This window comes from Limnohabitans sp. G3-2 (assembly GCF_002778275.1).
Classification (GTDB): domain Bacteria; phylum Pseudomonadota; class Gammaproteobacteria; order Burkholderiales; family Burkholderiaceae_C; genus Limnohabitans_A.
Genome location: NZ_NESG01000001.1, coordinates 284,999 through 399,173, shown reverse-complemented (window position 1 = coordinate 399,173; position 114,175 = coordinate 284,999). Strand labels below are relative to the sequence as shown.

At 60.1% G+C, this 114,175-nt stretch carries 102 protein-coding genes (2 of these 102 cut by a window edge); 58 read left to right on the top strand and 44 right to left on the bottom strand.

Annotation, left to right across the window (positions count from 1 at the left end; genetic code table 11):
* From B9Z31_RS01790 to B9Z31_RS01775, 4 genes are all read right to left on the bottom strand, one after another.
* A protein-coding gene (locus B9Z31_RS01790) for a M20/M25/M40 family metallo-hydrolase (RefSeq protein WP_100117944.1) crosses the window boundary here: on the bottom strand, positions 1-838 show its 5' portion. The gene continues 416 nt to the left of window position 1, outside the view; 838 of the gene's 1,254 nt are visible here — the first part of the coding sequence; the start codon lies at positions 836-838; its stop codon lies off the left edge, out of view.
* A gap of 2 nt (positions 839-840) precedes the next feature.
* Positions 841-2,610 (bottom strand): 2-oxo-4-hydroxy-4-carboxy-5-ureidoimidazoline decarboxylase, encoded by a 1,770-nt coding sequence (gene uraD / locus B9Z31_RS01785; RefSeq protein ID WP_100117943.1) that lies wholly within the window; start codon positions 2,608-2,610, stop codon positions 841-843.
* An 82-nt stretch (positions 2,611-2,692) separates the two neighbouring features.
* Positions 2,693-3,643 (bottom strand): allantoinase PuuE, encoded by a 951-nt coding sequence (puuE, locus tag B9Z31_RS01780; protein WP_100117837.1) that lies wholly within the window; start codon positions 3,641-3,643, stop codon positions 2,693-2,695.
* A 27-nt stretch (positions 3,644-3,670) separates the two neighbouring features.
* Entirely contained in the window at positions 3,671-4,336 is a 666-nt protein-coding gene (locus B9Z31_RS01775) for a GntR family transcriptional regulator (RefSeq protein WP_100117942.1), read from the bottom strand.
* Positions 4,337-4,503: 167 nt separating this feature from the next.
* Between B9Z31_RS01775 and uraH the strand changes: the two genes are divergently transcribed.
* The 6 genes from uraH to B9Z31_RS01745 all read left to right on the top strand — a co-directional run bounded on the left by uraH (position 4,504) and on the right by B9Z31_RS01745 (position 11,833).
* On the top strand, positions 4,504-4,857 hold the full coding sequence (uraH, locus tag B9Z31_RS01770) for a hydroxyisourate hydrolase (RefSeq protein WP_100117836.1): 354 nt from the start codon (positions 4,504-4,506) through the stop codon (positions 4,855-4,857).
* A 120-nt stretch (positions 4,858-4,977) separates the two neighbouring features.
* Positions 4,978-6,441, top strand: a complete 1,464-nt coding sequence (gene xdhA, locus B9Z31_RS01765; RefSeq protein ID WP_100117835.1) for a xanthine dehydrogenase small subunit — start codon at positions 4,978-4,980, stop codon at positions 6,439-6,441.
* A 64-nt stretch (positions 6,442-6,505) separates the two neighbouring features.
* Positions 6,506-8,866, top strand: a complete 2,361-nt coding sequence (gene xdhB, locus B9Z31_RS01760; protein ID WP_100117834.1) for a xanthine dehydrogenase molybdopterin binding subunit — start codon at positions 6,506-6,508, stop codon at positions 8,864-8,866.
* 75 nt (positions 8,867-8,941) lie between these two features.
* Entirely contained in the window at positions 8,942-9,124 is a 183-nt protein-coding gene (locus tag B9Z31_RS01755; RefSeq protein WP_100117833.1) for a hypothetical protein, read from the top strand.
* A 117-nt stretch (positions 9,125-9,241) separates the two neighbouring features.
* The gene (locus B9Z31_RS01750; protein ID WP_100117941.1) at positions 9,242-10,477 is read left to right on the top strand and encodes an MFS transporter; all 1,236 of its coding nucleotides are present in this window, start codon (positions 9,242-9,244) and stop codon (positions 10,475-10,477) included.
* Positions 10,478-10,606: 129 nt separating this feature from the next.
* Entirely contained in the window at positions 10,607-11,833 is a 1,227-nt protein-coding gene (locus B9Z31_RS01745) for an MFS transporter (protein ID WP_233200616.1), read from the top strand.
* A 29-nt stretch (positions 11,834-11,862) separates the two neighbouring features.
* On the opposite strand, the gene B9Z31_RS01740 is transcribed toward B9Z31_RS01745, so the two are convergent.
* On the bottom strand, positions 11,863-12,396 hold the full coding sequence (locus tag B9Z31_RS01740) for a hypothetical protein (RefSeq protein WP_100117832.1): 534 nt from the start codon (positions 12,394-12,396) through the stop codon (positions 11,863-11,865).
* Between the two features lie 107 nt (positions 12,397-12,503).
* Between B9Z31_RS01740 and xdhC the strand changes: the two genes are divergently transcribed.
* Together xdhC and B9Z31_RS01730 are read left to right on the top strand one after the other, a co-directional pair.
* On the top strand, positions 12,504-13,301 hold the full coding sequence (xdhC, locus tag B9Z31_RS01735; RefSeq protein ID WP_100117831.1) for a xanthine dehydrogenase accessory protein XdhC: 798 nt from the start codon (positions 12,504-12,506) through the stop codon (positions 13,299-13,301).
* Between the two features lie 176 nt (positions 13,302-13,477).
* On the top strand, positions 13,478-14,689 hold the full coding sequence (locus B9Z31_RS01730) for a urate hydroxylase PuuD (RefSeq protein ID WP_100117830.1): 1,212 nt from the start codon (positions 13,478-13,480) through the stop codon (positions 14,687-14,689).
* A gap of 86 nt (positions 14,690-14,775) precedes the next feature.
* On the opposite strand, the gene B9Z31_RS01725 is transcribed toward B9Z31_RS01730, so the two are convergent.
* A complete protein-coding gene (locus B9Z31_RS01725) occupies positions 14,776-15,378 on the bottom strand; it encodes a lysophospholipid acyltransferase family protein (protein ID WP_100117939.1) in 603 nt (200 codons plus the stop codon).
* A 284-nt stretch (positions 15,379-15,662) separates the two neighbouring features.
* On the opposite strand from B9Z31_RS01725, the gene B9Z31_RS01720 reads away from it, so the two are divergent.
* Both B9Z31_RS01720 and B9Z31_RS01715 read left to right on the top strand, forming a co-directional pair.
* The gene (locus B9Z31_RS01720; RefSeq protein WP_199174407.1) at positions 15,663-16,514 is read left to right on the top strand and encodes an oxidoreductase; all 852 of its coding nucleotides are present in this window, start codon (positions 15,663-15,665) and stop codon (positions 16,512-16,514) included.
* A gap of 43 nt (positions 16,515-16,557) precedes the next feature.
* Positions 16,558-17,571 carry an AraC family transcriptional regulator gene (locus tag B9Z31_RS01715; protein WP_100117829.1) on the top strand — a complete coding sequence of 338 codons (1,014 nt, stop codon included), beginning with the start codon at positions 16,558-16,560 and terminating at the stop codon, positions 17,569-17,571.
* 136 nt (positions 17,572-17,707) lie between these two features.
* Here B9Z31_RS01715 and B9Z31_RS01710 read toward each other — a convergent pair whose 3' ends face one another.
* The gene (locus B9Z31_RS01710) at positions 17,708-19,111 is read right to left on the bottom strand and encodes an 8-oxoguanine deaminase (RefSeq protein ID WP_100117828.1); all 1,404 of its coding nucleotides are present in this window, start codon (positions 19,109-19,111) and stop codon (positions 17,708-17,710) included.
* 566 nt (positions 19,112-19,677) lie between these two features.
* On the opposite strand from B9Z31_RS01710, the gene B9Z31_RS01705 reads away from it, so the two are divergent.
* The 8 genes from B9Z31_RS01705 (at position 19,678) to B9Z31_RS01670 (ending at position 27,083) form a co-directional block, all read left to right on the top strand.
* Positions 19,678-20,601 (top strand): LysR family transcriptional regulator, encoded by a 924-nt coding sequence (locus B9Z31_RS01705; protein WP_100117827.1) that lies wholly within the window; start codon positions 19,678-19,680, stop codon positions 20,599-20,601.
* A 47-nt stretch (positions 20,602-20,648) separates the two neighbouring features.
* Positions 20,649-21,881, top strand: a complete 1,233-nt coding sequence (locus B9Z31_RS01700) for a CaiB/BaiF CoA-transferase family protein (RefSeq protein ID WP_100117826.1) — start codon at positions 20,649-20,651, stop codon at positions 21,879-21,881.
* Positions 21,878-22,819, top strand: a complete 942-nt coding sequence (locus B9Z31_RS01695) for a hydroxymethylglutaryl-CoA lyase (RefSeq protein WP_100117825.1) — start codon at positions 21,878-21,880, stop codon at positions 22,817-22,819. Before B9Z31_RS01700 ends, B9Z31_RS01695 begins: the two co-directional genes overlap by 4 nt.
* Entirely contained in the window at positions 22,816-23,208 is a 393-nt protein-coding gene (locus B9Z31_RS01690) for a VOC family protein (protein ID WP_100117824.1), read from the top strand. The genes B9Z31_RS01695 and B9Z31_RS01690 overlap by 4 nt, the downstream gene beginning before the upstream one ends.
* A 28-nt stretch (positions 23,209-23,236) precedes the next feature.
* Positions 23,237-23,944: an alpha/beta fold hydrolase gene (locus tag B9Z31_RS01685; RefSeq protein WP_100117823.1), complete on the top strand. Its 708-nt coding sequence runs from the start codon at positions 23,237-23,239 to the stop codon at positions 23,942-23,944.
* Positions 23,945-24,007: 63 nt separating this feature from the next.
* A complete protein-coding gene (locus B9Z31_RS01680; RefSeq protein ID WP_100117937.1) occupies positions 24,008-24,985 on the top strand; it encodes a tripartite tricarboxylate transporter substrate binding protein in 978 nt (325 codons plus the stop codon).
* A gap of 98 nt (positions 24,986-25,083) precedes the next feature.
* Positions 25,084-26,382: a glycerate kinase gene (locus tag B9Z31_RS01675; protein WP_100117822.1), complete on the top strand. Its 1,299-nt coding sequence runs from the start codon at positions 25,084-25,086 to the stop codon at positions 26,380-26,382.
* A 74-nt stretch (positions 26,383-26,456) separates the two neighbouring features.
* Positions 26,457-27,083, top strand: coding sequence for a Crp/Fnr family transcriptional regulator (locus B9Z31_RS01670; RefSeq protein WP_100117936.1), 627 nt, complete (start codon positions 26,457-26,459; stop codon positions 27,081-27,083).
* 6 nt (positions 27,084-27,089) lie between these two features.
* On the opposite strand, the gene B9Z31_RS01665 is transcribed toward B9Z31_RS01670, so the two are convergent.
* The 3 genes from B9Z31_RS01665 to B9Z31_RS01655 are packed head-to-tail and all read right to left on the bottom strand — an operon-like array spanning position 27,090 to position 31,893.
* Complete coding sequence (locus B9Z31_RS01665; protein WP_100117821.1) at positions 27,090-28,082, bottom strand: tripartite tricarboxylate transporter substrate binding protein; 993 nt, start codon at positions 28,080-28,082, stop codon at positions 27,090-27,092.
* A gap of 49 nt (positions 28,083-28,131) precedes the next feature.
* Complete coding sequence (locus tag B9Z31_RS01660; RefSeq protein ID WP_100117820.1) at positions 28,132-29,709, bottom strand: indolepyruvate oxidoreductase subunit beta family protein; 1,578 nt, start codon at positions 29,707-29,709, stop codon at positions 28,132-28,134.
* A 27-nt stretch (positions 29,710-29,736) separates the two neighbouring features.
* Entirely contained in the window at positions 29,737-31,893 is a 2,157-nt protein-coding gene (locus tag B9Z31_RS01655) for an indolepyruvate ferredoxin oxidoreductase subunit alpha (RefSeq protein ID WP_100117819.1), read from the bottom strand.
* 95 nt (positions 31,894-31,988) lie between these two features.
* On the opposite strand from B9Z31_RS01655, the gene B9Z31_RS01650 reads away from it, so the two are divergent.
* Genes B9Z31_RS01650 through B9Z31_RS01640 form a run of 3 tightly spaced genes read left to right on the top strand, consistent with a single transcriptional unit; the run spans position 31,989 to position 33,952 of the window.
* On the top strand, positions 31,989-32,924 hold the full coding sequence (locus B9Z31_RS01650; protein ID WP_100117818.1) for a LysR family transcriptional regulator: 936 nt from the start codon (positions 31,989-31,991) through the stop codon (positions 32,922-32,924).
* Positions 32,921-33,247 (top strand): thioredoxin family protein, encoded by a 327-nt coding sequence (locus B9Z31_RS01645; RefSeq protein ID WP_100117817.1) that lies wholly within the window; start codon positions 32,921-32,923, stop codon positions 33,245-33,247. The genes B9Z31_RS01650 and B9Z31_RS01645 overlap by 4 nt, the downstream gene beginning before the upstream one ends.
* A 3-nt stretch (positions 33,248-33,250) precedes the next feature.
* Positions 33,251-33,952, top strand: a complete 702-nt coding sequence (locus tag B9Z31_RS01640; RefSeq protein WP_233200615.1) for a DNA alkylation repair protein — start codon at positions 33,251-33,253, stop codon at positions 33,950-33,952.
* Between the two features lie 14 nt (positions 33,953-33,966).
* Here the strand turns inward: B9Z31_RS01640 and B9Z31_RS01635 are convergent, their stop codons facing one another.
* Together B9Z31_RS01635 and guaD are read right to left on the bottom strand one after the other, a co-directional pair.
* Complete coding sequence (locus B9Z31_RS01635; protein ID WP_100117815.1) at positions 33,967-34,203, bottom strand: oxidoreductase-like domain-containing protein; 237 nt, start codon at positions 34,201-34,203, stop codon at positions 33,967-33,969.
* The gene (gene guaD / locus B9Z31_RS01630; RefSeq protein ID WP_100117814.1) at positions 34,200-35,552 is read right to left on the bottom strand and encodes a guanine deaminase; all 1,353 of its coding nucleotides are present in this window, start codon (positions 35,550-35,552) and stop codon (positions 34,200-34,202) included. The genes B9Z31_RS01635 and guaD overlap by 4 nt, the downstream gene beginning before the upstream one ends.
* A gap of 158 nt (positions 35,553-35,710) precedes the next feature.
* On the opposite strand from guaD, the gene B9Z31_RS01625 reads away from it, so the two are divergent.
* From B9Z31_RS01625 to B9Z31_RS01570, 12 genes are all read left to right on the top strand, one after another.
* Entirely contained in the window at positions 35,711-37,264 is a 1,554-nt protein-coding gene (locus B9Z31_RS01625) for an ABC transporter ATP-binding protein (RefSeq protein ID WP_100117813.1), read from the top strand.
* Positions 37,251-38,324 (top strand): ABC transporter permease, encoded by a 1,074-nt coding sequence (locus B9Z31_RS01620; RefSeq protein ID WP_100117812.1) that lies wholly within the window; start codon positions 37,251-37,253, stop codon positions 38,322-38,324. The genes B9Z31_RS01625 and B9Z31_RS01620 overlap by 14 nt, the downstream gene beginning before the upstream one ends.
* Positions 38,324-39,244, top strand: a complete 921-nt coding sequence (locus tag B9Z31_RS01615; RefSeq protein WP_100117811.1) for an ABC transporter permease — start codon at positions 38,324-38,326, stop codon at positions 39,242-39,244. The genes B9Z31_RS01620 and B9Z31_RS01615 overlap by 1 nt, the downstream gene beginning before the upstream one ends.
* 44 nt (positions 39,245-39,288) lie before the next feature.
* Entirely contained in the window at positions 39,289-40,422 is a 1,134-nt protein-coding gene (locus B9Z31_RS01610; protein ID WP_100117810.1) for a BMP family ABC transporter substrate-binding protein, read from the top strand.
* A 113-nt stretch (positions 40,423-40,535) separates the two neighbouring features.
* Entirely contained in the window at positions 40,536-41,789 is a 1,254-nt protein-coding gene (locus B9Z31_RS01605; protein WP_233200613.1) for a benzoate/H(+) symporter BenE family transporter, read from the top strand.
* A gap of 21 nt (positions 41,790-41,810) precedes the next feature.
* Positions 41,811-42,035, top strand: a complete 225-nt coding sequence (locus B9Z31_RS01600) for a hypothetical protein (RefSeq protein WP_100117809.1) — start codon at positions 41,811-41,813, stop codon at positions 42,033-42,035.
* Positions 42,036-42,037: 2 nt separating this feature from the next.
* Positions 42,038-43,087, top strand: coding sequence for an adenosine deaminase (locus B9Z31_RS01595; RefSeq protein WP_100117808.1), 1,050 nt, complete (start codon positions 42,038-42,040; stop codon positions 43,085-43,087).
* A gap of 93 nt (positions 43,088-43,180) precedes the next feature.
* Positions 43,181-44,266 carry a BMP family ABC transporter substrate-binding protein gene (locus B9Z31_RS01590; RefSeq protein ID WP_100117807.1) on the top strand — a complete coding sequence of 362 codons (1,086 nt, stop codon included), beginning with the start codon at positions 43,181-43,183 and terminating at the stop codon, positions 44,264-44,266.
* 67 nt (positions 44,267-44,333) lie between these two features.
* Complete coding sequence (dcd, locus tag B9Z31_RS01585; RefSeq protein WP_019425458.1) at positions 44,334-44,903, top strand: dCTP deaminase; 570 nt, start codon at positions 44,334-44,336, stop codon at positions 44,901-44,903.
* A gap of 54 nt (positions 44,904-44,957) precedes the next feature.
* Positions 44,958-46,409 (top strand): DEAD/DEAH box helicase, encoded by a 1,452-nt coding sequence (locus tag B9Z31_RS01580; protein WP_100117806.1) that lies wholly within the window; start codon positions 44,958-44,960, stop codon positions 46,407-46,409.
* A gap of 84 nt (positions 46,410-46,493) precedes the next feature.
* Positions 46,494-48,740 carry a TonB-dependent siderophore receptor gene (locus tag B9Z31_RS01575; protein WP_100117934.1) on the top strand — a complete coding sequence of 749 codons (2,247 nt, stop codon included), beginning with the start codon at positions 46,494-46,496 and terminating at the stop codon, positions 48,738-48,740.
* Between the two features lie 12 nt (positions 48,741-48,752).
* A complete protein-coding gene (locus B9Z31_RS01570) occupies positions 48,753-49,628 on the top strand; it encodes an alpha/beta hydrolase (RefSeq protein ID WP_100117805.1) in 876 nt (291 codons plus the stop codon).
* Between the two features lie 388 nt (positions 49,629-50,016).
* On the opposite strand, the gene B9Z31_RS01565 is transcribed toward B9Z31_RS01570, so the two are convergent.
* Both B9Z31_RS01565 and B9Z31_RS01560 read right to left on the bottom strand, forming a co-directional pair.
* Positions 50,017-51,222, bottom strand: coding sequence for a M20 aminoacylase family protein (locus tag B9Z31_RS01565; RefSeq protein ID WP_100117804.1), 1,206 nt, complete (start codon positions 51,220-51,222; stop codon positions 50,017-50,019).
* A 24-nt stretch (positions 51,223-51,246) separates the two neighbouring features.
* Entirely contained in the window at positions 51,247-52,224 is a 978-nt protein-coding gene (locus B9Z31_RS01560) for a tripartite tricarboxylate transporter substrate binding protein (protein ID WP_100117933.1), read from the bottom strand.
* 119 nt (positions 52,225-52,343) lie between these two features.
* Between B9Z31_RS01560 and B9Z31_RS01555 the strand changes: the two genes are divergently transcribed.
* The gene (locus tag B9Z31_RS01555; protein WP_100117803.1) at positions 52,344-53,249 is read left to right on the top strand and encodes a LysR family transcriptional regulator; all 906 of its coding nucleotides are present in this window, start codon (positions 52,344-52,346) and stop codon (positions 53,247-53,249) included.
* 19 nt (positions 53,250-53,268) lie between these two features.
* Positions 53,269-54,000: a sulfite exporter TauE/SafE family protein gene (locus tag B9Z31_RS01550; RefSeq protein WP_100117802.1), complete on the top strand. Its 732-nt coding sequence runs from the start codon at positions 53,269-53,271 to the stop codon at positions 53,998-54,000.
* Between the two features lie 67 nt (positions 54,001-54,067).
* Here the strand turns inward: B9Z31_RS01550 and B9Z31_RS01545 are convergent, their stop codons facing one another.
* Positions 54,068-55,045: a GMP reductase gene (locus B9Z31_RS01545; protein WP_100117801.1), complete on the bottom strand. Its 978-nt coding sequence runs from the start codon at positions 55,043-55,045 to the stop codon at positions 54,068-54,070.
* 581 nt (positions 55,046-55,626) lie between these two features.
* On the opposite strand from B9Z31_RS01545, the gene B9Z31_RS01540 reads away from it, so the two are divergent.
* Positions 55,627-58,032, top strand: a complete 2,406-nt coding sequence (locus B9Z31_RS01540; protein WP_233200611.1) for a UvrD-helicase domain-containing protein — start codon at positions 55,627-55,629, stop codon at positions 58,030-58,032.
* Positions 58,033-58,196: 164 nt separating this feature from the next.
* A complete protein-coding gene (locus B9Z31_RS01535) occupies positions 58,197-58,673 on the top strand; it encodes a peptidylprolyl isomerase (protein ID WP_100117800.1) in 477 nt (158 codons plus the stop codon).
* A gap of 5 nt (positions 58,674-58,678) precedes the next feature.
* On the opposite strand, the gene B9Z31_RS01530 is transcribed toward B9Z31_RS01535, so the two are convergent.
* Complete coding sequence (locus B9Z31_RS01530; protein ID WP_100117799.1) at positions 58,679-59,479, bottom strand: BPSS1780 family membrane protein; 801 nt, start codon at positions 59,477-59,479, stop codon at positions 58,679-58,681.
* A 4-nt stretch (positions 59,480-59,483) separates the two neighbouring features.
* Positions 59,484-60,446 carry a homoserine kinase gene (locus tag B9Z31_RS01525; protein WP_100117798.1) on the bottom strand — a complete coding sequence of 321 codons (963 nt, stop codon included), beginning with the start codon at positions 60,444-60,446 and terminating at the stop codon, positions 59,484-59,486.
* 318 nt (positions 60,447-60,764) lie between these two features.
* On the opposite strand from B9Z31_RS01525, the gene polA reads away from it, so the two are divergent.
* Entirely contained in the window at positions 60,765-63,617 is a 2,853-nt protein-coding gene (gene polA, locus B9Z31_RS01520) for a DNA polymerase I (protein ID WP_100117797.1), read from the top strand.
* 3 nt (positions 63,618-63,620) lie between these two features.
* Here polA and B9Z31_RS01515 read toward each other — a convergent pair whose 3' ends face one another.
* Positions 63,621-64,265, bottom strand: a complete 645-nt coding sequence (locus tag B9Z31_RS01515; RefSeq protein WP_100117796.1) for a glutathione S-transferase — start codon at positions 64,263-64,265, stop codon at positions 63,621-63,623.
* Positions 64,266-64,354: 89 nt separating this feature from the next.
* On the opposite strand from B9Z31_RS01515, the gene B9Z31_RS01510 reads away from it, so the two are divergent.
* Positions 64,355-65,251 carry a dienelactone hydrolase family protein gene (locus B9Z31_RS01510; RefSeq protein WP_233200609.1) on the top strand — a complete coding sequence of 299 codons (897 nt, stop codon included), beginning with the start codon at positions 64,355-64,357 and terminating at the stop codon, positions 65,249-65,251.
* Positions 65,252-65,318: 67 nt separating this feature from the next.
* Positions 65,319-66,203 (top strand): ZIP family metal transporter, encoded by an 885-nt coding sequence (locus tag B9Z31_RS01505; protein ID WP_100117931.1) that lies wholly within the window; start codon positions 65,319-65,321, stop codon positions 66,201-66,203.
* Positions 66,204-66,214: 11 nt separating this feature from the next.
* Here B9Z31_RS01505 and B9Z31_RS01500 read toward each other — a convergent pair whose 3' ends face one another.
* Genes B9Z31_RS01500 through B9Z31_RS01490 form a run of 3 tightly spaced genes read right to left on the bottom strand, consistent with a single transcriptional unit; the run spans position 66,215 to position 69,119 of the window.
* Entirely contained in the window at positions 66,215-67,072 is an 858-nt protein-coding gene (locus B9Z31_RS01500) for a sulfurtransferase (RefSeq protein ID WP_100117794.1), read from the bottom strand.
* An 18-nt stretch (positions 67,073-67,090) separates the two neighbouring features.
* Positions 67,091-67,978 carry a DMT family transporter gene (locus B9Z31_RS01495; RefSeq protein ID WP_100117793.1) on the bottom strand — a complete coding sequence of 296 codons (888 nt, stop codon included), beginning with the start codon at positions 67,976-67,978 and terminating at the stop codon, positions 67,091-67,093.
* A 13-nt stretch (positions 67,979-67,991) separates the two neighbouring features.
* The gene (locus B9Z31_RS01490) at positions 67,992-69,119 is read right to left on the bottom strand and encodes an aromatic ring-hydroxylating dioxygenase subunit alpha (protein WP_100117792.1); all 1,128 of its coding nucleotides are present in this window, start codon (positions 69,117-69,119) and stop codon (positions 67,992-67,994) included.
* 285 nt (positions 69,120-69,404) lie between these two features.
* Here B9Z31_RS01490 and xseB point away from each other — a divergent pair, with 285 nt between their 5' ends.
* The 4 genes from xseB (at position 69,405) to B9Z31_RS01470 (ending at position 73,673) form a co-directional block, all read left to right on the top strand.
* Positions 69,405-69,659 carry an exodeoxyribonuclease VII small subunit gene (gene xseB / locus B9Z31_RS01485; RefSeq protein WP_100117791.1) on the top strand — a complete coding sequence of 85 codons (255 nt, stop codon included), beginning with the start codon at positions 69,405-69,407 and terminating at the stop codon, positions 69,657-69,659.
* Entirely contained in the window at positions 69,656-70,558 is a 903-nt protein-coding gene (locus tag B9Z31_RS01480) for a polyprenyl synthetase family protein (RefSeq protein ID WP_100117790.1), read from the top strand. The genes xseB and B9Z31_RS01480 overlap by 4 nt, the downstream gene beginning before the upstream one ends.
* A 1-nt stretch (position 70,559) precedes the next feature.
* Positions 70,560-72,407, top strand: a complete 1,848-nt coding sequence (gene dxs / locus B9Z31_RS01475; RefSeq protein WP_100117789.1) for a 1-deoxy-D-xylulose-5-phosphate synthase — start codon at positions 70,560-70,562, stop codon at positions 72,405-72,407.
* Positions 72,408-72,593: 186 nt separating this feature from the next.
* A complete protein-coding gene (locus B9Z31_RS01470; protein WP_100117788.1) occupies positions 72,594-73,673 on the top strand; it encodes a TRAP transporter substrate-binding protein in 1,080 nt (359 codons plus the stop codon).
* Between the two features lie 90 nt (positions 73,674-73,763).
* Here B9Z31_RS01470 and B9Z31_RS01465 read toward each other — a convergent pair whose 3' ends face one another.
* The 4 genes from B9Z31_RS01465 to B9Z31_RS01450 all read right to left on the bottom strand — a co-directional run bounded on the left by B9Z31_RS01465 (position 73,764) and on the right by B9Z31_RS01450 (position 77,732).
* On the bottom strand, positions 73,764-74,255 hold the full coding sequence (locus B9Z31_RS01465) for a hypothetical protein (RefSeq protein ID WP_100117787.1): 492 nt from the start codon (positions 74,253-74,255) through the stop codon (positions 73,764-73,766).
* A 57-nt stretch (positions 74,256-74,312) separates the two neighbouring features.
* Positions 74,313-75,830, bottom strand: coding sequence for a TRAP transporter large permease subunit (locus B9Z31_RS01460; RefSeq protein WP_100117786.1), 1,518 nt, complete (start codon positions 75,828-75,830; stop codon positions 74,313-74,315).
* A gap of 46 nt (positions 75,831-75,876) precedes the next feature.
* Positions 75,877-76,416: a TRAP transporter small permease subunit gene (locus tag B9Z31_RS01455; protein ID WP_100117930.1), complete on the bottom strand. Its 540-nt coding sequence runs from the start codon at positions 76,414-76,416 to the stop codon at positions 75,877-75,879.
* 194 nt (positions 76,417-76,610) lie between these two features.
* A complete protein-coding gene (locus B9Z31_RS01450; RefSeq protein WP_100117785.1) occupies positions 76,611-77,732 on the bottom strand; it encodes a substrate-binding domain-containing protein in 1,122 nt (373 codons plus the stop codon).
* Between the two features lie 129 nt (positions 77,733-77,861).
* On the opposite strand from B9Z31_RS01450, the gene B9Z31_RS01445 reads away from it, so the two are divergent.
* Genes B9Z31_RS01445 through B9Z31_RS01435 form a run of 3 tightly spaced genes read left to right on the top strand, consistent with a single transcriptional unit; the run spans position 77,862 to position 80,136 of the window.
* Positions 77,862-78,605 carry an ABC transporter permease gene (locus B9Z31_RS01445; protein ID WP_100117784.1) on the top strand — a complete coding sequence of 248 codons (744 nt, stop codon included), beginning with the start codon at positions 77,862-77,864 and terminating at the stop codon, positions 78,603-78,605.
* On the top strand, positions 78,602-79,324 hold the full coding sequence (locus B9Z31_RS01440; protein ID WP_100117783.1) for an ATP-binding cassette domain-containing protein: 723 nt from the start codon (positions 78,602-78,604) through the stop codon (positions 79,322-79,324). The genes B9Z31_RS01445 and B9Z31_RS01440 overlap by 4 nt, the downstream gene beginning before the upstream one ends.
* A gap of 14 nt (positions 79,325-79,338) precedes the next feature.
* On the top strand, positions 79,339-80,136 hold the full coding sequence (locus B9Z31_RS01435) for a substrate-binding domain-containing protein (protein WP_369804621.1): 798 nt from the start codon (positions 79,339-79,341) through the stop codon (positions 80,134-80,136).
* A gap of 12 nt (positions 80,137-80,148) precedes the next feature.
* Here B9Z31_RS01435 and B9Z31_RS01430 read toward each other — a convergent pair whose 3' ends face one another.
* A complete protein-coding gene (locus B9Z31_RS01430) occupies positions 80,149-81,273 on the bottom strand; it encodes a sigma-54-dependent Fis family transcriptional regulator (protein ID WP_100117781.1) in 1,125 nt (374 codons plus the stop codon).
* Positions 81,274-81,426: 153 nt separating this feature from the next.
* Between B9Z31_RS01430 and B9Z31_RS01425 the strand changes: the two genes are divergently transcribed.
* The 6 genes from B9Z31_RS01425 (at position 81,427) to B9Z31_RS01400 (ending at position 87,488) form a co-directional block, all read left to right on the top strand.
* Positions 81,427-81,903: a 4Fe-4S dicluster domain-containing protein gene (locus B9Z31_RS01425; RefSeq protein ID WP_100117780.1), complete on the top strand. Its 477-nt coding sequence runs from the start codon at positions 81,427-81,429 to the stop codon at positions 81,901-81,903.
* 26 nt (positions 81,904-81,929) lie between these two features.
* Positions 81,930-83,777 carry an aldehyde ferredoxin oxidoreductase family protein gene (locus B9Z31_RS01420; protein WP_100117779.1) on the top strand — a complete coding sequence of 616 codons (1,848 nt, stop codon included), beginning with the start codon at positions 81,930-81,932 and terminating at the stop codon, positions 83,775-83,777.
* A gap of 112 nt (positions 83,778-83,889) precedes the next feature.
* Complete coding sequence (locus tag B9Z31_RS01415; protein ID WP_100117778.1) at positions 83,890-85,230, top strand: NAD(P)/FAD-dependent oxidoreductase; 1,341 nt, start codon at positions 83,890-83,892, stop codon at positions 85,228-85,230.
* 15 nt (positions 85,231-85,245) lie between these two features.
* On the top strand, positions 85,246-85,500 hold the full coding sequence (locus B9Z31_RS01410) for a MoaD/ThiS family protein (RefSeq protein WP_100117777.1): 255 nt from the start codon (positions 85,246-85,248) through the stop codon (positions 85,498-85,500).
* A 26-nt stretch (positions 85,501-85,526) separates the two neighbouring features.
* Positions 85,527-85,826, top strand: coding sequence for a hypothetical protein (locus tag B9Z31_RS01405; RefSeq protein ID WP_100117776.1), 300 nt, complete (start codon positions 85,527-85,529; stop codon positions 85,824-85,826).
* A 591-nt stretch (positions 85,827-86,417) separates the two neighbouring features.
* A complete protein-coding gene (locus B9Z31_RS01400; RefSeq protein ID WP_158235641.1) occupies positions 86,418-87,488 on the top strand; it encodes a glutathione S-transferase family protein in 1,071 nt (356 codons plus the stop codon).
* A 29-nt stretch (positions 87,489-87,517) separates the two neighbouring features.
* Here the strand turns inward: B9Z31_RS01400 and B9Z31_RS01395 are convergent, their stop codons facing one another.
* From B9Z31_RS01395 to B9Z31_RS01360, 8 genes are all read right to left on the bottom strand, one after another.
* On the bottom strand, positions 87,518-88,510 hold the full coding sequence (locus B9Z31_RS01395) for an alpha/beta hydrolase (protein ID WP_100117774.1): 993 nt from the start codon (positions 88,508-88,510) through the stop codon (positions 87,518-87,520).
* A gap of 73 nt (positions 88,511-88,583) precedes the next feature.
* Complete coding sequence (locus B9Z31_RS01390; RefSeq protein ID WP_100117773.1) at positions 88,584-89,555, bottom strand: tripartite tricarboxylate transporter substrate binding protein; 972 nt, start codon at positions 89,553-89,555, stop codon at positions 88,584-88,586.
* 53 nt (positions 89,556-89,608) lie between these two features.
* Entirely contained in the window at positions 89,609-91,096 is a 1,488-nt protein-coding gene (locus B9Z31_RS01385; protein WP_233200607.1) for an NAD(P)/FAD-dependent oxidoreductase, read from the bottom strand.
* 14 nt (positions 91,097-91,110) lie between these two features.
* Positions 91,111-92,373 carry a cytochrome P450 gene (locus B9Z31_RS01380; RefSeq protein WP_199174406.1) on the bottom strand — a complete coding sequence of 421 codons (1,263 nt, stop codon included), beginning with the start codon at positions 92,371-92,373 and terminating at the stop codon, positions 91,111-91,113.
* A 28-nt stretch (positions 92,374-92,401) separates the two neighbouring features.
* On the bottom strand, positions 92,402-92,722 hold the full coding sequence (locus tag B9Z31_RS01375; RefSeq protein WP_100117770.1) for a 2Fe-2S iron-sulfur cluster-binding protein: 321 nt from the start codon (positions 92,720-92,722) through the stop codon (positions 92,402-92,404).
* Between the two features lie 28 nt (positions 92,723-92,750).
* Positions 92,751-93,623 carry an SDR family NAD(P)-dependent oxidoreductase gene (locus B9Z31_RS01370; RefSeq protein ID WP_100117769.1) on the bottom strand — a complete coding sequence of 291 codons (873 nt, stop codon included), beginning with the start codon at positions 93,621-93,623 and terminating at the stop codon, positions 92,751-92,753.
* Between the two features lie 11 nt (positions 93,624-93,634).
* Entirely contained in the window at positions 93,635-94,717 is a 1,083-nt protein-coding gene (locus B9Z31_RS01365) for a Zn-dependent alcohol dehydrogenase (RefSeq protein ID WP_100117768.1), read from the bottom strand.
* Position 94,718: 1 nt separating this feature from the next.
* The gene (locus B9Z31_RS01360; RefSeq protein ID WP_100117767.1) at positions 94,719-95,501 is read right to left on the bottom strand and encodes a TetR/AcrR family transcriptional regulator; all 783 of its coding nucleotides are present in this window, start codon (positions 95,499-95,501) and stop codon (positions 94,719-94,721) included.
* Between the two features lie 193 nt (positions 95,502-95,694).
* Here B9Z31_RS01360 and B9Z31_RS01355 point away from each other — a divergent pair, with 193 nt between their 5' ends.
* From B9Z31_RS01355 to B9Z31_RS01340, 4 genes are all read left to right on the top strand, one after another.
* Positions 95,695-96,669: a tripartite tricarboxylate transporter substrate binding protein gene (locus B9Z31_RS01355; protein WP_100117766.1), complete on the top strand. Its 975-nt coding sequence runs from the start codon at positions 95,695-95,697 to the stop codon at positions 96,667-96,669.
* A 21-nt stretch (positions 96,670-96,690) separates the two neighbouring features.
* Positions 96,691-97,953, top strand: a complete 1,263-nt coding sequence (locus tag B9Z31_RS01350) for an alkyl sulfatase dimerization domain-containing protein (protein WP_100117765.1) — start codon at positions 96,691-96,693, stop codon at positions 97,951-97,953.
* 94 nt (positions 97,954-98,047) lie between these two features.
* Positions 98,048-99,310: an alkyl sulfatase dimerization domain-containing protein gene (locus B9Z31_RS01345; RefSeq protein ID WP_100117764.1), complete on the top strand. Its 1,263-nt coding sequence runs from the start codon at positions 98,048-98,050 to the stop codon at positions 99,308-99,310.
* A gap of 126 nt (positions 99,311-99,436) precedes the next feature.
* Positions 99,437-101,344 (top strand): alkyl/aryl-sulfatase, encoded by a 1,908-nt coding sequence (locus tag B9Z31_RS01340; protein WP_199174405.1) that lies wholly within the window; start codon positions 99,437-99,439, stop codon positions 101,342-101,344.
* 13 nt (positions 101,345-101,357) lie between these two features.
* On the opposite strand, the gene B9Z31_RS01335 is transcribed toward B9Z31_RS01340, so the two are convergent.
* From B9Z31_RS01335 to B9Z31_RS01305, 7 genes are all read right to left on the bottom strand, one after another.
* The gene (locus B9Z31_RS01335) at positions 101,358-103,106 is read right to left on the bottom strand and encodes an AMP-binding protein (RefSeq protein ID WP_233200605.1); all 1,749 of its coding nucleotides are present in this window, start codon (positions 103,104-103,106) and stop codon (positions 101,358-101,360) included.
* 29 nt (positions 103,107-103,135) lie between these two features.
* A complete protein-coding gene (locus B9Z31_RS01330; protein WP_158235640.1) occupies positions 103,136-104,434 on the bottom strand; it encodes a DUF1254 domain-containing protein in 1,299 nt (432 codons plus the stop codon).
* 4 nt (positions 104,435-104,438) lie between these two features.
* The gene (locus tag B9Z31_RS01325; protein WP_100117760.1) at positions 104,439-105,740 is read right to left on the bottom strand and encodes a DUF1254 domain-containing protein; all 1,302 of its coding nucleotides are present in this window, start codon (positions 105,738-105,740) and stop codon (positions 104,439-104,441) included.
* 181 nt (positions 105,741-105,921) lie between these two features.
* Positions 105,922-108,051, bottom strand: a complete 2,130-nt coding sequence (locus B9Z31_RS01320) for an acetate--CoA ligase family protein (RefSeq protein ID WP_100117759.1) — start codon at positions 108,049-108,051, stop codon at positions 105,922-105,924.
* Between the two features lie 130 nt (positions 108,052-108,181).
* Positions 108,182-109,345 (bottom strand): acyl-CoA dehydrogenase family protein, encoded by a 1,164-nt coding sequence (locus tag B9Z31_RS01315; protein ID WP_100117758.1) that lies wholly within the window; start codon positions 109,343-109,345, stop codon positions 108,182-108,184.
* A 7-nt stretch (positions 109,346-109,352) separates the two neighbouring features.
* Positions 109,353-110,306, bottom strand: a complete 954-nt coding sequence (locus tag B9Z31_RS01310) for a tripartite tricarboxylate transporter substrate binding protein (protein ID WP_158235639.1) — start codon at positions 110,304-110,306, stop codon at positions 109,353-109,355.
* A 135-nt stretch (positions 110,307-110,441) separates the two neighbouring features.
* The gene (locus B9Z31_RS01305) at positions 110,442-111,608 is read right to left on the bottom strand and encodes an acyl-CoA dehydrogenase family protein (RefSeq protein ID WP_100117756.1); all 1,167 of its coding nucleotides are present in this window, start codon (positions 111,606-111,608) and stop codon (positions 110,442-110,444) included.
* A 38-nt stretch (positions 111,609-111,646) separates the two neighbouring features.
* Between B9Z31_RS01305 and B9Z31_RS01300 the strand changes: the two genes are divergently transcribed.
* Positions 111,647-112,531: an IclR family transcriptional regulator gene (locus B9Z31_RS01300; protein ID WP_233200603.1), complete on the top strand. Its 885-nt coding sequence runs from the start codon at positions 111,647-111,649 to the stop codon at positions 112,529-112,531.
* 102 nt (positions 112,532-112,633) lie between these two features.
* On the opposite strand, the gene crcB is transcribed toward B9Z31_RS01300, so the two are convergent.
* The 3 genes from crcB to B9Z31_RS01285 form a co-directional block, all read right to left on the bottom strand.
* Positions 112,634-113,023 (bottom strand): fluoride efflux transporter CrcB, encoded by a 390-nt coding sequence (crcB, locus tag B9Z31_RS01295; protein WP_100117755.1) that lies wholly within the window; start codon positions 113,021-113,023, stop codon positions 112,634-112,636.
* 44 nt (positions 113,024-113,067) lie between these two features.
* Complete coding sequence (locus B9Z31_RS01290) at positions 113,068-114,078, bottom strand: recombination-associated protein RdgC (protein ID WP_100117754.1); 1,011 nt, start codon at positions 114,076-114,078, stop codon at positions 113,068-113,070.
* A 61-nt stretch (positions 114,079-114,139) separates the two neighbouring features.
* Positions 114,140-114,175 carry the 3' portion of a TRAP transporter large permease gene (locus B9Z31_RS01285; RefSeq protein ID WP_100117753.1) on the bottom strand. 1,275 nt of this gene lie beyond the right edge of the window, so only the last 36 of its 1,311 coding nucleotides appear in the window; the start codon falls outside the window, past its right edge; the stop codon is at positions 114,140-114,142.

Sequence of the window (114,175 nt, the reverse complement as noted above, 5' to 3'; positions counted from 1 at the left end):
GGTCGAGCTTGAAGCTGACTTTGCCGGGCACCACATTGGTGTTGGTGCCGCCTTCGATCAGGCCCACGTTCAAATAGGGGTGGGTGATGCCTTCCACCTTGGACGTGACCTTCAGGTACTGCGTGTTCAGCGCGTGCAGCGCGCTCAGGATGTGCACCGCGCCTTGCAGCGCGTCGGTGCCGCTGTCGGGAATGGCGGCGTGGGCCATCTCGCCGTGCACCGTCACTTCCATTTGCAGGCAGCCGTTGTGCGCGGTCACCACCTGGTAGCTGAAGCCTGCCGCGATCATCAGGTCGGGTTTCGTCAGGCCTTTTGCCAGCAGCCAGCCGGGGCCCATCTCGCCGCCAAATTCTTCGTCGTAGGTGAAGTGCAGTTCCACGCCGCCTTTGAGGGGGGCTTTCAACGATTCGAGTGCGCGTGTGGCAAAGGTGAATGTAGAAAAGTCGCACTTGCTCACAGCCGTGGCGCGGCCGTACATGGCCCCGTTGTGGATCTCACCGCCGTAGGGCGGGTGTGTCCAGCCTTCGCCAGGGGGCACCACGTCGCCGTGGGCGTTCAGGGCAATGGTTTTGCCCTCGCCATATTTGCGGCGCACGATCAGGTTGGTGATCGACTCCAGACCATAGGCGTTGACTTCGGAGGCGGGCACAGGGTGCTTTTCTGCGACAAAGCCCATGGGCGCGAGCAACTCTGCGGTGCGCTCGGCGTGGGGCGCGTTGTTGCCGGGTGGGGTGTCGGTGGGCACCTGCACCAAGGCCTGCAGAAACTTGACTTGCTCGTCAAAGTGCGCGTCGATCCAGGCGTCGAGTTGTGCGTAATGTTGTGCAGTGGCAGTCATGATCATTCCGATGCAAGTTGGTTCAAAACATGGGTGAAGGCGTCGACGCACAGCTGCATGTCGTCGCTGGTGGTGGATTCGAGCGGGTTGTGGCTGATGCCCGCGTTTTCGCCGCGCACAAACAGCATGGCTTGTGGCATGACCTCGTGCAGCTTCATGGCGTCGTGGCCTGCGCCGCTGGGCAGTTTGAACAGCGGCACGCCCAGGGCGCTCACGGCGCGTTCCCAGCGGGCTTGCCACTCGGGGGCGCTGGGCGCGGCGGCAGCGCTCATGGTGAGTTCGGCTTTGACGCGCACACCCCGGCGCTCGGCCAGGGCTTGCAGCTGCGCCAGGATGTCGGTGACCAGCGCGTCGCGCTGTGCGTCGGTGGGCGCGCGCATGTCCAAGCTGAACAGGCAGCGGCCGGGCACCACGTTGATCGATCCGCTGGGCACTTGCAGCTGGCCCATGGTGGCGACGCTGTCACCGTCTTGGGCCGCGCGTTGCTCCATGTAGAGCGCCAGTTCCGCCACGGCGCAGGCCGCGTCGCGGCGGCGGTCCATGGGGGTGGTGCCTGCGTGGCTGGCCGTGCCGATCACCTCGCACAGGTAGCGCACGCTGCCATTGATCGACGTGACCACGCCCAGCGGGATGTTGACTTCGTTGAGCACCGGGCCTTGCTCGATGTGCACTTCGACAAAGCCGAGGTATTGCGCCGGGTCGCGCTGGATTTTGGGGATGTCGTCCACGCACAAGCCCGCATGCTGCATGGCTGCGCGCATGGTGATGCCGTCGACATCTTGTTGGTCCAGCCAGGCGGGGTTGAATTGGCCGATGAGGGCGCCCGAGCCGAGGAAGGTGGCCTTGTAGCGCTGGCCTTCCTCTTCGGCAAAGGCCACGACTTCAATGCCAAAAGGCAGGCGTTGGCCTTGTTGGTGCAGCTGCTGCACGCACGCCATGGGCACAAAGATGCCCAAGCGGCCGTCGTATTTGCCACCGTTGCGCACGGTGTCGTAGTGGCTGCCGGTCATGAGGTATCGGCCGCTTGGGGTGGCCGGGTGGTAGCGGCCCACCACGTTGCCCACCGCGTCGGTGTAGACCTCGTCAAAGCCGCAGTCGCGCATGTTTTGCGTGATGCGCTGGGCACAAGCGCGGTGCGCGTCGGTGAGGTAGGTCACCGTGAGCTGACCCGCTTCGGCAAAACCAGGGTCAGAGTGCTGCGCCAGCTTTTCTTGCCAATCCCAAACCAAGTGGCCCAGCGTGGGCTCGACGCCGAACTTGTCGTTCAAGCGGATTTCGACGATGCGGTGGATGTTGCGCAGGCACTCGGCCAATTCAAAGTCGGGGTGGCCGTGCAGGCGGCGCTCGAAGGCGTCGATGATTTGCTGCTTGTTGTAGCCCACGCCGCGCGGGCCGCGCACCGCCAAGATGAAGGGCCAGCCGAACTTGGCGTTGTAGTCGGCGTTGAGCTTTTGGATCTTGGCGAACTCTTCGGGTGTGCAGTCGGTGAGGCCCGCTTTGGTTTGCTCGTGGGTCGACTCGGCCGTCAGCGTTTTGCTGACCATGGCCTTGCCCGCCAGTTCGGGATGGGCGCGGATCAGGCCGAGCTGCGCGTCGCGCCCAGCGTGCGCCAGCACCTCGCACATGGCGTGCTTGAGGTGGGCCAGCGAGGTGAAGGGACGCTGCGCCAGTGCCTGCTCGGCGATCCAGGGCGAATGCTCGTACAAGCCATCGAGCATGAGCGCCGCCTCTTCACGGCTGGCGCTGTTGAGTTGTTCCAAAGTGATGGGCATGGATGTCTCTGTGGGAGGCCGCCCCTGCGGCCGAATGTCTTGGGGTGGGCATTCGGCCGCAGGGGCGGCCTCCCACAACATGTCAGTCCTGGTAAGGGTGTGTGGCTTTCCAATGCCGGGCAATGTCAAGGCGCCGCGCCACCCAGACCTTGTCGTGCGACTGGATGTGGTCCAAAAAGCGTTGCAGCGCGGTGATGCGTCCGGGGCGGCCGAGCAGGCGGCAGTGCATGCCGATGCTCATCATCTTGGGGGCGTTGTCGCCACCCGGGTCACCTTCGGCATAGAGCGCGTCAAAGGTGTCCTTCATGTACTGAAAGAAGGGGTCGGCGTGCGAGTAGCCCTGGGGCAGCGCAAAGCGCATGTCGTTGCAGTCCAGGGTGTAGGGCACGATCAGTTGCGGCGCATCGCTGCCGTCTGACTTGCGCACTTTCATCCAAAACGGCAGGTCGTCGCCGTAGTAATCGCTGTCGTACTCAAAGCCGCCAAAGTCGGCCACCAGGCGGCGGGTGTTGGGGCTGTCGCGCCCGGTGTACCAGCCCAGAGGCCGCTCGCCCGTGAGCTTTTGCAAGATGTCCATGGCCTCGGCCATGTGGGCACGCTCGGTGGCTTCGTCGATGTTTTGGTAGTGGATCCACTTGAGGCCGTGGCAGGCGATGTCGTAGCCCAGTTCCTTGAAGGCGGCGGTCACGTCGTCGTGCTTTTGCAGCGCAGTGGCCACACCAAACACGGTCAGCGGCAGGCCACGCTTTTCAAACTCGCGCAACAAGCGCCACACGCCGGCTCGCGAGCCGTACTCGTAAATGCCTTCCATGCTGATGTGCCGCTCGGGAAAGGACGCGGGGTTGAACATTTCTGACAAAAACTGCTCAGACCCTGCATCGCCGTGCAGCACCGAGTTTTCGCCACCTTCTTCGTAGTTCAGCACAAACTGCACGGCCACACGGGCACCGCCCGGCCACTGGGCGTGCGGCACATGGCGGCCGTAGCCTTTGAGGTCGCGGGGGTAGGGGAGGGTGGTGTCGTAGGTGCTCATGCGTTGCTCTTGCGGGTGCTCAAAGGTTCAGGCCAGGGCCAGAGAAATGTCGTGCGTGGGCACTTTGCGGTCAAAGGTCAGGCTGGCTTCGACATGCAGCAGGTGTTCGTGCATCAGGCGCACGGCCAAGTCGGCGTCCTGCGTTTCCAGGGCGGCCACGATGGCCACATGCTCGTCTGTGGAGTGCTCGGCTTCGTTGCGCGACTGGTACATCAAGGTGATCAGGGCGCAGCGCGAGATCAACTCCCCCAGCACCTGGGCCAGCACGTCGTTGTTCATGAGTTCGGCCATGCGCACATGAAAGTCACCCAGCAACTCGGTCCGGCCCGTGATGTCGCCTTGCGTCACGGCTTCACGCTCTTGCTGGATGTGCTCTTTGAGGGCCACGATTTGTTCGGGCGTGACCTGCTGCACAAAGGCGCGGGTCATCTCGGCTTCGAGCATGCGGCGCACGGCAAAGACCTGCTGCGCCTCCTCGACCGATGGCGCCGCCACAAAAGCACCGCGCGCGGGCTCCAGGCGGATCAAGCGGTTTTGCGACAACTGAAACAGCGCCTGTCGCACCAAAGTGCGCGAGACGCCAAAGTGGTCGGCCAGCTTTTGCTCGGCCAGTTTGGAGCCGGGCAACAAACGGTGCTCCACGATGGCGCGGGTCAGCGATTCGACGATGTGGTGCGTGGTGGAAGTTTCCATGTCTCGCGTTTTCTCAGGCGGCTGTGCCCTTTGTTTGGGGGTCATTGGCGAAATCATAGCCGCCGAAAGCAAAATTGTATACACTTCGGTCGACCGGTTTAAAGGGCTTTTCAAAGCCCTGTCAAAACCACCCTTTTGAGACCCTCTTTCAGACAAGCGAGCACACCATGGGATTGAGCACACACGTTCTGGACACCATGCACGGCTGCCCCGCCGCGGGCATGCAGGTGTCCCTCTACACCACGCAAGGCGATCAGGCCACCTTGGTCAAAAGCTTCACCCTGAACCATGACGGCCGCAACCCCGATGGCCTGCTGTATGACCATGCCAGCCTGCGCAAAGGCACTTACCGTTTGGTCTTCAATGTGAGCGACTACTTCCAAACCAAAGGCGTGGCACTGCCGGAGCCTAATTTCCTGAACCGCGTGTCTTTGGACTTCGGTGTGGCGCATGAAGACCAGCACTACCACGTGCCCCTGCTGGCCAGCCCTTGGAGTTATTCGACGTATCGGGGCTCCTGAAACCATGGGGGTCAGTGAATTGGGGTCTGACCCCAATTAATACTTGATCAAATCCGCCCAATCAGGCCCCGGTTCTTTAAAATCGGGGTCTTCCCGTTCACACACCGATCCCCCCCAACCATGACCCAAGTCACCAACACCGTGCGCTTTGTGCTCGACGGCCGCATCGTCGAAGCCCAAGGCGAGCGCCGCACCACCACCGTTCTGGACTATCTGCGCGAGGAACTGCACCGCACGGGCACCAAAGAGGGCTGCGCAGAGGGCGATTGCGGCGCTTGTGTGGTCATGGTGGGCGAGCTCAACGCGGCAGGCACGGGCGTGGACTATGTGGCCACCAACGCTTGTATCCAGTTGCTGCCTTCGCTGGACGGCAAATCGGTCAAGACCGTGGAGAGCCTGAAAAAAGCCGATGGCTCGCTGCACCCAGTTCAGGAAGAAATGATCAAGTGCCACGGTTCGCAATGCGGTTTTTGCACGCCCGGCATCGTGATGAGCCTGGTGAACCTGGTGCAGGTGCTGCCCGTCCCCAACCGCCAGCAGATCACCGATTCGCTGAGCGGCAACCTGTGCCGCTGCACCGGCTACAAGCCGATCATCGACTCGGCCGCCAAGGCTTGCGCCAAGCCAGAAGCGCTCAAGCTGGACGACAGCGCCGATGTGCCACTGCTCAAAGAAATCAAACGCGCCAGCGTGCCCACACTGAGCCTGGACGGCGACATCATCGTGCAGCCGGTGGTGCGCACCAGGAAGGGCAACGAGTTCGTCTCGCCCGCCACCATCGCCGAAGTGGCCGACTACTTGGTCAAGAACCCCACCACCACACTTTTGGCGGGCAGCACCGAAATCGGTCTGCAGGTCAACAAACAGTTCAGCCGCCCCGAGCACATCATGTATTTGGGCAACGTCAAAGAACTGCGCCAAGTGACCGAGACCGCCAGCGCCTGGCGCATTGGCGCGGCCGTGTCGCTCACGCAAGTTGAAGCGCTGGTGGCCCAGGCTTACCCCGACTTCACCGAGGTGCTGCGCCGCTTTGGTTCGCCCCCCATCCGGTCGACGGCCACGCTGGCGGGCAACATCGCCAACGGCTCACCCATTGGCGACACCATGCCCTGCCTGATGGCGCTGGGTGCCAGCTTGGTGCTGCGCCGGGGCGACAAAACCCGCAAGGTGCTGCTGGACAACTTCTACACCGGCATGAAGAAAAACCTGATGGAGCCCGGTGAGTTCATCGAAGCCATCGAATTGCCCAAGCCTGTGGCGGGACAAGTGTTCCGCGCCCACAAGGTGAGCAAGCGTTTTGAACAAGACATTTCGGCCACCTGCGCGGCCATCAGCTACACGCTCAAAAACGGCCAACTCTCGGGTGTGAAGCTGGCCTACAACGGCCTGGCCCCATCGCCATGCCGCGCCCCCAAGCTGGAAGCTGTGCTGGAAGGCCGTGCGCCTGCCGACGTGAAATCGGTCGACCTGGATGCCGCCATTGCCGCCAGCTTCACCGCCCGCGACGGCTTGCGTGCGACATGGGCGTACCGCGCCTTGGTGGCGCGCAATTTGGCCCTTGAATTCATCGAAGAACAATCTTAAAACCAGGGGGTAGACCCATATTTGCGCAGCAAATTTGGTCTGTCCCCTCACCCCAGAGGCAAGAATGAACGCACCGACCGCACTCAAAAACCTGTTGCCCACATCGGGTGTTCAGCAGGGCACCGACATCGTTCACGAGTCCGCGCACCTGCACGTGACGGGCTCAGCCACTTACATCGACGACATCCCTGAGCACGCAGGCACTTTGTATGCCGCGCTCATCTTGTCGCCTGTGGCCCATGGTGAGTTGATTGGCGACGGCATCGACCGCGCAGCCATCCTCCAGGAGCACGGTGTGGTCGCGGTCTACACCGCCAAAGACATCCCCGGCGAAAACAACTGCGGCCCCATCATCCATGACGACCCCTTCCTGGCCGCGGGCAAGGTCGAGTTTGTCGGCCAGGCCGTGGCCGTGGTGGTGGCGCGAGAGATGCTCTACGCCCGCGAAGCCGCCAAAAAAGCCAAGGTGCTGGTCAAAGAGCTCACGCCCATCTTGACGATCGAAGACGCGATGGCGGCGGGCAGCTTCATCATGCCGCCCAAGGGCATCACGCGCGGCGACGCTGCAGCGGCCATTGCCAATGCACCCCACAAAATCAAAGGCAGCACCAACACGGGCCAGCAAGAACAGTTCTATCTGGAAGGCCAGATCACTTACGCGGTGCCCAAGGAGGACGGCCAGTTGACGTTGTACGTGTCGACCCAGCACCCCGACGGCAACCAGCGCGAAGCGGCGCACGCCCTGAACCTGCACACCAACGATGTGGAGGTGATTTGCCGCCGCATGGGCGGCGGCTTTGGCGGCAAAGAGGGCAATGCCAGCATCTTCAGCCAAAGCGCCGCTTTGGCCGCTTTCAAGTTGCAAAAGCCCGTCAAGCTGCGTGTGAACCGTGATGACGACATGACCATCACCGGCAAGCGTCATGATTTCCGCATCGACTACGAAGTGGGTTTTGACGACACGGGCCGCGTGTTGGGTGCCCACATCACGCTCATGTCACGCTGTGGTTACAGCACCGATTACTCCGGCCCGGTGAACGACCGCGCTTGCTTGCACATCGACAACACCTACCACCTGCCTGCACTCAAGTTGGTCAGCCACCGCTGCAAAACCAACACCCAAAGCGCCACCGCTTTCCGGGGTTTTGGCGGTCCACAAGGCATGTTCGGCATCGAAACGGTGATGGACGAGATCGCGATGACTTTGGGCAAAGACCCCTTGGACGTGCGCAAGCTCAACCTCTACAAAGACCCCGCCATCAGCGGCACGCCCGACACCATGACCACCCAGTACAACCAGCTCATCGAAGACTGGGTGGGTGACCAAGTGATCGAGCAGTTGGAGCAGGAATCCCAATACGCCGAGCGCCGTGCCGCAGTGCAGGCCTTCAACGCCAAGAGCAAAACCCGCAAGCGCGGCATGGCGCTGGTGCCGCTCAAGTTCGGCATCAGCTTCACCGCCACGCACCTGAACCAAGGCGGCGCTCTGCTGGTGGTGTACATGGATGGCTCGGTCAGTTGCAACCACGGCGGCACCGAAATGGGCCAGGGCCTGAACACCAAGATGGCGCAGGTCTGTGCCGATGGTTTGGGCATCAGCGTGGACCATGTGCGCATCACCGCCACCGACTCGCAAAAAGTACCCAACGCTTCGGCCACATCCGCTTCGAGCGGTGCCGACATCAACGGTGCAGCCATCATGAACGCCACAGCCCAAATGCGTGAGCGCCTCAAACCCGTGGCCGCCCGCATGCTCGCTTGTGCCGAAGGCGATGTGAGCTTTGCCAACAACGAAGTGCACGGTGGCGGCAAAGCCGTCAAGTGGGCCGATGTGACCAAGCAAGCGTACATGGAGCGTGTGGGCTTGTCGGTGACAGGTTTCTACATGACGCCCGAAATCAAGTACGACTTCGCCACCCTGAATGGCCGGGCCTTCTATTACTACTGCTACGGCGCGGCCGTGAGCGAAGTCGAGATCGACACCCGCACCGGGGAGTGGTGGCTCAAAGCCGTGGACATCGTGCATGACGTGGGCCGCAGCATCAACCCCGCCATCGACAAAGGCCAGATCGAAGGCGCTTATGTGCAAGGCATGGGCTGGCTCACCATGGAAGAGTGCATTTGGGACAAAAAAGGCAAGCTGCTCACGCACGGCCCCAGCACCTACAAAATTCCCGTGGCGGGCGACATCCCAGAGCACTTCAAGGTGTCTTTGTTTGAAAACCAAAACAACAAGCCCACGCCTTTCAACAGCAAGGCCACAGGCGAGCCTCCTTTGATGCTGGGCTTGTCGGCCTTCTTCGCCTTGCGCGATGCGGTGGCTGCCAGCGCTGACTACAAATCCGTGGTGTACATGGACGCGCCGGCCACGCCAGAGCGCATCTTGATGGCCTGCGAAAAAGCCAAGGCCTCTGCAGGGTTGTGAGGGTTTGCGCCGGATGCCTGAAGCGGTTTCAGGCATCCTGCAGGCCATCACCCAATACGTTTCAGGAGCAGGCCCATGTCAGACGATCCACGGTGCTGCGGCACCGGCACTTGCATCATCAATGCCGAAGGCCTGTGCTGGTGCGGCCAGCGATGGGATGGCGAGAAGATGTGTTTCATGGCCGAGCCTGCAGCGCAGCCAGATGCCCGCCCGAAGAGCGAGGCCAATCAACAGTCAGACCGCGCTGGGCAGGAATGAACGCATGAGCGCCATGCGCCTGTGCCCAGGCCGCTTTGCGCTGTTTCCACCACCCATGTTTTGCGCAGGGCCACGGCCGTGAGCGAGGCCGCAGCGTCGGCTGCAAAGCCACCCGCCATGCACTGGCGCGACCCGTTCCGGGTTCGGAGTTTCCGCTTCCAGTGGCCTGCCGATTTGGCCACTTCCTGGGCCTTCGAGATGGAGTCCATCGTGCTGGGCTGGTTCATCTTGGTCGAGTCGGGCTCGGTCATGATGCTGGTGGTGTTTGGCTCTTTGCAGTACTTGGGTTCTTTGGTGTCTCCCTTGTTTGGTGTGGTGGGCGACCGACTGGGGTACCGCCGCATGCTCTGCCTCTCGCGTGCTCTTTATGCGGCACTGGCGGCCTGCTTCATGCTGCTGGCCTGGCTGCAAGCGCTCACGCCCGTGTTGGTGCTGTGCGTTGCTGCTTTGGCGGGGCTGGTGCGGCCGTCGGACATGATGATGCGCAACGCGCTGATCGCCCAAACTTTGCCGCCCCGGCATTTGCTTGGGGCGCTGGGCATTTCGCGCATCACCTCGGATTCGGCTCGCATTGCAGGCGCCTTGGCGGGCGCAGGTGTGGTGGCCTGGCTGGGCATGACCTGGGCTTACGCGCTGATCACCGCGCTCTACACCCTCAGTTTTGTGCTGTCGCGTGGTGTGTCCGATGGGCCTGTTCAAACAGCCGCCACAGAGGCCCCACGCCTGTCGCCTGTGCGGGATTTGCAGCTGGCTTTTGGCTATGTGTGGACCCGCCCGGTGTTGATGGCGGCCATGGCACTGGCGTTCTTGGTCAACCTGCTGGCCTTTCCCTTCTCTTTGGGCTTGCTGCCCTATGTGGCCAAAAACATTTACCTCACCGACCAGACAGGCTTGGGCTGGTTGGGGGCCAGCTTTGCCTTTGGGGGGTTGGTGGGTTCGGTGGTGCTCAGTTCGCACCGCATCGCCTTTCGCGCGGCGCAAACCATGGTGCTGGCAGGCGCGGTGTGGTTTGCGGTGGATGTGCTGTTCGCTTTCAGCACCCATTTGGGGGTGGGCATGGCGTTGTTGTGGGTGGCGGGCTTGGCGCAAAGCCTGAGCATGACCCCGCTGGCGGCCGTGATGCTGCGCGTGACCGAGCCCGCCTATCGAGGCCGCGTGATGGGCATGCGCATGCTGGCCATCTGGGGGCTGCCTTTGGGTTTGCTGCTGTCGGGCCCGCTGATTGAGCGTTGGGGCTATGCTGCCACGGCGGGTGCGTATTCGGCCCTGGGCCTGCTCTTGACGGGGGCCATGGCGGTGTATTGGCGCTCGCACATCTGGGACGCCAAAGCCCCAGCCAATGCGCCTTTGTGATGGCGTTTGCTGAGCCCCATCTGTGACCAAAGCGACAGCGTCCAAGCGGCCTTGGGCGCACAGTCTTGTGGCTTGGCCAGGTGGCCCACAGCCTGTTCCCCCAGACGAAGTCGAAAGCTGACACTGACCATGACGACCTTGACCCCCTCTGACGCCCCTTTGCCCGAACAAGCCGCCGACCACCCCCGCGTGGTGCGGGGCTTGCTCAACACCGCACACGCGCTGGACCATTTGTTCTTGTTGATCTTTGCAGCGGCGGTCAGCACCATGGCCGCTGACATGGGTTTGGCCGATTGGCAAGATCTGATGCCTTACGGTGCCGGGGCATTTTTCATGTTCGGTTTGGGTTCTTTGCCAGCCGGACGTTTGGGTGACTTGTGGGGTCGGCGCAGCATGATGCTGGTCTTCTTTTTTGGCATTGGCGCGGCTTCCATCCTGACCGCGTTTGCGCAATCGCCATGGCAATTGGCCGCCTGTTTGACGCTGATCGGTGCCTTTGCGGCCATTTACCACCCGGTGGGCATTCCCATGCTGCTCGAGCGTTCCCCGAATCCGGGCGCCACCATCGGCTTCAATGGGTTGGCGGGCAATCTGGGTGTGGCTGTGGCCGCTTTGCTCACGGGCTTTTTGATTCAGTGGCAAGGCTGGCGGGCGGCTTTTGTGTTGCCCGGCTTGGTGGCGCTGCTGTGCGGTTGGTTTTTCGCACGCGCCTGCCCGAAAGAGGTCTCCTCACCGGCCAAGCGCAAGGGCGGGGCCACAGTGAGTTTGCCCGCGCCCCTGCTGGCGCGTGCACTGGTGGTCATGACGGCTGCCGCCATCACCAGCAGCGTCTTGTTCAACTTCACAACCAATGGCAATGGGCCCTTGTTGGCCGAGCGCTTTCGGGGTGTGATGGAAGACCCGGCCGCTTTGGGCCTGTTGCTGGCCTTGGTCTACGCCGTGGCTTCGGTGGCCCAAGTGGTGGTGGGCCATCTGATCAACCGTTTCCCTCTCAAGCGCTTTTTCATGTTCATGGTCATGGCCCAGATCCCCATGCTGGTGCTGGCCTCTCAAGCGCAGGGCTGGTGGTTGTTTGCAGCGCTCATCGGTTTGATGGTGTTCATCTTTGGGGCGATTCCCTTCACCGACTTCATGATCGCCCGCTATGTGGACGACCGCTTGCGCTCGCGCGTCTCGGGCATGCGCCTGGGCGTGTCGTTTGCGGTGAGTTCTTTGTCGGTCTGGGCTTTGGGGCCTGTGGTCAAGGCCATGGGCTTTGGCAACGCGCTCTTGCTGCTGGCGGGCTTTTCAGTGGCCACCACGCTCATCCTCACCCTGTTGCCCGGTGCTGCGCACGAGCAGGTTCAGGCGGCTTGAAACGACGGGGTGGCCAAAGGCCCAGCGCTTCAGTCTTGACCCTCTGTCAAGGTGTCGAGCTGGAATTTGCCGCTTTTGTGCCACAGCCACACATCGGTGTAGGTGACCTGGCTCATGTGCTTGGGCACGGGGTAGGGGGCTGAGGCTTTGACCATGCGCTCGATCTCTGCCATGACGTGGGGCACATGTTTGGGTGCGCGCATCCAGTTCACAGCCTTGACCGAGCCTTTTTGGTCAATGTCCACATTCAAGACGCCCACGGCTTCGAGCATGGGCGGCATGCGGCCTTTGTAAACGCGGTGCGCATGCTTGCCGTACAGGTGGCCCGCCGCGTCCTTTCGGTATTCTTTGCTGTTGCGGGCCAACGATGTGGGGCCAGACGGGGCCAAGATGGGTTCGGGGACTTTGGCCACAGGCGTCACGGGTGCAGGCGCCGGTGGCGCTGCCACGGGGGCAGGGGGGGGTGGGGTGCTGCAGCCGCTGAGCAAAGCCAAAGCCGCAGAGCCCAGGGTCAAACAGCCTTGGAGGATGAATCGGTGAAGCGTTGGCAAACGTGGCGTCATGTGGAGACCTTGTCCTTGGCATACTCTGAGCTGAGGTGGATTGTGGCATCGTCAGGACCTGATGGGCAAGCTGGCCGCATTCCTCAACATTGAATGGACACAAAAGCGTGAATTGGATTGAACAAGCCCTTCAAAGGCTGAACACCGACAATGCGGTGCTGGTGACTGTGCAAGCCACGCAGGGCTCTGTGCCCCGTGGGCCCGGCACGCACATGGTGGTGTTTGCCCAAGCCGAGCAGGGCACGATCGGTGGCGGGCATCTGGAGTTTGAGGCGCTGGCGCATGCGCGGCGGCTCTTGACAGGACAAACCGAGCCCACCCACTTGCGCCAGGTCCTGGGGCCCAGCTTGGGGCAGTGTTGCGGTGGTGCCGTCGAGCTCGTGTTTGAGCGGGTCAGCGCGGCGGACCTGCCTCGGCTGCGCACGCAGTTGAAGCCCCCCCGCACGCCCTTGGCCTTGTTTGGGGGCGGGCATGTGGGCAAGGCCTTGGTGCACACCCTGGCCACCTTGCCCTTTGCCGTGCGCTGGGTGGACAGCCGCGACGAGATTTTCCCTGCCGACGTGCCTGAGGGCGTGGATTGTGAGCACTCCAACCCGGTACAGGCTGCGGTGGCCGATTTGGCGCCAGGCAGCCGGGTGCTGATCATGAGCTTCAGCCATGCCGAGGACCTGGACATCGTGATCGCGTGCTTGAAGCGCCAAAAGGAGCGGGGTGATTTGCCTTTTGTGGGCCTGATCGGCAGCAAGACCAAATGGGCCACCTTTCGGCATCGCCTGGAGGACCGTGGGTTCAGCGCCCAAGAGATGGGCCACATCACCTGTCCCATTGGGGTGCCAGGCATCACGGGAAAAGAGCCTGAAGTCATTGCCGTCGCGGTGGCCGCTCAACTTTTGCAAACGCTTTGAGCCAGAGATGCGCGTTTCCCCTAGGCCAAAGTGAGCGGGCAAGGCTGGAATCGCGCCTTTAAACTGTATACACTTCGGTGCACTGGTCGCAGCGGCGCAGGAATCCCCGGATTCATGTTCGCGACCGAATACCCGCTCACAGGGCCCGCGGTGGTGAGCTGGTTGGAGAATCCTTCATGGAATCGTATTTTCTGGAATGGGCCAATTTGTTGCTGCGATGGGTGCATGTCATCACCGCCATCGCCTGGATTGGCTCCTCGTTTTACTTTGTCTTTCTGGACAACAACCTGCAAAAACCCAACTCGCCCGACTTGCTCGAAAAAGGCGTGGGCGGTGCCATGTGGGCGGTGCACGGCGGTGGTTTTTACAACCCGCAAAAGTACATGGTGGCCCCCAAAAAGATCCACACCAAGCTCCATTGGTTCTATTGGGAAAGTTACTCCACCTGGCTGACCGGCTTTGCGCTGTTCACGGTGCTGTACCTCTACAACGCGGGCACTTTTTTGATCGACAAATCGCTGATGGACTGGACGCCTGTGATGGCTGGATCGGCCGCGGTGGGCATGCTGGTGGCATTTTGGTTCGTGTACGACATCATTTGCCGTGTCTTCGGTTTCCGTCAAAACGGTGAGCTGATCGTGGCGGGCTTGATGATCGTGGTCGTGGCCTTTTGCGCCTGGCTGGCCAATGAACTGTTTGCCGGTCGTGCTGCATTCTTGTTGGTGGGCGCGATGATCGCCACCGCCATGAGCGCCAACGTGTTCTTCTGGATCATCCCCGGCCAACGCAAAGTGGTGGCGGCCATGACCAGCGGTGAGACCTATGACGCCAACGCCTTGGCCATCCACGGCAAGCGCGGCAAACAGCGCAGTGTGCACAACACTTACTTCACGCTGCCCGTCATCTTCGCGATGCTGAGCAACCACTACAGCTTCTTGTACACACACGAGCAGCGCTGGGTGCTGCTGTTTGTGATGATGTTGGCGGGCGCCCTGATTCGTCAATTTTTTGTGCAACGCCATGGCTTCCACCTGGGCCGCGCCGCCAACCCTTGGCCTTTTGCGGCGGTGGGTGTGGTGATGATTTTGGGCGTGATCGTGGCCTTGCGTCCCGCCCCCCCCAAGGCGTCTGCAGCGCCTGCACAGCCCGTGAGCTTTGCGCAAGTGCAAAGCCTGGTGGGGCAGCACTGCCTGTCATGCCATGGTGCCCAGGTGCAAATGAAGAACGTGCGCTTGGACAGCCCCGAGTTGATCCAGCAAAACGCCCAAAACATGTACCAACAAGTGGTGGTGACCAAGCAAATGCCCATGGGCAATGCCACAGGATTGAGCGAGGAAAACCGCGCCTTGTTCGGTCGTTGGTTTCAGGCCGGGGCCAAAACCGAGTGAGTGAAGGGGCGCTGGGGTCATGACCGCCCCGCGCCATCGGCCTGCAGCGCATGCCTCGCAGGCTGAGGCCCGTGCTGGGGAGCCGCTTATGGGTTTTCAGGCGGGGTTTCAAACTGGTCGGCGTTTTTGCCCTTGAAAGGCGCATAAAACGCTTTGATGGCGACCATGTCCTTCTCGATGTCCCCCGAGGGGTAGAACAAAGGCCCCAATCCACTGACCTTGCGCGAGTAGTCCATGTAGGCCATGACGATGGGCACCTGCGCCTGCACGGCGATGTAATAAAAGCCGGTTTTCCAGTAACGGGTTTTGCTGCGTGTGCCTTCGGGCGGGATCACCAAGTGCACCGCGCCATCGGCCTTGACCAATTCTTGCGCACAAGAGTCCACCAGGTTGGAGGCTTGCGATCGGTTGACCGCAATGCCGCCCAGCCAGCGCATCAGCGGCCCAAAGGGGAACGAGAAAATGCTGCTTTTGCCCATCCAATAGATTTGCAGGCGCAAGGCGAACGCCACCATCAAGGTGTAAGGCAAGTCCCAGTTGCTGGTGTGGGGTGCCGCAATGAGCACGCATTTGCTCACCCCCGCAGGGAGTTGGCCTTCAATTTTCCAGCCAGTGATTTTGAGAAACGCCAAGGAAATGCCGCGCAAAGCGGTGTTGACGAGGGGGGTGTCAAAAATGGTGCGGTGCATGGCGCAGAGTCGGTCTTCGGAAATCGGCGAGGGCGACACGCGGGCGTGCATGGCTCGGACTGCAGCGATTATGTCTGTCAATTTTGCCTAAATGATCAAATATGGCAATTTGTCACCGTGTCCATGTTCTGCAGTTGTGACCTGAGCGAACAACTTGTTCCTTGAAAGGCAGCGAAGAGACTTGGCATCTTCGGCATGCGCATTGGCGTGATCCGATGGCGACACTTCGAGACCCAGCAGCGACCATGACGCCATTCGCAACACATTCACGAACGGAGTTTTTCATGGCATCGACATCCCCTATTTCCCAACTCAAACCACAGGTGGCGCTCGTCACCGGTGCATCGTCCGGCATGGGCAAAGAAACGGCCAAGCGGCTGCTGCAAGAGGGCTTGGTGGTTTATGTCGCGGCCAGGCGTGTGGCGCAAATGGAAGACCTGCGGGCCTTGGGCGCGATACCGCTGCAGATGGACATTTCGGTGGACGCCGACATTGTGGCGGCCGTGAACACCATCACCCAGGGCCATGGCGGCATCGACGTGCTGGTGAACAACGCAGGCTTTGGCATGTATGGCGCCATGGAAGATTCGACCCTGGGCGATGCCCGTTACCAGTTTGAAGTGAACCTGTTTGGTATGGCGCGGCTCACGCAATTGGCCTTGCCGCACATGCGCCGCCAACAGTCGGGCAAGGTGATCAACATCTCGTCCATGGGCGGCAAGATGTACACCCCTTTGGGATCGTGGTACCACGCCACCAAGCACGCGGTGGAAGGTTGGAGCGATTGCTTGCGCCTCGAGTTGGCACCCTTTGGCATTCAGGTGGTCATCATTGAGCCCGGTGTGATTGCCACCGAATGGGGCGGCGTGATGCTCGAGCCCATGCTGGCGCGTTCGGGCCAAGGCCCTTACCAAGCCATGGCTCAGGGCATGGCCAAGGCCATGCGCAGCACCTATGCCAAAGAGGGGGCAGCATCGCCGCCTTCGGTGGTGGCCGATGCCATACTGCAAGCTGTGCGTTCGCGCCGACCCCAAACCCGTTACGTCATCGGCAAAATGGCCAAGCCTTTGATGTTCATTCGCAAGTATTTCGGGGACCGCATCTTTGACATGGCCATCATGAGCCAAGCCAAGTAGTCCGCCCCTCGAAACGCCCTAACCTGCCAAAAAGCCACCCCCCGTGAAACAGGCCACACGTTTTGCCCTGCAAATGGGTTGGAAACTGCTCATCCTCGACATGGGCTACGCCCCCGCCGATGTGCTGAGCCTGGCGCGGCTGCCGGGCGACCTGTTTGCACGACCAGGAGGTGCGAGTTTGTCGCCCGCGCAGTACTTTGACCTGTGGCGCGGACTGGAACAGGCCGCAGGCGACGACGAGCTGGCGCTGAAGCTGGCGCAAGCCATGTCGGTGGAGGCTTTTGACCCGGCCATGTTTGCCTGCTTGTGCAGCCCCGACTTGAACACCGCACTGCAGCGGCTGGCGCATTACAAACGCCTGATGTGCCCCTTGCACATGGAGGTCGACATCCGCGCAAACCGCACGCTGGTCACGCTCAGCTGTTACGGCAGTGACGAGCCGATACCCCGCAGCTTGGGTGTGTCGGAGTTGGTGTTCTTCACGCAACTGGCGAGGTTGGGCACGCGGGAGCGCATTGAGCCCTTGATGGCCTCGGTGCCCGATTTGCCTTTGAACCTTGCGCCCTACCAAGCCTATCTGGGCTGCGCTTTGGGTGCATCAGAACAGATCCAACTGACGTTTTCGGCGCAAGATGCGCGTCGGCCTTTCTTGACCGACAACATGGCCATGTGGATGGCGTTTGAGCCCGCCCTCAACAGACGGCTCTCTGAGTTGGACGCCCAAGCGAGCCTGCGCGAACGGGTGCGGGCCGTTTTGCTGGAGACGCTGCCCGCCGGTATCAGCAGCATCGACGCCGTGGCGCAGCGTTTGGCCATCAGCAAACGCTCATTGCAGCGGCAACTGGCCGAGGAGTCGGTGGGGTTTCAAGAACTGCTCAGCGAGGTGCGCCATGAACTGGCTCGGCATTACCTGAATCGCACCGATATTTCAGCCAGCGAAATCTCGTGGCTGCTGGGCTTTCAGGAAAGCAACTCTTTCATCCGGGCATTCAGATCTTGGACGGGCACCACACCTGCGGCCTATCGGCAAGGGCGGGCGGGCAACGGCACCCATTGATCCGGTTCTGAAAAGTTTTTCATGCGCAACGGTGATGCAGGTCGGCACCTTCAGGTCTGACATGGCAGGGGCAGCAGGTCGGGGCTGAAGCCAACGACCTGCGAGGGGTGTGATCTCCGTGTGCCGGAGCCATGGCTCAGTTCGTCCCCAGTGCCAGCTGCAAAGCCAGCTGGTTGTGCCGCTCGACAAGCGGCCCCATGTCCACCGTGGTGATGTGGCCTTGGCGCACCACCACGCGGCCGTTCACGATGGTGTAATCGGCGTTGTCGCTCGCGCACAGCAAGAGCGCCCCCACCGGGTCGTGCACCGCGCCGCCTGCCATGCTCAGGGTGTCGGTGCGGAACATGGCGATGTCGGCGCAATAGCCTGCTTTGATTTGTCCCAACTCGTGGGCGCGGCCCAGCACCTCGGCGCCGCCGCGTGTGGCCAGGCGCAGGGCGTCGCGGGGTGTCATCTCGGCGGGGCCGTGGTCACAGCCGAAAGGTTCTAAGGCCCGGCCCACACGTGCCAGCAGCATGGCTTGGCGCGCTTCGTTCAGCAAATGCGCCGCGTCGTTGCTGGCGCTGCCGTCCACGCCCAGACCCACGGGCACCCCCGCGTCCAGCATTTTGCGCAGCGGCAGAATGCCGCTGGCCAAGCGCATGTTGCTGCAGGGGCAGTGAGCGATGCCGGTGCGCGTGCGGGCAAACAGGTAGCTGCCCTCTTCGTCCAGCTTCACACCGTGGGCGTGCCACACGTCGTGGCCTACCCAGCCCAAATCCTCGGCGTATTGCGCGGGGGTGCAGTTGAACTTTTCGCGGGTGTAGGCGATGTCGTGGTCGTTCTCGGCCAAGTGGGTGTGCAGGCGCACACCATGGGCGCGGGCGAGCTTGGCCGATTCGCGCATCAGGTCCTGGCTCACGCTGAAGGGCGAGCAGGGGGCCACGGCCACATGCGTCATCGAGCCGTAGCTCGCGTCGTGCCAGGTCTCGATCAGGCGCTGGGTTTCTTTCAGGATGGCGGGTTCTTGCTCGACCACGCGGTCGGGGGGCAAGCCGCCTTGGCTCTCGCCCACACTCATGCTGCCGCGTGTGGCGGTGAAGCGCATGCCGATGGTGTGCGCCGCCTCGATGCTGTCGTCCAGCCGCACGCCGCCCGGGTAGATGTAGAGGTGGTCACTGCTGGTGGTGCAGCCGCTCAGCAGGAGTTCTGCCATGGCCACCTGGCCGGACACACGCACCATCTCGGGCGTGAGGCCGACCCAAATCGGGTACAGGCCCTTGAGCCAAGAAAACAGCTCGGCGTTTTGCACCGAGGGAATCGCCCGCGTGAGCGACTGGTACATGTGGTGGTGCGTGTTGATCAGGCCCGGCACCACGACATGGCGACTGGCGTCGATCACTTCATCAACCTGCGTGAGCAGTTCGTCGATGGGCTCATGCGCGGGGATGATGCGCTCGATCCGCCCGTCGCGGATCAAAAGCGAAGCGTCATTCAGTTCGGTGTTGGCATCGTCCATGGTGGCGATGCAGCGGGCGCGGTGGATCAGCAAACTGGGCATGGACTTGACCTGGGCAAAGTGTGAAACAAGTCGCGGCCGAATCCCCTGGCCCCCCAATTGCGGGGGGAGGGCGAGCACCACGTCGCCGCGCGTCCCGGGCTGTGCAGTGGTGCGATTTTAAGCAGACGGCTTCCTGCTCGGGCAGGAAGAGGGCTGTGTCTTTCAGGGTGGCTCCTGGTCGTGACTGGGAGGATGGCCAAATGTCGAGTCTGGCCCAAGCGCCCGATGTTGCTTTGCATGTCAACCGATCCATCAGGCTGGGCTGGCATGTATGCCGCAGCTTAATGAGCCACAAACACCCGTCCCGGTAAAGTAAAACGCCACGATGCTCGGATGGGGCGGTGAAAGATCCGGATTCATCTGCAAGCCCGATGCCGGTGGTGCCTTTGCCATCCATGAAACATACACCGCTCCTGCAGACCAAAAGAACGTACTCAGGGTCAGAGTGGCTAAGGGTTCGCCAGTGATCCAGTCAGTCCGCGTTTACGCTGGTTGAGTTTGCTTTTATGAATTGCTTTTGAGATTCAGCACAATACAGCGGAGTAAGACCTTCTGGAGATTTTCTGATGCCCCAGCCCGGATACAACTTGGCGCGATTTGATTTTGTGTCGATTCGACTGGCCGTTTTGTGCGCTCAAACGGGCAGTTTGACCACAGCTGCACGAGAGTGCAATTTGGTGTTGCCCGCTGCAAGCCGGCGATTGAAAGAGTTGGAAGCCGCGACCGGTTGTCAGTTGTTTGTGAGGCATTCCCGTGGATTGGACATCACCTCGGCAGGACGGGTTTTCATGCGCAGAGGCCTGGCGTTGCTCCAAGAAATGGATGGCCTGGTGAGTGAATTGGCTGATCTGCGCCATGGCATTGCACGTCATGTGCGCTTGTTTGCAGGTACTGCGGCCATCAACCAGTTTTTGCCGCCGCTGATGGCCGAGTACACCCATTTGCATCCTGAGGTACATATTGATTTGGAGGAGCAGGTTTCTGAGCATGTGGTGCAGGCCCTGCGAGAGGGGCGAGCGGACATGGGGGTGTTTGTGGAAGGTCCGGATACCGAGGGACTGGACGTGAAAGACTTTCGCCAGGATGAGTTGGTCTTGATATTGCCAAGGCACCACCCCCTAGTGGGCAAATCTCCCTTGGCTTTTGCCGATGCGCTTGACGAGTCATGGGTCAGCCTCAATCCCGGGGCGGCACTTTTGCAGCAGCAGCAAAGTGCGGCCATGGCGGCAGGCCGAACGCTGAAGTTGCGCATGCAGGTGCGCAGTTTTGACGCCGTGGGTCACATGGTGGCTTCGGGTTTGGGAATTGCCCTGTTGCCTAAAGCGGCGGCATTGCCCATTGTTCGGGCGATGCAACTGAGTTGGCGGCCTTTGAAAGATGAATGGGCCCAGCGACGGCTGAAAGTCGGCATTCGAAAAGAGGCTGACTCTTTGGTCGTGAATTTCAGGGATTTCCTGCATTTGCCTTCGCAAAATGCGAAGGCTACCTGACCGATTCATCAATAGACGCCCTGAGGCATCCGCATGACACTGCGGACATGAATGCCTCAAGGACTGCCCACAACGTCAACAATCTCAGCGCACTTTCGGGTTTGAAAGTGTTGGAACTGGGTCAATTGATTGCAGGACCATTTGCCGCCAAGACATTGGCCGACTTTGGTGCAGAAGTCATCAAAATCGAGCCGCCCAACAGCGGAGACCCGCTGCGCAAATGGCGAATGCTCAAGGACGGTACCTCTGTTTGGTGGCAAGTGCAATCGCGCAACAAGTTGTCGTTGGCGTTGGATTTGCGCACGCCCGAAGGGCAAGACTTGGTTCGTCAATTGGCCACCGAAGCCGATGTGTTGATAGAAAACTTTCGACCTGGTGCCCTTGAAGGTTGGGGCTTGTCGCCTGAAGTGCTGATGGCCAGTAATCCGCGCTTGATCGTTCTTCGCATCAGTGGCTATGGGCAGACCGGCCCCTACCGCAATCGTCCCGGCTTTGGTGTCATTGGCGAGGCCATGGGCGGTTTACGCCACCTGACGGCAGAGCCAGGCCGGGTACCCGTGCGCGTGGGTGTGAGCATTGGCGATACCTTGTCTGCTTTGCATGGCGTCATAGGCATCTTGTTGGCATTGCAGCACAGACACTCGACCGGCCAAGGTCAGGTGATTGATGTGGCTTTGTACGAGGCGGTCTTCAATTGCATGGAGAGTTTGTTGCCTGAGTTCAGCGCATTTGGCGCTGTGCGTGAACCTGCAGGCAGCGCCCTGCCAGGCATTGCGCCCACCAATGCCTACCTCTGCCAGGACGGGGCTTATGCGCTGGTGGCCGGAAATGGAGACAGTATTTTCAAGCGGCTGATGCTGCTGATCGGTCGGCCTGACTTGGCCAACGATCCGTCGTTGGCTGATAACTCAGGCCGGGTCTCGCGCGTGATCGAACTCGATGCAGCGATCGGCGCTTGGACGGCCCAGCGCCCGGTAGCCGTTGTGCTCGAGGCCTTAGATCAAGCCGGCGTGCCTGCAGGACGCATTTACACAGTCGCTGACATTGCCGCCGATCCGCACTACCAGGCGCGGGGTATGTTGCAAAACATCACGATGGACGATGGTACCGACCTGAGCGTTCCGGGGATCGTTCCTAAACTTTCCGTCACACCTGGATTGCATCGGCGTGTTGCGCCGAAATTGGGCCAGGACACCGATCAGGTTCTGCAACAGTTGGGTTTAACGCCAGCTCAAATTCAGGCCCTGAAAGACCAAGGCATTGTAGGAAGCGCATCATGAAGCAGCGAATTCAGTTCAACGAAGTGGTGACTCGGGACGGTTTTCAGATGGAGCCCGAGTTTGTCCACACCGACATCAAAGTGGCCATGATCAATGCACTCAGTGGGTGTGGTTACGCCAAGATCGAGGTCACTTCTTTCACTTCCGCCAAGGCGATCCCGATGCTGCGCGATGCAGAAGAAGTGATGGGGCGAATTGAGCGCATGCCGGGCGTCGAGTACACCGTTTTGGTACCCAACTTGCGTGGGGCTGAGCGGGCCATGGCCTCCCGACCCGATGAGTTCAATCTGGTCATGTCCACATCTGAAACACACAACTTGGCGAATCTACGAATGCCACGGGAGAGCAGCTTTTCGGCCCTGCGTGAAGTGGTTCAGCGCTACCGTGAACAGGTACCAATCAACGTGTCCTTGTCGGCTTGTTTTGGCTGCCCCATGGAGGGTGATGTGCCCCAGCAGGAAGTGTTGCAATGGGCACAGCGCTTCGCCGATCTCGGTGTTCGAGGACTGACCATTTGCGACACCACCGGCATGGCGCAGCCTGTCCAGGTTGCGCAGATGTGCGACGTGTTGCGCACCCGTTTCCCGGATCTTCAGTTGACGCTGCACTTTCACAACACACGGGGTATGGGTCTGACCAATGTGCTGGCAGCGGTCCAGTCAGGTATTGACCGTTTTGATGGCTCCTTGGGTGGCTTGGGCGGTTGCCCATATGCACCTGGGGCGAGTGGCAACATTTGCAGCGAGGATGCGATCCACATGCTGGATGCCATGGGTTATGACACAGGTGTTGACCTGAAGCGCCTGTTGCTGATTGCTGGTCAATTGCCAAGTGTCGTGGGCCATGAGGTACCAGGACAGGTGGCCAAAAGCGGTCGTATTACAGATTTGCACCCCGCGCCACCTTCGGTGGCTGAACTAAAAAAGGCGTTTTCATGATTGACCATCTTGATCATCTTGTATTGACGACGGCCCGCGAGGCGGCATGTGTGGATTTTTATACCCGTGTTCTGGGCATGCAACTCGAAACCTTTGTGGGCGGTACGCCGGCGGTCGAGCGCCGAGCTTTCAAGTTTGGCAATCAAAAAATCAACCTGCATGTACAGGGTTCTGAGTTCGAACCCAAGGCTCATCTGCCCGTACCTGGTGCATTGGATCTTTGCTTCATCGCATCGGTTCCGTTACAGCAAGTCCTGGAGCGCTTGCTTGCAGCTCAGTGGCCAATTGTTGAAGGGCCTGTGATGCGAACGGGGGCAACACAAAAAATCCGCTCAATTTACGTGCGTGATCCGGATTTTAATTTGATCGAAATTTCCGAATTGGCCTGAATTACCGAATCCTGAAAAAGACCCAACCATGACCACAAAACCCGCGTTGGCATTTGCGTGTGCCCACATGACCGATGAGCGGCTTTATGCCCATCAAATCGCGGCACTTCAGTCAGCTTACGACTGCAGGGTGTTTGTCTTTCGTGAGCACGATTCGATGGCGGGTATGGCCCAACAGGTTTTGTCAGTGATGCCGCAGCGCTTCACTTGGATTGGTTTGTCGCTCGGTGGCTATGTTGCCTTTGAGGCCATCCGCTGCGCGCTTCCTCGCCTTGAGCGTTTGGTACTGATCGACACCACGGCGGTTGCCGATCATCCGGCTCGTCGTCAAGGCAGACAAAAGGATATCGCAACAGTCCAGCAAGGTGGCATTGATGCCCTGATTCCTGAGTTGCCTTCACGCTGGCTGCTGCCAGAGCATGTGAAAGATGGTGCATTAAATGAATTGATGTTTGATATGGCACGCAGCGTGGGTGCGGTGGGGCAGTTCAACCAGCAAACGGCCATGCTGGGACGGCCTGATTCGCACGCCGATTTGGCGAAAGTGCGTGTGCCAACACTGTTCATGTGTGGTCGGCAGGACCCTATGACTCCATTGGCTGACCATGAAGCGATGGCCGCATGTGTTCCAGGGTCGCAACTCACTGTGATTGAAGGCTGTGGGCATCTCTCGACGATTGAACAGCCGCAAGCTGTGACCGCTGAGTTGATGCAGTGGCTGCGAACAAACAGTTGATGGTCCTTCGCCGAACAATTGATGCCCATTTTCCAATCGGTTTTTTTCACCCAGGAGTTACCCATGCATAGACGTCAATGGATCAGCATTTTTGGAAGCCTCGCCGCTTTGGTTTGTGCCCACAACGCATGGGCTCAGAGCAAGTTTCCGGACCGCCCTATCACCATCGTCGTGCCAAGTGCACCAGGCGGTACCACCGACTTCACGGCGCGCTTAATTGCCGAGCCCTTGTCCAGAGCGCTGGGTCAACCGGTCGTGATCGATAACAAGGCAGGTGCCTCTGGCAACATTGGCAACCAATTGGTCGCCAAAGCAAAGCCCGATGGTTACACACTGCTCTTGGCCTACAGTGGCTATCAGGTGGGCAACCCTCACTTGTTCAAAAAAGCAGGTTGGGATCCCATCAAGGATTTCGCGCCCGTGTCCATGCTCACACGTGCGCCGCAAATCTTGGCGGCCAAAGCCAGCTTGCCGGTCAACAATCTGCGTGAACTGATTGCATATGCCAAAGCCAATCCTGGCAAGCTGAACTATGCATCCTCTGGAAATGGTTCCATTCAACACATCGCGGGTGAGTTGTTCAAACAACTGTCTGGTACATCGATCACTCACATCCCTTACAAGGGTGCTGGACCTGCTGTACAGGACTTGTTGGGGGGGCAGGTCGACTTGTTTTTCACCACGCCTGCTTCGGTCGTCAGCCACATCAAGGCCGACAAACTCAAAGGTCTGGCAGTCACCAGCAATGCACGCCTGACATCCTTGCCCCAAGTGCCCACCACCCAAGAAGCTGATTTCAAGGGGTTTGCACTGGACTCCTGGTTCGCGTTGTATGCACCTGCGGGTACGCCTGCAGAAGTGGTGCAACAACTCAATACCGAACTGGCAAAAATACTGAGTTCAGCCGATGTTAAGAAAAAAGCAGAGGATGCGGGAACGCAGGTGGATCACATGGGGCCGGCTCAGTTGGGAGATTACACGCGCAAAGAACTGGAGTATTGGGGACGTGTCATTCAATCCGCCAAAATTTCAGCCGAATAAGGGTGCCCCGTCGGATTGAAAATCCGCTTTCGCATGTCAGACTTCTGAGGGAAAGCCTTTATGCTCAGGTTTTCTCAATTGATTCGATCCCGCTGCCCATGATCGCTCCCTCAGATTTCCTGCGCCACCTGTATGACTTGGCCGTGCAACGCGCCTTGCCCCTGCACAACACCGCCGCCCATTTGCCCAGCCCACCCAAGGGACGCACGCTGGTGCTGGGCGCAGGCAAGGCGGGTGGGGCGATGGCACAAGCCGTGGAGGCTTTGTGGCCTCTTGACGCGCCGTTGTCGGGTCTGGTGGTCACGCGCTACGGCCACACGCCGCCACGCCCAGAGGGTTTGCCCGAGCGCATCGAGGTGGTTGAGGCCGCCCACCCCGTGCCCGATGCGGCAGGCTTGCGGGCTGCAGAGCGGATTTTGGAATTGACGCAAGGCCTGACCGCCGACGACCTGGTGCTGTGCCTGATCTCGGGCGGCGGCTCGTCGCTGCTGACCTTGCCTGGAGACGGCATCGGTTTGCAGCTCAAGCAAGACATCAACCGCCAGTTGCTCGCCAGCGGGGCCAATATTTCTGAAATGAACTGCCTGCGCAAGCACCTCTCGCGCATCAAAGGCGGGCGCTTGGCGGCGGCGTGCAGCCCTGCGCGGGTGGTCACGCTCACCATCAGCGACGTGCCGGGCGATGACCCGTCCATCATTGCCAGCGGCCCCACCGTGCCCGATGCCACCACCTGCGCTGACGCGCTGGCCATTCTCAAACGCTATGCCATCACGGTGCCCGACTCGGTGTTGCAGGCTTTGCGCTCTGGCATGGGGGAGACGCCCAAACCCGGCTCGCCCGTGTTTGAGGGGCACAGCGTGCACATGATTGCCACGCCCCAGCAATCCCTGGACGCCGCAGCGGCGGCTGCCCGTGCGCAGGGGCTGAACGCTTACATCCTGAGCGACGAGATCGAGGGGGAATCGCGCGAGGTGGGTAAAGTGCACGCCGCGCTGGCCCGGGCTGCGGCCAAGGGGCTGGGGCCCTTTGTCAAGCCCTGCGTGATCTTGAGTGGGGGTGAAACCACGGTGACGATCAAGCCCTCAACCGCGGGCACCCCCAAGGGGCGCGGAGGCCGTGCGGGCGAGTTTTGCATGGGCTTGGCGCAAGCCCTGCAAGGCCAGCCCGGCGTTTGGGCCTTGGCGGCGGACACCGATGGCATCGACGGCATGGAGGACAATGCCGGCGCTCGGGTCAGCCCCGACACCTTGGCCCGTGCACTGGCGCTGGGCCACAAATTGGACGAATACCTCCAGCGCAACGACGCGTATGGTTATTTCGAGCCCTTGAGTGATTTGGTCGTCACCGGGCCCACGCACACCAATGTGAACGACTTCCGGGCGATTTTGGTGCTGTAAAGCGTGCCAGACGGGCCCACATTTGATGTGTGTCAAACCCCTTGGGCCAGGGCTCTGGCACATTCGGGGCCACCATGCTGGATACCCCCTTACCCCTTTTGTCCGAGCCGCTTGCCTGTGTGGCGGCGGGCACCGTCCTACTCAACCGAGGCGACGCGGTGGACCGCATCGTGCACATCCTGCAGGGGCGTGTGGTGCTGGGGGTGATGGTGGATGGGCAAATGGCCCATCAACTGGGCGTGGTCGAAGGGCCGTTCTGGCTCGAAGCCGCTTCGGGCCTGTTGGGGCTGCCGCATGCGGTCGATGCGGTGGCCGAGACCGATGTGAACGTCCAGTACGTGCGCGTGGCCAGCTTTGTGAGCGAGGTGAAAGCTTTGCCAGAGGCTTCGCAAAACCTGCTCATGGACATGGCCCGCTCGCAACGCCAGCAAACAGAAATGGCCGTCAGCCGTGTGGCCAAAGACGCCGACGCGCGTTGTGCCGAATGGCTGCTGCGCCATGCCCAAACCACCGACCAGTCGGGCAGTTTGGCCGTGAAGCTGACCGAGCGCAAACGCACCATTGCGGCGCAATTGGGCATAGCACCCGAAACCTTTTCTCGTGTGCTGCGCCACCTGCGTGAGCGCCAGCTGATCAGTGGCAGCGGCCGAGTGCTGTGCTTGCCCAACCCGCAGGCGCTGCGCGAGTTGGCCGGGGTCTGACGCGCTTCAGTCCCCGCTGATCTTGCGCTCGCGGATGATGGCACCGAAGCGTTTGGAGTCGTCTGCCGCACGGGCGCCAAACTCGGCAGGGGTCAAAGGCAGCGCCTCACCGCCCAGGTTCTGGATGCGGTCTTTCAAAGCGGGGGTGCCCAGAATGCGGTTGATCTCGCGGTTGACGCGGTTGACCACCTCGGCGGGTGTGCCCGCAGGCGCGTAAAAGCCGAACACCGAATCGGCATCAAAGCCTTTCAGCCCCGCTTCATCCAGTGTGGGGACGTTGGGGAAGAGGGGCGAGCGCTTCATGCTGCCCACAGCCAGCAGCTTGAGCTTGCCCGCACGCACTTGGCCCAGACCAATGCCCGGGTCAAAATAAAAGTCCAATTGACCGGCCAACACGTCTTGCAGCGCGGGCGCTGCACCCCGATAGGGCACATGCACGGCAAACAGACCGGCCTGGCTTTTCATCATTTCGCCGGCCAGGTGGGGCGAGCTGCCGTTGCCAGCCGAACCATAAGACAGGCGGCCGGGGTTGGCTTTGGCGTAGGCCAGAAACTCCTGGATGTTGTTGGCCGGGAAGTTGGGCTTGGCCACCAGGAACACCAGCACGCGGGCGGCCGAGGCCACAGGCACCAGGTCTTTGGCCGGGTCAAAGGGCATGCGGGCGTAAATGTGCGGGTTGACCGACACCATGCCGCCCGAGCTCATGAGCAGGGTGTAGCCGTCGGCGGGCGATTTGGCGACCATTTCGCCGCCGAGGTTGCCGTTGGCACCGCCCCGGTTTTCCACCACCACGGGCTGGCCCAGCGCCTCACCCAAGGGCACGCCAATGGCGCGGGCAATTTGGTCGGCCGCGCCGCCCGGTGGAAAGTTCACCACGATCTTGACCGGCTTGGTGGGCCAGCTTTGCGCCGCAGCACTCAGGCACAGGGCAGGGCCTGCGGCGATGGCGAGCAGGGCGGTGCCGATGGCGCGGCGCGAGAAGAGTCCGTTTTTTTGCATGCTTGTCTCCTTGGGTTTTGAAGGGGCTGGTGCCGATGATGAAGCGGGGTCAGTTTTTTTGCAGGCGTGGATTTTTCATCCACAGCACGGGTTGTTCTTTGACAGGGCGGGCGGGCGCGCCGTGTTGCAGCAAGGCTTGGTCGAGCGCTTGACCGGCTTCGTCTTGCAAGGCGGCTTGGCGGATGCGGGCCACGGCTTGGGCTTGCTCGGCCACGGGCACTTGGGACGTCGGGCCGCACACATGGCGCAGGATGTGCAGCAGGTTGTCCTTGCCGCGCTCGTTGGTGCTGCCGTAGCCTTTGATGAGCTGCCCGCAACGCGCCAACTCCAGACCCAGCGCGGGTGAGCGGCGTGTGGCGTCTTCGATGCCGCGCAGCCACTCTTCGATGAGTGCTTGTTCGGTGGCGTAGCGGCTGCCCAGGGGGCGCAGCACGCGCAGGCTGGCCAAGAGGCGCAAGCTGGCCATGCCCCACAGTGCGTGCCGCGCCACCTTGAGCGGCATGGACCAAGGCGCTTGGCCGCGGGCCACCCGGGCGCGGTCCCAGCGCAGCAGCCGGTGGGCCAGGCCTTGGGGCAACAGGGCGGCCAGCTCGGGCACACCGGGTTTGAAGTGGTCGTAGACCTTGAGCACATCACCCTCTTTGGCCTTGACCTCTTGCGTGACGCGCGTCCAGCGGCTGGCGCGGCTTTTCAGGTCGGCCACGCGGATGATGTCGTCAAACGCCATCCACAGGGCCAGCCAGCGGGTGGCTTCTTGGGTCACAGGACGGGTGCTGTCTTGTGCGCTGGCTTCTGCAGTCAGCAGACGCTCGAGCCGCTGCACATACAAACGGGCGTAAGCGGGGCTTTGGTATTCCACCAAGCGCTGGTGCGCCAGGCCCATCAAGGGGTGCAGTGCCGCTGGAAATTTGGCGGCCACATCGGCCGGCAGGGCAGCCGCTGCAGCGGGCGCAGGCACAGCAGGCTTCATGACCTGCTCGACATACTGCGCTTGCTCGCGCTGGCGTGTGACCACCTCAAAGGCCAGCGCAAAGCCGCGCAAGCTGGCTTTCGCCGAGCTGCTTGGGCCCGCCAACACAGCCTCGTAATGGGCCCGCGCAAAAGGCAGCAAGCCGCTGCCCGCGATGGCACCCAACATGACGGCGCTGACCATGGTGCCGCTTTGCTGGCACAGGCTGGCCATGTCCATCACATGGTGGCGCAGGCTGTGCGCGGCCACCACATCGAGCAGCGGGCCTTCAGGGCGACGCCCGTCGCCCATGGCCATTTTCTCGGCGGTGGTGAGCGCCCTGGAAGAGGCGCTGATGACCAGTGTGCGGTCCTTGGAAGCCAGGCCGTTGCCAATTTGGCGCGCGGTCTCCAGCAACTCGGAGGACACCAGGGCATCGAGCCGGCCCGGCAGCGGGTTCAGGCCCAGCACGGGCAAGCGGCCTTGCAGCTGGCTGTGGGGCAGGGGGTAGACCTCCAAATAATAGGTGGTGGCGCCGGTGCGTTGCGCCACGCCAGGAATGGACGTGGCTTGCGCCGGGTGGCCGGCGCGGCGGGCCACGTCGACCAGCCAGTCGGCCAGCACGCCGCCGCCTTCACCGCCCAGGGCGCACAGCAAGATTGAAATCGGTTGGGTCATGGTGTGTCTCTCAGGCTGTCAAGGGGCTCATGCCGGTTGCAGCCAACGTGTGGCCAGGCCTTGCCAGCGGGCCCACAGGCGTTCATGCAGTTTGGGGTTTTGCACCACTTCGGCCCGGTAAAACGAGGGGCACAGCGTGGCCGCGTGGGCGTTTTCGCCGCACAGGCCGCAGCCCACACAGCCGTCGATCACGGTGGCCACCGGGTCCACTTTCAAAGGGTCGGGGTTGTCTTTGAGCGTCAAGGTGGGGCAACCCGAGAGGCGAATGCAGGCATGGTCGCCGTTGCACACGTCTTCGTCCACACCGTATTTCACGCGCTCCACCCGCTCGCCTTTGGACAGCAGCGAGGCCAACCACGGCTTGATGCGGCGCTGGCGTTCCAGCTGGCATTCGCCTTCGGCCACGATGACTTTCAGGCCCTGAAACTCGGTGGTGAAAGCCTCGGTGAGCGTGGCCTGCATGTGGCTGACCTCGTAGGTGTGCACCGTGCGCAGCCATTGCACGCCCAAGCCTTTGAGCGTGGACTCGATGGTCTGGTTGGTGTGCACAATGCTTTGGCGTTTGTCGCCCGCCAGTTCTTTGGCGATGTCGCTGGGGGTGTTGATGATGTCCTGCGTGCCGGTGGCCGAGGTGTAGCCGTTTTTGAAGATCAGCAGCACCGCATCGTCGCCGTTGAACAGCGCACTTTGCACCCCCGTGAGCAAACCGTTGTGCCAAAAACCGCCGTCGCCCATCACCGACAAAACACGGCGCTTCATCAGCGGCGACACACCCGCCCGGCTGGCCAGGCTCATGCCGTAACCCAGGATGGAGTGGCCAAAGGAAAACGGCTCGAAGGTGGCCAGCGCGTGGCAACCGATGTCGCCCGCGATGTGAACCGGACCCACATCTTGTTGCGCCAGCTTGAGCGCAGAAAACACCGGCCGCTCGGGGCAGCCAATGCACATGCCCGGCGGCCGCGCAGGCACCGGGCTGCCCAGCAAATCTTGCACTTGCGCACGGCGTTCGCCGATGCTGGTCAGCCATTGGCGCGTGGCTTCGGGCACAGCGTCGGCTTGGTGGCGGTCCAGAAACTTGAGAAGGCCTTGGGCCATGACTTCGGCGGTGTACTCGCCGCCCGAGGGCAGCATGTCTTTGCCGTGCAGCGGGGTTTGCAGATCGAGGCGGCGCAGCATGAGCGCCAGTTCTTGCTCGATGTATTCGGGCTGGCCTTCTTCGAGCAGGAGTACGGCCGATTTGTCCTTGCAAAAATTCACCAGCTCGTCGGGCACCAGCGGGTAGGTCACGTTCAGCACCAGCACCGACAGGCGGGTCACGCCAAAGGCATCGGCCAGCTCGAACTGCTGCAGGGCGCGGATCAGCGTGTTGTAGAGGCCGCCCTGCACGATCAGGCCCAAGTGGCGGTGGGTGCTGCCTTCAAAGTGCTCGTTCAGGCGCTGCTCTGCAATGTATTGGCGTGCGGCCGGCAGGCGGTGCTCGACTTTGCGTTTTTCCTGCGCAAAGGTCACAGGTGGGTGCGCCAGCTTCATGTAGTTGAAGCCTGCGGGCTCCTCGATCAGGTGCTTTTTGGAGAGTTGGGGGGCCTGGTTGTCCTTGGCCACAAACTGGCCGCGCACATGGCAGGCGCGGATGCGCAGCTCCATCATCACCGGCATGTTGGACGCTTCGGACAGCCGGAAACCGTGCTCCACCATGTTGACCATCTGGCCCAGCTCTGGTCGTGGGTCGAGCAGGCACATGCCCGATTTGAGCGCGTAGGCGTGTGTGCGCTCTTGGATGACGCTGGCGCCTTCGCCGTAGTCTTCGCCCACCACGATCAGCACGCCGCCCGTCACCCCGGGCGAGGACAGGTTGGACAGCGCATCGGCCGCCACATTGGTGCCCACAATGGACTTCCAGGTCACTGCGCCACGAATGGGGTAGTGGATGGACGCGCCCAACATGGCCGCGGCCGAGGCTTCATTCGAGCAGGCCTCGACATGCACACCCAGCTCGTCCATGTAGGGCTTGGCCTGCACCATGACATCGAGCAGGTGTGAGACCGGGGCGCCCTGGTAGCCGCCCACATAGCTCACGCCCGATTGCAGCAGGCCCTTGGTGATGGCCAGAATGCCTTCGCCATGAAAGACCTCGCCTTGGCCCATGCGCAGGGCCTTGATTTCTTCGTGAAATGAAACTTCCAAAGCACACTCCCAGCGTTATGGCATCCGAAAAAGCTTGCCAAAGACCATCTTACGTATAAGTGCATAAAATATTCTGAATAAACGGTATGCGCTGAATGAATATTAAAAACCTGGATCTGAATTTGCTGCGGCTGTTTGATGCGGTGTGGCGCACGCGCAGCGTGAGCCTGGCCGCGCAGCAACTGGGCATGTCGCAGCCGGCGGCCAGCCAGGGGCTGGCGCGTTTACGGGCTGTGTTGGGTGACGCCTTGTTTGAACGCAGTGGCGCAGGCGTGCGGCCGACGCCGCGCGCTGACCGGCTGGCGCAGGCGGTGCAGTTGGCGCTGGGCACGATCGAGGATGCGCTCAATGTCTCGCAGGTGTTTGACCCGCAGCGCTCTGCCCGTGTGCTGCGTGTGCACCTGAGTGACATTGGCGAGGCGCGTTTTTTGCCCGAACTGGTGCTCGAATTGCAGCGCCAAGCGCCCGGCATCCGTCTGGAGACCCTGCCCTTGCCGCACGACAGAATTGCCCAAGCGCTCGACAGCGGCCAGCTTGATCTGGCCATCGGGTTTTTGCCAGAAGTGGGTGACACCCTTGCGCAGCCCTTGCTGAGCGACCGCTATGTGGTGCTGATGCGCCAGGGCCATCCGGTGGCGCAGCGTTGGTCGCGCTTGCAAAATGATCGCGCTGCATCCGCCGACCTGCAAGAGGGGCTGTCCGAGTTGGAATTTGCCGCCGTGCGCACCCATTCGGACACGCTGCGCATTCTGGAGTTGATGCATTGGCAGCACCGCCTGCGCCTGACGGTCAGCCACTTTTTGTCTTTGCCCGGCATCGTGCGCAGCAGCGATCTGGCGGTGCTCATGCCCCGCAACTTTGCGCAAGGTTTTGCCGAGGCAGGGGCTCTGGCCCTGATCGAGCCCGAATTGCCACTGCGCGACTTCACCGTGTCCATGCACTGGAGCGCCCGCTTTGACAAAGACCCTTGTCTGCAGTGGCTGCGGTCCACCGTGTCCCATTTGTTTTGTCACACCCCCGTGAATGCATGAGCCCTTTCAAACCTTACTTGAGCGCCCTCGAGGCGCCCAGCCTGTCCGAAGTGCAGGCCTTCCAAGGCCTGACCTTGCTGGAATTTGGCACCGAATGGTGTGGTCATTGCCGTGCCGCACAAGCGCTGATCGCGCAGGCATTGGCCACTTCCGGTGCGTGGCAGCACCTCAAAATTGAAGACGGTCCGGGACGTCCTTTGGGCCGCCACTTCCGTGTCAAGCTGTGGCCAACTTTGGTCTGCTTGCGCGATGGGCAAGAGGTCGCGCGCTGGGTGCGCCCTGCCAGCGCACAGGACATCGAAGCCGCGATGTCCAAGGCCTGAGCCATGACCCCCAGCTTTGTTTCCATGGCCTTGCCGCGGATCGAAGCGGCCCTGCGGGCGCAGGCCGATGCGCAGCAGGCGGTACCCATGAAAGCCTACATGCTCGGTCAGTTCGCCTTTCTGGGCATCCGAGCCGGCCCGCGGCGTGCGGCCATGAAAGAGGCACTTCACACGCTTCCCAAGTTCGCGGGCACGGCCAATGAAGTGCTGGCATTGGCCGAGGCCCTGTGGCAACTGCCCGAGCGCGAATTCCGATACGCCGCCGTGGATTGGCTGGCCCAACACCACAAGCGGCTGGATGTGAAGGCCTTGCCGCGCATCTTGCAGCTGGTGCAAACCGACCCGTGGTGGGACACGGTCGATGGTCTGGCCGGGGTGGTGGTCGACATCGTGCTGCGCGCCAAAGCCAGCCAGCCCGATGTGCAATTGCTCATGGACGATTGCTTGACGCACCCCCATCTGTGGGTGCGCCGTGTGGCCATGCTGCACCAACTGGGTTGGCGTGGTCAGACCGATCAGCTGCGTTTGTTCCGCTACGCGCTGACGCTCGCGCCCGAGACAGACTTTTTCATCCGCAAAGCCATTGGCTGGGCCTTGCGCGACCATGCGCGAATGCAGCCAGAGGCCGTTCGAAACTTTCTACTTGAGCATGCAAGCCAGTTGTCTGGCCTGACGCGCCGCGAAGCGGGCAAGCACTTGCGTTGAACAGGCACTTGGCTTTAACCCGCCAGCAATGCGCCCGCATCCTCGTACCAATACATCAGCGCATCGTCGTAGCTTTCCCACACGCAGCCGTTGCAGCCGCGGCCGCAGCACGAGGTCGGCTCGGGCGGCGGCTCCCGAAAGTCGTGGCCAGCGGCCTGCAGGCGCTCTTGAAATTGCGCAATGCCCCGGCGCACGGACGCGCGCTGGGCCTCGTTGGGGTCGATGATGGGGTGTTCGTTCTCGCTGCTCATGCCCGATTGTCTGACATGCCTGCAGGCGCGGCGATCTGGCCTTGCACCACGGTGTGTGCAATCAAGCGCTCGTCGCCCAGCACGATCATCGCAAACAGCCACTCGGCCAGGGTCTCGGTTTGCGCGGTCCGGCGCGCCAGCAGGGGCGTGGCTTGGGGGTTGAGCACCACAAAGTCCGCTTCGCAGCCCGGCTGCAGGTTGCCGACTTGGCCGCGCAGGTCCAGCGCCGCGGCGGCCCCTGCCGTGTGTTGCCACCACAGGTGTTCGGGCGCGAGGCTGATGCCGGGTCGGCCCACGCTTTGCCGAGCCACGGTGTAGGCCGCGTGCATGGTGTGAAACGGGCTGAAGCTGGTGCCGCCACCCACATCGCTGGCCAGGCCGTAGCGCAAGCCCGCTGCGTCTGAGGCCGGGTAGTCGAAGAAGCCACTGCCCAGAAACAGGTTGCTGGTGGGGCTGACCGCGGCTGTCGCGCCCACCTCGGCCATGCGGCGGCGGTCGGCATCGTCCAGGTAAATGCAGTGCGCGTACACCGAGCGCTGGCGCACGAGGCCTGCGCGGTCGTACACGTCCAAGTAGCTGCGCGCCTCGGGGAAAAGTTCTTTCACCCAGCAGATTTCGTCCACGTTTTCGGCCACGTGCGACTGGATCCACACATCGGGGAACTGCTGCGCGATCTCACCCGCGCCATGCAGCTGCTCAGGGCTGCTGGTGGGCGCAAAGCGCGGCGTGATGGCGTAACCCAAGCGGTCCACGCCGTGCCAGCGGCGGATCAGCGCTTCGGTCTGGCGCAAGCTCCAAGCCGTGTCGGTGTCGCGCAGGCCGTCCGGGCTGTGGCGGTCTTGCAGCACCTTGCCGGTCAGCATGCGCAGATGGCGTTTTTGCGCCTCGGCCATGAAAGCATGGACCGACTCGGGGTGGGCGGTGGCAAAACACAGGGCGGTGGTCACGCCGTGGCGCATGAGCTCGTCCAGAAAAAACGCACTCACTTCGTGCGCGTAGGCCGGGTCGGCAAACTGCTTCTCGTGCGGAAAGGTGTAGTGCTCCAGCCAAGGCAGCAGGCCCTCGGCGGGCGAGCCGATCACATCGGTTTGCGGGTAATGGATGTGCAGGTCCACAAAGCCGGGCGCGATGCACAGGCCGGGCCAGTGGGTCACGGGCAGGTCGGGGTATTGCGCAACCAACTCGCGGTAGGGGCCGATGGCCTGGATGCGCACGATGCCGTCGGCCTCGCGTGCGGTCACCAGCAGGCCGTCGCTTTCGTGCTGGGCATGCGGCTGGGACGGTTCTGGGAACCACAGCAGGCTGGCCCGCCAAGCTTGGCGATGTGTCAATGGAGAGGCGTGGGGCATGGAGCATTCAGGGGTGAATACGGGGATAAACACCCGGGAAAAGGGGGTAACGGCGGTGGTACATTGTGCGGCAATCTCTTTGCTTGCAAGGGCCGGCGGGTCAAGACTTTCGCCACGGACTTTGCAAGAGGCTTCTCCCGATCTTCTACGCACCCGACATGACCACACCCCTCTTGTCTTTGCAAGGCATCACCAAGCGCTATCCGGGCGTGGTGGCCAACCAGGACGTGTCCCTCACCGTGCTGCCCGGCCAAGCCCATGCCGTGCTGGGTGAAAACGGCGCGGGCAAGTCCACTTTGATGAAAATCATCTACGGCTCGGTCAAGCCCGACGAGGGCCAGGTGCTCTTCAATGGCCAGCCGGTCCACATCCGCAACCCGCAAGAAGCGCGCAAGCTGGGCATCAGCATGGTGTTTCAGCACTTCAGCTTGTTTGACACGCTCACGGTGGCCGAGAACGTGTGGCTGGGGCTGGACAAGTCGCTCAGCCTGGCCGAAGTGACCGAGCGCATCGTGGCCAAGGCCAGCGAATACGGACTGGACCTGGAGCCCGAGCGCCCGGTGCACACCTTGAGCGTGGGTGAGATGCAGCGGGTGGAGATCATCCGCGCCTTGCTGACCGAGCCCAAGCTTTTGATTCTGGACGAACCCACTTCGGTGTTGACGCCTCAAGCGGTCGAGAAGTTGTTTGTGGTGCTGCACAAGCTGGTCAGCCAGGGCGTGAGCATTTTGTACATCTCGCACAAGCTGCACGAAATCCGCGCGCTGTGCAGCGCTTGCACCGTGCTGCGTGGCGGCCAAGTCACCGGCGTTTGCGATCCGCGCGAGGAAACCAACGCCAGCCTGAGCCGGCTGATGATTGGGGCCGAGCCCATGGCTTTGCAGCATGTGCCGCGTGCGCCGGGTGAGGTGGTTTTGTCGGTCAAAGGCTTGAGCCTGACGCGCCAAGACCCGTTTGGCGTGGACCTGGAGGGCATCCACCTGCAGGTGCGTGCAGGCGAGGTGGTGGGCCTGGCAGGGGTGTCGGGCAATGGCCAGAAAGAACTGATGTGGGCGCTCTCGGGTGAAGACATCCGCGCGGGCGTGCAGTGCGGCGCGGCCAGTGTGCGCTTGGCCGGCCAAGCGGTGGCGGCATGGGGGCCCGTGCCGCGCAGGCAGATGGGCCTGCAATTTGTGCCTGAAGAGCGTCTGGGCCGGGGCGCTGTGCCCTCGCTCAGTCTGTCGCAAAACCTCTTGCTCACCCGCAGCGAAGCCGTGGGCTTGGGCGGCTGGTTGCGCATGGGCGCCTTGGCCGAGCAAGCCCGCAGCGTCATTGACCGCTTCAAGGTCAAGGCCTCAGGGCCGGATGCCGCCGCGCAATCGCTGTCGGGTGGCAATTTGCAAAAATTCATCGTGGGGCGCGAGATCAGCGCTTCGCCCAAGCTGCTCATCGTCTCGCAACCCACCTGGGGTGTGGACGTGGGCGCGGCCGCGCAGATTCGCGCAGAAATTTTGGCGCTTCGCGACGCCGGTTGTGCGGTGTTGGTGGTGAGTGAGGAGTTGGAAGAATTGTTCGAGCTGTCTGACCGATTGCATGTGATCGCCAAGGGGCGTTTGTCGCCTTCGGTGGCGCGCAACGAAGCCACCGTGGCATTGGTGGGCGAGTGGATGAGCGGTTTGTGGCCTGTCTCCCGGACCGATCTGTCAGAGGAGGTGCCCCATGCTGCGGCTTGAACCCCGTCCGCAGGCCTCGCGCCTGTGGACTTATGCCTCGCCTGTGCTGGCGCTGGTGCTCACGGTCCTTTTGGGTGTGGCGCTGTTCATGGCGCTGGGCAAAGACCCGGTGCGCGGATTGCAAATGTTCTTTTGGGAGCCCGTCAAGTCGGGCTATGCGCTGGGCGAGTTGATGGTGAAAGCCACGCCGCTCTTGGTGATCGCTTTGGGCTTGTCGGTCTGCTTCAGGTCCAACGTCTGGAACATCGGCGCGGAGGGCCAGTTCGTCATTGGCGCGGTGTGCGCCGCTGGCGTGGCGCTGATGGCGGGCAAAGACACGGGCCGCTGGATCGTGCTGGCGGTGCTGCTGGCGGGCGTGCTGGGCGGCATGCTGTGGGCCGGCATCACGGCGCTGCTGCGTGACCGCTTCAATGCCAGCGAAATTCTGGTCAGCCTGATGCTGGTGTACGTGGCCGACATGGTCTTGAGCTACCTGGTTTACGGCCCATGGAAAGACCCCGCAGGTTTCAACTTCCCGCAGTCCAAAACCTTTGAGGCGGTCACGCAAATCCCCCGTTTGATGAGCGGCTCTCGCGTGAGTGTGGGCTTGCTGTTGGCCTTGGTGGGGGCGGGCTTGTTGTGGGTGTTTTTGTTCCGCACGCGGGCAGGCTTTGCCCAGCAGGTGGGGGGCTTGGCGCCAGCGGCGGCCCGTTATGCCGGCTTTTCTTCGCGCAAAGCCCTCTGGGTGGCTTTGCTCACCTCGGGCGGCGCGGCGGGTTTGGCGGGTGCCTTGGAAGTGGCCGGCCCGATTGGGCAGCTGACGCCTTATGTGCCCGCGGGTTATGGTTTTGCCGCGATCATCGTCGCCTTTGTCGGGCGCTTGCACCCGGCGGGCATGGTCTTGTCGGCCGTTTTGATGAGCATGTTTTACATCGGCGGCGAACTGGCCCAGTCGCGTCTGGGGCTGCCCAAGTCGATCACCGGCGTGTTCCAAGGTTTGCTGCTGTTTTGTTTGCTGGCGTGTGACACGCTGGTGGCCTACCGATTGCGTTGGGTGGCCACCCAGAAAGGGGGCCTGTGATGGAGTCTTATGCTTTGCTGATCGCAGCGACGTTGAACGCGGGCACCGTGCTGGCGCTGGCTGCTTTGGGTTTGCTGATCAATGAAAAAGCCGGGGTGGTCAATTTGGGCGCCGAAGGCATGATGCTGTGCGCAGCCATTGCGGGCTTTGCCTGTGTGGTGCACACCGGCAACGATTGGCTCGGTTTTGCGGCGGGCATGGGCGCAGGCGCGGTGTTGGCGGCCATTTTTGGGGTGCTGGTCATCTGGCTGGGCACCAACCAGTACGCCACAGGGCTGGCGCTGAGCTTGTTTGGTGTGGGGTTCTCCGCCTTTGTGGGCATCGGCTATGTCCAAGAGAAATTGCCAGAACGCCCCAGTTACGCCATTGCGGGTTTGGCAGACATTCCTTGGTTGGGGCCTGCTTTGTTCAAACAGCATCCGCTCGTTTATGGGGCCATGGCGCTGGTTTTGGCCCTGATTTGGTTCTTGTACAAAAGCCGCACCGGTTTGGTGCTGCGGGCGGTGGGCGAATCGCCAGCCTCAGCGCATGCTTTGGGTTACCCGGTTCGCCGCATCCGTTTGGCGGCGGTGGTGGCTGGGGGGGCTTTGTGTGGCTTGGCCGGCGCCTACATCTCGGTGAGCTACACCCCGCTGTGGGTCGAGGGCATGGTGGCTGGCAAGGGCTGGATTGCGCTGGCGCTGACCACCTTTGCCACTTGGCGGCCGGCACGGGTTTTGCTGGGTGCTTATTTGTTTGGTGGCGTGACCATGTTGCAGTTCCACTTGCAGGGCATGGGCGTGGAAGTGCCCAGCCAAATGTTGACCGCTTTGCCCTACATCGCCACCATCGTGGTCCTGGCTTTGATCTCGCGCAATCCGAGCTGGATTCGCGTGAACATGCCCGCCTCGCTGGGTAAACCGTTTTATCCCGGTTCATAATCTTGTTTTTCCAACCCCTGTAACCCTGTTCTAAAGGACCTGACATGACAGACATCTCCAAGCGCTCCATCGTCAAGATGGTGGCCCTGACCGCTGTGGCCGCCGCTGCACTGGTCGGCTGTGGCAAAAAAGAAGAAGCCCCCAAGGCTCAAGCCCCTGCTGCGGCCAAGGCCGAGCCCCTGAAGATCGCGTTTGCCTATGTCGGCCCTGTGGGTGACGGCGGCTGGACCTTTGCGCACGACAACGGCCGCAAAGAAGTCGAAAAAGCCTTCGGCGACAAAGTGGTCACCACCTTCGTTGAAAAAGTGCCAGAAAGCGCTGACGCCGAGCGCGTGATTCGCGACATGGTCGGCCAAGGCAACAAGCTGATTTTCGGCACCACCTTCGGTTACATGGAGCCCATGCTCAAAGTGGCTGCTGACCACAAAGATGTGAAGTTCGAGCACGGCACCGGCTACAAAACTGCCGAAAACATGCGCACCTATGACAGCCGCACCTACGAAGGCGCTTACATGGCTGGCGTGATTGCAGGCAAGATGACCAAGACCAACACCTTGGGTGTGGTGGCTTCGATCGCCATCCCTGAAGTGGTGCGCAACATCAACAGCTTCACCATGGGCGCTCAGTCGGTCAACCCCAAGGTCAAGACCAAAGTGGTTTGGGTCAACGAGTGGTTCAACCCACCGAAAGAAACCGAAGCGGCCACCTCGCTGATCAACGGCGGTGCGGACGTGCTGATGCAAAACACCGACTCGTCGGCCGTGCTGCAGACCGCTGAAAAATTGGGCAAGCGTGCTTTCGGTTGGGATTCCGACATGACTGCTTACGGCCCCAAGGCCCACTTGGGCTCGGCCGTGATCAACTGGGGACCTTACTACGTCAAGGCCGTGGGTGAAGCCCTGGAAGGCAAGTGGAGCACCGGCCAAAGCTGGTGGGGCGTGAAAGAAGGCGCGATCGACATGGTCAATGTGGCCGCTGACGTGCCAGAAGACACCAAAAAGAAAATCGACGAGATCAAAGCTGGCTTGAAAGCCGGTACCTTCTCCATCTGGAAAGGCCCGATCGTGGACCAAGCCGGTAAAGAAGTGCTGGCCAAAGACGCTGTCGCTGACGACAAGTTCTTGGGTGGCGTGATGTTCTACGTCAAGGGCGTGGAAGGCAAGATCCCAGGCAAGTGATCGGGAACCCCGTTGCCTGAATCCAAGCCGCCTGACGCCCGTCAGGCGGCTTTTTTCTTGCTGCTGGCCCCTTGGTGACGGCAAAGCCCAGCGGGTTTGATACGCTGGCTGCCGTGTCCATTCCTGCAAAGGCCCCAGCTTTGTTCAAATATTTGGAATCCCCCGCTGCGGCGGTCAAAACCGCTGCGCAAATCCGAGCCGACTTTGGCAGCACTTACGCCGCCAATGCCCTGATTGGCTTCATCTTTGCTGCCACCGGGCCCGTGGCCGTTATCTTGTCAGTGGGCACACGCGGCGGTTTGTCCTCCGAAGAGCTGGCGTCCTGGGTGTTTGGGGTGTTTTTTGTCAATGGTTTGGTCAGTTTGCTGATGAGCTGGCGCTACACCACGCCGCTGGCTTTTGGCTGGACGATCCCCGGCACGGTCTTGGTGGGCCCGGCCTTGCAGCACCTGAGTTTTGCCGAGGTGATTGGCGCTTTTTATGCGACCAGTGCGCTGATTTTGGTGCTCGGCCTGAGCGGCTGGGTCAAGCGCGTCATGGCGGCGCTGCCCATGCCCATCGTCATGGGCATGGTGGCCGGGGTGTTTTTGCGTTTCGGCCTCGACATCGTACGGGCGCTGCAAAGCGATGTGGCCATTGCCGCGCCCATGGTGGCGGTGTTTTTGTTGCTGTCGGCGAAGGCCGATTGGGGCAAGCGCCTGCCGCCTGTCATTGGCGCCTTGCTGGTGGGGGCTTTGGCGGTGGCGGTGTCGGGCCGGCTGGATGCGGCCGCCGTGGGGCAATTGGCTTTGGCGCAGCCCGTCATCCAGGCGCCAGCATGGTCCTTTGCCGCGATGCTGGAGTTGGTGGTGCCCCTGGCCATCACGGTGCTGGTGGTGCAAAACGGGCAGGGCGTTGCCGTGCTGAAAAATGCCGGACACGAGCCGCCGGTCAACATGATCGCGGTGGCCTGCGGTGTGGGCGCGGCGGTGAGTGCCGTGTTTGGTGCGGTCAGCACTTGCCTGACCGGGCCGACCAACGGCTTGCTCACCTCGTCTGGCGAGAGGCCGCGCCACTACACCGGCGCATTGATGTTTGGCGTGCTGGCGCTGTTGTTTGGCCTGATGGCGCCCACCTTCACCGGTTGGATGCTGGCCGCGCCCAAGGAATTCATCATGGTGTTGGGGGGCCTGGCCATGCTGCGCGTCTTGCAGGGCGCGTTTGTGGCATCGTTTGGCGCGGGCCAATTTTCACTCGGTGCATTGGTCAGCCTGCTGGTCACGGTGGCCGACATCGGCTTGTTCAACATTGGCGCAGCCTTTTGGGGCCTGGTGGCCGGGTTTGCGGTGTCGTGGTGGATGGAGCGGGGCGATTTCCGGGGCCATTGACAAGGCATGGATACTGACAGCATGCACATTCAAAAAATCAACGATGGCGTTCATGCCCTGCACGACCCGTCTGGCCAGCATGTGGGCAATTTCAAGTGGATCAATGGCCAATGGAAGTTCAAGGCCATCGGCCATGACCCCAGTGGCCATGTTGTACCCGGTGGCGGGCCTTTGACGGACCGGCACAACAGCACTTTCTTGCACCTCGATGCGTCTGTGATTCGTGCCCAATTTTTTCAGGATTGACCATGTTCAAAGTCCATGCCATTGCCCCAGAGCGCTTGCCCGAGTTGCTGCGCGTCATGCCCAAGGCCGAGCTGCACATCCACATCGAAGGCTCATTGGAGCCCGAGTTGATCTTCGCACTGGCCCAGCGCAATGGCGTGCCATTGCCCTATGCCGATGTGGCCGCCCTGCGCAGCGCCTATGCCTTCACCGATCTGCAAAGTTTTCTGGACCTGTATTACGCCGGCGCGAGTGTCTTGCTGCATGAGCAGGATTTTTACGACATGGCCTGGGCATATTTTGCAAAGGCCAAAGCCGACCATGTGGTGCGGGCCGAGCTGTTTTTTGACCCCCAAACCCACACAGCGCGGGGCGTGGCCATGGGCACGGTCATTGAAGGCCTGAGCCGAGCCTGTCGCGATGCGCAAAGCCAACTGAACATCAGCGCCGATCTGATTTTGTGCTTTTTGCGCCACTTGTCCGAAGACGATGCGCTGGCCACGCTCGAAGCCGCCATGCCCTGGCGCGAGCAGTTCATCGGCGTGGGGCTCGATTCCAGCGAAGTGGGGCACCCACCCGAAAAGTTTGCCCGCGTGTTTGAACGCGCCCGGGCGCTGGGCTTGCACTGTGTGGCCCATGCGGGTGAGGAGGGGCCGCCGGCCTACATCTGGAGCGCGCTGGACACCCTGCAGGTGGAGCGCATCGACCACGGCGTACAAGCCATCCACGACGCCGCGCTGATGAAACGCCTGGCCGACAGCCGCATGCCGCTGACCGTGTGCCCGCTGTCCAACCTCAAGCTGTGCGTGTTCAAAAATTTGGCCGACCACAACCTGGGCCAGATGCTGGACGCGGGTGTGTGCGTGACCCTCAACTCGGACGACCCGGCCTATTTTGGCGGCTACCTGAACGACAACTACCTGCAGACTTTCGCCGCCTTGCACCTGAGCGCTCAGCAAGCCTACAAACTGGCGGCCAACAGCATCGAGGCGAGCTTCGCCCCTGAGACCGACAAGCACCGCTGGATGCATGAGCTCAAGCAATGCTTTGCGGGGTTTGTGGCGTCCGACTGAGGGCCTTCAAGGTCTTGCTAAAATCTTGCCCCGAAGCCCGCCGCCCCGGCGGGCTTTGTTTTGTTCCATCTCGGGGCCATGTAGAGGACTACCATGTATAAAAACCTCGCAGCCACGCTGGTGGCCGCCTGCTTTTTTCTGCCCGCCGTTCAGGCGCAAACCCAAGCCAAATCCACCGAGCCCATCAAGGCCGGTTTTGTCTATGTCTCGCCCATCACCGAAGCGGGCTGGACGCGTCAGCACGACGAGGGCCGCAAGGCTGTGGAAAAGGCCCTGGGCGATCAAGTCAAGACCACCTTTGTGGCCGATGTGGCCGAGGGCGCTGACGCCGAGCGCGTGATCCGCGACCTGGCGCAACAAGGCCACCAGATCATCTTCACGCCCAGTTTTGGCTACATGGAGCCCACGCTCAAGGTGGCCAAAGACTTTCCCAACGTGAAGTTCGAGTCGGTGACCGGCTTCAAAACCGCGCCCAATGTGGCCGCATCGAACGCCCGTTATTACGAAGGCCGCTATTTGGCGGGCATCGCGGCAGGGCGCATGACGCAAACGAACGTGGCCGGTTATGTGGCGGGCTTTCCGATTCCCGAGGTCCTCCAAGGCATCAACGCCTTCACGTTGGGCATGCGCTCGGTCAACCCCAAGGCCACCGTCAAGGTGGTTTGGCTCAACGCCTGGTTTGACCCACCGAAAGAGCGTGAAGCGGCCATGGCCTTGTTCAACCAAGAGGTGGATGTGATCGCGTTCCACACCGGCTCAACCGCCGTCATGGCCGCCGCCCAAGAGCGCGGCAAGATGGCTGTGGCCTACCACTCCGACATGCGCAAGATCGGACCGGATGCCCAAATCATCGCGGTGACCCACCAGTGGGGCGACTATTACACGGCCCGCGTCAAGGCCGCATGGGCCGGTCAGTGGACATCGGGCAGCGTGTGGGGCGGTGTGAAGGACGGCATGATCCGGGTGGGCGACTTCGGCCCCAAGGTGCCCAAAGCCGTGCAGTCTGAAATATTGACCCAGCAAAAAGCAGTGGGCACAGGCAAGCTGCAGCCCTTTGCGGGCCCGATCAGCGACAACGATGGCAAGTTGCTCGTGCCCGCAGGGCAGGCCCTGACAGACGCCCAAATTCTGAACATGAACTACTTGGTGCAAGGGGTCGTGGGCCGCATCGCCCGATGACGGGCCAGCCCCGAGCAGGGGCTGTGGGCAAGACCCTAAAATAGCCGGATCGTTACAAAGGCACACCATGAGCATCAAGAGCGACAAATGGATCCGCCGCATGGCAGAGCAGCACGGCATGATCGAGCCGTTTGAGCCCGGACAAATCCGCCAGAACGCCGCTGGTCAGAAAATTGTGAGCTACGGCACCAGCAGCTACGGCTACGACATCCGCTGTGCGCCGGAGTTCAAGGTGTTCACCAACATCTACAGCACGGTGGTGGACCCCAAAAACTTTGACGAGCGCAGCTTTGTGGACATCGAAGGCGATGTGTGCATCATCCCGCCCAACAGCTTTGCACTGGCCCGCACGGTGGAATATTTCCGCATCCCGCGCAATGTGCTCACCATTTGCCTGGGCAAAAGCACCTACGCCCGCTGCGGCATCATCGTCAATGTCACCCCGTTCGAGCCCGAGTGGGAAGGCTATGTGACGCTGGAGTTCAGCAACACCACACCACTGCCCGCCAAGATTTATGCAGGTGAGGGATGTGCCCAAGTTTTGTTCCTGGAAAGCGATGAGGTTTGCGAGACCAGCTACAAGGACCGGGGCGGCAAGTACCAGGGCCAAGTGGGCGTGACGCTCCCCAAAACCTGAGGTTCCACCCTCGGTTTTTGGCCTGTCACCTCAAAATGCGACAATAGCGGGTTAATGACCGACTCTTTTTCCAATTTATCGCTGGCGCCTACGCTGGCACGAGCCGTAGCCGAAATGGGCTACGAATCCATGACCCCTATCCAGGCCCAAGCCATTCCAGTGGTGTTGACGGGCCAGGACGTGATGGGCGCAGCCCAAACCGGCACAGGTAAGACGGCGGCTTTTTCGCTGCCCTTGCTGCAGCGCCTGCTCAAGCATGAAAACCCCTCCACCTCGCCCGCCCGTCACCCGGTGCGCGCTTTGGTGTTGTTGCCCACACGCGAGCTGGCCGACCAGGTGGCCCAACAAATCAAGATGTACGCCAAATACACCCAGCTGCGCAGCGCGGTGGTGTTTGGTGGCATGGACATGAAGCCCCAAACTTTGGAGCTGAAAAAAGGCGTCGAGGTGCTGGTCGCCACGCCGGGCCGCTTGCTGGACCACATCGAAGCCAAAAACGCGGTGCTGAACCAGGTCGAATATGTGGTGCTGGACGAGGCTGACCGCATGCTGGACATCGGCTTTTTGCCCGATCTGCAGCGCATCCTGAGCTTTTTGCCCAAGCAACGCACCACGCTGCTGTTCTCGGCCACCTTCTCGCCCGAAATCAAACGCTTGGCCGGCAGTTACCTGCAAAACCCGATCACCATCGAAGTGGCGCGGCCCAACGAGACGGCTTCGACGGTGGAGCAGCGCTTTTACGCCGCGCAAGACGACGACAAGCGCCGCGTGATCCGCAAGGTGTTGGACGACCGGGGCATCAAGCAGGCCTTCATTTTTGTGAACAGCAAGCTCGGCTGCGGCCGTTTGGCCCGCTCCTTGGAGCGCGAAGGTTTGCGCACTGCGGCCTTGCACGGTGACAAGAGCCAGGACGAGCGCCTCAAAGCGCTGGAAGCCTTCAAAAAGGGCGAAGTCGATTTGCTGGTGTGTACCGATGTGGCCGCTCGCGGTCTGGACATCAAAGATGTGCCTGCCGTGTTCAACTTCGATGTGCCTTTCAACGCCGAAGACTATGTGCACCGCATTGGCCGCACCGGCCGCGCTGGCGCTTCGGGCCTGGCGGTGACCTTGGTCAGTCCTTCGGATGCCCGCTTGGTGGGCGACATTGAAAAGCTGATCAAGAAAAAGCTGGACGTGGAAACGCTGCAGCTCGACACCCGACCTGCTGGCCCTGCGCCCGCGAAATGGGGTGAACGGGCGGAGGACCGTCCACGTTCACGCGCCCCCGAGGGCCGTCGCCGCGAGCTCGATCCCCGAGATGCCCTGGACGCACCCCATGAGCGACGCGGAGGCTTTCGCCCTGCGCCGATCAACCGCGATCCGTTTTTCCAAAAACCTTACGAGCCAGCGGCGACCGACGTGCCGCCCAGCTGGGAGCCCAGCGGACCTCAAACCGTCCGCTCCTCGATTTCGGCCAACATCAAGCCCAAGCGCAAAGTGGCGGCCTTGTTCAAATCCGAAGAGTAAACGCTTGCAGGATTGATCGTGTGGGCGTCCCGGTCTTTACCGGGCCGGCCCACAGCTGTCATGGGAGGCTGTCAAAATGGCCCCATGCGCGATACCTCCTCTAAATCTCATCTTCCTGTTGTGGCCCAGTTTCTGACCGGGTCTGGCTCTGTTGTGCCTTGGGGCTTGGTGGCATCGGCCCTGGGTGTGTTGTCGGCGCCCTGCGTCGCTCTGGCGCAAGCCCCTTCAGCGGCCCCTGCGTCAAGCGATCTGGGCCAGGTGGAGATTCGCGGCACCCGCAACACCGACACCGAAGCGCGCCAAGAGTCCACGGCCTCCAAAATCGTGATGGGCCGTGAAGAAATCGAGAAACAAGGGGATGCCACTTTGGGCGATGTGCTCAAGCGCTTGCCGGGCGTGACCGTGCAGGGCGCACCGGGTCGTGGCGGCGCCATTCGGATGCGCGGACTGGGTGGGGGGTACACCCAAATTCTGCTGGATGGTGAGCGCACGCCGCCCGGTTTTTCGATCGACACCTTGACCCCAGAACAGGTGGAGCGCATTGAGATTTTGCGAGCACCCACGGCCGAAACCGGCGCCCGCGCGATTGCAGGCACGATCAACATTGTGTTGCGCGAAGGCCGAAAAGCCTCGCCGGACGATTTGAAAATCACCCGCAGCCAGGAGCATGGGCAAGGCTCGAGCATGTTGAACTGGGTGCACAACCTCAACACCTCACCCTTGAGCGGCACCTTCACGCTGTCGGCCATGGACAGCCAACGCGCCGATGAGAGCCTCACCGAGATCTCCTCCAACTACACGGATGATTCCCTGGATCGGGAGGAGCAGCGCATTGCGCAATCCGTGGGTCGCCGACAAGGTGTTCATGCCAACGCCCGTTTGCAGTGGAAAGGTGAGCAAGGCAAAAGCCTGACCTTGACGCCATTTCTGATTTATTCCGAATACGCGGCACAAGGGCGCATCGATGCCAAGTCGATCTTGTTGCCATCCAGCTCAAACTCGGCCTTGACCGATAACGAAAGCCGCTATGCCGCCGCCCGTTTGAATGGCCAGTGGAGCCAACGCTTGTCGGCCGATGACCGTCTGGAGGTGCGTTTCGGCTTGGGTCAAGCCAAGTACAAGCAGCACATCACGCAAACCGCTTTGAGCAGTGGTGTCTTGTCCAATGCGCTGGACGAGCAGCGCTTCACCGACCGCACCACCAGTCTGAGTGGCAAATGGACCCGCGTGCTGGACAACGGGCACCAGTGGGTCAGTGGTTTGGAGCATGAAGGCGTTCGACGCGTCGAAGAGGCCAGCCCTGGCGCTGGTGAAGACAGTGGTAATTTGAAAGCCCGCACAACTCGTTGGGCCGCTTACACGCAAGACGAGTTCAAGATCAATCCCCATTGGTCGGCCTATGCAGGCGTCCGCTACGAGAGCATCTTGACCGAGGGACAAGTGAGCGAGGTGCTCAAACACAACAAAAGCCAGGTGTTGACGCCCTTGCTGCACGCCTTGTGGAAACCCGATCCGGCCAAGCGCGACCAAGTGCGCATGAGCTTGACGCGCAGTTACAAGACGCCCACGCTGTACAACATGGTGGCACCTCTGCGTTATTCGCGTGACTACCAGCCCGACCTGTTTCCCAGCAACACCCCCACCCAACCCGACCGTGTCGGTAACCCTGACCTGCGCCCCGAGCTGGCCACCGGCATTGACCTGGGATTTGAGCGCCATCTGGAAGGCGGGGGCGTGCTCAGCGCCAATGTCTTCCGTCGCAACATCCAAGACCTGATCCGTTACCAGACCCGTTTGCAGACCGTGGACTGGTCAAGCCAACAGCGTTGGGTGTCCAGCGCCCAAAACGTCGGCGACGCTGTCACCCAGGGCATCGAGCTGGAAGCCAAATTCCGATTGAACCAGGCGTGGACAGAGGCCTGGCCTGTCGACATCCGCAGCAACGTGAGTTTTTTTCGCTCCAAGGTCAAGGATGTGCCCGGCCCCGACAACCGCTTGGACCAGCAACCCAGCATGACCGCCAACTTAGGCGGCGACTACCGGTGGCGGGGCATGCCCCTGACCGTGGGGGGCAACGTCAATTGGAACCCCGACTACGACACCCGGCGCAGCCAAGAGCAACGGTCTTACCAGGGCATCAAGCGCGTGGTGGACGTGTACGGCCAGTGGCGATTCTCGGCGGCGACCGCCTTGCGTTTGACCGTGAGCAATCTGTTGCCGCGTGACTATGAGACGGCCACCACTTTCAACACAGGTGCTCAGTACGAGACCGCCCGCACCACCGACCGCAATTGGCGCAACATCCAGCTTCGCTTGGAAATGAAAATTTAACAGGAGACCCCTATGCCCATCAAAGACGCTGCTTGGCACGACCGCATGTACAACAACCGGGCCTTGGTGCCCGATTTCGCAGAACACTTTGCGCATTGGAAAAGCGCTTCGGTGCTGGCGCGTGAGGCGCTCAAGCCTTTGCTGGATGTGGCCTATGGTGAGGGACCCAGTGAAACCTTGGACATTTTTCCTGCCGCCAAAGCCAACGCACCTGTGGTGATCTTCATCCACGGGGGCTACTGGCGCAGCTTGGACAAGTCAGACCATTCTTTTGTCGCGCCAGCCCTGCGTGACATGGGCGCCTGTGTCGTGGTGGTCAATTACGCTTTGTGTCCTGGCAGCGATGCCCAACCTGTCACCGTGCCCGACATCGCCCTGCAAATGGCGCGGGCCACCGCCTGGGTGGGGCGGCACATTGCCGAGCATGGCGGTGACCGCAGCAACATCACCGTGATCGGCCATTCGGCAGGGGGCCACTTGGCCGCCATGTTGCTGGGCTGTGACTGGAAGGCCGTGGGACGCGATGTGCCTGCGGGCTTGGTGCGCAAGGGCCTGTCGATTTCGGGCTTGTTTGATTTGGCGCCTGTGCGCAAGACGCCGTTTGTGCAGGGCGATCTGCGCTTGACGCCTGAGCACGTGCGCATGTGCAGCCCCGCCAAATGGCGGCGGCCCCGTCAGGGCGTTTTGTTCACCGTCGTGGGGGGTGATGAGAGCCCAGAGTTTTTGCGCCACAACCGCTTGATCCACCAGGCTTGGGGGCCCAAGACGGTGCCCGTTTGCGAAGACCTGCCCGGCCTGAACCACTTCAGTGTGGTGACCGATTTGACCTCTGTAGGCTCTCGGCTGAACACGCTGGCCCACACCTTGATTCACCAAGCATCGGCCTGAGCCGACCTGTTCCATTCGGCCGCAGGGGCGGCCTCCCACGAAAAAGCGCACGTGCCCTGGCTGAGAAGGCCATTCCTGTGGGAGCGAGCCCCTGCTCGCGAATGCATGCTCTGAATACCCGCTTCGAATGCAAGCCGCGGTAAGCCAAGCCTTCGGCCGCAGGGGCGGCCTCCCACGAAAAAGCGCACGTGCCCTGGCTGAGAAGGCCATTCCTGTGGGAGCGAGCCCCTGCTCGCGAATGCATGCTCTGAATACCCGCCTCGAATGCAAGCCGCGGTAAGCCAAGCCTTCGGCCGCAGGGGCGGCCTCCCACAACCAAGTGAACTGACCCTGCCCGGGCGGCCACCCACCACAGGTCGTGCCAGAGAGGGCTTCGGGCTGTCTGGTGTCAGGCCGGTAAAAACCGCTCGACCAGCAGTGACCAATAGGCCGAGCCCACGGCCACGTTTTTGTCGTTGAAGTCGTAACCGGGGTTGTGCACCATGCACGCCCCATGGCCGTCACCCGAGCCGTCGCCATTGCCGATCAGCAAGTAGCTGCCCGGCACCTCTTCGAGCATGAAGGCAAAGTCTTCGCTGCCGTTCAGGGCGCGGCCTTGGCGCACGACTTTGTCCGCCCCCACCAACTCTTCGGCCACATCGCGGGCGAAATCGGTTTCAGCCAGGTGGTTCACCAGCACGGGGTAGCCGCGTTGGTAGTCGATGTCGGCTGAGACACCGTAGCTTTGGGCTTGCGCGTGGACCAGCTCGGTGATGCGCTTTTCGAGCAGGATGCGCACATCGCGGTCCAGCGAACGCACGCTCAAGCGCAGCGTGGCGGTTTGCGGGATCACGTTGTTGGCCACCCCCGCATTGAAGGCGCCCACCGTGATGATGGCCATTTGCTGTGGGTCGACATTGCGCGCCACGATGCTTTGCAGCCCCATGACGATGGCCGAGCCAGCCACCACCGGGTCAGCGGCCACATGCGGCATGGCGCCGTGCCCGCCTTTGCCGTGCAAGGTGATGGTCACGTTGTCCGAAGACGCCATGGCCGAGCCGTCGCGCAGAACCAGGTGGCCCTGTGGGTGGCTGGGCATGTTGTGCATGGCAAAGATGGCGTCGCAGGGGAAGCGCTTGAACAAACCGTCTTCCATCATCTTCTTGGCGCCGCCCAGACCTTCCTCAGCGGGCTGGAAGATCAGGTTCACGGTGCCCGAGAAGACGCCTTTTTGGGCGATGTGCTTGGCCGCTGCCAGCAGCATGGCGGTGTGACCGTCATGGCCGCAGGCATGCATGATGCCCACGTTGCAGCTGGCGTAAGGCAGGCCAGTGGCTTCGTCAATGGGCAAAGCGTCCATGTCGGCACGGATGCCGATGCTTTTGCCGCCCGTCCCCTTTTTGAGCTGGCCAACCAGGCCGGTGCCGCCCAGACCCCGCGTGACCTGGTAGCCCCAAGCGCTCAGTTGCTCGGCCACCAAATCGCTGGTGCGGTACTCCTTGTAGCCCATCTCTGGGTGCTTGTGGATGTCACGGCGCACCGCGATGAATTCATCCGCCTGGGCATGCAAGGCGTGCAGTTTGTCGTGCAAAAAAGCTTCGCTGGGTGCGTTCATGAAGGGCCTCTTGGGGGGTAGGGATTACTGAGCTTGCAGATTAATCGATTTGGCGATGGCGCGGTAGCGCTCGATGTCTCCAAGGTAAATGCGAGCCAGCTCCGTGGGCGTGCGGGCAGGCAAGACCACGTTGCCGCTGGCTTCCAGGGCCTTGCGGGTTTCGGGCACTTCAGCGGCCGCATAAAAAGCCTTGTTCAGGGTGTTGACCACAGCGTCCGGGGTGTTTTTGTGCACCTGCACACCGGCCCAGAGGTCAAAGTCCATGCCTTCGAGCCCCTTCATGGTGGCCATGGCCGGAAACTGCTTGAACAGCGCGTGCGGGGTTTTGGCGGTCACGGCCAGGCCCTGAACCTTGCCGTCGATGAGGGTTTGCGGAATCGAGCCGGCCATGGGCAGGAAAGCCATGTCGATCTGGCCCCCCATCAGGTCGGTCAACAGCGGCGCAATGCCTTTGTAGGGCACATGCAGCATCTGGACTTTGGTGAGTTGGGAGAATTTTTCGCCCACCAGGTGGTACAGCGAGCCGGGGCCCACGCTGCCGTAGCTCAGGGGCTTGTCGGCATTCTTGCGGGCCAATGCCAGCAGTTCGTCCACGGTCTTGACGTTGAGGGAGTTGCGCACCGCCAAGATGGTCGTGGTGGTGGCGAATTGGGCCACCAGTTTGAAGTCTTCGGATTTGTACTTCACACCCTGGATGGCCATGGGGGCCAGCACCAGCTCCATGGGGCTGCCCAAGCTGAGGGTGTAGCCGTCGGCGGGTGCGTTGACCAGTTTGGCCATGCCGATGGCGCCACCGGCCCCGCCAATGTTCTCGATGATCATGGTCTGCCCCAGTTTGGCGGCCGCGTCGGGCTGCACTTTGCGGGCAAAAAAGTCGGACGGTCCACCGGCCGGGTAGGGCACGATCAGGTTGATGGTTTTCGTGGGATAGGGCTGTGCCCAGGCCGGGCCAAAGGCGCTGGCGGCCAGCAGCAGGCTGCCGAGAAGGGTTTTGACGTTCATGATGTCTCCATTGAGTGGGTTTTTTGGCATGGTTGAAGTGACCATGAACACATCGTAAAAATGCCAATTCAATGTGTCCAATGACTTATTTTTCTGATATTCATTCGTAAAATGAATACATGAACCTCAGACACCTGGAGCATTGGCTGGCCTTGGCCGAAACGGGCTCCTTCAGCCGTGCGGCCGAAAAGCTGCACATCACCCAGTCCGCCTTGAGCCGCAGCATCCAGGCGCTGGAGGAAGACTTGGGCGGGATGCTGGTGGACCGCATCGGCAAAAAAAATGAGCTGACACCTTTGGGCCGCTTGGTGCTCGAGCGGGCACGGCGCATCGTGCACGACGCCCAAGAACTCCAAGAGGGCGCGGCCTTGCTGCAGCGAGGGGGCCTGGGCCATTTGCGGGTGGGCTTGGGCTCTGGCCCCGGCGCCATGCTGATGACGCCATGGCTGGTCTACATGGCCCGGCACCACCCCACGGTGCAGGTGACCGTCTCTCGCGGCTCCACCGAGCTGCAGTTGACCCAGCTGCGCGAGCGCCAGCTCGATGCCTTGGTGGTGGACGTGCGGCGTGTGGAAGCCGCGCCGGACTTGAAAATCTCGCATGTGGTCGAGATGCGCGCAGGCTTTGTGTGCCGCCAGGGTCATCCGCTGCTCAGCCTTCACCCCGATGGCGTCCCTTTTGACGCTTTGCTGGCTTTCCCCATCGCCTCCATCCCGCTGTCGCAAGAGGTGGCCCGCTTGCTGGTGGACCACTATGGACCTCAAGCCAATCCCGCACAAATGACCACCTTGCAGTGTGAAGACATCGCCAGCTTGCTCGATGTGGTGGGACAGACCGATGCGGTTTATTTGGGCATCGTGGGCGCTGCGCGCGCGGGCATGGCCCAAGGTGGATGGGTCGAGTTGCCGATGCAAACTCCGCTGAAAGCCCAGGCTCGGCTGGGCCTCATCACCCTGGTTGGCCGCAGCGAGTTGCCTGCCATGTCGGTGTTCGGAGAGTTTGTCCAAAAACACTTGACCGATTGACGGCCAAAAAGGAATCAGGATGCACGAGTGGCTTTACCCCATGGGCGTGGTTTTGCTGGGTTACACCGTCTTGGGCTTGACGGGCTTTGGTTCGGCACTGGTCATCGTGCCGCTGCTGGCCTGGCAGTGGCCTTTGCCCGAGGTGGTCGCGCTGACCTTGCTCATGGATGTCCCGGCTTCGGCGTTTCACAGTGGTCTGAACTGGCGACAGGTGCAGTGGCGCGAGTTGCGCCGTTTGCTTCCCGGGCTGGTGCTCGGCACCTTGCTCGGCTTGTGGCTCATGCCGCATTTGCAGGCCCGTTGGCCCCTCGTGCTGCTGGGCATGTATGTGGCCGGTGTGGGCGTCAACGCCTTGCGCCCGGCGGCAGAGCGAAAAGGGCTGCCTGCGCCCCTCTGGGCTTATCCGGTGGGCACGGCCATTGGTGTGGTTGAAATGCTCTTTGGCACCGCAGGGCCGCTCGTGGTGGCCTGGCTGAGCCGCCGCGTGGCCGATGTGCAGCACATGCGCGCCAGCACGCCCATGATCATCACCGTGGCCGCCAGCACCGTGTTGGCCGGCATGGGCTGGGAGGGGCGCTTGGGCAGTGAGCTGCTCTGGCAACGCTGGCTGCTGTTGATCGGTGTGGCTTTGGGGGGTGTTTGGCTGGGCCACCGCCTGGCACACCTCGTGCCCGTGGCCCGGCTGCGCCAGACCATTTGCGCCCTGTTGGTCGTCAGCGGCCTGATGCTGGCGCTTGGGGCTTTGCGCTGAAGCGTTGACCCCCCCCAAAAAAAAGGGGAGCCCTGCGGCTCCCTTTTTTGTCCAAGCGGCGGTGGGTTCACATCAGCAGGTGTTCGCCCGCGTTGTCGCCGCCCAGGGTCACGTAGTTCACCTTGCGGATGTCCATCAGCTTGGTGCCGCCCGCGTAGCTGATTGAGCTTTGCACGTCTTGCTCCATCTCGATCAGCGTGTTGGCCAGCTTGCCCTTGATGGGCTCCAGAATGCGCTTGCCTTCCACGTGCTTGTACTCGCCCTTGTTGAAGTCAGACGCCGAGCCGTAGTACTCCTTGAACATCTCGCCATCGACCTCCACCGTCTTGCCGGGCGACTCTTCGTGGCCGGCAAAGAGTGAGCCGATCATGACCATGCTCGCGCCAAAGCGGATGCTCTTGGCGATGTCGCCGTGGCTGCGGATGCCGCCGTCGGCAATGATGGGCTTGGTCGCCACGCGGGCGCACCACTTGAGCGCCGACAACTGCCAGCCGCCCGTGCCAAAACCCGTCTTGAGCTTGGTGATGCAGACCTTGCCGGGGCCCACGCCCACTTTGGTGGCGTCAGCGCCCCAGTTTTCGAGGTCGATCACCGCTTCGGGTGTGGCCACATTGCCCGCGATGACGAAGCTCGTGGGCAATTTGCCCTTGATGTAGCCAATCATGTCGCGCACGCTGTCGGCATGGCCGTGGGCGATGTCGATGGTGATGAACTCGGGCACCAGGTTTTCGGCCGCGAGTTGGTCCACCGTGGCGCGGTCAGGGGCTTTGACGCCCAGCGAGATCGAGGCGTAAACACCTTTGGCGTGCATGTCGCGCACGAACTGGACGTTGTCCAGGTCAAAGCGGTGCATGACGTAGAAGTAATCGTTTTGCGCCATCCACAGGCAAATGGACTCGTCCACCACCGTTTTCATGTTGGCAGGCACCACCGGCAGGCGGAACTTGCGGCCACCGAGTTCGACGCCCGCGTCGCACTCGGAACGGCTTTCCACGCGGCATTTGCGTGGCAGCAACAGGATGTTGTCGTAATCAAAAATTTCCATGAGAAAACCAAGCTCCAAAGAGGAATCGTTAAAAGGAACGAATGAGCGCTTGGCTTGGCCGGTTCTCTGGCCCCTGTGGTGAACCCGTTGCAGATTCAGGGCAAAAAAAACCGGGCACAAGAATCTTGGGCCCGGTGTCTGATTCTACTGGAATTGGCTGACCGTTGGCGTCAGGGGCTTGGTGCCCCCATCAATGTTTGGTGCGAGGCGCCAACTTGATCATGGGCAGCGGCTTGCGAGCGGCCTCTGGCCAGTGCTTGTGGGAAACCGTCGACGAAGCCGTGGGGCCCAAGCTCTGATGGCCGTGCTCGAAAGAGCCCGTGGCCGATGGCACATAGAAAAAACAAGCCAGATCCTGAGGAATTCGGCTTATTTTGGCTACCCAAGCGTTGATGCGAGACATGACGGGCCTTTCTGCTCAATCCGTATATACGGTTTTAACTGGCGTTGCGCCCCCTGTAAATAGTTGTTTACACCCAGAAGGCTAGGGTTTGCCTGAGGTTTTCGGCGTCTGCCACGGTGGGCCGCGGTGGCTCAGCCGGCACGCCGGCGGGCTTTCGGACCTTTCTACAATCAACAGCATGATGTCTCCCTTTTCCGACCCCGCGGCGAACGCTTCGCCTTTGCTCGCCCAGCTCAACCATGAGCAGCACCGGGCTGTGGCCTTGCCTGCCGAGCACGCTTTGATCTTGGCGGGGGCCGGCTCGGGCAAAACACGGGTGCTGACCACACGCATCGCTTGGCTGCTGCAAACCTCGCAGGTCTCGCCCGGCGGCATTTTGGCTGTGACCTTCACCAACAAAGCGGCCAAAGAGATGAAGCTGCGCTTGCAGGCCATGCTGCCGGTGAACGTGAACGCGATGTGGATTGGCACCTTCCACGGGCTGTGCAACCGGTTTTTGCGGGCGCATTACCAGCTGGCCGGCTTGCCGCAGACGTTTCAAATTTTGGACACGCAAGACCAGCTCTCGGCCGTCAAGCGCCTGTGCAAGCAGTTCAATGTGGACGAAGACCGCTTTCCCCCAAAGCAGGTGCAGTATTTCATCTCGGGCTGCAAAGAAGACGGCCAGCGCCCCGGCGATGTGCCGGTGCGCGACGATGAGACCCGCCGCAAAGTGGAGCTGTACCAGCTGTACGAAGCGCAATGCCTGCGCGAAGGCGTGGTGGATTTTGGCGAACTGATGCTGCGCTCGTACGAGTTGCTGCGCGACAACGTGCATGTGCGCGAGCATTACCGCCGCCGCTTTCGCCACATTTTGGTGGACGAGTTTCAGGACACCAACAAGCTGCAATACGCCTGGCTCAAGCAGCTGGCCGGCTTGCCGGGCGAGGGCGGTGAATGCGCCATCTTGGCCGTGGGCGACGACGACCAGAGCATTTACGCCTTCCGCGGTGCCCGCGTGGGCAATATGGCCGACTTTGTGCGCGAGTTTCAGGTCCAACACCAGATCAAGCTGGAGCAGAACTACCGCAGCTTCAGCAACATCCTCGACTCGGCCAACCACCTGATCAGCCACAACAAAACCCGCCTGGGCAAAACCTTGCGCACCGACCAAGGCGCGGGCGAGCCAGTGCGGGTGGTGGAGTCGCCGTCCGACTTTGCCGAGGCGCAGTGGTTGGTGGAGGAGTTGCGCCAGTTGGTCAAATTGGACGGCTTTGAGCGCAAGGAAGTGGCCTTGCTGTACCGCAGCAACGCGCAAAGCCGGGTGCTGGAAACGGCGCTGTTCAACGCTGGCTTCCCGTACCGCGTGTATGGCGGTTTGCGCTTTTTTGAACGCGCCGAGATCAAGCACGCACTGGCTTATCTGCGCCTGATGGAGAACCCCAACGACGACACCAGCTTTTTGCGGGTGGTCAACTTTCCGCCGCGCGGCATCGGCGCACGCAGCATCGAGCAGTTGCAAGATGCCGCGCGCGCCGCAGGCTGCTCGCTGCACGATGCGGTGAGCGCCACCACCGGCAAGGCCGGGGCCAACCTGGCCGCCTTTGTGGCCATGGTCGATGTGCTGCGCGAGCAGACAGAAGGTCTGACGCTGCGCGAAATCATTGACCTGGTGCTGGACAAAACCGGCTTGGTCAACCACTACCGCGCCGAAAAAGAAGGCGCAGACCGGGTCGAGAACTTGGAAGAATTGGTCAACGCCGCCGAGAGCTTTGTGACCCAAGAAGGCTTTGGCCGCAGCGCGGTGGCCATGCCGCAAACCTTGTCGCAAAGTCCCGCCAGCCAAGGCCTGAGCGGCTCAACTGACGCCAACCTGGGCACCGTGGATGCGTTCAGCGAAGACGGCGTGATCATGAGCCCGTTGGCGGCGTTTTTGACGCACGCCTCTTTGGAGGCCGGCGACAACCAGGCACAGGCCGGGGAAGACGCCGTCCAGCTCATGACCGTGCACGCCAGCAAGGGTTTGGAGTTTGATGCGGTGTTCATCACGGGTTTGGAAGAGGGCCTGTTCCCGCATGAAAATTCGATGAATGATTTCGATGGCCTGGAAGAAGAGCGTCGCCTGATGTATGTGGCCATCACCCGGGCCCGCAAGCGCCTGTACCTGAGCCATTCGCAAACCCGCATGCTGCACGGCCAGACCCGCTACAACCTGAAAAGCCGTTTTCTGGACGAGTTGCCCGAAGCCTGCTTGAAGTGGGTGACGCCCAAAACCGGCGGTTTCTCGAATTTGGGCAGTGCAGGGGGCGCCGGTGCATCCGGCGGTGCATGGCCGCAAACCCCGGCTTCCAGCCGCCACGCGCGTCCAGCCTGGGGCCAGAGCAGCTTGAGCACCGAAACCTACAAAAGCCCCCCGGTGCCTGTGCAAAAAGCCGCGCCTGAGCATGGCATTTCGGCGGGCAAACAGGTGTTCCACACCAAGTTCGGTGAGGGCAAAGTCCTGGCCGTCGAAGGCGCAGGGGCCGATGCCCGTGCCCAGGTCAATTTTCCGCGCCACGGCGTGAAATGGCTGGCGCTGAGCGTGGCTAAACTCACGGTGGTTTGAGGCAGCCTGTCTGCCCCTGTGGGAGGCCGCCCCTGCGGCCGAATGTTCGCGGTCTGCTAGGCTTTTTCGCGAGCAGGGGCTCACTGCCACAGATTCAATTGACGCGCTGAAAATACGCCACGACTGAACGACAATCACCCGATGGATAACCGGAAACAGTTTTTATGAAAATCACCCAAGACACCGTGGTCACCATGCACCACAAAGTGGTCAATGCCCAAGGCCAATTGCTCGACAAGACACAAGAGCCCACGTCTTACCTGCATGGCGGCTATGACAACACCTTCCCCAAAATTGAAGCTGCCCTCGAAGGGCAAGTTGTGGGTTTCACGACCACCTTGAAGTTGGCCCCGGCCGACGCCTTTGGCGAGCGCGACGAGAGCCTGGTGCAAACCATCCCCAAAAGCGAGTTTCCACCTGGCGTGAAAGTGGGCGGCCAGTTGCGTGGCCGCTCGGCCGAAGGCCATGAACAGGTGTTCAACGTGGTCAAGATCAAGGGCGACAAAGTCATCTTGGATGCCAACCACCCTTGGGCGGGTCAACACCTGACGCTCACCTTGACGGTGCAAGAGGTGCGTGCCGCTTCAGCCGAAGAGATCACACACCGCCATGCACACGGTGCGCACGGCCACCACCACTGAGGCCCTCAGTCGGGTTGCCCCGCACGGCTGGGCGGCTCGTCATAGACATCGGTCGCGAAACAGTCGCGCACCGAGAACAGCATGGATGTGAAAAACATGGCCGCCACCATCAGGGCCATGGGCATGAAGGTGGCCATCATCAGACCCGGGTTGCCCAGCAAGCTGGCGATGAGCATGGCCAAGACTGCAGCCGACATGAAAACCACACCCCAGGCGAACACATACACCGTGAAAGCCTTGAGGTTGCGCCAACAGGCCATGAAGCTGAAAAACAAGCTTTTGACAGCAGGCATGCCGTACCAATGGACCAAGGCGGGCGCGTGCCAGAACATCATGGACAGCGGCACGTAAAACAGCATGGACACCCACAAGGCGGTCTGAAACGAGTCGGTCGTGACCACTTCCGGCGTCATGGGGGCGCCACCAAAGTACACCTGCGCAAAAGTGCCGCCATCGGCCAGTGTGGACAAGCCCATCACCACCAAGAAAATCACGGCGTACAAAACGCCCAAGATGAACATGGTTTGGCGGTGCGGTCCGCTCTTGAAGGCCACAAACAGCACGCTGGGCATGGGGAATTTGCCGTCCGAGGCCACTTGGGTGGCAGCCATCATGCCCAGGGTGAGCGCCGGCAAGACCACCAAGGCCAAAGCCCCCCCAATGAAGGGCACCATGGAAACCACCGACACCGTGGCCATGAACAAAAAGAACAGCCCCGACATGGCCAAAGGCTGCCGCCAAAAGGTGCGCATGCCCTGGCGCGCCCATTTGAGGCCAGCACGGGCGGGAACGATTTGCAAGTTCATGGGTTCAGATCAAGGCAGAAGCAGAGACGGGGTGCAGGACACGGCCACGCAAAACGCGCTCAAAGTGGGTCGGGTCGTGAGGCTTGAGCATGGACGCTTCACGGGGCAGATGGTAGTCCCACAGCCGAGAAATCCAAAAACGCAAAGCCCCTGCCCGTAAAAGGGCAGGCAGCAGTGCGCGCTCAGCGCCGCTCAAGGGGCGCACTTGGTTGTAGGCCGCGAGCATGGCCTGGGCACGCCCGTGGTGGTGCGCCCCTGTGGGCAGATCGATGCACCAGTCGTTCAGGCACACGGCCAGGTCAAACAACCAAGTGTCCACGCCCGCGAAATAGAAATCAAAAAAGCCGGTCAGTTGCTCGCCATCGAACATGACGTTGTCGCGGAACAGGTCGGCATGGACAGGTCCACGGGGCAGGGCGGCATAGGCCGCGGTTTTCGCCGTGTGGTTCTGGAAAGCCAATTCACTGCGCAGCAAGGCGGCTTGGGCTTCATCCAGGTAGGGCAGCACCACGGGCACGGTGTCGTTCCACCAAGGCAGGGCACGCAAGTTGGGCTGGCTGCGGTTGTAGTCGGCCCCGGCCAGGTGCATGCGCGCGAGCATGTCGCCCACGGCCGCGGCATGCAAGGCCTGCGGTTGCAACTGGCTTTTGCCCGCCAGTTTGTTGACCACGGCGGCAGGTTTGCCGCTCACGGTGTGCAGGATGTCGCCATCGCGGTTGGCCGCCGGGTCGGGCACCGGGATGCCGCGGCCCGCCAAGTGCTTCATCAGGTACAGGTAAAACGGCAGTTGCTCTTGTGTCAGGCGCTCAAACAAGGTGAGCACATACTCGCCTTGGCTGGTGGTGGCGAAGTAGTTGGTGTTCTCGATGCCGCCTTCGATGCCGCGCAATTCGGTGAGGGTCCCCAAGTTCAGGGACTGCATCAGGTCGTTGGCCTGGGTTTCGGTGACTTCGGTGAATACCGCCATGGGGGAGAAAACCGTCAAAGCGCCAGAGGGTTCTGGCTTGGGTGAGCAAAACAAGGATTGTAGAGGGCGAAAAGACCGACATGACCCGCAAAGGGCTGCCCGTGCTGGATGGCTTGGCTGGCGGAGCGATGGTGTGAGGGGCCTGCGCCGAGGCTCAGAGGCGCTTCGCTTTGCCACATCACCTCAGCGCAGGCCCCACACACCATCTGGGCGTACGGCGGAGTTTGTTGGCGCTTCGCTTTGCCACATCACACTGCTGCAGGCCAGACCCCAAGCCATGGTGGTTTTTCGGGTGGAAAGCCGGTACACAATCGGGGGATGAGCGAAAACACCCCCGAAACATCCCAACCGACCCTCTTGTTGGTCGACGGCTCCAGCTACCTGTACCGCGCCTTCCACGCCATGCCCGACTTACGGGCCGTGCCCGGTGACCCGAGCAGCCCCGCCACCGGGGCCATTCGGGGCATGATCAACATGATGGAGCGGCTGCGCAAGGACGTTCCGGCCGTTTACGCGGCCTGCGTGTTCGACGCCAAAGGCCCCACCTTCCGCGACGCGCTTTACCCCGAATACAAAGCCAACCGCAGCCCCATGCCCGACGATTTGCGCGCGCAGATCGAGCCGATCCACGAACTGGTGCGCCTGATGGGCTGGACGGTGCTGGACGTGCCGGGGGTGGAAGCCGACGACGTGATCGCCACGCTGGCCCATGTGGCCGCGCAGCAGGGCATCCAAGTCACGGTGTCGAGTGGCGACAAAGACTTGAGCCAATTGGTGAATGCGCACATCACCATCATCGACACCATGAACGGCAAGGTACGCGACGTGGCGGGCGTGACCGCCGAGTTTGGCGTGCCGCCATCGCTCATGATCGATTACCAAACCTTGGTGGGCGACACGGTGGACAACGTGCCGGGTGTGGCCAAGGTCGGCCCCAAAACGGCGGCCAAATGGCTGATGGAATACGGCTCGCTCGACAAGCTCATGGAAAACGCCCACGACATCAAGGGCGTGGCGGGCGAGAACCTGCGCCAGGCGGTGGACTGGCTGCCCAAGGGCCGGGCCCTGGTGACCATGAAAACCGATTGCGACCTGAACGGCTGGGTGCCCGATTTGCCCTCGCTCGTCAGCTTGCACCTGCACGCGCCTGACAAAGACAAGCTGCTCCAGTTCTACCAAACCTATGGTTTCAAGGGGCTGGTGCAGTCGCTGGGCGGGGCCGTGCCTGCGCCTGCGGCCAAAGCCAAAACGGTCAAGCCCAAAAACACGGGCATGGACACGGGCATGGGCGATTTGTTTGGCTCGGCACCTGACGAAGCGCCTCCTGCAGCCCCCGAGCTGGACAGCGCCGCGAGCGCCGTGCAAGGCGACCTGAAATACGACACCGTGCTCGACTGGGCCGCGTTCGACAGCTGGCTGGCCCGCATCGAACAAGCGCCGCTCACCGCCATCGACACCGAAACGACTTCGCTGGACGCCATGCGGGCCGAGATCGTGGGCCTGTCCCTCAGCGTCAAGCCGGGCGAGGCGGCCTACATCCCGCTGGCCCACAACGGCCCGGGTGCGCCCGAGCAGCTGCCGCTGGCCGAGGTCCTGGCCAAACTCAAGCCCTGGCTGGAAAACCCGGCCTGCCCCAAGCTGGGCCAGAACATCAAATACGACCGCCATGTGTTCGCGAACCACGGCGTCGAGGTGCAGGGCTACGCGCACGACACCATGCTCCAGAGCTATGTGCTCGAAGTGCACAAACCGCATGGCCTCAGTAGCCTGGCCGAGCGGCATGTGGGCCGCCGGGGCGTGACTTACGAAGACCTGTGCGGCAAGGGTGCGCACCAGATCCCGTTTGCGCAGGTGGACGTGGACAAAGCCGCGCATTACTCCTGCGAAGACTCGGACCAGTGCCTGGACGTGCACTTGGCGCTGTGGCCTCAGATCGAGGCGCACGCGGGCCTGAAGTACGTGTACGGTCTGGAGATCGCCACCAGCGAAGCGCTCTACCGCATCGAGCGCAACGGCGTGCTGATCGACGCGCCCACACTGGCCGCGCAAAGCCAGGCGCTGGGTGAGCGCATCGTGCAGCTCGAAACCGAGGCTTACGAGATTGCCGGGCAGCCTTTCAACCTGGCCAGCCCCAAGCAACTGGGCGAGATCTTCTTTGACAAGCTGGGCCTGCCCGTCATCAAGAAAACCGCCACCGGCGCCCGCAGCACCGACGAGGAGGTGCTGGAGAAACTGGCCGAGGACTACCCGCTGCCCGCCCGCATCCTGGAGCACCGCAGCCTGGCCAAGCTCAAAGGCACTTACACCGACAAGTTGGCGCAACTGGCCCTGCCGCGCACAGGCCGGGTGCACACCCACTACGCGCAAGCGGTGGCCGTCACAGGTCGTCTGTCGAGCAACGAGCCCAACCTGCAAAACATCCCGGTGCGCACGGCCGAGGGCCGCAAAGTGCGCGAGGCCTTTGTGGCGCCGGTGGGCAGCGTGATTGCGAGTGCCGACTACAGCCAGATCGAGCTGCGCATCATGGCGCACCTGAGCGACGACGCGGCCTTGCTCAAGGCCTTCCACGAAGGGCTGGATGTGCACAAGGCCACGGCGGCCGAAGTGTTTGGCGCAACGCCCGAAACGGTCAGCAGCGAGCAGCGCCGCTATGCCAAGACCATCAATTTCGGTTTGATTTACGGCATGAGCGCATTTGGTTTGGCCAAGGCTTTGGGCATCGACAACACCGCCGCCAAGAACTACATCACCCGCTACTTTGAGCGCTTTGCGGGCGTCAAGCACTACATGGACGCCACGCGCGAACAGGCCAAGGCGCTGGGCTATGTCGAGACGGTGTTTGGCCGCCGCCTGGTCTTGCCCGAGATCAACAGCCCCAACGGCCCGCGCCGCGCCGGGGCCGAGCGCGCCGCCATCAACGCGCCCATGCAGGGCACAGCGGCCGATTTGATCAAGCTGAGCATGGTCGCTGTGCAAAAAGCGCTGGACGAACAAGGCAAGGCCACCAAGGTCATCATGCAGGTGCACGATGAATTGGTGTTCGAGGTGCCTGAGGCAGAAGTCGATTGGGTGCGCACCGAGGTGCCGCGCATCATGGCGGGCGTGGCCGATTTGAAGGTGCCGCTCTTGGCCGAAGTGGGCTTTGGGCCCAATTGGGAGCAGGCGCACTGAGCGTCAGGCTCCCTCTTGCCAGGGTTCGTGCTTGTGCATGATGCTGGCGAACAGCTCGGAGCCTTCAAATTCGGCCAGCCAGCGCGCCAAAGCTTTCCATGGCTGCGCGGCAAACCAGCGGGGGTCGGTGTGGGCGTATTGCCGTACAAAGGGGGCGATGGCGGCATCGGTCAGCCCCCATTGCCCGCCGGCCAGACAAGCCTGTGAGGCCAGTCGGGCATTGAGCGAGAGCAACCAGACCGCCGCCTCGTCGCGGTCGGCTTGGCCGCTGTGCAGACCTGAACGGTTGGGGTATTTGTAGCGGTCCAGGTGTCGCTTGAAAGGGCCGTCGTTGTGGGTGATCCAAGCCATGGCTTCGTCCATGCCCGCACCCGCGCCTGGCAGCCAGCCCAGCGGGTCGTGCTGGCGCAGCGCCCACAGCATGATGTCCAGACTTTGTTCCAGCACCGGCTCGCCTGCCGCGCTGCCCAGCCACAAAACCGGGACCGTGCCTTTGGGCGACAGCGACAGCATATGGGCCGGTTTGTGCTTGAGGGCCACTTCCCGGTGCGCATAGGCCACGCCGCTGACGTGCAGGGCCAGCCGGGCCCGCATGGCGTAGGGGCAGCGACGAAAGGAATACAGGACAGGCAGGGCGGTGTCGGTCATGGCGGCAGTTTAAATCGCCGACCTGGTGCAAGCCCTCAGGGACTGTGCCAAGATCTCGGTTTTTGATGGCACAAACGAGGAGATATCCCTTGAACCCAAATTGGATTGAAGACACGCAGGCCCTGTTGGGTGGACAAGCGGGAGACGCGGTGGCCAGCCGCCGCACGGCTTTGAAAGCGGCTTTGGGTGTGGGCTACGCCGCCGCCGCCATGCCGATCATGGCGCAAACGGCCATCAAAACGCCGGTGACTGGCTTGGTTTCGGGCGAAGTGACCATCGATGTGAATGGTTTCAAAATGCCCGCTTACCGCAGCGCGCCTGCAGGAAAGACTGGCTTGCCAGTCGTTTTGGTGATCTCCGAGATTTTCGGGGTGCACGAGTACATTGCCGATGTCACGCGCCGCCTGGCCCAAGCCGGTTACCTGGCGATTGCCCCCGAACTGTTTGTGCGTCAAGGTGATCCGACCGAGTACGGCGAAATCGCCAAGTTGCAAGCCGAAATCATCTCCAAAGTGCCTGACGCGCAGGTCATGGGCGATCTGGATGCTGCCGTGGCTTGGGCTGCGGCCAACGGCGGCAACACCGACAAACTGGCCATCACGGGGTTTTGCTGGGGTGGGCGCATCACTTGGTTGTATGCGGCGCACCAACCTAAACTCAAAGCCGGTGTGGCCTGGTATGGCCGTTTGGTCGGCAACACCACGCCTCAGAACCCCTCGCACCCCTTGGCCTTGGTCGGCAACCTGAAAGCGCCGGTGCTGGGCTTGTACGGCGCGGCCGACACGGGCATCCCCCTTGACACGGTTGATAAGATGAAAGCAGAACTGGCCCAAGGCCCCGCAGCGGCCAAAGCCAGCGAGTTTGTGGTTTATCCTGAGGCTCCGCACGCTTTCCACGCCGACTACCGTCCCAGCTACCGCAAGGCGGCGGCAGACGATGGTTGGCAGCGCTTGCTGGCCTGGCTCAAGCGCCATGGCGTGGCCTGATTTTTGAACGCAGAGACCGCCCTTCGGGGCGGTTTCTTTTGGGGTGCAGGGCACTCCGGGAAACATGATGACTTTATTGGCGATATTGGTAGGCACATTGGTGGCGGGGATAGGCAGCGTCTGGGTCGCCGCTTGGCTGAGTTTTGGCATCTTGAGCCGATACACCCAGCACATGCTGAGTCTGGCCGCCGGGGCCTTGATGGCCACGGCTTTTTTGCATTTGCTGCCAGAGGCTTTTGAGAGCGAAGCCGGTGCCCACCAGTTGTTTCTGACGCTTTTGCTGGGCTTGGTGTTTTTCTTCTTGCTCGACAAAGCAGAACTCTGGCACCACGGCCACGAACATGGGCACGACCATGGGCACGACCATGGGCACGACCACGGCCACGGCCACGGCCACGGCCACGGCCACGGCCACGGCCACGGCCACGGCCACGGCCACGGCCACGGTCATGCGCACCATGACCACCCCAGCCATGGCGCTGCTTCAGACGAGTCGCCGCGTGGTCAGTGGGCCGTATTGGCGGGCGACAGCGTGCATTGCTTTGGCGACGGCATCTTGATCGCCTCGGCCTTCATCGCCGACATGCGCTTGGGCGTCATCGCCGCTTTGGCGGTGTTGGCGCATGAAGTGCCACACCACATGGGCGACTTGGCTGTTCTGCGCCAAGGCAGCAGCAGCCGCCGGGCGGCGATCGTCAAGGTGTCCATGGCCGGGGCCATCACCGCTTTCGGTGGTGCGGTGGGCTATGTGCTGGTCGATGCTTTGCACGACTGGTTGCCGTTTTTCTTGGTGGTGGCCAGCAGCAGTTTCGTCTATGTGGCCTTGGCCGACCTGATTCCGCAGTTGCAAAAACGCCTGTCTGCCCGGGAAACCGCTGCCCAAATTTTTTGGCTCGGCATGGGCATGGGCATGGTGGTGTTGGTCAGCGCTGCGGCAGGTCACAGCCACTGACTGGACGGGCCTCAACCCTTGGCGCAGGGCAGGCCGGGGGTGCGGCACCATTCGCTCCAGCTGCCGGCATACAAAGCGGTCGGACCCAAACCGGCCAACTCCATCGCCAGCACATTGGGCACCGCGGTCACGCCACTGCCGCAGTGGTGCACCACGCTGTGGGCCGGGCGGCCTGCGAGCACGTCGGTCCATTCGGCTTTGAGCCGTTCCGGGCTTTTGAAGCGGCCGTCTTCGGTGAAGTTGTCGGTGAATGGCCGGTTCAATGCGCCGGGGATGTGCCCCGCCACCGGGTCAAGCGGCTCCATGTCGCCACGGTAACGCGCCGCAGCACGGGCGTCCACGATGGTTTGCTGGGGTCGGCCCAAATTCTGAGCGACAGCCTCGGTCAGCAGCAGCTGGCGCAGGGGTGTTTTTAAATCGAATGGCGCAGGCTGAGGGGTGGGGGCAGCCCCCGAGTCCAGTGCGCCTTGGGCGTCTTTCCAGGCCTGCAGGCCACCGTCCAGCACCGCCACAGCGTCGTGTCCCAACCATTTCAGCATCCACCACAAGCGGCCGCAGTAGGCGCTTTTGTGGCGGTCATAGACCACGATTTGCATGCCGTTGTGGATGCCCAAGCTGCCCAGCCACTGGGCCACGGCTTCGCGCTGGGGCAATGGGTGGCGGCCGCCGTTGACCGCTTGGCCAGGGCTGTGGTTGCTCAGGTCTTTGTCCAGATGGGCCGGCAGCGCACCCGCAATCCGCTCGGTGGCGAAAAAACCCTCGGCCAGCTCGGGCTTCATCAAATCAAAGCTGCAATCGAGCACAGCACAGGGCGTGCCTTGGGCTTGCAACGCTTGCAATTGGGGGGCGGTGATCAACAGGGTGTACATGTCGTGGGTCTCCAAAAATCAATGTTCTTCGGCCGGGGCGCGAGGCAGTGCGCGGTTGCGCAAAGCGGTCGAAGCGATGCCGCTCATGATGATGAGCAGCATGCCCGCCCAGCCCATCAGGGGAACTTGGTCGCCAAATAAATACAAACCGTAGAGTGCGGCAAACACAATGCCCGAATACTGCAAATTGGCCACCACCAGGGTCGAGCCCTTGGTGTACGCCAAGGTCATGCTCAGCTGCCCCAGTGCGGCCAACACCCCAATCGGCAGCAACCACAGCGCGTGGGGCCAATGCCAGTCACTGGCGCCCGTGAACAAAATGGCCACACCGCCCACCAAGGTGGTGCCGAACGAAAAGTAAAACACCGTGCGCGATTCGGGCTCACCCAAGCGGCCCAGCGCCGCCACTTGCATGTAGGCCAAGGCGGCGCCCAGACCCGACAGCAAACCAATGACGCCCGCAAACAACTGGTTTTGCTCAATGGTGGGTCGCAAAAGCATGACCACGCCGCTGAAACCCGCGATCACTGTGATCACCAGTGGCCCCTGCCGGCCAATGTCCTGCACCCGGCCCATGACCAAGGTGCCGCCGATCAAAAATGCGGCCACCCAGACGCCGCTCATGTAGTTGAGCGTCGTGGCCGTGGCCAAGGGCAGGTGTGCGATGGCGTAAAACCAGGCCGACAAGGACGCCACCCCGATGATGGAGCGCCACACATGCATCATGGGAATGGGGGTGCTCAGGGGCACGTTTTGGACTCGGCAAAGTGAGGCCATGAAGGCCATGCCAATCAAGCCCCTGTAAAACACCAGCTCAAAGGTGTGGAAGTGGGGCGCGGCGTACTTGATGCAAACGCTCATGGTCGCAAAAAAGAGCGACGCCAAGATCATCCAGGAGGCTTGCATCGGCGCTGGCCGCTCAGAGCGTTGTCATCTGGCGGCGGTACCACTCGTGGAAGTGCTGCATGCCGTCTTCCATGGGGCTTTGGTAAGGGCCCACTTCGTTGTCACCTCTTGCCAGAAGGGCCTTGCGGCCTGCATCCATGCGCTCGGCAATTTCATCGTCCTCGATGCAGGTTTCCATGTAAGCGGCCTGCTGGGCTTCGACGAATTCGCGCTCAAAGGCCACGATCTCTTCGGGGTAGTAAAACTCCACCATGTTGAGCGTCTTGTTGGGGCTGATCGGGTGCAAGGTCGACACGGTGAGCACATGCGGGTACCACTCGACCATGATGTGCGGGTAGTAAGTGAGCCAAATGGCGCCGCGTTCTGGCAGTTGGCCGTTGCGGTACTTGAGCAGCACCTCGTGCCATGTCTTGTAGGTGTCCGAGCCGGGTTTGCCAAAGCCGGCCGACACGCCCACGGTTTGCACCGAATAGTGTTCCTTGAACTCCCAGCTCAGGTCGTCGCAGGTCACGAACTGGCCCAGCCCGGGATGGAAGGGGCCGACGTGGTAATCCTCCAGATAGACCTCGATGAACGTCTTCCAGTTGTAATTGCACTCGTGCAGCTCCACACGGTCGAGGGCGTAGCCATCGAAATTGAGTTGCGCCTTCGGACCCATGCCGGCCAGATCCGCGGCAATGTCGCGGCCGTTGTCTTCGAACAACAAGCCATTCCACGCCTGCAACTTGTAATTGTTCAGGTTCAGGCAGGGGTCTTGCGCAAAGTGCGGGGCGCCCAGCAATTGGCCACTGGGCGAATAGGTCCAGCGGTGAAGCGGGCAGACGATGTTGCCGCCAGCGCTGCCTTTTTGTTGCGTGCTGAGGTTGCCACGGCCGTTCAACATGACCGCCTGGCGGTGACGGCAGACGTTGGAGACGAGTTCAACCCCGCCTTGGGCGTTTCGCACCAAAGCCCGACCTTCGGCCTCGTGGGGCAGGGCGTGGTAGTCGCCCGGGTGGGGCACCGCCAGCTGGTGGCCGACATAGCGCGGGCCTTGCTGGAAGAGCGTGCTCAATTCGCGCTGGAACAGCGCTTCATCGAAATAAGTGGAAACTGGTAGTTGGCTTGCGGCCTGCTGCAGTTGAAGACTTAAATCAGACATGGGTGACCTGACCTAGAGACTCCCCCTATGAAGGGGCAGGGACAAAGCGCTGAATTCAAGGAAAACGGCGCAAAAAAATGACAGGAATTTCCTGCCGATGAACCGTGATTCTACCCCGGGGGGGTGCCCCATGGGCGACCGCCGCGGTGTGGCTGCTCAGCGTTTCGGCGTGAAAGGGGCTGGCGCGATCGATTTAACCCACCGCGTCTTGTTGACTTGACATGCCCAACTGTCAGCCAAGTTGAGGCTTAAAGCCTAAAATCGGGTTTTTTGCTGGAAGACCCCATGCCCAAGGCTGCCCAACCTGACCTCGCCGATGCCGTTGCGGCCGAAATGCCCGCCACCTATGAAGCGGCCTTGTCGGAGCTGGAAACCTTGGTCGGGCAATTGGAGTCCGGGCAAATGCCTTTGGACCACCTCTTGACGGGTTACCAGCGCGGCGCTGTGTTGCTGGCCTTTTGCCGCGACAAGCTCAAAGCCGTGGAAGACCAGATTCAGGTGCTGGACGGCGGACAACTCAAACCCTGGAGCGGCGCATGAGCGTGGATTTGAAGGCGTGGATGCAGCCACACCTGGCGCGCGTGGAAGAGGCTTTGTCCATGGGCATTGCCGCCGATTCTCCTGCCGGCTTGGGCCAGGCCATGCGCTATGCCGTGCTGGACGGCGGCAAGCGCTTGCGCCCCCTGCTGGTGCTGGCCACAGCCGAGGCCGTGGGCCACGAGGCCAGCAGTCCGGCAGCGCTCAACGCCGCTTGCGCCATCGAGCTGATCCACGCCTACTCCTTGGTGCACGACGACATGCCTTGCATGGACAACGATGTGCTGCGGCGCGGGAAACCCACGGTGCATGTGCAGTTTGGGCAGGCGCAGGCCCTGCTCGCCGGAGACGCCCTGCAGACCTTGGCTTTTGAATTTTTGACGCCAGCGGATGGCCGTGTGCCCGCGCCGGTGCAAGCCGCTTGTGTGGGCTTGCTGGCCCGCGCTTCGGGTTACCAAGGCATGTGCGGGGGCCAAGCGATCGACCTGGCCAGCGTGGGCCAACGCCTGAGCGAAGACCAGCTGCGCCAAATGCACCGCCTCAAAACCGGGGCCCTGCTGCTGTGCAGCGTGCAGATGGGTGCGGCCTGCGTGCCGGGGGTGTCCGATGTGGTGCACCAGGCGCTCCAGCGTTTTGGCGAGGCCCTGGGTTTGGCCTTTCAGGTGGTGGACGATGTGCTGGATGTGACGGCCGATTCGGCCACGCTGGGCAAAACTGCGGGCAAAGACGAAGCCGCCGACAAACCCACTTATGTGGCCCTGATGGGCTTGGACGCTGCCAAAACGTATGCCGACAGCTTGGCGGCTCAGGCCATGCAGGCGCTGGCCGATACCGGTCTGCCTGAGGCCCGTTTGGCCGCGCTGCGTGCCCTGACCGCCATGGTGGTAGAAAGAAACAACTGACATGACCGACTTGCTCAAGAACATCGACTCTCCGGCCGATCTGCGCCGCCTGCAGCGCAGCGATTTGCCCCAGTTGGCCGATGAACTGCGCCACTGCGTGCTGGACAACGTGTCCAAGACCGGGGGGCACCTGAGCTCCAACCTGGGCACGGTGGAGTTGACGGTGGCGCTTCATTACGTCTTCAACACCCCCGAAGACCGCATCGTTTGGGATGTGGGGCACCAGACTTACCCGCACAAAATCCTCACGGGCCGCCGTGAACGCATGCCGACGCTGCGCCAGTTGGGCGGCCTGTCAGGCTTTCCGCGCCGCGACGAGAGCGAATACGACACCTTTGGCACCGCGCACTCGTCCACCAGCATCTCGGCCGCACTGGGCATGGCCGTGGCGGCGCGTCAAAAAGGCGAGTCGCGCCACGCGATTGCCGTGATCGGCGACGGCGCCATGACGGCCGGCATGGCTTTTGAAGCCCTGAACAACGCGGGCGTGGAAGAGTGCAAGTTGCTGGTGATCCTGAACGACAACGACATGTCGATCAGCCCACCCGTGGGCGCGCTCAACCGCTATTTGGCGCAGCTCATGAGCGGGCGCTTTTACTCTGCAGCCAAGGCGGGGGCCAAAAACGTGCTGAAAAACGCACCACCGCTGTTTGAGCTGGCCAAGCGCCTCGAAGAACATGCCAAGGGCATGGTGGTGCCGGCCACGCTGTTCGAGAAATTCGGCTTCAACTACATCGGCCCCATCGACGGGCACGACCTGGACTCGCTGATCCCGACGCTGGAGAACATCAAGCACCTGGACGGTCCGCAGTTTTTGCATGTGGTCACCAAAAAAGGCCAGGGCTACGACAAGGCCGAGGCCGATCCGGTGGCCTACCACGGCCCCGGCAAGTTCGACCCGAGTGTGGGCCTGGTGCCCGCCGCCACGCCCGCCAAAACCACCTTCACCCAAGTGTTTGGCCAGTGGCTGTGCGACATGGCCGAGAAAGACATGCGCCTGGTGGGCATCACCCCCGCCATGCGCGAAGGCTCGGGCATGGTGGCCTTCCACCAACGGTTTCCCAAGCGCTACTACGACGTGGGCATTGCCGAGCAGCACGCCGTGACCTTTGCCGCGGGCATGGCCTGCGAAGGGCTCAAGCCTGTGGTGGCGATTTATTCCACTTTCTTGCAGCGCGGCTACGACCAGTTGATCCACGATGTGGCGCTGCAAAACCTGCCCGTTGTGTTTGCCTTGGACCGCGCCGGATTGGTGGGGGCCGATGGCGCCACCCACGCTGGCGTGTACGACATCGCCTATGTGCGCTGCATCCCCAACATGAGCTTGGCTTGCCCGGCCGATGAGCGCGAGTGCCGTCAGCTGCTCAGCACCGCCTACGCGCAAAACCACCCGGTGGTGGTGCGTTACCCGCGTGGCGCGGGCGTGGGCACCGATCCCGGCCGCGATCTCGAGACCTTGCCGTTTGGCAAAGGCGAAGTGCGCCGCCAAGGCGAAAAACTCGCCATCCTGGCCTTTGGCACCTTGCTGACCCCTGCGCTTGAAGCGGCCGAAAAGCTCAATGCCACCGTGGTCAATATGCGCTGGGTCAAGCCGCTGGATGTGGCGCTGCTGGCCCAAATCGCCCAAAGCCATGAACGCCTCGTCACGGTGGAAGAGGGCTGCACCATGGGCGGCGCAGGCAGCGCGGTGGCCGAGGCCTTGCAAACTTTGCAGATCGCCCGACCCGTCTTGCACCTGGGCCTGCCCGATGCGTTCATCGAGCACGGCGACCCGGCCAAGCTGTTGGCCCTGCAGGGACTGGATGCCGCAGGCCTGGAGAAGTCCATCCGACAGCGTTGGCCGGACTGATGGTGGGTGGCTGCGTTTCCATGCCCGTTTGATGGTGTCTTTCGAACGAATTTTTTTACTTTTAACAGTTGAAAGAGGGTAAACCCCTGTCATTGGGGCTTCTGAGCTTTCTACAATACCCGTTGACTTGAGAGTCAATGCCCAAATGTCTTGGGTTTGTCTTTAACTTTGATTAGGAGTCCATTCATGGATCGTCGTTCCGTCATTAAAAACGCTGGTTTGGCTGGCGTCTTGGCCGCAGGGGTTGCACCTGCCGTTCACGCACAAGCAGCCATTCGCTGGCGTCTGAGCTCCAGCTTCCCCAAGGCGCTGGACACCATTCACGGCGCGGCCGATGTGTTTGCCAACAACGTCAAGGCCATGTCGGGCGGCAAGTTCGAAATCTCGGTGCACGCTGCCGGTGAAATCACCCCCCCATTTGGTGTGGTGGATGCGGTGCAGCAAGGCTCCATCGAGATGGCCCACACGGCGCCTTATTATTTCTTTGGCAAAAACGAAACTTTTGCTTTGGGCTGTGCCATTCCCTTCGGCTTGAACAGCCGTCAAATGACAGCCTGGATGCTCGAGGGCAATGGCCTGAAGTTGATGCGTGAGTTTTACGCTCAGTACAACATCATCAACTTCTTGGGCGGCAACACAGGCGCCCAAATGGGCGGTTGGTACCGCAAAGAAATCAAGACAGTCGCTGACATCAAGGGCCTCAAAATCCGCATCGGCGGCTTTGCTGGCCGTATCCTTGAGCGCATGGGGGGTGTGCCACAAAACATCCCTGGCGGTGAGATCTACACGTCTTTGGAAAAAGGCACGATCGATGCAGCCGAGTGGGTGGGTCCCTACGATGACCAGAAGCTGGGCTTCAACAAAGTCGCGCCCTTCTATTACTACCCAGGCTGGTGGGAAGGCGGTCCTCAGTTGGACTTCTTCATCAACCAAAAAGCTTATGACGCTTTGTCGTCTGAGAACAAGGCCATCGTGGCCGCTGCATCTGCTGTGGCCCACACCACCATGCAAGCCAAATACGATGCCAAAAACCCCAGCGCTTTGAAAGAGCTCGTGGGCAAAGGCACCAAGCTGCGTGCATTCCCTGAAGCCGTCATGAAAGAGTCCTTCAAGCAGTCCATGGCTGTTTATGACGAACTCAACACAAAGAACGCAGACTGGAAGAAAATTTACGGTGACTACCGCAAATTCCAAGCCGACCAAAACCTGTGGTTCCGTTTCACTGAAATGTCTTTCGACAAGTTCATGCAAGCCCAAAAGCTGTGATGGCTTTCACCCACAAAAAAACCGGCCTAGGCCGGTTTTTTTGTTTGTGCTTGCACCCTTGGGTCGCAGCGGAACCTGCAGACAGGGGACTCACATGCTGCGAAAGGCCTTCAATTCAGTGCTCAGTCGTTTGAATTCTTCCACCATGTTGGGGTCACTCGCATAAATGACCGTGAATTTGCCCATGAGGGTGCGGACGTAAAGTCGTGGCGCCACCAGCCAGTCCAGGCCCGGAATTCGGATCAGCTTGGCATACGCCAAATCACGCAATTCCACTTGTTTGTCCCAAATCCAGGTTTGCGCCAGCCCCTTGGCGGTGAGCGTCGTTTGACCCCGTAAAACATGGCCGACGGTGTAGGCCATGATGCCCCAGGCCGCCCAAAGCCACAGGTGATCGGCCCGGACCAATTGAGCGCCATGCAACTGGTAGGCCCAAAACGCAAGTCCCGACAGCAAGGCGATCGCCATGGCTTTGAATGGCCCACTGAACGCTGGCGAGCGCATGGGATCGAGCCGAGGCACAAAGCGAAAAGGGGCTGGCCCCAAATGTTCGATCAACTCAGGTGTTGGGTTGGGTGTCATGGTGCTTGCCGCATAAAAAACGCCTCGAGATCGAGGCGTTTTGGGGTTGAGAGACTGTTACTTTTTAAACAAGTCGTCAATTTTGTCTTGCGCATCCTTGTCCGATTTTTCCAATTCGGCGCTGGTTTGAGGGGTCTCAGTGTCCAGCGTGGCTGCACTGTCTACTGGCATTTCAATGACCACCTTGTCAATGTCCACTTTGACTTCTTTGTCGAGGAACGCGGTGACAGTTTGCGGGACAAAGATCACCACTACCACCAGCAAAATCTGCATGATCACCCATGGGATCGATCCCATGTAAATGTCGCTGGATTTGACCGCCACCGGGATGCGTTTGTCTTTGAACAAAGTGTCTGCGATGCCTCGCAGGTAAAACAGCGCAAAGCCAAAGGGCGGGTGCATGAAGCTGGTTTGCAAGTTCACGCACAGCAACACGCCGAACCAGATCAGATCAATGCCCAACTTGTCAGCCACCGGGGCCAGCATGGGCACGATGATGAAAGCGATCTCGAAGAAGTCGAGGAAGAAGGCCAAGAAGAACACGAACAGGTTGACCACAATCAGGAAGCCCACTTGGCCCCCGGGCAAGCCGGTCAGCAAATGCTCTACCCACTTGGCGCCATCCACGCCTTGGAACACTTGGCTGAAAACGCGTGAACCGATCAAGATGAACACCACCATCGCCGTCAAGCGCATGGTGCCATGCATGGCCTCCCACAAGAGTGCCCAGTTCAAACGTTTGTGGATGGCGGCCAAAATCAGCGCGCCCACGACACCCATGGCACCTGCTTCTGTGGGGGTGGCCAAGGCCGAGTCCTGGAAAGGCAAACCGCCCATGGAGCCTAGGACCGTGAAGATCAAAATGGCCGAAGGAATGATGCCTTTGAGGCATTTGCCCCACAGTGCCCAGCCGTTGAGGGTCCGGTCTTCCTTGGGAATGCCCGGCAGATAACTGGGCTTGATGCGGGTCAGCGCGAAGGTGTAGAGGGCAAACATCGCGATCTGAATCAAGGAAGGGCCCCATGCACCTTTGTACATGTCACCCACGGGCTTGCCCAACTGATCCGCCAAAACCACCAACACCAGCGATGGCGGGACCAATTGTGTGATGGTGCCCGATGCGGCCAACACGCCAGTGGCGTAGCGCATGTTGTAGCCGTAGCGGATCATGACCGGCAGGGAGATCAATGCCATGGCAATGACCTGACCTGCCACCGTACCGGTGATGGCACCCAAGATGAAGCCCACGATGATGACCGAGTAGCCCAAGCCGCCGCGCACGGGGCCAAACAACTGACCCATGGAGTCCAGCATGTCTTCCGCCAGTCCGCACTTTTCGAGGATGGTGCCCATGAAAGTGAAGAAAGGGATCGCCAGCAACAAGTCATTGCTCAAGATAGAGAAAATCGAGATGGGCAGGTTGCTCATGAAAGCGACCGGAAACCACCCCATTTCAATGGCGTAAAAACCGCTGGCCAAACCCAGCGCCGCCAGCGAAAAGGCGACGGGGAAACCCACCAACATCACCACAACAAGGCCCGCGAACATGATCGGGGCGAAATTTTCCATTTGCATTTTGTTTCCTTGCGTTTGTTTTCAGAGGCCTTGAACGCTCTGTGTTTTATTGCAGGGGTTTTTCATAGTGGGTGTCCATGGCGTATTGGCCAGTCAAATAGCCCACACGCTTGATCAATTCAGCCAAACCCTGGAGCCAAACCAGCGCGAAGCCCAAAGGCAAGGCCAGGGTGGCTGGCCAGCGGATCAGGCCGCCAGCGTTTTGGCTCATTTCGCCCGAAACCAAGGTGTTCATGAAATAAGGATAGGACAGCCAGGCCAGGTAGCCCATGATGGGCATCAGAAAGACGATGATGCCGAAAATATCGACATACACAGGGCCATTGCCCTTGAGCTTGCCGTAAATCAGGTCCACGCGCACATGCTCATTGACTTTGAGCACATAGGGCGAGCCCACCATGACCATCCACGCAAACAGGTACCACTGGATTTCAATCAGGCCATTGGAGCTCCAGTCGAAGCCGTAGCGCACAAAAGCATTTCCCGCACAAATCATGGCAGCCAACAAAACCGCCCAAGAGGCCAGCACGCCAAAGCCTTTGCTCACCCAGTCCATGAAGCTTGCGAATTTGAGTAAGGCAGTCAAGACATCTCTCCATTCCATAAGAAAAGGGCATACCACTGCCCAGCCGCAAACATCAAATTTGCGATAACCCTCGATGTTAACAACCCCAAGGACTTCTGTTGACCGTTTTGGCTTTGTGGATTGGATATTTCTTGAAGATGGTTTGAATTTTGTTCAAGAAGGATGCAAAAAACACCCCGGGTAAGTGGTTTTACTTAGGGCGATGGTTTGTGGGTGCGATGGGCCCACCAGGGCAGTCGTTGCTTCAGGGACTGAATCTGCCCAGACGCTGGGCTGATCGTGTAGCCGGCCAAGGCGTTCATTTGTGTGGCCCAGCCGCTCGATTGCAGTGTTTCCATCAACAATTGAACGGCTGGTGAGTTCACTGCGCTTTTGAGGCCAACCAGCCAATAGTCCTCGGTGGCCAAGGGCACAAAGTCCAGGCCTTGCAAGGCTGCAGCGGACTCGATACCCAATCCTGCATCCGCTTGGCCAGATCCGATGCAGGCCGCCACGGCCGCGTGGGACGGCTCTTCTTGCCCATAACCCATGAGCGACCCGCTCGCGATCGATGCTTGTTTCAGCCACTGGTCCAGCAACAAACGGGTGCCTGTACCGGGGCTGCGGTTCACAAATCTTACGCCTGCACGGGTCAAGTCGTGCAGGCTTTTCAATTGTTTGGGGTTCCCCTTGGCAACCATCAGGCCTTGTTGGCGACTGGCAAAACCGATCAATTTGTGCAGCCCCGTCTTGAGCAGGGGCTTGTAAGTGCGTGCAACCAAGGAGTGGGCATCGGGTTGCGAGGGGGCATGAAATCCCGCTAAAACGCAACGCCCCTCATTCAGGGCCCGAATCGCGTCAACACTCCCACAAAAGCGCATGTCCAAGTGCAGGGATTGGCGGGCACTGTGTTCCCGCAGCTTGACCAGTGCGTCGTCGTGGCTGGCATAGACCGTCAGCAAATGGCTGGCCGGGTCAAAGGCCACGGCAAAGGTTTTTTCCAGTTCCGCTTGCAGGGCGCTGATCTGCGGCGCCAGTCGGGCTTGCGCCTGGCGTTCGGCCCACAGCAGCTTGTCGGCAAACTCCGTCAGGCGGGCGGCCTGGCCTTTTTCCCACACGATCAAAGGCTGGGCCAGCACTTGTTCCCAGCGTTTGAGTTCGCCCCAGACATGGCGATAGGACAACTGCAAAACCCGGGCTGCGCCCGCAATGGAGCCGGTGGCCCGCACAGCTTGCAGCATGTCCATCAAGGGGTTGCGCAAGGGGCTGGTTTGGTCGCGTGGTTCGGCCTGCGCTTGGTGGGGTGTCCAGCTGTAAGAGAGGTTGATGTGTTGCACGGGCAAGAGTTTGCCTCATTCCGCGATGGGCCCTGAACGGGCATGTCTGCGCAGCCTATGCAATGCATTTCATAACGGACATCCCTTAGCGCTCCAGATGTTTTCGTCCAGTAGCATCGAAGCCAGCTTATGAACACCTTCTCCGACAGCGTCCAGGCGGCGCTGCACCTCATCACTTCCTTCGATCACGTGCTCTGGGTGGTCGTCCTCCGGTCCTTGGCCGTGAGTGCCACGGCTTGCTTGCTGGCTTATGGGGTGGGTGTGGCCTTGGGGGCCTGGCTGGCCGTCTCGCGTTTTCGCGGCAGGGGTGCCGTGTTGGTGGGTTTGAACACTTTGCTGGCGCTGCCTTCGGTGGTGGTGGGCTTGGTGGTGTACCTGCTGCTGTCCCGCACCGGGCCTTTGGGCTTTTTGGGCTGGATGTTCAGCTTCAAGGCCATGGTGCTGGCCCAGTTCATTTTGGTGGTGCCTGTGGTCACGGCCCTCACGCGCCAAGTGGTCGAAGACGTGGAGCGGCAGCACGGTGAGCAGTGGGCCTCGCTGGGGGCAGGCCCTTGGGTGCGCAGCTTGCTGCTGGCTTGGGACGAACGGCTGGCCTTGCTCACCATTGGGGTCACGGCCTTTGGCCGCGCCATCTCGGAGGTGGGCGCGGTGATGATCGTGGGCGGCAACATCGACGGCTTCACGCGCGTCATGACGACCGCCATTGCCCTGGAGACCAGCAAGGGCGATTTGCCGCTGGCGTTGGGGCTGGGCGTTGTTTTGTTGGCGGTGGTGCTGCTGCTCAATGCGCTGGTCGCGGGCCTGCGCCTTTGGGGTGAGCGGCGCAACGCGCGGCCTGTGCCTGTGGGCCGCGTGCCAGGGGCGCTGGCATGAGCACTGTGCAAATCAGCTTGAGCGCCGTGAGCGTGCACCTGGGGGCGCAAGCCGCCTTGACGGACGTGAGCGTGCGCATCGAGGCGGGCGAGCGCGTGGCTTTGGTCGGCGCCAATGGCTCGGGCAAAAGCACCTTGCTGCGCACCTTGCATGGGCTGGTGCTGCCCACGCAAGGCCAGGTGGTGCAAGCGCCGGGTGTGCGCCAGGCCATGCTGTTCCAAAGACCGCATTTGTTGCGCCTGTCGGCATTGAACAACGTGGCGCTGGGCTTGTGGCTGGACCGCACACGCGGCCTGGCTTGGGCGGCTGCCCAGGCGCTGGCGCTGCAGGCCTTGGAGCGTGTGGGTTTGCAGTCTGTGGCGCGGCAAAACGGCCGCCAGTTGTCGGGCGGGCAGCAGCAGCGCCTGGCCTTGGCCCGCGCCTGGGCGCGTCAGCCCGATGTGCTGCTGCTGGACGAACCCACGGCCAGCCTGGACCCGCATGCCAAACGCGAAGTCGAAGCCTTGATGGCCGAATTTGCCTGTGCGCCAGAACGCCCTTTGACTTTGGTCTGGGCCAGCCACAACCTCGGCCAAGTCAAGCGCTTGGCCACCCGCGTCATTTATCTGGAGTTCGGTCAAGTGATGGCCGATATGCCGGTGGCCGATTTTTTTAACCCCACGCAGCTGGCGGCGCACAGTCCGGCAGCCCATGTTTTTGTTCAAGGAGAACTTTCATGACCTTCCCAACTTCAATGACCCGTCGCGCCTTGGTGTGCGCCGTTTTGGCCACCACCTCGGTGTGGGCACAAGCCCAATCGATCGTGATGTCGTCCACCACCTCCACCGAGCAATCGGGCTTGTTTGCGCACCTCTTGCCGGCCTTCAAAAAAGCCAGTGGGCTGGACGTGAAAGTGGTGGCCCTGGGCACGGGCCAGGCGCTGGACATGGCGCGGCGCGGTGATGCCGATGTGGTGTTCGTGCACGACCAGGTGGCCGAAGAAAAATTTGTGGCCGATGGCTTTGGCATCAAGCGCTTGCCGGTGATGTACAACGACTTTGTGCTGATCGGCCCCAAGGCCGACCCGGCCGCCACCCAAGGCAAAGACATTGTGGCGGCCTTGGCCAAATTGTCGGCCGGCAACGCCCCCTTTGTCTCGCGCGGCGACAAGAGCGGCACGCACGCGGCCGAGCTGCGTTTTTGGAAGATGGCCCATTTGGACAACAAAAAAGGCAGTGGCTACAAAGAGTGCGGCTGCGGCATGGGCCCGGCTTTGAACATCGCCGCGTCTTCGGGCGCCTATGTGTTGGCCGACCGCGCCACATGGCTCAACTTCAAAAACCGCGCCGATCTGGCCATTTTGGTGGAGGGCGATCAACGGCTCTTCAACCAATACGGCGTGATGGTGGTCAACCCCGCCAAGCATGCCCACGTCAAACAGGCCGATGCGCAAAAGTTTGTGGACTGGATCACCTCGTCGGCAGGTCAAGCGGTGGTGGCCGACTACAAAATCGGCGGCGAGCAGCTGTTTTTCCCGAACGCGGGGAAGTGACCGCGCTTTGGTTCAGCTTTTGGGCAAGCCAAGTTTGCGGTAAACCGTGGCGCGGCTGATGCCCAGGCTGCGCGCGGCCTCGGCCACGTTGCCACGGGCTTTCTGAACAGCTTCGCGGATCATGTCCGTCTGCAGGTCCTTGAGGGGCTTGGCCGCCACGGGCAGACGTTCCGCCGTGATGGCGCTGTGAGCGGCCACAGGGCGGGCGCCCGGGCGCAAAGCTTGTGTTTGCAAACGCAGGCCCGACCACAGTGGCAGTTCTTGCGCACCGGTTTGGCGGCTGGCCGCGTCGAACAGGCTTTCCCAGGAAGAGGCGAACACCTCACTGGCGTGCAGTGTCTGTCCGTCGGTTCCCGGTGACAGGGACAACATTTGCCGCGCCGTCGGGTTGGCGCCCACGATCTGGCCGTTGTGGTCGAGGGTGATCAGGCCATCGCTGTCGTCGCCGGGTTGGTTGCCGGGCCAGTTCAGGCGCAGCACCAGCGCGTGATCGGTGGAGAGCAGCCAGCTGTTTTCGATGCTGCGGGCCGAGCGGCGCACCAGGTGCTTGAGGGCCGGGCGCTCCGTGGTCTCGATGCCGGTCAAGTCCAGCATGCCCGCGCACAGGCCATCGGGTCCAAAAACCGGTGCCCCGGCGCAGCTGTAGACCCCCGTGTCCTGAAAGAAATGTTCGCCCCGGTGTAACCAGACGGGCTGCAATTCGGTCAAGGCGGCGCTGATCGCTGTGGTGCCCACGGCCTTTTCGGACAGGTCCACGCCGACGCGGGCGATCACCTCAGCGCGGCGGTCTTGCCGGTCCACTGGGCCATGCACATCGACCACGATGCCTTGGGCATTGGTCAGGATGGCGAAATAACGGATGTCGGCAATGGCCCGCGCCAACTCGGCCAGCACCGGCTGCGCCGCCTGCACCAAGGGGCGGCTGGCTTCTTGCACCCGGCGCATGTGTTGGGCAGAGATCGCGTCAAACCCCACCGCCTGGCCAGGCTGCAGGCCCATGGACAGGCAGCGCTGCCAGGATTGGGCAATCCAGGGGGAGACGCCGCTGCCCTGTGCCTCGGATCGCCCCTCCAACACCCGCTCCCGGGCGTGTTCAATTCGCTGCTGTCGGTCAAGGGTTGGCGCTGTCAGAGGCATGTCAGATGTGTATCAAGCTGAGAATTTTTAGGACAACCCCGAGAAACCTAGGGTTAATCCGCATCGGTTTACAGGGGTCATCGCCAACAATGTCTATGCATTCTGATTCATAAGCGCGGGCTTGAACAGCCCGTCACCCCACAGGAGACACACATGCAGAAAGTCCTGCACATCAATCCGGACAAATGTACCGGCTGCTTGCAGTGCGAGATGGCCTGTTCTTTCGAGAACTACGGCACATACGCCACCTCCAAATCGCGCATCAAGGTGTTCGACTTCCACCACACCGGTAAAAAAGTACCCTACACCTGCACCCAGTGTGACGAAGCCTGGTGCCTGCATGCTTGCCCCGTGGAAGCGATCACGGTGGACAAGGCCACTGGCGCGAAAGTCGTGAACGAATCGACTTGTGTGGGCTGCAAAGTCTGCACCATCGCCTGCCCATTCGGCACAGTGAACTACGTGCAAGAGACCGGCAAGGTCCAAAAGTGCGACTTGTGCGGTGGCGATCCGGCCTGTGCCGACGCCTGCCCTACCGGCGCCATCACCTTCGTGGATGCCAACTGGACCGGCATCGACAAAATGAAACAATGGGCCGACAAGTTGGGCAATCAGCCCACTGCCGGTTAATTCACCCACCCATAAGGAGCATCAACATGTCTTGGGCTGGAAAAATTCTCCGCGTCAACCTCACGGCTGGCACCGTCAAATCCGAACCGCTGAACATGGAGTGGGCCAAAGCCTACTTGGGTTCACGCGGTCTGGGCAGCAAATACCTGATCAGCGAGATCGACCCCAAAGTCGACCCCCTGTCGGCAGACAACAAACTCATTTGGGCCACCGGCCCTTTGACCGGCACCATGGCCTCCACTGGCGGCCGCTACACGGTCATCACCAAGAGCCCCCTGACTGGCGCCATCGCTTGCTCCAACTCGGGCGGCTATTGGGGTGCTGAGCTCAAAATGGCCGGTTGGGACATGGTCATTTTTGAAGGCGCATCGTCCAAACCGGTGTACTTGCACATCAACGACGACGAAGCCGAGTTGCGCGATGCGGCTCACCTGTGGGGCCAAAGTGTCTGGAAGACCGAGGAAATCCTCAAGTCCAGCTTGCAAGACCCATTGCTGCGCGTGTGCAGCATCGGCAAGGCCGGTGAAAACGGCGTGCTCTATGCCGCCGTGGTGAACGATCTGCACCGTGCGGCAGGCCGCTCAGGCGTGGGCACCGTGATGGGCAGCAAGAACCTCAAAGCCATCGCGGTGCGCGGCACCAAGGGCGTGGGCAATCTGAAAGACCCCAAGGCTTTCATGGCCGCAGCCAAGGCCGCCAAAAAGGTGCTGGCCGACAACGCGGTCACAGGCCAGGGCTTGCCCGCTTACGGCACGCAGGTGCTGATGAACGTGATCAACGAAGTGGGTGGCTTGCCCACGCGCAACCACCGCGACGTTCAGTTTGAAAGCGCCAAAGACATCTCTGCCGAAGCCATGGTCACGCCCCGAGAGACCGATGGCAAAAAGCACCTGGTGACCAACCAGGCCTGCTTTGGTTGCACCATCGCCTGCGGTCGCATCAGCAAGATCGACGAAGGCCACTTCTCGGTCAAGAACAAGCCTGAGTATTGGGGCGCCAACGGCGGCCTGGAATACGAAGCCGCTTGGGCGCTGGGCGCCGCCAACGGCGTCAAAGACCTGGAAGCCCTGCAGTACGCCAACATGATCTGCAACGAAGAAGGCTTTGACCCGATCAGCTTCGGTGCCACCATCGGTGCCGTCATGGAGCTTTACGAAATGGGCGTTCTGACCAAAGAGCAAATCGGTGTGGCAGCACCCTTTGGCTCGGCCGAAGCCCTGTGCGAGTTTGTCGACATGACGGCCAAGGGCGTCGGTTTTGGCAAGGAAATTGGCATGGGCTCCAAGCGCCTGACGGCCAAATACGGTCATCCTGAATTGTCGATGAGCGTCAAGGGTCAGGAATTCCCGGCCTATGACGGCCGTGTGATCCAGGGCATTGGCTTGGCTTACGCCACCTCCAACCGCGGTGCTTGCCACCTGCGCGGCTACACCATTGCTTCTGAAGTGCTGGGCATTCCGGTCAAGACCGAGCCCACCGAGCACGAAGGCAAACCCGAATTGGTCAAGGCCTTCCAAGACGCAACAGCCGCTTTTGACTCGGCCGGTATTTGCGTGTTCACCAGCTTTGCCTGGACCTTGGCCGACGTGGCCCCTCAGGTCCAAGCCGCTTGTGGCGATGAGTTCACCATGGAGCACTTGAACCACATTGGCGAGCGCATCTGGAACATGGAGCGCGATTTCAATAACGCCGCCGGCTTCACCAAGGCCGACGACAACCTGCCCAAACGCCTGATGACCGAAGCCGCCAAAACCGGCCCCGGCAAAGGCATGGTCAGCAAGTTGGACGAAATGCTGCCCAAGTACTACGACGCTCGCGGCTGGGATGGCGAAGGCCGTCCGACATCGGCCACCCGGGAACGTCTGGGCCTTTGATCCAAGCCCCTGTAGGAGCGAGCCCCTGCTCGCGAAGCTTTCGCAACAGGGGTGAGCCTTTACAGGAAACCAAGCGGCCTGCGGGCCGCTACCTGTTTCTGGAGTCCGATTCATGACCCACCACGTCATTTTGGGCGCAGGCCCTGCCGGTGTCATCGCCGCCGAAACCCTGCGCAAGCACGCCCCCGCCGACACCATCACCCTGGTGGGTGACGAGCCCGATGCGCCGTATTCGCGCATGGCCATCCCTTATCTCTTGATAGGCAACATCGAAGAGCAGGGCACCTACCTGCGCAAGAGCGCCACCCACTTTGACGATTTGCGCATCACGCAAGTCAAGGCCAAGGTGACGCGTGTGGATGCGGCGGGTAAAACGGTGCATCTGGACAACGGCCAGTCGATGGCTTTTGACAAGTTGTTGATCGCCACCGGCTCGCACCCTGTGCGCCCCCCGATTGCGGGCATGGACCTGCCCGGCGTGCACCCCTGCTGGACGCTGCAAGACGCCCGCGCCATCCAGGCGCTGGCCCAGCCTGGCGCGCGCGTGTTGCAAATGGGCGCGGGTTTCATTGGCTGCATCATCATGGAAGCGCTGGCCGCGCGCGGCGTCAAGCTGAGCGTGGTGGAGATGGGCGACCGCATGGTGCCCCGCATGATGGGCCCGGTGGCCGGCGGCATGATCCGTGACTGGTGCGAGGCCAAGGGCGTGCAGGTGTTTACCGGCACCAAGGTCGAAGCCATCAGCCAAGGCACTGAAAAAGGCTTGCTCGGCAAGTTGGCTTCCGCGGTGGGCTTGGCCTCTGACGATGCGGGTGGCCCGCTGCAGGTGCGCTTGTCCAATGGCCAAACCGTTGAGGCCGATCTGGTCATCAGCGCCACGGGCGTGCGCCCAGCAATTGGCTTTTTGAAGGACAGCGGCATCACCTGCCTGCAAGGCGTGTTGACCGACCAGCACCTGCAAACCAATGTTCCCGGCATTTACGCCGCTGGCGACTGCGCAGAGGCCTTTGACATGGTCAGCGGCAAAACCATCGTGAGCGCCATTCAGCCCAACGCCGCCGAGCAGGCCCGTGTGGCGGCGCTCAACATGCTGGGCCAAAAGACCGAGCTCAAAGGCGTCACGCAAATCAACGTGCTCGACACCTTGGGTTTGATCTCCACCAGTTTTGGCAACTGGGAAGGCGTGGCCGGTGGCCAGTCGGCCGTGTTGACCGACAAGGCTGCTGGGCGCCACCTGAGCCTGCAGTTCCAAGACGATGTGATGATTGGCTGCAACAGCGTGGGCTGGACCGAGCATGTGGGCGTGATGCGCGGCCTGGTCGAAGGCCAGGTGCGCCTGGGCGACTGGAAAGACCGCCTGATGCACGACCCGACCAAGCTGGTGGACGCTTACCTCGATTGCGCACAGGGCCAAGGGCGATGGAGCGGCGCACAAGACGCTCGCCGCCGCTGAAGCGACAATCGCCGCATGCAGATCACATTCAAACTGTTCGCCACCCTGACCGATTACCTGCCTGCAGAAGTTCGCCGCAGCAACCAGATGTCGCTGGAGGTGGCGCCGCAGGCCAGCATCAGCCAAATCATCGAACCCTTCGGCATGCCGCCCAAGCTGGTGCATTTGGTTTTGGTCAATGGCAAATACATCGCCCCCGAAGTGCGCGACACCACCACCTTGCTCGACGGTGATGTGCTGGCCATCTGGCCCCCCGTGGCCGGCGGTTGAGGCCTGCACACGCAGCAAACTGAACCATGCAGTCCTACTACCCCGAGCGCTTTGAGCGCGACATGGGCACCTCCGAAACCGAATGGCTGAGCGCTTTGCCCCGGGCTTTGGGCGATCACGCTTTTGAGCTGACCACCGGTCAAGCCCATGTGCACATCGGTGAAGGCCACCTGCTGCTGCAATGGCGCATCCTGCCCCCACGCGTGATCGCGCTGCTGCGCCTGCAGCGCCTGGGCGTGTCTTTTGTTTTCGAGGGTGTGGAAGAAGATGCGCGTCAACGCTTCATGAAGCGTTTTGATTTGACGATGCAGCGAGGTGGGGGGTGAGTGTGGGCGGGTGGCTGCTTTAGGCTGTAAGCAGACTAAGGCCTTGCGTTAACCATTGGCTGAAGCTGACCCTAAGCGGTTGCATGCTGGACTAAAAGCTGGCTTTGACCCGCAAACAGTTTTTCCACGCGGAACCCTAGCCCAGGAAGCTGAACGGGAGACGCGCCCTCTGTATTCCAACTTCCAAGACCGCCATTGGCCAAGCTCTCTTGTGTTTCTTGTCTCAGGTCGCGCACCTTGGCGGCTGGCACGTTGGCCGCATTGAGCCTTTGTTCAAGATCATTGCCATCATGTTCCCGCAAAGCAGTAGCCAATTAAAGGTTGGGTGAATTCGCTTCCGAGTGCAGGTGACATCTCGCTGGTGGAAATTGCGGAAGCAGTTTGGATCCGCATCGCAGTAAAAAATGGATTAGAAAATCTGATGAAGTTGAGCGAGCAATTCTGGCTGCCCCGCTAGTTTTTTGGGCTGATTCCATTACGGTGTGCAACAAAGATTTAGCAGGTGATGGGTGGCTAAGTATGCCAAGGCATCAGCTATCATCAGAAAAAATCTTGATTATCTTTTGGCTCTCTACCCACGGAGAACACCTGATGAAAACCGATCAATTTCAGCCTCAGACCTACCGCCTCCTGGGTGGTCCAGGTTCCCCTTACTCGCTGAAAATGCGAGCCTTGTTGCGCTACCGCCGACTTCCGCATTTATGGATCGTTCCGAGTGGTTACCTTGGCAGCGAGGGTGAATTGAAACTTGCAGGCAAGGGCATGATCCCAGTGCTTCAATATCCCGATGGCAGTTACCACGCAGACAGCACCCCTCTGATTTTCGAGCTGGAGAAGCGTCATCCGGGGTATCGCTCGGTGTTGCCGGATGATCCAGCGGCTTCCTTCCTTAGCCATTTGATTGAAGACATGGCCGATGAACTTTTGGTGGAGGCCATGTTTGATATGCGTTGGGGGGCCGAGTTTGACCGGACTTTCTGTGCGACGCGGCAGCTCCAAGGCTGGCTTGGGGTGATCGCTCGTCCCAAACTGGATGCCTTGGTGGCTAAATTTACATCGCGACAAACGTCTAAGCGCGAAGCGATGTCGACGACCGAAGAGGGGTACCAGTTGCTGGCGTCGTTTTATATCGCCACACTGACGGTGCTGGAGTCCATGCTCGAACGCACCGCCTATTTGTTTGGCGGGCGGCCTTCCTTGGCCGATTTTGGGCTTTACGCTCAATTGTGCCAATGCGCCCTTGACCCTTCTGCCAGTACCATCATGCGCAGTTGCGCCCCTCGTACCTTCCAGTGGACTCAGTCACTTGACGATGCCTCCGGTGTTGATGGCGACTGGGTGCCTCAGTCTACCTGGGACCCCAGCGTGCGTGAGATGCTGGCGCTAGCTGGCCGCTTCTATTTGCCTTTGCTGCGCGCACATCACCACGCGGTTGAATCTCGCACCGAGTCCTTCGAGGTTGTGATCGATGATTTGGTTTGGAGGGGGCAAGCTGAGAGCTACAAGCACAAATGTCTCGTATGGTTGCAGCGCGAGTGGGCCGCTCTGGCTCCGGAGGACAAAGCCAAGGTTCAGCCTATGCTTCAGGAAACCGGGTGTCTGGACTATCTGACAATTGTGCTGACAGGCAACAAGCCCGTACCGGATATGTCACCCCGTTAGACTGGACATTGCTGAGTAGGCCAGGGCGGTCAAGTGTTCTCTTTGGGGGTAGATGCGGGTGGTTGCAATTGCCGACAAAGAAATTGAATTTGTTGTGTCATAGAATTTTGGCCGTGTGCATCACCCAAACGAAAGAAGGCATGCGGTGCACCTGGATAGACATCAAGTTGCCCTGCATTTCCAGCCGCCAACCATCGCGCATGCATGAACAGACTGTCGTCCAAAAGTGCGTCCCGCGTGCCAATGGTGAAAAGCGCTGGGCATAAGTTCTGAAGGTCGCCGTAAAGTGGGGATATATCCGGGTCAAGCAGGTTGTGCTCCCCAGGCAAAAATGCAGCGCGAAATTGAACCATGTCGAGGGTGCGCAAAAACAGCCGCTCATCACCAAAGGCGCGGGCACTTGGCGTCAAGTTCATGTCGAACAGGCCAAAATTGAAGTTCGCACCGACAAATGGGCAATACCCTAAACGCTGACGAAGACGCAAGAGAGTCACCGCACTGAGATGAGCTCCGGCTGACTCGCCACCCATCAAAAGGTGTTCGGTTCCATAAATGGCTGTGCTGTGATTCAGAAGCCACAAGGCGGCTGTTTCGCAATCGTCTGGGGCTGCAGGATAAGGGTGCTCGGGGGCGAGCCTGTAATGCACACTGACTACCGCCACCTGTGCGTGGTCCGCCAGTGCCATCAGCATGGTGTCTTGCATGTCGGCGCCACCAATGACCCAGCCCCCGCCATGAATGTGCAAGTAAACGCCACGGGCTTGCCCTTGGGCTGGCAAAAATTCACGCAAACGCAATGCGCCAGCCGGACCATCAATGGTACGAGTGCGGGCCCGCTCGCTGAAAACCACGGGTGGAAAAACGCCTGCCCCCTCGCGTTGTTTCTGGCGAAAAGCAGGGGCTCCAATCTCCCACCACTCAGGCATCGCAGCCATCGCTTGCGCGATGTGCGCGTTTCGCTGATGGATTTCTGGCGTGATGCTGTCTGGATGCAGCAAGGAAGGTTCCGGAAAGGTTTTCATGGCGTGCAAAGGGAGCCCGGTGATGCGATCAAGGAGCCAGCCACTGGGCTGGCTCTGTTTGGGATTGAAATCGTCAGCTCAATTGCAAATTGGCCGATTTCACAGCATCGCCTAACCATTGCAAATCTTTTTCGATGACGGCTTTGAATGCCGAACCTCCAGAAAATTTTGCCATCAGTCCCAGTGGCATGTATCGCTGGGACAATGCTGGGTTATTCACTGCTGCGCTCATGGCTTTTTCCAGAGTTTCAATGACGGATGCAGGTGTGCCAGCAGGAGCGGCCAGACCGCCCCAATAATTCACAGTGGGAATATCCAGCCCCTGCTCTTTGGCTGTTGGCAAATCTGGCAAGAAGCCGATGCGTTGTTCAGTCAGTGCAATGACCGGTTTGATTTTGTCTTTGAATTGGATGATCAGTGGTGCTGGCAATGCCATGGCTTGGACTTCACCTTGGGCAAGAGCCAGTGCACCATCTGGCCCACCTTTGAATGGAATGTTGTTACCCGTGATGCCAACACGTTGCATGATGCTGACCATGCTCAAGTGTTCCATCGAACCTGGGCCTGTAGAGCCATAGTTGAGCTTGCCGGGGTTGGCCTTGCCCCATGCAATCATTTCTTGCGTCGTCTTGAACGGCGCGTTGTTGGCTATGCAAAGCATGGCATCTGTTGATCCCATCATTCCCACAGGAATGAATTGCTTGAGCATGTCAAAACGTTTGAGAGAAGCCTGTACGGCACACATAGTTGCATTGAGGTGAATCAGGGTATAGCCGTCTGCCGGAGCGCTGGTGACGGCCTGAATGCCGATTTGGTAAATTCCACCTGGTCGGTTTTCCACCACGAGGCTTTGCCCAAGGGGCTGTTGCATAAACTCTGTCAGGATGCGCACCGACACATCTGCTGCACCACTGGCAGGCAGGGGCACGATGATGCGAACGGGCTTGTTGGGAAAGGCTGCTTGCGCTGCTGCAATCAGCGGGAGCGGTAGCAAGCTGGCCCCCAACGCTTGCAGGGTCCGGCGGCGTGTCAGTGCATTTGTCATGAAGTGTCTCCTGGTTGTGGTGGTAAAAATTTTGTGGGTACGGTGAGAGGAATTCAGTTAAAAATCAATGAGCCATCATCAAGCGCAGCGACTGGGAACTCGTCCTTATCGACAGAGTAGTCTTGCAGGTGCAACCAGGGTGCGCGATCGCCTTGTTTGGGTAATTGGTGCATGCTTCGGGCCAGATACCCCGGGTTGAAGTTGTCTGGGCGCACCCACGGGTTCAGGGTCATGCCCTGGTCTTGAGATCGAAGCTCAGGCACCACACTGCGTAAATCGTGTTTGTCCATATGCTTCAATAGTTTGCAGAAAAAGTCTCCGAGCAAGTCAGCGCGCAGCGTCCAACTTGCACGGAAATAGCCGAACACCCACAATAAATTGGGCAAACCCGTGAACATGGCACCACGCCAAGTGACACTGCCAGCAAAGTCCAGCGGTTTGCCATCGATTTGGAAATCAATGTCTCCCAGCACATTGAGGTTGAAGCCGGTCGCCGTGACAATCACATCAGCCTGCAAGGTCTTGCCGTTGCTCAGGCGAATACCTTCCAACACGAAGCGGTCAATCTGGCCCGTCTCAACACTGGCCTGGCCTGCGCGGATGGCTTTGAAGAGGTCACCATTGGGTACGAAGGCCAAACGCTGTTGCCATGGACGATAGGCTGGCTTGAAATGAACATCGGCCAGATGCGCGTGTTCAGGCCCGAGTGCTTCCCTGACTCCGGCGAGCAGTTCAGCTGCCACGGTTTCGGGCTCTTGCACACAGCGCCTCTGGATGTGGGATTGGTCGAACAGCACTTTGCGGCGCACGATTTCATGGGTCCATTCGTGCGGTACGTCCAGTGCTCGCAGCGTGTCTGCCAGTTCATTGGCGTTGCGTCCAGTAGCAAACCAAGTGGGTGAACGCTGCAGCATGGTGACCTGTGCGCAGTTGCCCGCCAGGGAGGGGACCAGGGTTGCGGCGGTGGCGCCAGAGCCGATCACCACGACGCGCTGACCGCTCAGGTCGAGGTCTTTAGGCCATTGCTGCGGGTGCACGATGCGACCGTCAAAGTCTTCCATACCTGACCATTGCGGGGTGTAACCCTCGGCGTGGCGGTAGTAACCTTGGCACATCCATAAAAACTGACAGCGCACTTGGCGGATGACAGGGTTACCATCAGCCGGCATGTGCAGGATCTCAACGTGCCAAACAGCTTCAGCAGAAGACCACCGTGCCGAGGAGACTCGGTGTCGGTAATGGATCCGACCAGCCAAGTCGTGTTCGTCGATGACCTCATTCATGTAGTTCAGAATTTGATCGCCTGTGGCTATCGGGTCGCCACGCCAAGGCTTGAATCGGTAGCCAAATGTGAACAGGTCGCTGTCTGAGCGGACCCCGGGATAGTTGTGAGTCCTCCATGTGCCACCAAAACTGGCTTGCGCTTCGACCAAGGCAAAACGCTTGTCTGGACACTGTTGCTGCAGGTGGCAGGCTGCACCGACCCCTGAAATCCCCGCACCAATGATCAGAACATCCAAATGCTCGGGCAAGGCGTTCATGTCGGGCAACTCGCTCATGTTGGAATGCGCACCATGAGTTCGGTGAAGCCACGCACAAAGGGCGAACGCACACGAACAGGGTCTGCGACAACTTCGATGAAGGGAAAGCGCTTGTTTATTTCTTCCCACAGAATGCGCAGCTGCATTTCGGCCAAACGGTTGCCGACACAGCGGTGAATCCCAAACCCAAAAGACAGATGCTGTCGCGCCCGAGGCCGATCAATGATGAATTGGTTTGCGTTCGGAATGGCTTCATCGTCGCGGTTACCAGAGAGGTACCACATCACGACTTTGTCGCCTTTCTTGATCTGTTTCCCACCCAACTCCGTATCTTGCAAGGCGGTACGGCGCATGTGGGCCAGCGGAGTTTGCCATCGGATGATTTCAGAAACCATGTTTTCCACCAGAGTCGGGTTTTTCCGCAACTTGTCCCACTCGGCTGGGTTGTTGTGCAGGGCCAGCAAGCCTCCTGTCATGGAGTTGCGGGTGGTGTCGTTGCCGCCCACGATCAGCAACACCAAATTGCCCATGAATTCCTGGGGTGTCATATTTCGGGTTTCAGGGTTATGGGCCATCATGGAAATCAGGTCAGATCCTGGACTGGCGTTTACACGCTCGTTCCATAGGCGGGTGAAATAAGCCGCCATCTTGTGCAGTTCAGCCAAGCGTTCTTCCCGTGTTGGCGCGTTGGGATCCACGTCTTTGTTGGACGTGGCCACATCTGACCAGTGGGTCAACAGGTGGCGGTCCTCTAGGGGGAAATCAAACAGGGTAGCCAACATCAACGTGGTGAGCTCGATAGACACAAGTTCTACCCAATTGAAGGTCTCATTGCGCGGCAGGCCATCCAGTACCTTGCAGGTTCGCTCGCGTATCAATCCCTGCAAATTGGCCAAGTTGCCTGGCGCGACAATGGGTTGCACTGCCTTGCGTTGTACGTCATGACGAGGAGGATCCATGGCGATGAACATCTGCAATTGACTTTCACCCGGTGGTTGATCGGTGATGGCAATTCCACCTTGGCTCCAGTCTGAAGAGAAAATACCATGGTTGGTGTCCACGTGCATGATGTCCTGAAAACGAGTCACTGACCAATAAGGTCCATACAAACCGCTATTGCAGTGGTGCACAGGATCGTCACGGCGAAGGCGTTCGAAATAATGTCCAACGGTGTCGTTTTGAAAATAAGTCGGCGTGCCCGGGTCGATTTGTTCGATCGGCATGGCAAAGGCCTCGGCACGTGCAGTGGCCTGAAGTTCGGCTTGTGACAGTTTCATATTGTGTTCCATGGTTCTTCGGCCAGTTTCAGTGCTGGCCTTCGGGCATGTGGACTTCGATGCCATCGAGTTCGGTGGTCATGATGATCTGGCAAGCCAGGCGGGATGAGTCCCTGCGCTCGTTGGTGAATTCCAAAATATCGTTTTCATTGGTTCGCATGATGGGCAGTTTTTCCGCCCAGGGGGCAGAAACGTAAACGTGGCAAGTGGCGCATGCGCACTGGCCACCGCAATCACCATCGATGCCAGGTACGGCGTTATCGGTCGCAGCGCGCATCAGGTTTTCGCCAATGTGGGTCTGAATGCTGCGGCGAATTCCGTCAAAGCTTATGAAATGGACTTGTGGCATTGAAAAGTCTTTTTGTTAAATGAAAAATTCAGGAATCGGCTGACTTGCGCATGGCTTCGATCTGTTCGCGTGTGACACCGAGCGCCTGACTCATGGGGCTGGTTGTGTTGGGATCCCAGCCGTGTCGCGGTCCGATGGTGATGCCGCCGTCCACGGTGATGTGGGTGCCGGTGACAAAACGCGCAGCATCACTGGACAGATACAGGACTGCCTCTGCTATGTCTTGTGGCTGACCGGCACGCCCAATTGGATTGGCACCGCTGCTGTGGTCACTCACACGATGGGCTAGGACTTGAGAGGCTTGTTGGTCCATTCCAAACAGGCCGCCAAAGATGCTTGTTGCAATGAAGCCAGGCACCACCGCGTTGATTCGGATATTCAGGGCAGAGAGTTCGGCTGCTGCCACTTTGGTGTAATGAAGCACGCCCGCTTTGGCCACGGAGTAAGCCAGAGGAGCGTAGCCAGCCTGCAGCGCAGATATGGACGATGTATTCACGATGGCGCCTGCGCCGCGCTTGACCATGTGAGGCACGGCGTAGCTGGCTCCGGCAGCGACAGAGCGCAACAAAAGGTTTTGGGTGTTGTCCCAAGCCTCTGCATTGAAAGCTTGAACACCTGCCATCGTGCCAATGCGGCCAGCATTGCTGAAAAGGATATCCAGCCCACCAAAATATTCGGCAGCAGTGTCGATTGCGGTGCGCAATTCATCCAGCTTGGTCACGTCGCAATGCGCAAAGTAAAGCTGACCAGCGTAACGTTCTTGCAATTGTTGGCCAACATCGGTCTGCATGTCTGCGGCCAACACCTGTGCGCCTTCGGACAAAAACAGCTCGGTTGTGGCCAGCCCGATGCCCGAGCATGCGCCGGTGATCACGGCGACTTTGTTCTGGAGTCTTTTCATGTGTCGCTCCTTCAGTCGAAGACGACCACGTTACGGGCAATGCCACCGCTTTGCAGGGCAGAAAAACCTTCGTTGATCTGATCCAGCTTGAGCCGGTTCGAAACCAGTTGGTCAAGCTTCATTCGGCCTTGCATGTGAAATTCCACGAGGCGTGGAATATCAAGGCGAAAGTGGTTGGAGCCCATCATCGTGCCTTGGATGCGACGCTCGCGCAGGAAGTCAAAGCCGTGAAGTTCGATTTTGGTGCCCAATGGGATCATGCCCACAATGGTGGACAAACCCCGAGGGCGCAGCATGGCGAATGAAGCTTCAGTGGTGGACTTGAGTCCAATACACTCGAAAGCGTAATGAACGCCGCCTTGGGTCATTTCGAGGATCTTGGCCACCATGTCAGGGTCTTTGGCATCCATGCCATCTGTCGCACCGAACAGCTTGGCCATCTCCAACTTGGCGGGGTCGATGTCGATGGCGACAATCCGGGCCGCACCAGCCAAATGGGCCGCATGAATGGTGGAGAGCCCCACGCCACCACAGCCGAGTACGGCTACCGTTGTGCCAGGCTCCAGTTGTGCACTGTGAACCACAGAACCATAGCCAGTGAGAACACCGCAACCCAACAGGGCTGCCAAATCTAAGGGCATGTCTTCACGAATTTTGACGACAGCGTTTTCGTGAACGAGCATTTGTTCAGCAAATGTCGAGAGATTGAGAAACTGGTTCAGGTGTTCACCCTTCCAACGTAAACGTCTGGCAACGCCGGGCGGCATTTTGACGGCCGTGTTGCTGCAAATTGTTTGGTGACCCGTCACGCAAAATTCGCAATGGCCACAGAATACCGACAAGCAAGTGACCACGTGGTCGCCAGCCTTGACGTGGGTAACGTCTTCACCCACCGCTTCGACCACCCCTGCGGCTTCATGGCCAAGTACAGCGGGCACGGGGGTAGGGTATTTGCCCTCGATGAAATGCAAATCGCTGTGGCACAGACCGCTGACTCGCGTGCGCACCAAAACCTCGTTGCGCTTGGGTTTTTCGATCTCGATGTTCTCGATGGTCATGGGCTGACCTGGGCCATGAAATACGGCGGCTTTCAATTCAGTAGCTCCTTTGGGATGTGACTTTTTTCTTGGGGGAGGCAGTCCTCAAACGTGCCATTTTTTTCTGCGGTGCGGCTAGAGCGGGTGGCTTGGCCTTCAAGCAGTGCATGACCACCTCAAACAGCCAATGGTTGAGGGTGGGGTCGTATAGGGGTAAGTTATTGACCGGGTGGGTAATGCTGTTGACCAAGTGCCCACTGATGATTTGCAAGCCGACGAGCAATTGCTTGCGGGCTTGTTCTGGGTTTGGATTTCTTAATTTGCTGATGATCAAATCAATGTAGTGGGCATGCAGTTTCAAGCCGTTGTCCCGCACGGGTTGCCAGTCAGCGCTGTCGTTGATGCTGTACTGCACGGCGGCGCGAATAATGCTTTCGTACTGGCGGTTGGTCTTTACGAAATGGTCCACACAGTGACGCACTGTTTGAGCCAAGGTGAGTTTTTTGATGCTTTCTTGGGTGAGATTGGAGTGCAGGTCCTCTTGCAAGTTTTCACTGATGCTTTCAAAGAGGAATTCGAAAAAAGCCTCTTTGTTGCGAAATCTCAAATAGAAAGATCCAACAGAGCAACCAGCTCGGGCAGAAATCTGTGCAATGGAAATGTCATCAAAAAGTCCATCGCGCAACAAGTCAAGACCTGCCTGCAGCAATTTTTCGTGGGTTTGCTCAGATCTTTGCTGTTTGGCCGGAAAGGCCTTGACCACTGTCAGAGTTGCTGTTTGTTCTTTTTTAGACGACAGGAGACCAGATGGGCGAACGTCAATCAATGGAAGGGTAGGCAAGTGATTCTTTCAACACCAAAATAAAAAAACATGAATTCAAGTTCACAATAATTCTGATGGTCAATTCTTGTCAAGTGCTGGCTTTGCAAACTAGGGGAAAACCATGTGGGATATCTAAGCTGGCTCGCTCATCATGTGTTTCCAAAGTGTTTGAAAGCGACTTATCTCTTATCAAATTTCTAAAGGGGTCTTCATGCTAAAACTTCTAACGTTGACGGTATTTTTTGGTTTTTTTTCAAACTTGGTATTGGCGCAAAACTCGCCGAATTGGCCGAGCAAGCCAGTCAGAGTGATCGTTGCGGGCACTGGAGGAAGCGCAACCGACATGGTGGCGCGAATGTTTACAGAGCCTCTTTCTAAAACATTTGGACAAGCCTTCATCATTGACAACAAAGCGGGTGCAAACGGCATGATTGCGACCGATGCAGCAGCGAAGGCCGCGCCCGATCAACATACTTTGCTGGTGACCTACGCTGCCGCGCATGTTGTCAACCCGGTCTTGTTGCCCAAGGTTCCGTACGACGTGCGCAAAGACTTCACGCCGGTTGCTCAAATTGGATCTGGCGGCAATTTATTGGTCGTACCGGCTTCAATGCCGGTCAAAGACTTGTCAGAATTCATTGCGTATGTGAAAGGAAAACCCGCTGGCAGTCTTTCCTACGGCTCTTGGGGAAATGGCTCAGGCGGTCACCTGTCCATGGAGGCTTTACTTCAAAAGACGGGCTTGAAAATGGCCCACGTGCCCTACAAGGCCGTCACGGCCAGTCTCACGGATCTGGGGGGCGGCCTGCTGCAAGCTGCTTTTGCACCAATGGCCACAGTTTTTCCCATGGTTCAAGCGGGTCGATTCAAGGCTATCGCGGTCAGTGGTCCGTATCGGGTACCGCAATTGCCCGATGTCCGCACCATGACGGAGCAAGGCGTGCCGTTTGATCTGGAGGCTTATTTCGCTTTCATTGCACCCAGCAGCATGTCTAAAGAGGTGGTGTCCCGTTTGAATCTGGAAATCAACCGATTGCTCTTTGCCCCTGAGATGCAAGAGAAAGTGAAATCTTTGGGTTTTTCTGCCATACCGCGTCGCACACCGGAAGAGTTTGCATCCCGTATCGAGAAGGATCTGCAGGAATGGGGTGCGATTGTGAAGTCCAGCAACATCACGGTCGACTAGAGGTCGGGGAGCTTTATTGCGATGGGCGTTACCAATATTTTGATGATGAAGAAAGCCTGGGCCGAATGGGCACCTGGCGTGTGGACCTTGGGTGGCCAAGGCAATTCTTTGGCAGTCAGCACAGGGGAGGGCATCGTGCTCGTCGATGCTGGGCCGGGCGGTGAAATCACGGCGCGCATGATCGCTTGTCTTCGCGAATGTACTGATTTGCCCCTTTCGCACATCGTCTACAGCCACGGGCACATGGGTTACAACAATGGCGTGCGTGACTGGCTCATCGATGCGTCCGAGCGTGGACACCCTGCACCATTGGTGGTGGCTCATGCACGCCTGCCTGCGCGGTACCGTCGCTATCGCGAACTTGGTGGTCTGGGGGCTTATACGAACACGCGCCAGTTTCGCGCACCGTTTCCGGTTAACCCTCCGGCACACTGGTACCGTTTGCCCGACATCACATATCAAGATGAACTGCTCATTGGCGGTTCCTTGCGCCAGGTTTTTCTGATGCATGCGCCATCCGAGACCGATGACGCTACAGCATTATGGTTACCCGATTGCCAGCTCTTGTATGGCAGCTGCGCCATGATCAAGGCGATGCCGAATGTTGGAACGCCATATCGTATTTATCGAGACCCGATGCTCTGGGCAGATACGCTTGAGCGCATGCTGAGTCTGGAGCCGAAGATTCTTGTTCCTGAATTTGGTAAACCTCTGAATGATCCTGCTGAGGTGCGCGAGGCACTCACCATGCCGATTCTTGCGCTGCGTTGGTTGCGTGAGCAGGTGGTCATCAGGATGAATCAAGGCATGCAAGAGTGGGATATCTTGCACGACCTCGAGCTTCCCGAGGAGATTTTTGGTCATCGTTTTCTCAAACCGGGTTACGGCTGTGTCGAGTACATCATCCATGACATTTGGCGCAGTGAAAATGGTTGGTGGAATCGCAACCCCACCATGCTGCATCCCTGCGCGCCTCAAGATGCGGCGGATGCGCGCTACTTTGCTCTCCCTGATCCTGAGCGTGTTCTTGTACAAGCCCAAGCTCTGGTTCAAGCGGGTCAATGGCAGAGAGCCTTGCATGTTCTGGACTTATTGGCGCTGGCCTCTCCAAACCTTCCGTGGGTGGTCGACGCGCGAGAACTCAAAGCGCAATGCTGCGACCAACGTGTCGCTCAAGTGAGTACTGTTGTGTCGCAGCATCTCTACAAGAGCTCAGCCGAAGAGTTGCGCGGCCAGGCGGTGGGCACTGGCGTTGCGCCTGCAGATCGCTTTGAATGGACCTGATGCTTTTGAAATGACCCATGCCATGACGACAAAGACCGCTAATTTCCCCTCGAATTCTCAGCAACAGCCTGTGATCACTTCCCGAAAACCTGGCATGGTATTGATCAATCGCGCCACGCACCGTGACATCGTGCCCGGCGTTCACCTGTTACCCGGACAAGGTAATTCCGTGGCTTTGGAGACTGCAAAAGGCGTAGTGCTGTTCGACGCTGGCCCTGGCGGTGGCTTGACCGCCAACATGATCGCTACTTTGCAAACCATAACGCCCAAGCCTGTGAGTCACATCGTTTACAGCCACGGGCACCTTGGCTACAACTACGGTGTGGGCGATTGGTGCAGGTCCATGGCAGAGCGTGGTTTTGCTCGGCCTGTGCTGGTGGCACACCGACGTGTTCGTGCACGCTACGCCCGTTACCAGGAAGCCGAGGGCTTGCAGCAGTTGCTCAACAGCCTGCAATTCCGTATGAACGTACCCAAGCCCAAGCCAGAGTGGCTGGTCATGCCCGATATCGGTTTTGAAGACAGGTTGGTGATCGATGGAGGAGATCGCACCATTGAGTTGCTGGCGGCTCCGTCTGAGACCGATGATGTGGTGGCCGCCTGGTTGCCGTCCGAACGATTTTTGTACGGCAGCGCTGCAGTGATCCGCAGCCTGCCCAATGTGGGTACGCCGCTGCGTACCCTCAGAGACCCGATGCGCTGGGCTTCAACGCTCGATCGACTTCATGCCTTGCGGCCAAAGGTGTTGCTGGCCGAGTTTGGGGGGCCCTTGTTCGAGCCGCAAGACGTTGAAGATGCGTTGGTACTGCCCGCTGCTGGCCTGCGTTGGCTGCGTCAAGAAACAGTGCGCCTCATGAATGAGGGCTTGGGTGTGGAGGACATTGTGGCCCGTATCCGACCTCCAGCGGCCTTGTTTGACCATCCCTTCATGCGACCTGTTTACGGCTGTGTGGACTACATTGTTCGCGACATCTGGCGCAGCGAAAACGGTTGGTGGGACCGCAACCCCACCACGCTGCACCCAGCGCCGCGCTTGCAAGTAGAAGCCGATCTTCAGAGCTTGTTGGGTTCTGCAGCCGATGTCCAGCATGTGGTGGCGCGAGCCCAGGCGCTTGCTGAGGGGGGGCAGATCCAAAAGGCGCTGCACGTGATTGACCTGGTTGCTCAGTTGCCCGAAGACACGCCGATGCATTCTCAGGTCATGGATTTCAAAGCCGATTTGCTAGATCGACGTGCTCTGCAGCTCAGCAGCGTGGTGTCGCGAAACCTCTATCGCAGCATGGCCGAGCAACTGCGTGGCCTGCCTCACGGCAGCACTCGGGACAATGACCCGACGCACGGCATGACCATGGCTTGAAATTCTGCAAGAACAGCTTTAACGCGCGCACTGTTTGACAGTTTGTTGATTACCTGTATGACCTCTGAAACACCTCATCCTAAGCCTGAAGAAAACCTGGCGACAGAAAGTCCTCAGCCGGCTTCCATGCACACCCGTGCTTGCCAATCGGCCCAGCGTCTGCATTTGCCCTTGCACGATGACCGGGCGTTTGAGGATGCTCGCCGGGGGCTGGTGGCACCCTTGCCTCCTGAAGGCGTGCTGCGCCCCAACGGCCGCCCGGTCTGGAACCTGCAGGCCTATGGTTTTCTGGCCAATGAACAGTCGCCCGACAGCGTGCACCCCGGTTTGTGGCGGCATGCCCGCCTCAATATGGTTACCGGCTTGTTCAAGGTCTGTGATCGTGTTTATCAAGTTCGGGGCATGGATCTGGCGAATATGACCATTCTGGAAGGTGACACCGGACTGATCATCATTGACCCGCTCACCTCTACCCAAGTGGCTGCTGCGGCGCTGAGCTTGTACCACCAGCACCGGCCTAAACGACCAGTGGTCGCGGTGGTTTACACACACAGCCATGTGGACCATTTTGGCGGCGTGCGTGGCGTCATTGATGAGGTGGATGTGCTGTCTGGTCGTGTGCAAGTGATTGCCCCAGTGGGCTTCATGGATGACGCCATCAGCGAAACCGTGATGGCTGGCAATGCCATGACACGGCGTGCCTTGTTTCAGTACGGCGCATTGTTACCACGCGGTGAACTCGGTCAGGTGGATGCAGGATTGGGCAAGGCGGTCTCAGCTGGGACCGTCACACTGATTGCGCCCAATCGGCTGATCACCCAATCGGTGGAAAGCTTCGAGGTAGATGGCATCGAATGCGTGTTTGAGCTGACACCGGGAGCTGAAGCCCCAGCCGAGATGATCATCCACCACCCTGGCCTGCGCGTGCTCAACATGGCTGAGATCACCAGCCACAATTTTCACAACCTTCTGCCCTTGCGTGGAGCACAGGTGCGTGACGCTCGTGCTTGGGCATCCTATCTGGCCGGTGCTCGCCAACGTTATGCCCCCCACAGCGATGTATTGATTGCTCAGCACCATTGGCCAGTTTGGGGCAGTCAGTCCATGGGCGAGTACCTGTTGCGCCAGCACGATCTTTACAAATTCGTACACGACCAGACATTGCGTTTGATGAACCACGGACACACGGGTGGTGACATTGCCGAAGCCATTCGCTTGCCAGAGGAACTTCAACAGGATTGGTCCACACACAGCTTTTACGGTCACCTCAAACACAACGTGAAAGCCGTGTACCAGCGCTACTTGGGGGCCTACGAAGGCCATCCGGCTTTTCTTGACCCATTGCCTCGTCAAGAACACGCCTGCAAGACCATCGAATACATGGGTGGCGTCGAAGCAGTTCTGAACAAGGTTCGCGTTGATTTGGCGGCAGGTGAATACCGTTGGGTGGCCGATATCTGTGCCCGAATCGTGTGGGTGGATCCGGCTTGTCACGAAGCGCGGCGTCTGTGCGCCCAAGCCATGGAACAACTGGGTTATCAGACCGAGTCATCCACCTGGCGCAATGCTTATCTGCAGGGCGCCCGGGAGCTGCGCCAAGGCCCACCGCGCATGGGATCGGGTATGGCTGCTAGCCGAGACATGATTCGCGCCTTGCCTTTGGCGGACTATTTTGATTACTTGGCGATGCGTTTGAACGGCCCTCGTGCAGCACAGCACCGATTGGTGATGCACTGGCGGTTTAGCGAGCCGGACTCGAGTTATGTGTTGACACTGTCGAATGGTGTGTTGCGCCATGCCAGCGAAGAACCTGTTGGTGAGGTGGATGTTCAACTGCGCCTGAGCCGCGCCACACTCGATGACATATCGCTGGAGCAGCTGAGCTTTTCTGAGGCTATGGACAGTGGACGCATAGCGCTGAAAGGCTCTCGCCCTCAGTTTGAAGCCTTTCTCGCTCTGCTTGATACATTTGACAGAGGCTTTGCAGTACTCGAGCCTTTACCTCCGATCACCGGTTTTCAGACGCCTGAGTAGGACGTTTTATGGGTCAGGCCCAGACAACCTGATCCGGTTGCGCGTACCAGCTGTTGAGGCGTTGATGGACACTGGCCTCGATGGCGTTGCGTTTGATTTTCATCGTAGCCGTCAGGCAACCGTTTTCAATGGACCATGGTTCGTTCATCACCACCAACAAGCGCAACTGTTCGTGATCGTTCAGTGTTGCATTGACGTCCTCCAGCAGCCGCGCCAGCTCGAGTTCGATCTGTTCTTGCAAAGCGGGGTCCTGGCGCTGTGCTTGGTGCTGATCTGACAGCTGAATCAGGGCGCATGCCGCACTCTGACCGGCGCCGCACACCATGCTGAGCTCGACCATTGGGTGGTTGTTCAATCGGCTCTCGATCGGTACAGGTGCCACATATTTGCCCTTGGTCGTCTTGAACAGCTCTTTGATCCGTCCAGTCAATTTGAGCATGCCGTTGGGCTCGAAATGTCCGCAATCGCCAGTGCGGAAATAGCCGTCATCGGTGAAGGCTTCAGTCGTCAAGTCAGGCCGTTTGTAGTATCCCACCATGCAACCAGGGGACTTGACCAAAATTTCACCTTCCGGCGATAACCGCGATTGCACGCCCGGAAGTGCGCGCCCGACATAGCCAGGTTTGCTGTACTGCGGCAGCGAACCATGTGAATACGCAAAGTCTTCGGTCATTGCATAGCCCTCCATCAGGTCCAAGCCCAGCTTGCGGTACCACTCAATCAGCTCGGCTGAGATAGGCGCCGAGCCACTGCCGGCTGATACCACCGCGTCAAGACCGAGCGAAGCCAGCACTTGCTTGGCGACCACTTTTCCTTTGACCGGGTCAGCCAGTGCGGCGTCGAGCTGCGCAGCCGGAATTTTGGCGAACACGCCATGCTGGAACTTGAGCCACAACCTGGGGACTGAAATGAAGGAGTTGGGCCGTGCACGCTGAAGGTCTTTCACAAAAGTATCTAGCGATTCGGAAAAAAACACCCGCACATTGCCAGCCACCAAAGACCAGCAGGCGATCTTTGACCGCTCGAAAACATGTGACAGTGGCAGGTACGATAAAACCCGGTGTTCTGGCGGATTGCCAGTGCGCTCGTTGATCAACGCCACGGTGCGTTCGGAGGCGTCGCTGATCACGCCAAAGTTATGCATGACGCCTTTGGGTTCGCCGGTTGATCCGGAGGTGTAAGCCAAAAGCGCCAGATCCTTGGTGTCGCGCGTGATTCGACCCTTCAATCCTTCGGTGTTGGCCACGATGTTTTCCCAGCGGGGCATATCAGGCTGAAGTGCTGGGGCGTCTGATAGGGGCAGCGCGATACAAGCAAGACCCTGGGGTACGCCTGATTGCTGACGTGCCCAATTGTCAAGTTTGCCAATGAAAAGCAGGCGAGTCTCGCTGTGTTCTAGGACGAACCGAATGTTGTCGGCCGACTCGGTTGGGAACAATGCGACCGTTGTGCCACCGGACAGCCAGATGGCCAGTTCCGCCATGATGAAATGGGCACAATTTTTAGAGATCAGTCCGATGCGAGTGCCCTGCTCGAACCCTCGAGACTGCAAGTGCCGCGCCATTCGTCGGGCCTCATCGAGTGTCTCGCGCCAGGTGTAATCACGCACTTGGCCTTGACCCACAGGCTGGGTCAGGTAGACCTGGTCAGCCCGCTGAATTTCGTGTTCCTGAATACAGTCAAGGATCAGACGGTATCCGGACGCTGTAGGAGTAGCGTGAGTGGTCATTAGTGTCGATGTGTTTGAAGGGGGCAGGTTCATGGCACAGGCATCAAGGTCAGCCCGGATCCTCAGACGCTGTCATCGACCAACTCGATGAGTGGGTAGTTGTAAAGGTCATTTTGATGAACTTCGCGAGGCAAATACAGCCGCAGAGCAACGTAAAAAGTATCAGCCGGCGCGGGTAACCAGTTGTTGGTCTGTGCAGGAGGTGTGTGGCCTAGCCAGATCGTCAATCCGCCATCAGGGTCGGTGCATAAGCCGGCCGTGCGGTCGCCAATGGCGTGGCGCTGCAGAGGGTTTTCTACGAACAAGTAATCGCTCTTGCGGTAAAGGCTCAGCGACCAAAAGGCATCGACCTGTGGCAAGCCCCCAGGTGCGAAGCGGAGGCGGTAACGGTGACGTCCGTCCAGTGGGCGACCCTGACTATCACGGTGCGCCATTTGGTAAAAAACTTCCTGCGTGCCCAGCAGACCAATGTAGCAGCGGGCCACCCGGGCTCGGGTGTACCAATCGCGGCCATAGTGCTCAGTGACTTCGACCGAGGCATTCCAGCCCCCCTCTAAATCGGAAGATGCGGGCGCATCCAGTTCGGACAGGATCTCGGACAAGGTTTCTTGCAACAAGGGCAAGTCAGCCTGTGATTTATCCAGACCAGCTCCGATGCCCAAAACAGCGAAGCGCGCTAGATCGGCCATTTCACTAGGGGGAGGGGGGGTGATGGCCAGTTGTCGGTTGACGACCCCGACGAAAGTGGCGGCGTCGCTCAATTTGTCTTGCCCATGCAGGCCGCATGTGACTATTCGGGCAGCAGGCTCTCCTTCAAGGGTCGTCAAGCGAAAGGCGTTCTGAAGAGCATGAACTGGGGCCATATCCTCATGTGGCAAAGCCAGAATGCGGCCGATCAGCCATACCGTTGGGGTGGCGCATTCAATCGGCAGCGTACCAGCCGGCGGGGTGCCTTGCCATTCGGGTCCATGCAGGAAAAACGTGTGAGCGGCATTTCCATGCAAGCGGGTGCCCAGGTGGGCAAAAGGGTTGGTGAAGAAGTCCAACAGGCCCAGCACGTAATAGCGATCGCCAGTGTCCGGGGTGTGCAACAACAATGGCCCGTCAGACAGATCGATCCAAGAACTGGTGTAGAGGGTGTCAGCGTTGGGTGTGACCACTCTGCGGTCTTTGGCATTGAGCAACTGACGCGTGTGTGAAAACACATTGGCCCAACGGCGTGTCGATTCGGGGCCACCCGCTGGGTCGGCAAACTGCCCTTCTGTATTTTTGCGTGGACTGCTTGCTGCTTGCATTCTTGCTGTTTCATACAAGGGCAGCGTGTAGAGAATGGCCTCTCTGGCCAGGTCATTGCGGTTCATGACGTCACCTTTCTTTGATGCGTTGCACGGGAGGCAGGGCATAGCGGCCTTTGAGCATCTCTTCGCGTGGGTGGTACAAGCGCAAAATCAGGTAAAAACGTCCCGTTGGCGCTGGCAACCAGTTCGCATCACCTTCGGCGGGGCGCTCGTTCTGGATTTGCAGTGTCAGAGAATTGTCTTGGCTCAACCGCAAGCCCGTGGTTCGATCTCCAATCGCATAGCGACCCAAAGGATTGGCTGCGAAATAGCGGTCTTCGCCATAGAGCGATACCGACCAAAAGGCGTCAGCCGGCGGCATCTGGCCATTCTCAAAGCGCAAGGTGTAGCCGTGCTGGCCGTCCAAAGGTTCACTGTCGGCATCAAAGTCGGCCTGTGCATAGATGGTTTCGGTGGCGGACAAAGCACCCAGCCCCTTCATGGCGACAGTGGCGCGCATCAAGATGTTGTCGCCCCAGACGCCTAAGTGGGGGCTCCAGGTCCAGGGCTTTCGCGTCAAGTTGACAATGTGCTGTTCGATCAGATGCATCCCCTCGGTGTGGGCTTGCCGAAGGCCTTCGCGTACTCGCTCGCTGCTGCGTTCCAACGCATCCAGCCCACCTGGTGGCAAGCGCAGGCTGCGCATCAGTGGACGCAGATCGCTTGCGCCCGACGGTACGCCGATCTCATCGACCGCCTGTATCAGGTTGGCAAAAAAATCTTGTGATGCATTGCCGCTGTCCTGCCACAGGCTCACGCACAACGGACGTGGCCCGCTGCCTTCCAAACGCACGCCATCTGCAAAAGCGCGGGCATCAGGCGCATCAGAGACACCTCCCACCAACGCCCGCCCCAGCAGCCAGACCAGACGGGTGGGGCAACGCACCACGTGCGCCGGATCTATGCCCTCAGGCATGGGATCTTCAGTGTGGATGAGCCACCATTCGGTGCCTTCTGGAGGGGTGTTGCGCAGACCGACATTGTGGAAATTTTCGCTCCAAGCATCCAGCAACTGCACCACGTAATACCGACCGTGGTTCGGAGGGATGTGCAGTCGAACCGGGGAACTTCCTATCCAGATCCAAGCGTTGTAATACAACAGGTCGCAAGAGGGCGTGACGATGTCACGGTCCTCGTGTGTCCAAGGTCTGTCACTGCCTTGGAACATCCCAAACGGACCGCGCCCGAATGCGGGTGTGGCCTGTGGATTGCTTTGCACTTGGCAAGTTCGCAAGACCTCGAGCAAGGGATAGCCCCAAAGCACCAGAGGCTTGGCCATGGCCGCGGTCACAGCAGTCTGTGGCGAAATATTTTGTGAATTTGTATTCATGTTTTAAGCGTAGTCAAACCGACTTGCGCTGACAACATCACAAACCCTGTGAGTGGCACTTGGGTGACAGCTTCACCGTCACCCACACGAAAAAACGGTTTCTGTGCATGCCTGCGGTGAACGCCGCGAGAACGTCAACAAACGCCGTGGGTGTATCCGATGCAGATTTTTGGTTCAAATTTCAGCGCTTGATCTGGACCAGGGCATCGACAGCCACTACACCTTGTCCGTTCGGTTTAACGAACAAGGGGTTGATGTCGATGCCTGAGATGTGTTCGCTCAAATCTTGTGCCAACGCCGCTAGTTGAAGGATGGTGTCCACCAAAGCTTCAAGGTCGGCCTTGGGCTGACCGCGAGCACCATCCAGCAGAGGGAAGGTACGGATCTCGCGCACCATGGCTTCGGCTTCACTGCGCGAGATGGGCAACATCCTGAAGCTCACGTCACGCAGAACCTCGGCATAAATGCCGCCCAGACCGAACATGATGGCCAGTCCAAACAGCGGATCGTTCGTGACGCCCAGAATCACCTCGACACCGCCATGGACCATGGCTTGCACCAGCACCCCGTCGATGATGGCATGCGGTGCATGCTGCTGCGCATTGCGAAGAATGTCGTCGTAAGCCATTTGAACGGCATGGGCATCGCGCAAGCCAATCCGCACGCCCCCAGCTTCGGTTTTGTGAGCGATGTCGGACGAAACCACTTTCAGGGCCACCGGAAAGCCGAGGGCAGTGGCTTGCTGAACGGCCTCGGCGGCGCTGTGCGCGAGTGCTTCAGCTGTCACGCGAATGCCATAGTCGGCCAACAGCTGCTTGGCTTCGTATTCTGTGAGGTCGTGACGGGCGCTGGCAAGCTGCTGGCGTCGCAACGGGCGTGAGCAGCTGAGCAGCGGCTCCAACGCACGCTCAGCCTCGCGACGGCGGGCTGCGACAAATTGCCACATGGCCCCCATACCCGTGGCACAGCGAACAGGAGTGTCGTAGCGCGGCACCCCCGCTTCGTGCAAAGCGTCATAACCGGCTTGTGTGGTGGCGGTGTCAGCTGTCCAGGATACCAACACCGGCTTGTGCGTCGCCAGTGCTACCTCGGCTACCCATTGCGCCAACTTGACACCCAAGGGACCAGAGGCCGCTGCCAGGCAAACGGCCATCATGTCCACGGCGGGGTCGTTCACGATCAGGCGCAAGGAGGTGATCAACTTGTCTTCTTGCGCAATGATGTTGCCCGTCACATCGATCGGGTTGTGCAGGCCGGCATAAGGGGGCAGAACCTGTTTCAGCGCATCCAAGGTGGTCGCAGACAGTGGCGGTAGCACCAAGCCTGCGGGTGCGCAGTGGTCTGCCAGCAGAACGCCGGCTCCTCCGGAAAGCGTGACCACCGCCACGCGCGGTCCGGTGGGCTGACGTGGCGAGAGCAGAGCCAAGGCGCGGTCGGCCAGGTCTTGCACATCGGTGACTTCGATAGCCCCAGCTTGTGCAAAAGCCGCCTGATACAGCGCAGCATCGCCGCCCAAATTGGCAGTATGGGAGGCCGCAGCGCGAGCGCCGGCCTCGGAGGTGCCCACCTTCCAAAGCAACCACGGTTTACCGGCCCGCAAAATTTTTCGCCCTACATCGACGATGCGATGGGCGTCCTTGAAACCTTCCACATAGGACACCACCATGCCAGTCTGCGGATCGTCTGCCCATGCATGCACCAGATCGAGACTGGTGGTTTGCGCTTCATTCCCGGTGGATTGGTAGTTCTGGAAACCCAGTCCAGCCTCGTTGGCGAGCATCAGTACGGTGTTTCCCCACGCACCGCTTTGAGAGCTCATGCTGATGGGTCCTTTCCGGTACTGAAGTCCATAGGGCGCGCCAAAACCCAAACTGAAACCCTGACCGATGCTGATCATGCCTTGACAATTTGGCCCCATCATGGCGATGCCATAACGATTGGCCATGTCAACCAGCGCCTGTTGGGCGGCCACACCATCGCCGCCCATCTCGGCGAAGCCAGAGGTGATCACGATGACCTGATAAATACCTTTGCGACCACAAGCCTCCAAATGGTGGACCACGTGGTCGGCCCCCACGGCGATCAGTGCCACATCAGGCACCTCTGGCAACGCAGCAATGTCCGGGAAACACGGCCAGCCAAAAACTTCTGAGTAGCGCGGATTGACTGGATAGACGCGACCTTGGTAGCCCAAATTGCGCAGGTGAAGCAACGGCTGACCACTGGGTTTGCTGCCCGTGGTGGAGGCACCAATGACGGCGATGCTGCGGGCGCTGAACATGCGCAAGAGGTCGAATTGGGTAGTGGACATGTCTTATGGATGCGCGTTTAAGGGTGGGGGATTGTGTGGGCCCAGTTATTCAGGCCTAGTTAAAGCACATGGAAATGATCCAGAGGCTGTTGGCCATGGGTCTATATTGATTGGGCGCTTCAGGTTGACCTCAGGCTTCAAGACCTTGGTGGAACACGCGTCGTGCTATGGCAGATCGGTGAACTTCGGAGGCCCCATCATAAATACGGAAGGGGCGCAGCAGTCGTTGAATCATCGACAGTGGCCAATCTTCAGAAATGCCCAGTGCCCCGGTGATTTGGACAGCAGAGTCAGCCACGCGGTTGACGGCCTCTGAGACGAAGACTTTGGTCATGGCCGATTGGTGGCGAATCGATTCACCTGCATCCAGCCTTTGGGCAGTGTCCAGAGTCATCAAACGCGCAGCATGCAACTCGATGTGTGCATCGGCCACCATGGCCTGAACCATTTGGTGCTCGGACACCCGGTAACCATGCGATTGGCGCGCCTGCGCATACTGTTGGGCCATGCTCATGGCCCGTGAGGACAGACCGATCAGACGCATGCAATGAAACAAGCGGGCGCCCTCTAGGCGCAGCTGTGCGTGTTCAAGGCCTTTTCCTTCCTCCCCAAGCAAAGCGTCGGCAGGTATTTCACAGTCTTGTAGACGAATTTCGGCGTGCCCACCCAGGTCGAAGGGCTCTACCGTGGGGACGTCTCGCACGATGTCAAAGCCGGGCTGCTGGACCTCGACCACAAAAAGTGAGGGGCCGATTTCGGTTCGTGCCATGACGATGGCGAAATCTGCCACTGAAGCTGAAGTCGCGAACCATTTGTGGCCATTGAGGCGCCAGCCCCGTGGCGTGCATTCAGCGCGGCTGCTGAGCATTCGAGGATCGGAACCCACACCCGGAGCTGGCTCGCTCATCGCAAAGCATGAGCGCATGGTGCCTTGTATCAGTGGGCGCAAGTAACGGTCGCGCTGCGATGGTGTGGCCAGGGCCTCGAGCGTGGTGATGTCCGGCTGGCCAGGTGCCGCGCACTGCAGTGCCCCCGGTCCCAAAAAACTGCGGCCAGCAGTTTCAAGGTAAGCACAGCACTGCACCCAACTTAGGCCCAGACCGCCATCGGCCACGGCGCCTCGTGGCGCAGTCAGGCCCTCAGCGACTGCAAGAGTACGCAACTCTTGCACCAAGGCCAAGTTGTAGTCCCGCTCGTGTGCACGGCGCAGGTTTTCACGCGGAATGACTTCTTCATCAATGAAGCGTCTGGCTTGTTCAAGCAATGCTTGCACCGATGGGGTGTGAGCGGTCATAGTCTTGTCACTTTTTGAGCATGCGGTTGATGCGTTCCCACATCTGCAAGTCGTTGCGCATGAATTGGCTGAAGTCGGCAGTGGACAAGAAAGCTGCTTCGCCACCGGCCGTGGTCAGCCTTTCTTTGGTGTCGTTCTTTTGTAAAGCGGCCTGCACCGCCGCTTCAAGTTTGCGCACGGCCTCGGGAGGTGTGCCTGTTGGGGCATGCAGGCCGTACCAAGACAAGACGGTGACCTCCGGAAATCCTGCTTCGGCAATGGTGGGAACCTCCGGCAGTTGGGGTGAGCGGTTAGCACTGGTGTTGGCCAGAGCGCGCAACTTGCCTGATTTGATGTGCGGAAAAGCCACGCTGGAGGGCAAAACACCCACCGCGAAGGTGTTCGTGATCAGGTCGACAGCCATCGGAGGTGCGCCTTTGTAGGGAATCGGGTCGAGCTTGATGCCGGTGACTTGCTTGAGGATCTCTGTGGCCATGGTTTGGGTAGTGCCCGAGCCGCCGTCACCATACTGCAATGCCGGACTCGCCTTACGCGCCATTTCGATGAACTCTCGCACACTGCGTGCTGGTGATGATGCAGGTACGCAAAGATAGCTCGGGGACAGAGAAAAGCGCGCAACAGGAATGAAGTCCTTTGGCGCCCATCGGAGATTTTGTTCCAGCAAAGGGTTGTTGAGTAGGAAAGGTGCGGACACCAGCAAGGTGTATCCATCTGCGTTTGCCCGCGCAACAGCTTCTGCGGCGATGTTGGCATTTGCACCGGGGCGGGCTTCAATGACAACCGGTTGACCGAATTCCATGCCTTGTGCCATTGCCCGAGTTTGAACGTCCACCACACCACCGGCCGGATAAGGCACGATGATCCGAATGGGTTTGGCAGGGAAGGCCTCTTGCGCCTGAAGGGCCTTGAAAGGCCATGCGGCGATTGCTGCTCCCGTAAGGATCAAGGAACGTCTTTTCATTTTCATCTCCTGGTTTGTTTTGGGTATGGAAAGTGATCAATTTTTAGGTCTTACATAAAATCCTTCTTAGCATGCGCTGGGTGTGGCGCTCTGCAAGAGTTGATATCTTTGGGTAGAACTTAATTTCATGCAAGTTCATTGAACAGTTGCTTTTTCATGTTCGCGCAGTGTCAGCTTGGCGATGTTGAGTTGATGAATCTGGCTCGTACCCTCATACAAGCGGAAAAGACGTACATCGCGGTAATAACGCTCGATCGGACTGAAGTCTGCGATGTAGCCAGCACCGCCAAACATCTGAACGCAGCGGTCTGCAACCCGACCACACATTTCAGAGGCGAAGTATTTACACATGGAAGCCGTGAGGGCTACATCCTCACCATGATCACGTGCACGTGCTGCTTCGAGAATCATGGAGCGCGCAGCAAAAATTTCTGTACGGCAGTCAGCGATCATCGCTTGAACCAACTGGAAGTTGGCGACGGATTGGCTGAACTGTGCACGTTGCGTCGTATGGGTCACAGCGAGATCAAGCATACGAATGGCCGGACCCGTGCAAAGAGCTGCCAAGTGCAGCCTTTGTTTGTTCAGAACCTTCATCACGGTTTGGAAGCCAACGCCTTCCTTCTCACCGATCACGTTTGTGGCGGGCACACGGCAGTTCTCGAAAAAAACATCTGAAACCGGCGATCCAGCTTGCCCCATTTTTTTGTACTGCGCGCCAGTTCGCAACCCGGGTCCCCGTTCAACCAAGAAGGCTGTCAGCCCTGCATGACCACGTGAACCCTCCTCCGTGCGAGCGATGACGGTGAACACATCTGCGACAGGCGCATTGGTGATGTAGCGCTTCATGCCATTGAGTACATAGTCCTCGCCATCACGGCGTGCCGTGGTCTGAATGTTGGTCGCTTCGGATCCCGCGTCCGGTTCTGTGAGTGCCAAGCAGCCAGTGAGTTCTCCGGTAGCCATGCGTGGTAGCCAGCGCATTTTTTGTGCTTCAGTTCCATCGGCGACGAGTGCTTCCGAGCCGATACCCGTATTCGTTCCAACGCGTGCTCGCAGCGCAACTGAAGCTTGTGAGAGTTCCATTGCGCACAAGACAAGTTCTTCTGCCGTGAGACCCAGGCCACCATATGACTCTGGGATACTCCAGCCGAAGTACCCCTTGCTTCGAAGTTCTGAAACGATCGACTCTGGAATCTCTTCTGAGCGCTCAATTTCATCCTCCATGGGATGCCATCGTTCGCGAACAAATGAGCGGATATCGTCCAGCAGCGTGCCAAGTTTTGCTTCATTACGGATCATGCGAATACTTTAGGCAAGTCTTCCTTGACTTCAAACCAATGTTCCAACTATTGGAACTGAAATGTGCAGACAAGCGTGTTCGACGCGAGAATGTCAATATGCGACAAGAACGGACAGTTCATCAAATCAAAGACCAGCGGGACCTTCAGCGTGTGCGTGCGGGTGATCCCGACTTTTCCGGAACGCTCGCCAAGGGGTTGATGATCCTGCAATGTTTTGTTCGCAATCCGCGCGCTCATGCGAACAGTGAGTTTGCTGAAATCTTGGGAATTCCCCGCTCAACGGTCAGTCGCTTGTGTCGCAGTCTTCAAGCATTGGGATTTCTTGACCATGATGAAAGGTTGGACCGGTACTTTATTGGTCCAGCCGCTGTAGCGCTGGGTTACCCCTATGTCATCAATACACCGTTGCTGACGCAGCTGAGGCCTGCACTTCAATCCATGGCAGATCGATTTGAAGGCGCTGTTTCCATCGGGGTGACCATGGACCTGGACGTTGTTTACATCGAAACTTGCACGCACGAAAGCGGCACCCTCAAGCGACCGGGTGTTGGCGCCGTACGCGGTATCGTCGAGACAGCGATGGGACGTTCTTGGCTCTCGCAACTGTCAGTTGCCGATCTAAACCGCTTTCTTGTGAGAGCACGCAAGGAGAGGCCCGACGAATACACGCGCAGCACAGAGGGCCTGAAAGAAAGTATCACTCATTACAGCAAGCGCGGCTTCGCAATCAATATGGGGGATGCCGGTCTTGGTGTTTTGGCCGTTGGCGTGGCTTCAGACATCCGTTACGGCTCGCGCAGGCTTTTGTTTAACTGTGCTGTACCAGGGTACCGTGCCAAGCCCAATGATTTACTAAAGACGATTGGGCCAGCGCTGGTTCAATTGGTTAACATGGCCGGACGTCAAGTCGGGGTGCGTTAAAAGTGCTTCTAGACGACTTTAAATACCCAATGTGGCTGATAGCGGTCACTTCACTTGAGACGATGACCGACTGCTCCCGCTGCAAACCCGCCCCTCACCCGATCAGCGCGCCCAGATCAGACCCACGGTTTTGAGCCCCAGCACCGTGAGGGCCAGCGAACCAAACAAGTGCATGCTGGCGGTACCTGCCGCCAGCGCAAAGCGGCCTTGTTGCAGCATGGCCACCACCTCGGCCGAGAAACTGGAGAAGGTGGTCAGTGCGCCTAAGAAGCCTGTGACCAGGGCCAGTCGCCAAACCGGGTCCAACTCCGGCAGTTGCTGGAACACGCCCACACACACGCCCACCAAGTAGCCGCCGATCAGGTTGGCCGCCAGCGTGCCCCAGGGCAGCAGGCCGGCACTGGCGCTGACGGGGTTGAGCCACAAACCCAACTGCCAACGCGAGAGCGCCCCCACGCAAGCACCGAGGCAGATCGCGATCACCGTGAGCATGGGGCGGCTCCTTTATGCGGGTGTGGGCGGGTGTTGGGCGTGTCTTAAAACGGCGGGTCTTCGTCGCTGCCAGCAGCAGCACCCGTTGAAACCGTTGAATTCATCACGGTGCGCGTGGGGTTGGGAATGGCTTGGTCGGCTGCAGCCGCACCCAGTTCCATCTCGCCACCCAGCGCTTCGATCAGGCTGTCGATCAGCGGCCCCAATAAGCCAGTGGACAAGGCCACATCGGCGTCAAAGCGGTCTTCGTTCTTGTCGGTGCCCGACTCGTCCATCACGCCGTCGAGGTACTGCACTTTTTTCAGCTGCAGGGTCTCGGTCAGCACAAAGGCCACGCGGCCGTCCCAGCTGAGTGCCAGCTGGGTGGGCAGTTTGCCTTCCAGTACGTGTTTGCGCACGTCGTCGTTGGCCAGGTGGTGGCGGGTAAAGCGCACGCTGGCAGCGTCTTCGCCGGTGGACTTGAGCACGGTTTCGCGCTCCACGGTCAAATCAGACGGCCACTCGTCGGGTGTGGGGGCCAAGAGCCATTGCGTCATGGCCGCTTGCGGCGAAGTCACGGTTTGGATGAGCGAGACCGACAGGCCACCCATCACGTTCATCAGTGCCGACATCACTTCGTCGGCCTTGCCTTGGCTGCCTGCGTTCAGCACCAAGCGGCGGTTTTCCAGGTCCATCCACACCAGCACGGTGGACTGGCGTGCAAAGGCCTGCGGCAGCAGCGACAACAGAGCGTCGTCCATCAGGTCGCGTTTTTCTTTTTTGCCAGGTTTGCGGCCGGTGGCTGCTTCGATTTCGGCGATGCGTTCATCGACTTTGCGGCGCACCACGTTGCCGGGAACGGCCTTGGACTCGATCATGAGTTTCAGGATCCACTGCCCGCCGACCGATTCGACCAGGGGGCCATGCGCCTCGCCCCGTGGAGGCACCCAGCCAATCGATTTTTCTTGGCTGGCGCCACACTCCACAAACTGCACCGGCTCCAGCGCCGCCTGCACATCGGCCAATGAAGGGGCAAAGCCCTCGCCGATGCGGTAAACCATCACATTTTTAAACATCCGTCACTCTTTCATGCCCTTTGTAGGGCCAGCGCGGCATCTTACCGGAGTGACGCGGCTTTTATTTGGCCACGCCCATCATCATGTCGGGCAGGAT

Coding starts and splice junctions, on each gene's coding strand:
- uraD (WP_100117943.1), bottom strand. CDS start 2,610: ATGCCCATCACTTTGGAACAACTCAACAGCGCCAGCCGTGAAGAGGCG.
- puuE (WP_100117837.1), bottom strand. CDS start 3,643: ATGAGCACCTACGACACCACCCTCCCCTACCCCCGCGACCTCAAAGGC.
- B9Z31_RS01775 (WP_100117942.1), bottom strand. CDS start 4,336: ATGGAAACTTCCACCACGCACCACATCGTCGAATCGCTGACCCGCGCC.
- uraH (WP_100117836.1), top strand. CDS start 4,504: ATGGGATTGAGCACACACGTTCTGGACACCATGCACGGCTGCCCCGCC.
- xdhA (WP_100117835.1), top strand. CDS start 4,978: ATGACCCAAGTCACCAACACCGTGCGCTTTGTGCTCGACGGCCGCATC.
- xdhB (WP_100117834.1), top strand. CDS start 6,506: ATGAACGCACCGACCGCACTCAAAAACCTGTTGCCCACATCGGGTGTT.
- B9Z31_RS01755 (WP_100117833.1), top strand. CDS start 8,942: ATGTCAGACGATCCACGGTGCTGCGGCACCGGCACTTGCATCATCAAT.
- B9Z31_RS01750 (WP_100117941.1), top strand. CDS start 9,242: ATGCACTGGCGCGACCCGTTCCGGGTTCGGAGTTTCCGCTTCCAGTGG.
- B9Z31_RS01745 (WP_233200616.1), top strand. CDS start 10,607: ATGACGACCTTGACCCCCTCTGACGCCCCTTTGCCCGAACAAGCCGCC.
- B9Z31_RS01740 (WP_100117832.1), bottom strand. CDS start 12,396: ATGACGCCACGTTTGCCAACGCTTCACCGATTCATCCTCCAAGGCTGT.
- B9Z31_RS01730 (WP_100117830.1), top strand. CDS start 13,478: ATGGAATCGTATTTTCTGGAATGGGCCAATTTGTTGCTGCGATGGGTG.
- B9Z31_RS01725 (WP_100117939.1), bottom strand. CDS start 15,378: ATGCACCGCACCATTTTTGACACCCCCCTCGTCAACACCGCTTTGCGC.
- B9Z31_RS01720 (WP_199174407.1), top strand. CDS start 15,663: ATGGCATCGACATCCCCTATTTCCCAACTCAAACCACAGGTGGCGCTC.
- B9Z31_RS01710 (WP_100117828.1), bottom strand. CDS start 19,111: ATGCCCAGTTTGCTGATCCACCGCGCCCGCTGCATCGCCACCATGGAC.
- B9Z31_RS01705 (WP_100117827.1), top strand. CDS start 19,678: ATGCCCCAGCCCGGATACAACTTGGCGCGATTTGATTTTGTGTCGATT.
- B9Z31_RS01700 (WP_100117826.1), top strand. CDS start 20,649: ATGAATGCCTCAAGGACTGCCCACAACGTCAACAATCTCAGCGCACTT.
- B9Z31_RS01695 (WP_100117825.1), top strand. CDS start 21,878: ATGAAGCAGCGAATTCAGTTCAACGAAGTGGTGACTCGGGACGGTTTT.
- B9Z31_RS01690 (WP_100117824.1), top strand. CDS start 22,816: ATGATTGACCATCTTGATCATCTTGTATTGACGACGGCCCGCGAGGCG.
- B9Z31_RS01685 (WP_100117823.1), top strand. CDS start 23,237: ATGACCACAAAACCCGCGTTGGCATTTGCGTGTGCCCACATGACCGAT.
- B9Z31_RS01680 (WP_100117937.1), top strand. CDS start 24,008: ATGCATAGACGTCAATGGATCAGCATTTTTGGAAGCCTCGCCGCTTTG.
- B9Z31_RS01675 (WP_100117822.1), top strand. CDS start 25,084: ATGATCGCTCCCTCAGATTTCCTGCGCCACCTGTATGACTTGGCCGTG.
- B9Z31_RS01670 (WP_100117936.1), top strand. CDS start 26,457: ATGCTGGATACCCCCTTACCCCTTTTGTCCGAGCCGCTTGCCTGTGTG.
- B9Z31_RS01665 (WP_100117821.1), bottom strand. CDS start 28,082: ATGCAAAAAAACGGACTCTTCTCGCGCCGCGCCATCGGCACCGCCCTG.
- B9Z31_RS01660 (WP_100117820.1), bottom strand. CDS start 29,709: ATGACCCAACCGATTTCAATCTTGCTGTGCGCCCTGGGCGGTGAAGGC.
- B9Z31_RS01650 (WP_100117818.1), top strand. CDS start 31,989: ATGAATATTAAAAACCTGGATCTGAATTTGCTGCGGCTGTTTGATGCG.
- B9Z31_RS01645 (WP_100117817.1), top strand. CDS start 32,921: ATGAGCCCTTTCAAACCTTACTTGAGCGCCCTCGAGGCGCCCAGCCTG.
- B9Z31_RS01640 (WP_233200615.1), top strand. CDS start 33,251: ATGACCCCCAGCTTTGTTTCCATGGCCTTGCCGCGGATCGAAGCGGCC.
- B9Z31_RS01635 (WP_100117815.1), bottom strand. CDS start 34,203: ATGAGCAGCGAGAACGAACACCCCATCATCGACCCCAACGAGGCCCAG.
- guaD (WP_100117814.1), bottom strand. CDS start 35,552: ATGCCCCACGCCTCTCCATTGACACATCGCCAAGCTTGGCGGGCCAGC.
- B9Z31_RS01625 (WP_100117813.1), top strand. CDS start 35,711: ATGACCACACCCCTCTTGTCTTTGCAAGGCATCACCAAGCGCTATCCG.
- B9Z31_RS01620 (WP_100117812.1), top strand. CDS start 37,251: ATGCTGCGGCTTGAACCCCGTCCGCAGGCCTCGCGCCTGTGGACTTAT.
- B9Z31_RS01615 (WP_100117811.1), top strand. CDS start 38,324: ATGGAGTCTTATGCTTTGCTGATCGCAGCGACGTTGAACGCGGGCACC.
- B9Z31_RS01610 (WP_100117810.1), top strand. CDS start 39,289: ATGACAGACATCTCCAAGCGCTCCATCGTCAAGATGGTGGCCCTGACC.
- B9Z31_RS01600 (WP_100117809.1), top strand. CDS start 41,811: ATGCACATTCAAAAAATCAACGATGGCGTTCATGCCCTGCACGACCCG.
- B9Z31_RS01595 (WP_100117808.1), top strand. CDS start 42,038: ATGTTCAAAGTCCATGCCATTGCCCCAGAGCGCTTGCCCGAGTTGCTG.
- B9Z31_RS01590 (WP_100117807.1), top strand. CDS start 43,181: ATGTATAAAAACCTCGCAGCCACGCTGGTGGCCGCCTGCTTTTTTCTG.
- dcd (WP_019425458.1), top strand. CDS start 44,334: ATGAGCATCAAGAGCGACAAATGGATCCGCCGCATGGCAGAGCAGCAC.
- B9Z31_RS01580 (WP_100117806.1), top strand. CDS start 44,958: ATGACCGACTCTTTTTCCAATTTATCGCTGGCGCCTACGCTGGCACGA.
- B9Z31_RS01575 (WP_100117934.1), top strand. CDS start 46,494: ATGCGCGATACCTCCTCTAAATCTCATCTTCCTGTTGTGGCCCAGTTT.
- B9Z31_RS01570 (WP_100117805.1), top strand. CDS start 48,753: ATGCCCATCAAAGACGCTGCTTGGCACGACCGCATGTACAACAACCGG.
- B9Z31_RS01565 (WP_100117804.1), bottom strand. CDS start 51,222: ATGAACGCACCCAGCGAAGCTTTTTTGCACGACAAACTGCACGCCTTG.
- B9Z31_RS01560 (WP_100117933.1), bottom strand. CDS start 52,224: ATGAACGTCAAAACCCTTCTCGGCAGCCTGCTGCTGGCCGCCAGCGCC.
- B9Z31_RS01555 (WP_100117803.1), top strand. CDS start 52,344: ATGAACCTCAGACACCTGGAGCATTGGCTGGCCTTGGCCGAAACGGGC.
- B9Z31_RS01550 (WP_100117802.1), top strand. CDS start 53,269: ATGCACGAGTGGCTTTACCCCATGGGCGTGGTTTTGCTGGGTTACACC.
- B9Z31_RS01545 (WP_100117801.1), bottom strand. CDS start 55,045: ATGGAAATTTTTGATTACGACAACATCCTGTTGCTGCCACGCAAATGC.
- B9Z31_RS01540 (WP_233200611.1), top strand. CDS start 55,627: ATGATGTCTCCCTTTTCCGACCCCGCGGCGAACGCTTCGCCTTTGCTC.
- B9Z31_RS01535 (WP_100117800.1), top strand. CDS start 58,197: ATGAAAATCACCCAAGACACCGTGGTCACCATGCACCACAAAGTGGTC.
- B9Z31_RS01530 (WP_100117799.1), bottom strand. CDS start 59,479: ATGAACTTGCAAATCGTTCCCGCCCGTGCTGGCCTCAAATGGGCGCGC.
- B9Z31_RS01525 (WP_100117798.1), bottom strand. CDS start 60,446: ATGGCGGTATTCACCGAAGTCACCGAAACCCAGGCCAACGACCTGATG.
- polA (WP_100117797.1), top strand. CDS start 60,765: ATGAGCGAAAACACCCCCGAAACATCCCAACCGACCCTCTTGTTGGTC.
- B9Z31_RS01515 (WP_100117796.1), bottom strand. CDS start 64,265: ATGACCGACACCGCCCTGCCTGTCCTGTATTCCTTTCGTCGCTGCCCC.
- B9Z31_RS01505 (WP_100117931.1), top strand. CDS start 65,319: ATGACTTTATTGGCGATATTGGTAGGCACATTGGTGGCGGGGATAGGC.
- B9Z31_RS01500 (WP_100117794.1), bottom strand. CDS start 67,072: ATGTACACCCTGTTGATCACCGCCCCCCAATTGCAAGCGTTGCAAGCC.
- B9Z31_RS01495 (WP_100117793.1), bottom strand. CDS start 67,978: ATGCAAGCCTCCTGGATGATCTTGGCGTCGCTCTTTTTTGCGACCATG.
- B9Z31_RS01490 (WP_100117792.1), bottom strand. CDS start 69,119: ATGTCTGATTTAAGTCTTCAACTGCAGCAGGCCGCAAGCCAACTACCA.
- xseB (WP_100117791.1), top strand. CDS start 69,405: ATGCCCAAGGCTGCCCAACCTGACCTCGCCGATGCCGTTGCGGCCGAA.
- B9Z31_RS01480 (WP_100117790.1), top strand. CDS start 69,656: ATGAGCGTGGATTTGAAGGCGTGGATGCAGCCACACCTGGCGCGCGTG.
- dxs (WP_100117789.1), top strand. CDS start 70,560: ATGACCGACTTGCTCAAGAACATCGACTCTCCGGCCGATCTGCGCCGC.
- B9Z31_RS01470 (WP_100117788.1), top strand. CDS start 72,594: ATGGATCGTCGTTCCGTCATTAAAAACGCTGGTTTGGCTGGCGTCTTG.
- B9Z31_RS01465 (WP_100117787.1), bottom strand. CDS start 74,255: ATGACACCCAACCCAACACCTGAGTTGATCGAACATTTGGGGCCAGCC.
- B9Z31_RS01460 (WP_100117786.1), bottom strand. CDS start 75,830: ATGCAAATGGAAAATTTCGCCCCGATCATGTTCGCGGGCCTTGTTGTG.
- B9Z31_RS01445 (WP_100117784.1), top strand. CDS start 77,862: ATGAACACCTTCTCCGACAGCGTCCAGGCGGCGCTGCACCTCATCACT.
- B9Z31_RS01440 (WP_100117783.1), top strand. CDS start 78,602: ATGAGCACTGTGCAAATCAGCTTGAGCGCCGTGAGCGTGCACCTGGGG.
- B9Z31_RS01435 (WP_369804621.1), top strand. CDS start 79,339: ATGACCCGTCGCGCCTTGGTGTGCGCCGTTTTGGCCACCACCTCGGTG.
- B9Z31_RS01430 (WP_100117781.1), bottom strand. CDS start 81,273: ATGCCTCTGACAGCGCCAACCCTTGACCGACAGCAGCGAATTGAACAC.
- B9Z31_RS01425 (WP_100117780.1), top strand. CDS start 81,427: ATGCAGAAAGTCCTGCACATCAATCCGGACAAATGTACCGGCTGCTTG.
- B9Z31_RS01420 (WP_100117779.1), top strand. CDS start 81,930: ATGTCTTGGGCTGGAAAAATTCTCCGCGTCAACCTCACGGCTGGCACC.
- B9Z31_RS01415 (WP_100117778.1), top strand. CDS start 83,890: ATGACCCACCACGTCATTTTGGGCGCAGGCCCTGCCGGTGTCATCGCC.
- B9Z31_RS01410 (WP_100117777.1), top strand. CDS start 85,246: ATGCAGATCACATTCAAACTGTTCGCCACCCTGACCGATTACCTGCCT.
- B9Z31_RS01405 (WP_100117776.1), top strand. CDS start 85,527: ATGCAGTCCTACTACCCCGAGCGCTTTGAGCGCGACATGGGCACCTCC.
- B9Z31_RS01400 (WP_158235641.1), top strand. CDS start 86,418: ATGAAAACCGATCAATTTCAGCCTCAGACCTACCGCCTCCTGGGTGGT.
- B9Z31_RS01395 (WP_100117774.1), bottom strand. CDS start 88,510: ATGAAAACCTTTCCGGAACCTTCCTTGCTGCATCCAGACAGCATCACG.
- B9Z31_RS01390 (WP_100117773.1), bottom strand. CDS start 89,555: ATGACAAATGCACTGACACGCCGCCGGACCCTGCAAGCGTTGGGGGCC.
- B9Z31_RS01385 (WP_233200607.1), bottom strand. CDS start 91,096: ATGAACGCCTTGCCCGAGCATTTGGATGTTCTGATCATTGGTGCGGGG.
- B9Z31_RS01380 (WP_199174406.1), bottom strand. CDS start 92,373: ATGAAACTGTCACAAGCCGAACTTCAGGCCACTGCACGTGCCGAGGCC.
- B9Z31_RS01375 (WP_100117770.1), bottom strand. CDS start 92,722: ATGCCACAAGTCCATTTCATAAGCTTTGACGGAATTCGCCGCAGCATT.
- B9Z31_RS01370 (WP_100117769.1), bottom strand. CDS start 93,623: ATGAAAAGACTCCAGAACAAAGTCGCCGTGATCACCGGCGCATGCTCG.
- B9Z31_RS01355 (WP_100117766.1), top strand. CDS start 95,695: ATGCTAAAACTTCTAACGTTGACGGTATTTTTTGGTTTTTTTTCAAAC.
- B9Z31_RS01350 (WP_100117765.1), top strand. CDS start 96,691: ATGGGCGTTACCAATATTTTGATGATGAAGAAAGCCTGGGCCGAATGG.
- B9Z31_RS01345 (WP_100117764.1), top strand. CDS start 98,048: ATGGTATTGATCAATCGCGCCACGCACCGTGACATCGTGCCCGGCGTT.
- B9Z31_RS01340 (WP_199174405.1), top strand. CDS start 99,437: ATGCACACCCGTGCTTGCCAATCGGCCCAGCGTCTGCATTTGCCCTTG.
- B9Z31_RS01335 (WP_233200605.1), bottom strand. CDS start 103,106: ATGAACCTGCCCCCTTCAAACACATCGACACTAATGACCACTCACGCT.
- B9Z31_RS01330 (WP_158235640.1), bottom strand. CDS start 104,434: ATGAACCGCAATGACCTGGCCAGAGAGGCCATTCTCTACACGCTGCCC.
- B9Z31_RS01325 (WP_100117760.1), bottom strand. CDS start 105,740: ATGAATACAAATTCACAAAATATTTCGCCACAGACTGCTGTGACCGCG.
- B9Z31_RS01320 (WP_100117759.1), bottom strand. CDS start 108,051: ATGTCCACTACCCAATTCGACCTCTTGCGCATGTTCAGCGCCCGCAGC.
- B9Z31_RS01315 (WP_100117758.1), bottom strand. CDS start 109,345: ATGACCGCTCACACCCCATCGGTGCAAGCATTGCTTGAACAAGCCAGA.
- B9Z31_RS01310 (WP_158235639.1), bottom strand. CDS start 110,306: ATGAAAAGACGTTCCTTGATCCTTACGGGAGCAGCAATCGCCGCATGG.
- B9Z31_RS01305 (WP_100117756.1), bottom strand. CDS start 111,608: ATGATCCGTAATGAAGCAAAACTTGGCACGCTGCTGGACGATATCCGC.
- B9Z31_RS01300 (WP_233200603.1), top strand. CDS start 111,647: ATGTTCCAACTATTGGAACTGAAATGTGCAGACAAGCGTGTTCGACGC.
- crcB (WP_100117755.1), bottom strand. CDS start 113,023: ATGCTCACGGTGATCGCGATCTGCCTCGGTGCTTGCGTGGGGGCGCTC.
- B9Z31_RS01290 (WP_100117754.1), bottom strand. CDS start 114,078: ATGTTTAAAAATGTGATGGTTTACCGCATCGGCGAGGGCTTTGCCCCT.